Raw genomic sequence first — 115,343 nt, 5'->3', positions numbered from 1 at the left:
GCTAAGGCAGCCACATTATTGAAGTATTCAAGCTGTCCCTTAAGGTTGTAGGTATCTCCATAGTTTTTATGGACATACGCAGCCATAAAACCAGCCGCTTTGTTGCCTTCCTCTATGTAACTTTTCAAAAATGTTTTTCTCACCTTTTCAAAGTCTGGAAAGGCAACTTGCTTACTCACCCTTTTGCCATTTTCCCTGTATGTGAATTTTTCAGGCTTGTGTTTGTCTGTATTGTAATACAAGGACAAAGCTTCTTGATAAAGAGGTGTTTGCGGTATATTTTTGCTCGCGCCATCTGGCAGAGAAGCAATATAGAAGTGCTCAAATCCATAAAGCTTTTTTGGCTTTTGTTTTTGAGGCACACTCGCAAAAAGCCCGCAAACACTTACAATAATAGCTATGGGTATTAATATTTTTTTCATCAAAGCTCCTCGTTGCTTGCAACTCTAACATTCACCTTGAATCTCAAGGTTTTTTCAGCTTTGGGTGAAACCTTGTTTTCTGCGGCGACTTGCTGTTGTTGCTGTTTTGTGTTTTGCTTTTTGGCTACATATTGCTTTAGTCTATTCTGGTAAGCCTCATTATGCTTTTTTGTGCTTGAATGATAGCTAGCCAGACTTTCCCAGCTCCAACCCTTTGTGTTTTTGATTTCAGTAAGAATTTCACACGCTTTTTGTTTGCTTTCTTCTAGCGTGAAATATACGCTGGAATCATATTGAAAAAACATTGGGTTGATTTGGAAAGGACCCAAATCAATATTAGTAACCTTAAGCTGTTTTAATTCATCATAAACAGAAATGCAATTCTCTAAGCTCGTGCAGTCTATTGTTCGCTTATCAAGGGCAAACCATCGCTCGTCTTTTTTGAGCTTATTCATATCGCTGTTTTTATTAAAACTGATGATATATGGGTAGCCAACTTCACGCTTTGGGTGCCCTTCTATGGCTGCAATAGCTGTAAGCACATCAGAGTGAATTTTGCATTTATATTGCGATGAAAAACCCAATGTTACCAAAGAGGCAAGACAAATTCCAATGAGCACTACTTTATTCATTTATTGCCTTAATGCAGCTGTTCGCTTTAGAGAATCTGAGTTCTTGCAGAAATTTACAACACTAGGCTCTGGATTCTCGTGGAAGCAGACTCTATTAAGATAAAAGTTTGCCATTTTTGTATCTTTGAGTTTAAGATAGTTAAAGGCAAGATAAAGCTGTGAAAGAGAATGGTTAGCAATATCACTTCTAATGTTTAATGCCTTGATGCTTTCTAGGATATTATCCGCATCAAAAAGATATATACCTAGCAATATACCATTCAGGCGTGCGACTTCGCGGTATCGAATTTCTTTTGCTTGCTGTGAGCCCCTAGAAAAATAGGTTTGTGGGTTTAATCCTTCGACTTGCTCTAGCATTTCAACAAGCGTTTTGTCTATGTCTTGAGGCTTCTTTTTAATGTTCCAAGCAAACATGCCAAGCTTATAGGCTGCAATAGGATTATAGTCTTTTTTGTAGAGTCTTGCATAAACGCTGAGAGCTCTAGGCAAATCCTGTGGCACTGCCTCTGAACCTGCCTCATAAGTTATTGCCTCAACAATCTCCGCATCACCGCCAACATTTTGACGAATGTCGGAAAATATTTTATCCATTTCCTGCTGAGACACATTCTGAATCTCTTGGGCAAGTCCAAAGACAAAAATACAAGAAAAACAAACAAGCGCTCTTAACATTATTGCCCCTTAGCTTTTGCTTTAGCGCTAGAAGCTTTGTTTCTCATTTCCTTCATGGCTTTATCAGCTGCCTCAAAAGGCGTCTTAAATTCGTGCAACTTCTTTGTTTTACCCATAAGATCATCATATAGACCCTTTAAATATTTCTCAAGGATACTGATAGTTCTTGTCATTTCTTGTGTCGTCATACTGCCTTTTCCTGTAACAAGAGCTACGCCTTCAGTTTTCTGAGCTTGAAGATTTGCCAAGAAATATTGAGCGCAATAATAGGCATTACTTTTTGCTAAAATAAGCTCAAGATCTGCAGCTTGATTCGTAAATTCAGCTCTCTGTTGTGGGTCATAATCCGTATTTTTAGCCATTCCTTCTAGCGTAACAATAGTATTAAGCATATCCATTGCACCGGGAAGGCTATTCAAGGACAAAACCCTGAATATAAAGTTGAAGCTACAAATGCAGGCGACTCACAAAACACACAGCAGGAAGTAAATGCCACAGAGTCGCAGACTCAAGAGCAAGGGAAGGAACAATAATGAAAAAAATCCTTGTCTGTGTTTTTATCTCTTGCGCTTTAGCCCAAGCTGCTTATAAGGACTTGGGAACATTTGGCAATACCTATGATATTGTTGAAAAAGATTTGCTTGATGAGATGAATAAGGCAGCCGCTAAAATTGATACCAATAAGCTAAGGTATAAGGTTTTAGAATCTGTTAAGGCTTCGCTTCAAGGCGAATTGAATTTGCCTTATTGCAAAGAAAACAACATACGAGAGAAAGACATTAGTGCTATAGCACAATATGATATTGACATTCCAGAAGGGGATATTTTTATCCCCAAAGGAACCAAGGCTAGTGATATGGTATCAAAGAAGCTAAAAAATGCAAGTATTTCATACTATATCATTAATCTTGATGCAAAAGAAGAGATAGAGCATTCAAAAACAAAAGGGCTCCCATCAATGGTTTTAGTCGCCAATGGAGATATGAGAGATGAGAGGCTTTCCCATTTTAAAGAAAGATACATTATCAGCGACACATTAGCCAAACAACTTGAAATTAGATGCACACCCAGCATTATTAAAGTCAGTAAAGATACTCTTAGTATCACAGAAATTAAGCTTAAAAGAAAGGAGAAAAAATGAAATATATACTTGCTTTAGCCCTTAGCCTTTCTTTTTTGACAGCAGCACAAGATAGCACTGGAACAGATGGAAGCGATCACGGAAATAACTTTGGAGATCGCACAGGCTCAAATGCTCCTATGATTGATTTTATGAATAGTGCAGACTGGTCTTTTTTCTTAGATAAGCTCAGTATCAGTTTTAAAGTATGCACTTGTCCTAAAGGAGATGGTCCATTACCCGTAGGTTTCGCAGCGACACTTATTGAGCCATTACTTGGATTCTCATCATCAAATCAGCCTATGCACCTTGTAGGCTTGGGTATGGAATTAGATAGCGATGTGCTTTCAAAAAGAGGCACAAGCAGATCTGATTTGTCAGGAGCCGCTGGAGAAGGAGATACTTCTGGATTCCGCCAAGCCAATATTGTAACTTTCCCTATTCTTGCTTTGATAGCCGCTGCCTTGCCAGATATTGTATGTTTTGATAGGAATAGTGAAATCACAGCAAATTATATCAGCGATGTAGATCCACTCTACAATAACGAAATCCTATCAAATTCAACTAATTCAGCCAAACCTACTTCTAGGGCATTTTTCACAAATATGGTGGCTGATATGGCTTGTGTGGCAGACTGCACCTCAGCAACAGCAGGTTATCCGCTTAATTCTTTGTATTTTTGTGATGGTTGTAGGGGAAATATGGGTTCAAGTGATACAGGCTGGACTAGATTAGGCGATCCCATAGAAAACAGCGAAATGATAGCCCTAAGACAAATTGCTTCGCAACATGAAACATTGCGTTTGTTTAAAACAAGTAATGCGAGTATGACATTCACAGGAGGCAATGAGCTTCCAGACACAATGTGTGGAGATAAAATGTTCCCAATGCTTTTAAAATCTCAATACTATATTCAACTTGCCTATGGAAGTGCCAAGCGTTTTGGAGCGATGCGTTTTCACTACGATTTTAAAAGCACTCCAGCGGACAAAGATGCCTTTTTCTTTTGGATATGGAGACAAAGAGACTTCTGTGCAGGAGCAACAAAATGCTAAGATACCTATTACTCACAGCTTGCATTTGTAGTTTTGGATTTGCTCAAGGAAAAACTATACAGGAGATACGAGAGCAATTAATGACACCAAAACAGCTACAAGTCTATAAGGAGAAAAAAGAACTCCTAGCTAAGTCTCAGAAGAAGGTATTTACTATTTTCTATCTTACCTCCTCAAGTATGGGAGCTAAGGCGGCATCTGGCTTTAGCAATTCACTTCAAAAGCTTATTGACAAAAAGGTTCAAGTGCAAGGCTTTGTTGTGCTTAATGGTTTTCCAGATGATTTTAAAACCTATTTGCAAGATGCCATAAAAGAGGCTAAAAACACAGATGCAATCATTAAGATTCATCCACTCATATTCAGAGAATTTAAACTAAAAAGAGTTCCTGCCTACGCATTAGGCTATTGCCATGAAGGCGAAAACTTTGCCTTTAAAGAATGCGAAATTAAATATCTCATCAAGGGCGATATGGCACTCAGCGATGTATTTAGGCGTATAGGGGACATAGATAAGTCTTATACTGATTATTACTTCAAAATGATAGATCCAAACTAAGGAGGGGAATGTGAAAAAGATTCTATATGCAAGTCTTTGTATTATAGCTTTGGTGTTCTCAAGCTCTAATGCAAACAATAATGCACAACAACAAAATCAAAATCAACAACAAAACACAAATAAGCCTAGTGGAAACAATAATGGAAAACCAAACACAGGTAATAATGGAAGCAGTGGAAACAACAACAGCAATAATTCCTCACAAAGCAATATTTCAACAGGAAAAGATTTATCTAAAATCTATGGGCAACAAAAAAATCCCGGAGAATTTCAAACGCAAGAGATTATGCAAAATATGTTTGGCGGACAAGCCGCTGATAGAGCAAACTCCGGGGATATTAGCAATATGGTTGATGGTAAAATCACTAATATTAAACACCCGGGCATTCAATCATTTGTAGATGTCAAAAGAAGTGGCGTAATAGACAAGGCTGTAAAGGCAGCAACACAATCCATAGGAAACACCGCTGTTACAACAGGTAGAGCTTACTGCTATATTGCAAGAGGGCAATCTTTTTATAACTATCAATGCAGTCTTAATGGCGTAAGCTATGGGAGCCCAGATAATGGCAATTCTCCAACAAAAGCAAAGCAAGCTTGTGAGAAAAATTGTTATACAGCTGGAAGATGTTATGAGGTAAAAAGTGCTAAAGATACTAACTCAAAAGACACTATAGAAAAGCTTGGCAAGGTAACATTCAACAAAGACAATACTAAGCCTTTTGAGGTAACACGCACCATTACAGACTTGAGAAAGGCAAAAGGCATTACATTTAAGATAAAAAGCAATGCTCCTGTTTTGTTTTTCTTTGAATATACTGATGAAAGCGGATACAAAAGAGTTATGGCAAATGGCACACAAATTACAGCCACTGGAGAGGAAGAAGACAAAAATCAAAATGGCAACAGCAACAATGGCAATACAGGCAAACCTAATCAAAATAACCAAAAACCTAACACCGGCAGCAATAGTGGAGGCAATACAAATGGCAAGCCTAACCAAAACAATAAAAAGCCACTCCAGCAAATAACTAAAAGCTATACTCTCACTCAAAAGGTAAAAGATTTAAAACTAGGCTTCCAAGTTGAGGAAAAATATAAAAAACAAGAAGACTTGCTCATAGAAATCCAAGATATAGAGCTTGTCATTCCTCAAACTAAACGATTTGCATGTAGCTCACAAAATCTCTACTTCAAAGATGAAAAGAGAAAGAATTGTGCTAAATCTGATAGAGTATTACTCCAAAGCCCAGAAGGTCCAATAGAGATTTGTAAGGCATTTGGCTCTGGAGATAATGATGATGGCACATTCTCCACAGAAGAAGGCTGTAGAGCAACTTGTAGAACAAATGGGGAATGCCTCTTTAAAAATCCAAGCATTGATGCGGCTCAATTCTTTGGATTCCAAGAAGGCTGTCTTACAGATTCTAAGAGCTGCACGAATACAGGCTGCAGAACTTCAAGAGAGCAAGATGCCCCCATTTTAAACGAAAAGGTTTATGATGGCGAAGGGAATGTTACAGAAACCATTAAAAATGGTATTGCTGTTCCCGGAACGGTTCGCCCAAGAGTTATGGCGGATGCAAGTGGAGATTACAACAACAAAATTCAACAAGAAACTAAATCTTTAGCCTTTGCCAATATGATTAAAAACCAAAGCTATAACGCCTCTTTACCGCTCAATCAAAAAAGAGAAACTTCTTATGCAATAAGAACGGAGGCAAATAAAACGGCTGATGGCAAACCAGCGATAGATAAAAAACTCTTTGTAAGGGTAAAACCAAGTGATACACTCTATGATAAACCCGCATACTTGTATGTAATGGTAAGGGTTGAGAGCGTTTCAAAGGATTTAATTACGCTTCCACCTTGTAATTATGACAATCTTGTCCCAAATACACCTGAGTATGATAAAAGAACCGAAGAGTGTAAAAAAAGAGATAACGCTTTTAGAAGCTACCACTACTTCTTGCTTGATGAAAATAAGCAAGCAAAAGGTTTTTATAGACACCAAGGTTTCAATCTTGCGGAATATATAAATAATGGAAATAGATACCAAGTATTCAATGGTAAGAAATGGGTTGAAGGCGGAGAAGGCAATAGTGCTCCAGTGTTTAAGCGATACAATGATTTGCTTGGTTCTGTAAAGAAAAATAAATACTTCCTAGAAGAAGAAATCACAAACAACAGCTATGCCCTTTTAGAGCAAATCAAAGGTTTGCCAAAAGTAAGAGCATATTGGAATGCTGCTGGTAGCGGTGAGTTTATTATAGATCCTAATACTGGTAAGCCTATTTTGAGAGATCCATTTAGGGCGATGCTTGGAGAGATATATGTCCAAGTAAAAACAAAAGCGGATATTCCTGCTGAAATTATTGCTCAAAACAATGGAAAGGAGCCAAAACTCAAAGGCTATGAAACACCAAATAACTATGTTATCTACGCCCTTTTAAGCGACAAAGAGCTTACTCATAGAGAAATTGCAGAAGAGCTTATTGTAAAAGAAAAGACAACTGCTCCAACTCACGCTATTTATAACCTTTTAGAGATTGACAACAAGAATCTCCTTATTGACTTAAAAAGTGATGGCACAATGGGTGAGGAAATAGTTAAAGTCTATCTTGTGGGTAATTCAAAACAGCTTTCTGCCTATGCAAATGTATCTTCAAGAGAACCTGATGTAGGGGAAAATGGCTATCTCTTTTATTGGTGGCACGATGCAAAAGCAGATCCAGCAAAAGGCTCAATCACCAACCTTAAGCCTGATTCTCAAGAAATAAGAGAATTTAAGCAATTTATGCCTGCTACGCTGACAGATTATGAAATTTTTGCAGACAAAGATTTCAGTAAAAACAAAACTCAATCGCTCAAGTTTGGTTATGGGGCTGGGGATTACGATGCAAAAGCAGATTGTAAAGTAATGAACACCACAAGTGGGAAGTCAGAGCGTATTTGTTTGCCTTGGTGGAGAATTGAGCGTGAATATGATGAGAAAAAAGATAAAAGCATTGCAAACGCAGATTTTAGAGCGTTAATGGGTAAAATGAAGCTTCCAATGCAAGGAAAAGTCGTGAGTGTTTGCACTAAAGTAGATCCTATGGCAAATGCTATCTACAATAAAGAAAGGCAGACTATTACTTGCACTAGCTACTATAACATGCTCGCAGGCGAAGATTGCTTCCAAAACCCATTCCAAAAGAAGTGTTTTTATGATAACTGCCCTGTAAAAGTCAAAGAAAACTGCACCCTAACAAATACTATAGGGTTTGGGGATTTAAAAACAAAAGTCCAAGTTGATGATGTAACTGCAGCTGGGGGCGATATTAATCAGCTTAAAGAAACCAAGCTTGAAGTCAAAACCTATGGCTATAAATGCCCTAAGACAATGAATATAGACTTAAATCAAGTATGTCTTAAAGAGGAAACCGTGATGATGCAACCTGCTGTATGTCAAAGTGCAGGAAATACAGGAGGAACAGGCGGAGGAAGCGGTGGCACTGGTAGCAATGGCAATACAGGCGGAGGCAACAATAACGCAGGTGGAAATAGCGGAAGCGGACAAAAACCTTCTTTGCCCGGACTTGATGTAGGCGATGCCCCAACAGAACACGCCACAATGGATGAAATTCTTTCTGGAAAAAGCAATGTTGTGTATTGCAATACAGGCAATCCTGTTATTGATGCAAGCGGAGCCCTAAAAGGATTTAGAGGAACTTGTCCGGGAACAAGACAAGAAGTGACTTGTAAGTTTGATTCATTGCAAACTACAACTAAGACTTGCACCGATCCCATTATCCAAAAAGTAAAGGAAGAAAAAATTAACAATATAGAGCAAGAAAGAGTGTGTAAGGATGTATTTGTTAATGTGGCAAAGGGTGAGACTGATATTTACAAAGATGATCCTTCTTGCTATCGCTCAAATACAGCTGCAGATTCTAAAAAAGGCACAATTAGCGTTAATTTTAGACAGGATGTAAATGTTACAGGCTTACTTATCAGCAAAAACAAAGAAAGCCAACAGAGTGTAGAGTTCTGCACTTATAACGGGACTCAAGGCAAGATGCAAGGAAACTGCACGAGCAACTCAGGGCAGAAGACATTGAACTTCATCTCTACGCTTAAAGATTCGCAAGAGATTTTATTCGCGGAGCAAATTACAAGAACAGATGGCGGAGAAGATTTAGGAGGCTGGAGCAAAAATCTAGGGATTGATGCGACTTATGAGTATGGAACAGGTGGAAAGAATGATGCAATGCAGGGGCAGATATGCAATGGTGTCGGAGCCACTGGAGGAAATAATTGTTTCACTATACAGGGCATATACCAAAAAGGAACGGCTGATTTTGACAAGGCACAAAAGGACAATCCAAACGCCACTTGGAATGCTGTTGGAGACATAGTGCCGGGCAAACTTCTAGGCTCATCAAATGAGTATAGCTCCACAGCTGTATCTGCGAGTGTTGGAAGTAACAGAATAGAGATGTTACCAGACTTAAGAACACCAAACTTCCAGCTTAGATGGAGATCTTGTGGAGCTCCAAATATTGATGAGCCTAGTTTTAATGATGTTTTATCCCAAGGATACTTCCCAACTAAGGGGTATTGGGATACTGGCTGGTGGACATTGCACCTTCATTCATATAGGTGGGGAGTGTATGGTTACTATGACTGTGACGGACACAAATCAGTTTTCAATTCTCACTGGAGCCATCATAATATAAGCAAGGTAAATCTATTCCTTAACTCTGGAGCAGGACTTTCTATTTTATTCCCCACACCTTCAAACTATGAGGTGTATTTCTTTAATACGGAGGGCGGATTAATGCACAAGGAAGTTATTGCTGCTGCTAAAATGACAACAAATCTTCCCGGGCAAATGACACCCATTAGACTTGGAGATAAGGCAAAGCTTTATGAAAATGGGCAAGAAACAAATCAAAGGTTAAGTTGTTCAGAAGATGATCTCTCACCTGCTGGTGGAGGCACAATGTATGGTATTCATTCAACAACAGGGGCAGTTTGTCCTGTTGCAAGAGACAGAGACTTTATCTTGAAAAATTCAATAGGTAGCGTAACTATTATTGATTTGGACACCAAAATCACAACAACTAAAAAATTAACATATCCGCTTCCATACATAAATAGAATTTACTATGGATATGCGCAATCAGTAGAATCAAGGAGATACTCATGTTGTCAAGACTTCAACTAATCATTACATCAGTCTTATTGCCTATTTGGCTTATTGCTGCAAACACCAACTCGTCCCCACAAAATACAAATCAAAATCAACAGGGGCAAGGGCAAGGACAGCAACAACAGCCAACAAAATATTATTGCCCTGTAAGCAAGGAATATAAGGAGTATAAAAATGGAAATGGCAAATTAGAAGCCATTCCTTCATTCACAAACGAAAAAACTTGTGAATCTCAATGCCTTTCGCAGGGGCAATGTATGTTTGTTGGGGCTCAAAGCAATGGCATTGTTATTGCCAAAGTTGCAGATGGGAAAAAGCTTGATTTAGCAAAAATAAATAAAGATCTAGCTGGTATCAAGAAGGTAACAGGCATTAAAATTATTGTCTCTAATGTAGAAGCCCTGTCAGTAAGTGACTTGAATGGTATAAGCGTAAAAGAGTTATTTGTGCCTGTAAGACAAAGTGATATTAAAAAAGAGGGTATCAAGGCTAATGTATCAGGTAATAATCTAACCCTTACCGATCTTGGAGATGGTAGCAAGTTGATTGAGATAACAAGCTCAAAGCTTACCAAAAACACTGAAAATGGCACATATACAGCAGAACATCTTACTCGCAAGAAAAAAGTGCCTATGACACAAGATGAAATTAAAAAGCTTACACCAAAACAAATAGCTCAATATGAAGAATCTTATCAAAAAGCTCTAGAGGCTTACAATTCTGGACAAAGCACATATAAACCAATAGGCGCATTTGTAAAAGATGATGGAGATGAGCAATATACGCTTATTACCGCAGAGAATGGAAAACTAAGCGAACAAGCAGGTTGGATTCCATTAGCACCACTTGCAAATATAAATTACAATGCTTCTCAAGTAAGCTTAGAGACAGAGGTAATGAATGTTGATGGAACAACCAAAAAAGAGAGTATCACTATCCCACTTAATGGAAGCGGACAGGGTGAGCATTTATTCACCGTGGAAGGAACAACAAAAAATACTATTCAGGTAGGACAAGATTCTCTTGTTTTTAATAGTAGCGTTAAAGATCCTAAAGATTTAAACAATGTCACATATAGCGTTGAAAAAATTGCAGGTAACATAAGTGGCAATAGGGTAAGTGGAGAGTTTGAAGTTGAGATAATGAGCGAATCCACAGGTAACAGATATATGTGCCAAGGCAATGATAAAATTACGGGAGATCTTGGCAAAAATGCCTTCAGTGATGAAAAGGCTTGCTCTACTCAATGCAAACTTACAAATGCTTGTGTTACTATAAATCAAGGTGGAAGTAGCAACAATGGATGTCAAGTGCTAAGTTCTCAGTTACTTAATCCTATTACGGATGTAAATGGCAAGACCATTTATTTAAGCAAAAAAGTAACTGAGAAATGCACCCTTATTGTTGATAAGCAAATAGGTTGCCGACAATATTCAACGCAAACTTCAGAGACACCAGATTTAGAAAAGCTTTTAGGTGGAATCCCAAAAGTCCAAACAAATAAGCAAAACCACGACTTCTCAAAGGCTACAGAAGCTTTGGGGCAAATGGGACTTATGGAGGCATCAACACATATCTTTGGAGCAGAAGCTAGCTATTGCGATGTTGGACAATTTTTGCCAACTGGAATGGAAATGTTATCTATGGCTCTAAAATATGCTGCTATGGGGTTAGCAGCAGGAAGTGGTGGAGTATTGGATGATGCTACAAGTGCTGGAGGGAAGGCTTTTGCAAATGGAACTGGAAATGTTGTTTCAAAGTCTGCACAGGCGGCTGCATCTGCCTTCAAGGCTGGTTTTAACAAGTTTGTTAGTAATTTTGCAAAAAAAACTACCGAAGAGGCGCTTAAACATGCTGCCAAAGAAATTGCTTTCCAAGCGGCTGTAAAGATTGCAGCAAAAGCATTGCAAGAATATTGTGATGCCGAGGGGATAAAGGGATTGTGTGATAAAAAAGAAAAACAAAGACAATCAGCTTGGACAACAGGAACTACTGATGGAATCTTGACCAATGAACAGCTTGATGGCGCAACAGATGAGGAAGACAAAGTTGCTATGGATTATGCAAATTGTATGAGTGGTCGTTTTGGATTAACCTATGAGGCTGTTTTAGCTTGGCAAATGGGAACAAGAGAAGTAAATGAGCTTCACTACTCATTTAAAGTGCCTATGATAGTTGATGGCAATGAGCTAGGCATATTAAGGGTAGTTATGGAAAACAAAGATGGGGCTGCTTCTGATATAGACAAGTATTTTTATGCAAGATATAATGTTGAGGAATATGGCAACGCAAATCAAAAAACAACTTATGCTCTATACGCTCTAAAAGGCGAGGATGCGCTGATAGCTGCAGAAACAATTTGTGGTGGTCCAGAGACAGTTAATATTATTAGGGATAAATATGGCAAAAGGTTCTTAGACCCAAAGCTTGCAAACCCAACAATAGAGAACGAATCCCCAAAAGAAGAAGAGCTTAAAGAAGAATTGCCCGGTTTGACTGAAGATAGCAATGACCCATCTAAAAAGACTGATCCTGTAGATGTTGCTGTTCAGGCTGCTGAAATGATAGCTGGAGCACTTCCGCCACCATGGAATTTTGCTGCAAACCTACTCATTGATCTTTTTAAGCAAGTGCAAGAAAATGGGGATACTTGCACCGATATGAAATTTGCAGAGAGAAGGGCGCAAAAAACACCTACAGAAGGGCAAGAATATATCAGGACAAACAAACGAATTTCGCTTGGACTTTGCACACATGTTTCTAGTGAAGATATGGAAAAGGTGGGCAAGATAGTTTTGAGAAAGCGCAAACACCATTGTTGCTACGATCAAATAACAACTCGTATTTTTGCTGAAGGTATGATGGCTCAACTTGGCAAAAGAGCCATAAAGGATAATTGTGCCCCACTAGGTATTGAAGACCTTAACAAGGTTTCGTTCAAATCTTGCAAGGCAGGACAAAAACCGGAGAAGGATAACTGCTTCCCAGCTGACAAGTTCCAAGAACTCACTAACGCCTATATGTCTGGAGCTCACATAGGTATAGATGAGGCTGTAAGCGGTATTGTTAATAGCGTATTCCAGCTTGATGAATCGCAATAGAAAGGATTTTTATGACGGAAACGGAAATTAAAAAGGCTAAACCAAAAGAGAAAGACTACTTCTTAAATGATAGAGATGGATTGCGCTTAAGGGTATCTCCTGCGGGTTCAAAAACATTTCAAATGCGATATTCTTTTGGGGATAAAAGAAAACTTATTACTATTGGGCAATATCCATCTGTTTCCTTGGAGCAGGCAAGAGAGAAAGTTATTGGCTACAAAAAACTTATTCTAGCAGAAGCCGATCCACAAGAAAATAAAAAGCTAGACAAAGCAGCCAAAATAAAAATGAAAGAGGGGCAACTTCACCTAGTGGTAGAAGCATGGCTTAAATTCAAAGAAAAGCAGGTTACCTATTCCACACTCAAAAAAAATAGGCAAATGATGGATCTACACCTTTTACCGCATTTTTCAGAATATGATTCTGATAGAAAAATTGTAAGTTCCACGCACATTGAGGATATTGCACATTTAGACATTACGCATATTATCGCAAAGATTCAAGACTATAGGGTAGAGCTTGCTAGAAGGCTTTTTACTCATTGTATCAATATATGGCAATTCGCCCTTGGTCGCGGATATATAGAAACAAATTGCCTATTCAAAATTGACACAAAACAACTTCTTTTACCTAAAGTAACAAATCACTATGAGAAGATTACAGATGAAGCAACGCTGGGAGAGCTTTTGAGAGCTATTGATGGATATATTCATTCTCCTATTATACGATCGGCATTAAAGTTTGTTAGCATTATTCCCTTAAGAGCTGAAAACCTTGCTACGCTTAAATGGAGTTATATTGATTTTGAGAAAAAGATACTCACCATTCCAAGAAGCGAGATGAAAGTCAAAAAGAAATCATTCCCGGATTTTTCTCTTCCTTTACCTACGCAAGCTATTGAGATTCTAAAGGAAATTAAAAAAAATACAGGTTGGGGTGTTTGGATATTCCACGGACACAATAAAATACATAAACCGATGGTGTCAGAGAGTGCTAATAAAGCTTTGCGTTCTATGGGGTTTGCAGATGCCAAAAGAGGCAGGAAGCAAACACTTCACTCTTTTAGGGGAACTTTTAGAAGCCTTTGTGATACGCACCAAGACAAGCACAACATGCCATTTGAGATTAAAGAGGCTGTGTTGGATCATAGGGTAGGGAATAATGTTACACAAGCCTATCTACATAAAGCTGATTATGTAGAGCAGATGAGACCACTTTTGCAATGGTGGGCTGATTACTTAGATGAGCTCAAAGAGCGGTAGGCGAGAGAATATTTTCTCCTTTGACAGCAAACTCTACTTAAAAAATCATTCACTATTTTTGCTATAATCTTTTTTTTGGGTATATTTTGTTCTCATATTTGAGAGGCAATACAAGAAACCATCTCAAGCCCAAAAGATTCCAGCAAAACCAGTTTTCTTTCATCTCCTCCTAATTATATGCTCCATAATTTCATAGACAATAAAACCAACATCACAAAGTGATATAAAAAATCCAGCAAAAAAATGGGAATAAAAATAAATGGTAACAAATTTGGAACAAATTTAAATGTGCTATTCTCTTATTCTATTTTATATGCTATAATACCCAAGTTTATGCGGTAGTCCTACATTCCACCATTTCTTTTATAAATAAACAAAAATAGAGATAAACTAGGTTCATTTAATGCTAGTGGTGGTTTAGGACAATTAAAGGCAAATTATGAATTAGCTGAGAGAGGATTCAATAATATTGCATTAAGCGGTAGTCCTAGAGAAGTAATGAATGCAAGAATGGCTATGGACAAAGCACGCAAAGCTTATAATAAAGGATTAGCAACGCAGAATAGTTTGAGTAGGCAATACAATGCTCTAAGCCCACAAGCTAGAAAACATGTGGATAAAGAGCTTGGTGGCGATGCTGGAGGGGGAGTAACGGGAGGAGTAAATGGCTTTAGTTAATAATCCTATACCCGTGATTTTTAATATTTGCTGAACACTCCGCAAGTTTTTCTAAATATTTTGGATCTTTTGCTTCTTTCCTATTTTCATTAGCCCAAATTATAGAAAGATTTCCTGCTCCTTGTGTAGGAGCTACAATCTTCCATTCTCCCCTCTCAATAAGGTCTGCTTGTTCATCTTGTGTCATATTTGGATAAATGGATGTGTAAAAGATAGCTCCCTCCTCGTGATTCCTCAACCTCTCAATCACTTTTTCCTTAAAAGCCCTATCCCAAGCCTCCCAATATACTTCATCACACTTCTTGTCCCAATCCTTTTTAGCTTGGCTACTCCATTCACTATAAGGTGCGCTGCCATCTGGAATATGATTTGGACCACTAAAACTTTGTCCTACTAGGTATCCCATTGCAAAATCTCCAAAACCCATAATAAACTCCTTTCTATATTTTTAGATTTATTTAGGGAGATTATAATAGAATCTATGATTCAGATTCAAATGGACAAAGTTGTGTTGGAATACACGATAATATTTTCAGCGTAAGGAGTGGCATAATGACAATTACAATTAAAAATGCAAATAAAGATTTTTTAAAAGCTGCCAAAGAAGTAGCAAAGCTTACTAATCGTGAATCACCCAACTAACGAATATGGTTCGGTCTCTTGTTTCAACGATATTCACAAAAAGGTTGTAACACTTCAGCAATACGCATTAGGGGTTCCACAATTTCCAACAAGGAGAAGTGCGCGGAACAGATGTGAGCGAGATAATGTATCTTTTTGCTGTTAATATTTTTGGTATTCCAGAAACAATGAGTCCTGATTTTTATAGATTTTTAGATGGCAATGATGCACAAGGAAAAAATATACCAGAGTGGATAGCTAAAGGAGAATTGAAGGGTAAAGACAAAGAAACTGAGGCGTTAAAAAATCTTTTAGCCAAAGAAGGGAGGGCAGAGGCAAAAGGAGAAACTACCAAGGCTAATTCTAACGCAGATTTATTTAAATCTGCTTATTCGGGACAGCCAGCAAAGTCTCCAGAGCAGCTTATCAATGAGCTTTTGAAAGGAGGAAAGGGCGGGCAGATTGAGTTGTATTCCACCAAAATATTGTTTGGTATGGCAAAAGCACATACTGAAGTACTTACATTTATGGCTACAATGAATTTTGATGAGAAAGTCAAGCTCAAATGGAAGGGATTGGTTAATGAAAGTCAAGAGGTAATTAAATGTAGAAAGAACAATAAAAGTGGCAAGTGTGCTAGTGGTTCGATCAATCTTATTGTTGTATTTTATTGGATTGAGACATTATATACAAGTGAATGCAGATTCAAATAAACAATCATAAACACTGCAAACAAATGATGGACTTCGCAGGTTTTTAGAATCTAGGAATACAAATTGCTTTGAAGTATGCGAAGTTGTTAGAGAATCTTAAGTAGCAAGGACGCGAAATGAGAAAGATGAAATTAGCCGTTATAGCTTTTTGGCTTGTGTTTGGAATCTCGGCTCTACACGGGCAAAAAATTAGTCAAATCGCTCAAATTGTTGGCATTAGAGATAATAGCCTTGTGGGCTATGGGCTTGTGATAGGGCTTAATGGCACGGGCGATAAGAGTGGGTCAAAATTCACAATGCAGAGTGTTGCAAATATGCTAGAAAGCGTTAATGTTAAGCTTTCAGCAAATGATATTAAGTCTAAAAATGTCGCTGCGGTTATGGTAACTGCCTCTTTGCCTCCATTTGCAAGACAGGGCGATAAGCTTGATATTTTAGTCTCATCAATCGGCGATGCAAAGTCCATAAATGGTGGAACACTTGTAATGACACCACTTACAGGGGTTGATGGTAATATTTATGCCCTAGCTCAAGGTAATATCACAATGGGGGAGAGCGGGAGTGCGTTATCAGGTAGAATCGTAGGTGGGGCAAGTGTGGAGCGTGAGATAAACTACAATCTTTATAATCAAGAAAATGCAACTTTAAGTCTTAAAAGCTCGGATTTGCAAAATGCGATAAAGATTCAGCAAACACTTAATAGCGTATTTTCTGATGCGATAGCTGTGGCAGTAGATGCACGAACTATTAAGCTTAAAAAGCCTGAAAATCTTAGTATGGTGGAATTTTTAGCACTTGTGGAGGAAGTGGAGATTGACTACTCACGCAAGGAAAAAATCATTATAGATGAGAAAACCGGCACTATTGTGGCTGGAGTTGGCATTAGGATTGATCCTGTGGTGGTAACGCACGGAGATATTACGATTAAAATTTCTGATGAGATTTTAGAAGATCCAGAAGCGACAAAGCTTGATGGTGATATTTTAATGAGTAAGTCTCAAGGCACAATCGCTAGTGCAAATGGCACAAAACCCACGGTTTCAAGCGTGGTCAAGGCATTGCAAAAAATGGGTGCAACGCCTAAAAATATCATTTCCATTCTTGAAAATATTAAAAAATCTGGTGCGTTGCGTGCAGATATTGAAGTAATGTAAGGAATGTAAAATGAATGTAGATACTTCTATGGCATTAATGAATTTTAATAAAGCTCAAGATTCTCATAAACTTAGCCTTAAAGCAGAATCTAGAATGCGTTTAGATGAGCAAAAAGAGGATGCAAAGTTAAGAGAGCAGACAGATAACTTTGAATCTTTGCTTTTAAAGATTATGTTAGAACAAGCGATAAAAAATGATGATATACTCTATCCCAAACAGGCTGGGAGTGATATTTACCATTCAATGTATATTGATAGCCTAAGCCAAGAGCTAAGTGGGAGTTTTGGATATAGTGAGCTATTGTTTAACTTTCTTAAAGAGCAGCAAAATCAAGACAAGGCAAATTCAAAGCCTATGGCAAAATTTACCAATGGAGTAAAGAATCCTTATGGAGAATCAAAATAATATCATAAGCCCAGAGATTTTACAGCACTTAAGCAGCGATGATAAAAGTGTCCTGCTTGAATCTTTAGCCACACTTATCCAAAGCACCTATGGCACGGAGCAAGAGTTCAAAAAACTTCAAAGCGATTTTAATGCACTTAAAGCTTTGTATGAGTGGGTTTTAGAGCTTATCCCACAGGCGGTGTGGGTGCTGGAAGCTGATAAGAGTGTGTTTTATCAAAACGAGCACGCCAATAAGCTAGAATCTATGCTACCAAGCATTATTAATCTGCAAGAAGGCGAACACGAGGTGGAGTTTGAGGGGCAGTTTTATCTTTTGCAAAATAATAGAAAAAATGACAAACAAGTGATGAGTGCTACACATATAACTAACCAAAAGCGACAAGAGCGACTAGCTTCTATGGGGCAGGTTTCCGCACATTTAGCACACGAGATACGCAACCCAATTGGCTCAATTTCGCTTTTAACTTCAGGCCTACTTAAAAGGGGCGATGAGCAGGTAAAGTCGCTTGTGTTTGAGATGAAAAAGGCTTTGTGGAGAGTGGAGCGACTTATTAATGCGACTTTGCTTTTTACAAAAGGTGTGAATCCAAATAAGCAGATTCACGCACTTATTGATTTTGAATCTGATTTGTATGATAGCGTGGGGTATTATACTTATTCAAAGCCTATTGAGTTTAGTTTTAAGCTTTGTAGCGGAGAGACTAGCGAGATTCTAGCGGATTTTGATTTACTAAGCATTGTGCTGCAAAATTTTCTCTCAAATGCTATTGATGCTATTGAGGAGGGGGAGTGTCAAGCTGGAGAGGTGAATATTGGCTTTATTGATGAGAGTGAGTTTTGGTGCTTTAGCATAAGTGATAATGGTGTGGCAATTGATGATAAAAATATCCTTTTTGAGCCATTTAAGACAACAAAATTAAAAGGTAATGGGCTTGGCTTGGCATTGTGTCAGCAAATAGTGGCTGCACACAATGGAAGCATTGAGTTACAAGATTCACAGACAAAAAAAACCTTTTTTGTTAAGATTGCTAAAAACTAGAAGTTATATTGCTATAATGCGTGAGATGTAGCAATGAGACAAGGAGTGGTAATGAGCAATCTTAGTATTTTTAAAATCGGTGTAGGTCCTTCAAGCTCTCACACGCTTGGTCCAATGTTGGCTGGAAATCTATTTTGTGAGCTTGTGGATTCTAAAATAGAACCTGTGAGTAGAGTAGAGATTATTCTCTATGGCTCTTTGTCATTGACAGGTAAGGGGCATTTGAGTGATAAGGCTATCCTTTGGGGGTTAAGTAATCTCAAAGCACAAAATATCACAGCAGATTCTCAACACAAGGTGATAAATGATTGCTTAGAAAAGCAGATTCTAAGTCTATGTGGAAAAAAGCAGATAAGGTTTGTGTATGGAAAGGATTTGGTTTTTTCACAAGAGTTTTTGCCGCTGCACGAAAACGCCCTAAAAATCACTGCGTTTGATGAAAATGACAAGATTGTAGAAGCTCAAGTGTATTACTCCACGGGAGGTGGATTTGTTGCTACACAAGAGGAGCTAGAAAAGCAAATGCAAGGTGTCAAGGGGCAGGAGTGCAAGATTGCCTTGCAGATTGATAATGCTTCACATTTATTAGAGCTGTGTGAAAAGAAAAAGAAGAATCTTGCTCAAATATCGCTAGAGTATGAGTTGCAGTTTCACACACAGGAGCATATCTCACGCTATTGTCAAGAGATTTGGGGGGTGATGGAAGATTCTTATCATCGTGGGTGTAATCCACAAAGTTTAGAATTGCCGGGCAAAATGCACTTGCACCGCAGGGCAAAGGGGCTAAGTGAGCGATTAAAACCAACGACCGATCCTTTTGGGATTATTGATTATGTTTCATTGTATGCTATTGCTATTGCTGAAGAGAATGCTGCGGGGGGCAAGGTTGTTACCGCACCGACAAATGGGGCTTGTGCGGTGATACCTGCTGTCATTTTATATCTTAAAAATCATACCATAGGCTTTAATGACAAATTGATTGAAGATTTTTTGCTTTCCGCAATGCTGATTGGCTCATTGTATAAAAGGAATGCGTCAATTAGCGGTGCGGAAGCTGGGTGTCAAGCGGAGATTGGCTCGGCTAGCTCTATGGCAGCAGCCGCTATGGCAACAACCCTTGGAGCAGATGCAAATAAGGCGTGTAATGCCGCAGAAATTGCAATGGAGCATCATTTGGGATTAACTTGTGATCCTGTGGGTGGGCTTGTGCAAGTGCCTTGTATTGAACGCAATGCCTTTGGGGCGATTAAGGCTATTAGTGCGGTGCGGATTGCGATGAGCAGGACTTCTAAGCCTATTGTTGGACTTGATGAGATTATCTCTACAATGTATCAAACAGGCAAAGATATGAATCGCAAATACAAGGAAACCTCGCTTGGTGGATTAGCAAAAACGCTTTCAAGCGTGTGCTAGTGCGTGGCTTTATGCGAGAGATAGAATCTTAAGGGGAGAATATGCGTATTACAAAAATTGCAGCGGCAAAGAGATTTGAACTAGAGCTTGATAAGATTGCCACGGATAAGTCAATCTCTCATCGTGGGGCGATGTTTGCTCTTTTGGCAAATGCACCTTGCGAGATGAAGGGATTTTTAGAAGGTGAGGATACACTGCATACTTTGCAGATTGCTAAGAATCTTGGGCTTGTAGTGGAAAAAAGGGGTGAAAGTCTCTATCTTATTCCACCAAAAGATGGCATACAAGAGCCAAGAGAAGTGCTTGATTGTGGTAATGCAGGGACGGGAATGCGTCTGTATGCTGGACTTTTGAGCGGGATAAATGGACATTTTGTCTTAAGTGGTGATGAGTATTTGAATGTGCGTCCTATGGGGAGAATCATTGAGCCTTTGAGTGCCATTGGGGCGGATATTAGGGGGAGAGATGGGAATAGGTATGCTCCACTAAGCATACAAGGAGCGAGACTTAAGAGCTTTACCTATCAAAGCAAGATTGCTTCAGCACAAGTTAAAAGTGCGATGATTTTAGCAGGACTACATACAGAGGGTAAAAGTAGATTCTATGAGCCATTTTTGAGCCGAGATCATACGGAGAAAATGCTCAAAGGTATGGGTGTCAAAATACAAGGGCGTGAGATTCAAAGTGGGCAAAACGGGCAAAGCGGCTATGAAGTGGAGTTTGAAGGCTCTTGTAAAAAATTAGAATCTTTTAAGCTTGAAGTTCCAGCTGATCCTTCAAGTGCATTTTTCTTTGCTCTTGGGGCGTGTGTGCTAGAATCAAGAGTGGTTTTAAAAAATGTATTATTAAATAAAACGCGTATTGAGGCTTTTAAGATTCTAGAATCTATGGGGGCTAAGGTAACATATAATGTAAAAAGCTCACTTTATGAGGAGATTGGGGATATAGAGGTGCAAGGTGGGCAACTAAAAGCGGTAAAAGTGGATAAAAATATCGCGTGGCTTATTGATGAGCTTCCAGCACTTGGGGTGTGTTTTGCTTTAGCTAAAGGACGCAGTGAAGTGCGAAATGCAAAAGAGCTAAGGGTAAAAGAGAGTGATAGAATCCTAGCTACCATTACAAATTTGCGTGCTATGGGGATAGAGTGTGAGGAGTTTGAAGATGGCTTTAGTGTGTGTGGCGGAGAGCTAAAAAGAGCAAGGGTTAGCTCTTTTGGTGATCATCGTATTGCAATGAGTTTTGCTATTGCCCAGCTTGTGTGTGGCGGAGAGATTGAGAATAGTGAGTGTATTGATGTGTCGTTTCCAAACTTTTTAGAGCTTTTGGCACAAATTACTGATGTGGAGAATATATAATGGAAGTAAAACTTGCAAAAAAATATGGATTCTGCTTTGGCGTGAAAAGAGCGATTGATATTGCTGAAAAAAATAAACACGCCACAACTTTTGGTCCGCTTATCCACAATGCAAAGGAAATTGAGCGTTTGCAGAGGGATTTTGATGTGAACTTAAGCGAAAGCCTTAGTCAAGCTCAAAAGTTTCAAAGTGTGATTGTCCGCACACACGGAATTACAAAGAGTGATTTGCAGACATTACAAAATCAAAAGATTCATATCGTTGATGCAACTTGCCCTTTTGTAACAAAGCCACAAAATATTGTAGAAAAAATGTCAAATGAGGGCTATCAAATTGTGATTTTTGGCGATAGTAACCACCCGGAGGTAATGGGCGTGGCAAGCTATGGTGAAGATGTGTTGATTGTGGGAAATGTGGAGGAGCTAGAACATGTGAAGTTTAAGAAAAAAGTCGCCCTTGTGTCTCAAACAACAAAACAGCCTAAGCTTTTTGGAGAGATTGCGGCATTTTTGGCTTCACGCGTGAATGAATGTCGTGTGTTTAATACTATTTGCAATGCGACTTTTGATAATCAATCCGCGGTTGATGCGCTAAGTAGGGAAGTAGATGTGATGATTGTTGTTGGTGGGAAAAACTCCTCAAACACAAAGCAGCTTTTAAAAATCGCACAAAAATACTGCAAAGATAGCTATTTAGTAGAAGATGAAAAGGAGCTGCAAGAAGAATGGTTTGCAAATAAGAATTTATGTGGAGTTACAGCTGGGGCTTCCACTCCGGATTGGATTATTCAAAATGTTGTGGCAAAAATAGAACAAATTTAAGAATCTTTTGATACACAATGCTATTCTTAAGCTATGGCAAGGTTTGCTTTGGTAGAATAAGCGAATTTTAATTTTAAAGAGGTAAAGGGCGTCAATGTTAGTGAATTTGGATAATGTAGTCTTGAACGATGAGGAAGATTTCGCAGCTTTGCTTGAGGCGAGTGAGCGTAGGGCTGTTAGCGGAGCAATACAGACTGGAGAGATTGTAGCGATAAATGATGAGTATGCTATGGTGGCTGTGCCTAATGAAAAATCAGAGGCTGCGTTGAGATTAAGTGAGATTCAAGATGAAAATGGGAATCTACTCTTTAAACAGGGTGATAAGATTGAAGTTTTTGTAACTTCTGGACGCGGTGGCAGACCAAGTGCATCTTATAAGAAAGCATTGAAAATGCACAAAATTGTTGAGAAAATTGCAGAACTAGCAGATGATTATAAGGATAAAATTATTGAAGCCAAGGTGATTAAGAAGAATAAGGGTGGTTTTATCTTGGAATATGATGGCGTAGATGTGTTTATGCCTCGCCGAGATTCTGCGGTGCGTGAAGATGACAAGGCTATTGGTAGGACTTATAAGGTAGCTATTGTGAATCTAGATAAAGAGAATAACTCTATTGTGGTTTCACGCAAGAGATTTTTTGAGCTAGATGATGCAAATCGTCAAAATATGAGTAGTAAGCTCCTTGAAAATGATGGTGTGCAAAATGGTGTGGTGGCAAAAATTGCTCCTTTTGGAATCTTTGTTGATATTGGTGGCATTGAAGGCTTGGTGCATTACACAGAGCTTAGTCATAAGGGACCTGTGAATCCAGCAAAGAATTTTAAGAAAGGTGATGCGGTTGTTGTTAAGGTGCTAGGCTATGATGAGAAGAAACGCAGACTTTCTCTCTCTATGAAAGCACTTGGTGATGACCCTTGGAAAGAGATAGAAAAAGAGCTTGAGGTAGGCTATGCCATCAAGGTTATGGTGAGTAATATTGAGACGTATGGAGCATTTGTAGATTTGGGTAATGATATTGAGGGATTCTTGCATATCTCTGAAATTTCTTGGAATAAGAATATTAAGCACCCTTCGCAATATTTGAGCGTAGGACAAGAGATTGATGTTGAGATTATTGAGATTGATACGACAAATAAAAAACTTCGTGTCTCTCTTAAACGACTACTTGATAAGCCTTTCACACAATTTACCAAAACACATCAAGTGGGCGAAATTGTCAAAGGTAAGATAGTTACACTTACTGATTTTGGGGCATTTGTAAAATTTGATGGCGTTGATGGATTGCTTCATAATGAAGATGCGTTTTGGGATAAAGAGCTTAAGTGCAAAAATGAATTTAAGGTTGGCGATGAGATTGAGGTGAAAATCATTAAGATTGATCAAGAAAATGAGCGTATCTCACTATCCAAAAAGCTCTTAGACCACTCTCCTGCAAAAGAATTTGCAAAGTCTCATAAGGTTGATGATGTTGTCATTGGCAAGGTTATTGATGTAAAGGATTTTGGTGTTTTTGTTAAGATTGATGAGATGGAAGCACTTATCCGTAATGATGATATTTATCCGCTTAAGAAAGAGGATATTTCTGCAGGACAGGAGATGGAGTGCGTTATTGCTCACATTGATGAAGAAAACAATAAAGTGAGAGCTTCTATCAAGCGACTTGAGCGACAAAAAGAAAAAGAAACGCTCAAAGCCTTTAACTCGGAAGAAAAAATCACACTTGGCGATAAGCTTAAAAATCGCCTTTAGGAGATAGCTAGGCAATGAAAAAGCTAGCATTTGTTGCAGGGCTTTTGGCGGTTTTAAGTGGGGCGATTTATGGTGTTTTGTATTTAGATAAAATTTCTATATCCCCAAGCTTCCAAGCTCAGCCTATTGAGTTTCCACAAACTCACACAAATCAGATTCAGCAAGAGAGTTGGCTCAACTCTCTTGCTGATCGCGATGAGTTGCCTTATGCTTACCCTGCTACGGAGCTTAGTGTGCGATTTGATTTTGCTGATAAGGATTCTAAGCGTGGTATGCCTTCCTCAATTAGCATTAATGATTTAGATGAGTATAAATTTGCTTGTGTTAAGCAGGTGTTGCGACAAAATAATATAGAATCTGCCTATTATAAGTCAGGCGATAGCCTTAGGCTTATGGTTTTTTTGACAGATGAGGCTATGTATGAAAAGCTTTTGGCAGATTTAAAGTATTATCGCCTTAGTTTTAGTGTGCAGTAACCAAAACAAAAAAAGGAGTGCGTTTATGAAGTATAAAATCATTGTGTGCGATCATATTCATCAAAGTGGGCTTGATTTGCTCTTGGCTCAAAGTGATATTGAAATGGAGAATCTTGCTTCCATTCCAAAAGATGAGTTGTTGGGTAAAATAGCAAATGCCGATGTTGTCATTACACGAAGTTCAACAGATGTTGATGAAAGATTTTTGGAATCTTCTGGGCAGATAAGGGCGGTTGTGCGTGCTGGCGTAGGTGTGGATAATGTTGATATTGATGGCTGCTCACGCAAAGGTATTGTTGTGATGAATGTGCCTACGGCAAATACTATTGCAGCGGTGGAGCTTACAATGGCACATTTGATTAATGCTGTGCGTAATTTTCCCGGAGCAAATGCCCAGCTCAAAAATGAAAGAAAATGGAAACGCGAAGATTGGTATGGTATTGAGCTAAAGGGCAAAAAGCTTGGTATTATAGGGTTTGGCAATATTGGAAGTCGTGTAGGCATTAGGGCAAAAGCCTTTGAAATGGAAGTGTTGGCTTATGACCCTTATATTTTGCCATCAAAGGCTACGGATTTGGGTATCAATTACACGACAAATTTTGATGAGATTCTCTCCTGCGACATTATCACTATCCATACACCAAAAAATACTGAAACAAAAAATATGATTACATCTCAACAAATTGAAAAAATGAAAGATGGTGTGATTTTAATAAATTGTGCCAGAGGTGGGTTGTATAATGAAAAGGATTTATATGCAGGGCTAGAATCTGGTAAAATCAAGTGGGCTGGGATTGATGTGTTTGATAAAGAACCGGCGATTGATAATGCCTTGCTTGATTTACCAAATGTGTATGTAACACCACATATTGGGGCTAACACCTTAGAATCTCAAGAGCAAATTGCCATTCAGGCAGCCCAAGCGGCCATTGAAGCTGCACGAGGCTCAAGCTATCCTAATGCACTGAATCTCCCGGTTAAAGAAAATGAGCTACCAAAAATGGTAAAGCCATATCTTGAGCTTATGCAAAAGCTTGGATTCTTAGCTGTGCAAGCAAATAAGGGAGTGATTACTTCCATTTGTATAGAGGCACAGGGTGAGATAAGTGAGTATGCGGATTCGTTACAAACTTTTGGGCTTGTTGGGGCGTTAAATGCGAGTTTGGGAGATAAGATAAATTATGTCAATGCTCCATTTGTAGCTAAAGAGCGTGGCATTGAGATAAAGACAATCTGCAAAAAGCAGAATGAGACTTATAAAAATCATATTGCTATTACGCTTAGCACACAAAGTGAAACTATTAGCTTAAGTGGAGCAGTATTTGAGGATAGGCATTTGCGTATCACTTCTATTAATCAGTTTCAGTTTGATATTGAGCCAAAGGGCAAGATGATATTTTTCAAAAATACCGATGTTCCGGGTGTTGTGGGGCTTGTGGGAAGCATTTTGGGGAATTATAAGGTTAATATCGCAGATTTTCGCCTTGCTAGGCAAAATAAAGAGGCAATGGCGGTTATTCTTGTGGATTTAGATGTGCCAAGTGAGGCGATTAATGAGCTTGAGGCAATTCCTGCGTGTCTTGGTGTGAAGATTGTAAATGTGTAGGATACAAGGATAATCTTTGAAAAATGATCATATCCACATTGTAGGTGCGAGGGAAAATAATCTTAAAAATATCAATTTGAGTATTCCCAAAAATCAGCTTGTCGTTTTTACCGGGCTTTCAGGCTCTGGTAAATCAACACTCGCATTTGATACGCTCTATGCCGAGGGGCAAAGGCGATATATAGAATCGCTTTCAAGCTATGCACGACAATTCCTAGATAAGGTTGGCAAACCAAATGTTGATAAGATAGAGGGGCTAACACCTGCTATTGCCATTGATCAAAAAACTACAAGTAAAAATCCACGCTCCACGGTTGGCACAATTACAGAGATTTATGATTATTTGCGACTTTTGTATGCAAGGGTTGGGATTCAGCATTGCCATTTGTGTGGTGAGCAGATTTCGCAAATGAGTCAAACAGATATTATTGAGCAAATTTTATCTTTACCTAAAGATTCAAAACTCATACTTTTAGCACCTATTGTGAAAGAGAAAAAGGGGAGTTTTGCGGATAAAATAGAATCTTTGCGTCAAAAAGGCTATGTACGCGCAATGATAGATGGCGTGATGGTGCGGCTTGATGAGGAGTTTGAGCTTGCCAAGCATAAAAAGCACACGATTAAGGTTGTGATAGATAGGGTAGTCAATACAGAAGAAAATAGAACGCGTATCGCACAAGGTGTGGAAAAAGCGTTGAAAGAATCTTATGGTGAAGTGGAAGTAGAGCTTGTTGATGAGAAGAAGTTCTTGCACTATTCCGAGCATTTTGCGTGTTTTAAATGTAAGGTGAGCTTTGAAGAGCTAGAGCCACTTGGCTTTTCTTTCAACTCTCCAAAAGGTGCGTGTGAGGACTGCTCAGGGCTTGGTGCAAAGTATGCCATTGATATTAAAAAGATTCTTGATAAGTCTCAGCCACTGAACAAAGGTGGAATAAAAATTATTTTTGGCTTTAATCGCAATTATTATGCCGAGCTGTTTTATGCCCTATGTAAGAGTGCTAAGATTAATCCAGATTCAAGCTTTGAAGAGCTAAGTAGCACACAACAAAGCATACTCCTTTATGGGCGAGAAGAGGAAGTGGAAATCACTTGGCGTTCAAGTAAATTAAAGCGTCCGTGGAAAGGGATTCTGCAAATTGCGTATGATATGTTTAAAGATGATAAGGAGTTAGGAGACTATACAACAGAGAAGGTGTGCCAAAAGTGCCACGGACATCGCTTGAGGGCAGAATCTTTGAGTGTAAAAGTTGCAGGGTTTGGTATAGGGGATATTATCAGTCTGCCTATTGAAAAGGTGTATGAGTTTTTTAATGATAGCTCACATTTTGCCTATTTAGATTCTCAAAAAAGCTTCATCGCAGAGCCTATTTTAAAAGAGATAAGAGAAAGGTTATTTTTTCTCTATGATGTGGGGCTAGGCTATTTGAGTTTGGGGCGTGATGCAAGAAGCATTAGCGGGGGAGAATCTCAACGCATTCGCATTGCTAGTCAAATCGGCAGTGGGCTTACAGGCGTGATGTATGTGCTTGATGAGCCTAGTATTGGACTGCACGAGCGAGATACCTTGCGGCTTATTAAAACCTTGCGGAGTTTGCAGGAAAAAGGTAATAGTGTTATTGTGGTAGAACACGATAAAGAGACGATTTTAAATGCGGATTATATTGTAGATATTGGACCAGAAGCAGGGCTTCGTGGAGGGGAGGTTGTCTTTAGTGGTGATGTTAAAGCTTTATTAGAATCTCACACACTCACAGCTGAATATGTCAAGGGTGAGCGGATTATTGAGTATCCGCATAAGCGTAAGATTGAACATTGGCTTGGTATCAAAAATGTAAATATTAATAATATCCACGCACTTAGCACAAAGATTCCATTATCGCAGTTTGTGTGTGTAACAGGTGTAAGCGGGAGTGGCAAAAGCTCTCTTATTTTGCAAACACTTTTGCCTGTGGCACAAGAGCTTTTAAACAATGCTAAAAAAGTGCAAAAATGCGATGGCGTTGAGATTGTGGGGTTGGAGCATTTAGACAAGGTAATTTATTTAGACCAAAGCCCTATTGGACGCACACCGCGTAGTAACCCAGCTACTTACACGCACCTAATGGACGATATACGCACATTGTTTGCTGAAGTTAAAGAATCTAAGATTCGCGGCTATGGTGCGGGGCGTTTTAGCTTTAATGTCAAAGGTGGGCGATGTGAGAAGTGTCAAGGGGAGGGGGAGATTAAGATTGAAATGCACTTTTTGCCTGATATTATGGTGAAATGCGATATGTGTCAGGGTGCAAAATATAATCCCCAAACGCTGGAGATTACTTATAAGGGTAAAAACATTGCTGATGTGCTAGGTATGAGTGTTGATTGTGCGTTGGAATTTTTTGCTAAAGTGCCAAAGATTGCTTCGCGTTTGCAAACTCTGCAAGATGTGGGGCTAGGCTATATCACATTGGGACAAAATGCCATTACATTAAGTGGTGGCGAGGCTCAAAGGATAAAACTCGCCAAAGAGCTTAGCCGTAAGGACACGGGCAAGACACTTTATGTGCTTGATGAGCCAACCACAGGGCTACATTTTGCTGATGTGGATAGGCTCACAAGAGTGCTACACCATTTGGTGGATTTGGGCAATTCTGTTATTGTTATTGAACATAATTTAGATATGATTAAAAACGCTGATTATATCCTTGATATTGGTCCAGAGGGTGGAGCAGGTGGCGGAAAGGTCGTAGATTGTGGCTCTGTGGAACAGATTGTTAAAAATCATTCAAAAAGTGGAAGTTACACGGGCAAATATTTAGCCTTGGAATTAGAGCGTGATAAAAAATCTAAAAAACACAAGGAGAAAAAGTGAAGTTTGATGTAATTTTTGGTGGTGTGAGTTTTGAACACGAGATTAGTATAGTGAGTGCTGTTGCAGTAAAGAAGGTGCTAGGGGAAAAGATTTCAAACTTTATTTTTTTAGATTCTTCGCATAGATTCTATCTTATTCCCTCTGCGCTAATGAAGTCTAAAACTTTTAGTTCAGGTGAGTATAAAAAATGCACAGAGATTTTTTTGCAAAGAGGTGCATTTGTAAAAAAAACGCTCTTTGGCTTCAAGGCAATTATCCCAAATACACTTATTAGCCTTATACACGGCGCAGATGGAGAAGATGGAAGTATAAGTGCATTGCTTGATTTTTATCACATTCCTTTCATTGGTCCGCGTCTAGAATCTAGTGTAATGAGCTTCAATAAGGCTTTGACAAAGATTTATGCAAAATCAAGAGGTGTAAAAGTGCTAGATTATGAGATTCTCACTCGCAATAGTCCTAACCCCACTTTGCCCTATCCGCTGATTCTAAAACCCTCTCGTCTTGGAAGCTCTATAGGTGTAAGTGTAGTAAATAAAGAAGATGAGCTAGAATATGCTAAGGATTTGGCTTTTGAGTATGATGATAGCATTGTGGTGGAATGCTTTAAAAGCGGTGTGAAAGAATACAATTTGGCGGGCTGTAAAATAGGAGATGAGTTTAAATACTCTATTGTAGAAGAGCCAAGTAAGAAAGAACTGCTAGATTTTGAGAACAAATATTTGGACTTTTCTCGCACAGCACAGGTTTTGAGAGCTGATATTAGTCAAAATCTTGAGCAGAAGATTCAGAAAAATTTTGCCAAACTTTATGAAAATGCTTTTGAGGGGAGCTTAATCCGTTGCGATTTTTTTGTCATTGATGATGAGGTGTATTTGAATGAGATTAACCCTATTCCTGGGTCTATGGCGAATTATTTGTTTGAAGATTTTGCTTGTGTGCTTGAATCTTTGGCTGACAATTTGCCAAAAAAACATTCTATCAAGGTAAGCTATAAATATATTGAACGCATTCATCACGCAAAAGGAAAATAGTCTATGGCACAAAGGCGGATAGAGTATCAAAACATATCATTTGATATAAGCTATGAGATAGTAAAGCCCAATTTGGAGTTAGCCCCAAATTCTCAACCTTTGCAATCTCAAGATTCACCGCCTATTTTGTTGTTTTTACACGGCTGGGGGAGTAATAAGGATTTAATGAAAATTGCCTTTGGCAAGTGTTTTAGGGAGTTTTGTCATATTTATGTGGATATGCCGGGATTTGGCAATAGCCCTAATGAAGTGGCTTTGCAGACACAAGATTATGCTGCTATTATACAAAAGTTTGTGTATGAAGTGAGCGGGAGAAAAGCGAGTGAATGTGTGATTGTTGGGCATAGTTTTGGCGGCAAGGTGGCGACTTTGTGTCAGCCAAAAGAGATGATTTTGCTTTCATCTGCTGGAATTGTAGTGTCAAAGCCTTTTAAAGTGCGTTTTAAAATCGCTTTAACTAAGATAATGGGAAAACTAGGGCTTAGGAGTGTTGGCAAGATGTTTCGTTCAAGTGATGTGAATACAATGAACGAAAGTATGTATCAAACTTTTAAAAATGTTGTTGATGAGGATTTTTCAAAGGAGTTTAGCTCATATAATGGGGTGGTAAGTATTTTTTGGGGTGAATCTGATAGTGCCACACCGCTTTTTTGCGGAGAGAAGATCGCAAGTTTAATAAAACACAATAGATTTTTTGTAATGCAGGGTGATCACTATTTCTTCTTAAAGCAAGGTGCAGAAGTGGAGCGATTATATAGGAGTGAGAGTGAAAATAAGTAGGCAGTTTTTAGTTTTTGGCAAGGTGCAGGGTGTGGGATTTCGCCGTTTTGTAAAGGCAAAGGTTGATGCCATCAATGAAGAGGGAATAAAAATAAGTGGCTATGTATGCAATCTTGCTGATGGCAGTGTGCGTGTTGTCGCACAAGGAAGCAAGGAAGATTTACAAAAACTCTATGAGATTTTGAGTGTTGGCACGATTAAAAGTGAAGTGTCGCATATAGAAGTAAGTGATGTTGCGAAGGCAGAATTTGATGGCTTTGAGATTCTAAGATAAGGAGTAAATATGGATATGCACATCATTGATACAATAGCACAATGGGTGTTTGTGCTGTGTCTAGCATATTATGGAATGACAAATTTGCAATGGTATAATTATAGTTTTAAAAGAGTGTTATTTATGCATCATAAACGCTCTTGGCATTTGTATTATTTTATTATTCCTTTATTGATTTATGTTGGCGGATTCTTTGTGCCTAGCCCTTTTGGTGATTATATCCTTGTGAGTTTAAGTCTAGTGTATTTTATCTCTCTTGTGGTTTGGGCGATTAAGCTTGATAAGAGGTTGAACTTCACGCCTCGTGTTGTAAAATTTTTTGTGATCTTTTTTATCTTTATGGCTTTAAATGAATCTTTGTGCTATATGCTTGATATTGAGAGTGGATTGCTTGATTTAATGCCTCTCATCTTTGCGAGTGTGATTTCAAAAATATATGAAAATGTTTTGCTTAATCGCTATATCGTCCTTGCGAAAGAGAAGCTTGATATTATGTCGCGTCTTATTATCATCGGCGTAACAGGGAGCTATGGCAAAACAAGTATGAAAAACTTTCTTGTCCAGATTCTAAAAGAAAAGTATCGTGTGTATGCCACGCCGCGTAGTGTCAATACGCACACAGGCATTGTGGCTGATATTAATAATAACCTTGATTACACCACAGAGATTTACATCACTGAAGCTGGGGCGCGTTTGAAAGGTGATATTGCTTTGATTAGTGAGTTTATTAATCCGCATTATGCTGTGATAGGCGAAGTAGGGGAGCAGCATTTAGAGTATTTTAAAAGTTTAGAAAATATTGTTGAGACAAAATTTGAGTTATTGCAAAGCAAAAGGCTCAAAAAAGCTTTTGTGTTTAAAGATAATCTAAAACCGCAGAATCTTGATAATGCCCTTGCTAAAAAAATCATATATTTTCCTGAAAATGTGCGAAATGTAGAGGCAAACCTTGAAGGCACAAGCTTTGAACTCTTTATCAATAATGAGTGGCATCGTTTTGAAACGATGGTGCTAGGGCAATTTAATGTTATCAATCTTAGTGCGGCGATTTATATGGGGATTGAGCTTGGGCTAAGGGTAGAGGAGATTCAAAAGGCGGTGAGGAGAATTGAGCCAATCCCGCATAGGCTCAATAAGATTCAAACAAATCAAAAGCTCATTATTGATGATGGCTTTAATGGGAATCTTAAGGGTATGAAGGAAGCTATAAGGCTTTCTTCACTCTATGAAGGACGCAAGATCATCGTAACACCCGGCATTGTGGAAAGCACAAAGGAGGCAAATATTGAACTTGCAAAAGCCATTGATGAAGTCTTTGATATTGCGATTATCACGGGAGAGTTGAATGCTAGGACACTTGCTGACAACATACACAACACGCAAAAAATTATTATTAAAGATAAATCTATGCTTGAAGATATGCTTAAATCCTGCTCTCAACCATACGATTTGGTGTTATTTAGTAATGATGCACCAAGTTATATTTGAGGATTAGAATGCAGAGAATCTACGCACCTTGGAGGAGTGAATATTTTGGCTCTTGCATTGATGGGTGTGTATTTTGTCAAATTGCTAAGAATCCACAAGATGATGAGAAGAATCGCGTGATTTATCGTGATGATTTTGTCTTTGGTGTTATGAATCTTTACCCCTACACACCCGGGCATTTTATGCTTTTGCCTTTGGCACATTGCGATTCCCCAGAGAAATTGCCTCTTGAAGTGTGGCTTCATCTACACACACTTTCACATAAGGCGATGTCTGTGCTGTATGAGTATGGTGCACAAGGGGTAAATATGGGGATAAATATCAAAAAAGCCGCTGGAGCTGGAATCCCCGAGCATTTACATATACATTTTGTGCCACGATATGTAGGCGATACAAATTTTATTACAAGCATAGCTGATACTCGCACTTATGGAATGGATTTTGATTCTATCTATCAAAAGATTAAAGCTTTAAGCAAAAAGCATTTGAATATAGAGAGAAAATAAAAGGAGCAAAAATGAGAATCTACTTAGCAATATTAGCCATTATTGTAAGTCTAAGCTATGGAGCAAATGATAGATATAATTATTTGCTTTTTAGCAATGACTACACAGAGGTGCGTAAGGGCATAAATCTTGGGGCTGACATTGAAGCTAGACTGCGTGGAAGCACACCGCTTTATGATGCGGCAAGGAAAGGGAATCTAGAGATTTTATATCTTTTGATTGAACGCGGAGCTGATGTCAATGCGGTCTCTCACGGCGAGACACCATTGCTTAAGGTTGTGGCTTTGAATAATCTCAAATTTGCTAAAGCATTGATTAGCAAGGGGGCTAAAGTCAAAGTTGCCGATGAGCATTTGGGAAATACGCCCCTGCATTATGCAGTGATGAAAAAGAATCCTGAAATGATAAGCCTTTTACTTTCTAATGGTGCGGATATGTATGCGGAAAATCATAAGGGCGATACACCTGCGCGTTATATTTTAGCTACTCGCTCTCTGCCTACTGTGAGTATTAAAAATGCTGATATTACGCTCAATGCCTCTTCATTTAATCTTGGGCAAGGAAGCGTGAATATCAGCATTAACAATACAAGCGATAAGTTTGCTACTATTAATTACATTGCATTGTATATCAATGGAGATTTAATCAGCGAAGCGGAAGTGAGCAAAAAGATTCCACCGCGTTCAAATGCATCTGTGGGGAGCTTAAAAATCCCAACTGATACTTATGAGAATATCCGCATTAAAAAATCAGGTGTTACGGATATAAAATATGGCTTTGCAGTGGAATATGACCTTGATGGAAAGGGCGATAGCCTGTATAAAAAGACAAATACAGAATTGCGGCTGTGGTAGATCTAGCCCTAGAATCTTGTTATAGAATCTCGTGAAATTAAAGCAATAATGTAGCAACAATCTCTCCACATTCAAAGCACAAAAGCCACGCAAAAATAGCAAATAAAACGCCACAGATTCTATCAATCACATAAAAAGTCTTTGCATTAATGTAACTTCTTGCTATGTTTGCACTCAAAATCACAAAAACAAAAGCGGCAAAAAGCGAACACCACAACGCCACAAGTCCAAGTTTGATATTTTCATCAACAAAAGGTGTAACCAAAAAGATAAAAAACAAAATAGCCTTAGGATTAGAGACATTAAGGATTAAGCCCTGCAAAAAGCCATCTTTTTTGACATTGTGCGTAGAATCTAGTGTGTAGGGCGTGGCATTTAGCATAGCAAAAGCAAGATAGAGCAAATAGCCTCCACCAACAAAGCTAAGGATAAGCTGTGTAATGGGGGTATTAAGCCAATGGCTTAGCCCCACATAAATAATCCCTAGATACAAAAACCACCCACTTGCTATGCCAAAAAGCACTTTAAATCCTTGCAAAATTCCATACCGAAGAGTTGTTTTGAGTGTGAGTAAAATATCAGGTCCGGGTGTGATTGCACCAAAAAAGCCCATAAGGCAAAGAATAACGATTTTTTCTATACTATCCATAACAAACCTTTGGGAAAAGATAAATGGGTTATTATAGTTCTTTTTGCTTAGAAGTAAGCCTATTTTTAGTCAATTTGGGCTAGAATCCTGCCTTAAAAAATCATTTTGGAGAGAGAATGGATAGCTTGCTAGAAAATAAAAGCATAGAAGTAAAGATTGATGATTCTATTAAAGAGAGTTATCTTGATTATTCAATGAGTGTTATTGTGGGGCGGGCATTACCAGATGCTAAAGATGGACTTAAACCGGTGCATAGAAGAATCTTGTATGCAATGAATGAGCTAAGCCTATCTCCCCGCCGCCCTTATAAGAAAAGTGCTAGGATTGTTGGCGATGTGATTGGTAAATATCACCCGCACGGCGATATAGCTGTGTATGATGCGCTTGTGCGTATGGCACAGGACTTTTCTATGCGACTTGAGCTTGTAGATGGGCAGGGGAACTTTGGCTCTATTGATGGTGATGGTGCGGCGGCTATGCGTTATACAGAAGCGCGTATGACAAGTGCGAGTGAAGAAATGCTACGCGATATTGATAAGGACACGGTGGAGTTTGTGCCAAACTATGATAACACGCTAAGTGAGCCAGATGTCCTGCCTAGTAGAATCCCCAATTTGCTTGTAAATGGTTCAAGCGGTATTGCTGTGGGTATGGCGACTTCTATTCCGCCACATCGTATTGATGAGATTATTGACGCGCTTATTTTTGTGATTGATAATAATACACAAAATGTTGATGATGTGCTTGATATTGTTCAAGGACCAGACTTCCCAACAGGTGGTATTATCTATGGTAAGGCGGGTATCTTAGAGGCTTACCGCACTGGGCGAGGCAGAATCCGTGTGCGCGCTAAAGTGCATATTGAAAAAACAAAGACAAAAGATGTGATTGTCATTGATGAAGTGCCTTATCAAGTCAATAAAGCCAAGCTTGTAGAGCAAATCTCCGAACTTGCTAAAGAGAAAATTATTGAGGGTATTGCTGAAGTGCGAGATGAAAGCGATAGGGAAGGGATACGCGTAGTTATTGAGCTAAAACGCGATGCGATGAGTGAGATAGTGCTGAATCATCTTTTTAAATCCACAACGATGGAAAGCACCTTTGGAATCATACTTCTTGCGATTAATAATAAAGAGCCAAAGATTTTTAATCTTCTTGAGCTATTGCAGATTTTCATCTCTCATCGTAAGACTATTATTATCCGTAGAAGCATTTTTGAGCTTGAAAAGGCTAAGGCTAGAGCACATATTTTAGAGGGTTTAATCATCGCACTTGATAATATTGATGAGATTATCCGTATTATTCGCTCATCAAAAGATTCAGAAGAAGCAAAAAATGCTTTGGTAGAGAGATTTAAGCTCAGTGAATTGCAAGCTAAAGCTATTCTTGAAATGCGTTTGCAACGCTTGACAGGGTTAGAGCGAGATAAGATTAATGCGGAATATGCCGAGCTACAAGAACAAATCGCATATTTAGAATCTATCCTTAAAAGTGAAGAAAAGTTAAAAAGTATCGTAAAAGATGAGCTTTTAGAGATAAAAGAAAAGTTTAGCTCCAAACGCAAAACACAGATTGAAGAGGACTATGACAGCATTGATATAGAGGATTTAATCCCAAATGAAAAAGTTGTGGTAACAATGAGTCATCGCGGCTATGTCAAGCGAGTGCTACTTAAAACTTATGAAAAGCAAAATCGTGGTGGTAAAGGTAAGATTAGCGGGAATACGCACGAAGATGACTTTATTGAATCTTTCTTTGTGGCAAATACGCACGATACGATTATGTTTGTTACTAATAAAGGACAGCTCTATTGGCTCAAAGTCTATAAGATTCCAGAAGCAGGACGCACAGCTATTGGTAAGGCAGTTGTAAATCTTATTAATCTTTCCCCTGATGAAAAGATTATGGCAACCATCACAACGACTGATTTTAACGATGATAAATCGCTTGTATTCTTTACCAAAAATGGTATTGTCAAACGCACAAATCTTAAAGAATATAGTAATATTCGCAGCGTGGGTGTAAGGGCGATTAACCTTGATGAGAACGATGAACTTGTAACTGCACATATTGTGGATTCTGCTGTCAAAGAGTTGTTTATCGCTACTTTCCAAGGTATGTGTATCCGTTTTGGCATTGATGAACTACGCGAAATTGGGCGTGCGAGCCGAGGGGTAACGGGTATTAAGTTTAAAGCAAGTGAAGATTGTGTCATTGCGGCGACAACAATCACAAGTGATACAGATAAGCTTTTAACCGTGAGTGAGCAAGGTATCGGCAAGCAAACACTAGCAGGAGAGTATCGTCTCCAAAGTCGTGCGGGCAAAGGCGTGATTGTAATGAAGCTTACACCAAAAACAGGTAAGCTTGTAAGTGTAGTGAATATTAATGATGAAAATATGGATTTGATGGTGCTGACAAGCTCAGGGAAAATGATACGCGTAGATACTGAAGCTATACGCGAAGCAGGGCGTAATACAAGTGGCGTGAAAATTGTCAATGTTGGCAATGATAAGGTGGCTTATGCTAATGTTTGCCCTAAAGAGCCAAAAGAAGATGAAGAAGAGCAAGAGGGATTAACACAAGAAGATTAGTGCAAGAATAGGAGATTCTATGCGTTATAAACTTGTAGCGTGGTTTATGCTTGGCACTTGGCTTTATGCATTTGGGGCAAACAAGCTTGATTTGCTCCCTTATGATGAGCGGTTTGATGGAGTTGAAGTTGAGCTACTTATCTCATACAAGATTGTTAGTCAAGACAATCTAGCTCAGCGTGAGCGTTACCGCGTGTCGCAAGTAATGCAGGAAAAGAGCGGGTATCATATCACAAAAGAATGCGAGATTGATGCGAGTAGCTATCTTATTATGGACGATATGCCCTATTTTATCTCATCTATTTTGAAGCAAGAAAAGGAGCAGGTGCTTGAGTGTTTATATACGCACGAAGTCAATGTGCGTGAAAGCACAAAAGGTAGAAATAACGCCATAAGCTCAAAAGTAAGCCTTGAGATAGCTCCCACAAGAGTTAGAGCAAAGCTTGTTGATAAAAGTATAGTGATGTATATTTTAGCTAAGGGGGAGAGATGAAAATTGCCATTATAGAAGATGATATTAATTATAGAAAGTCGCTTGAAACGGCGTTTGAAGACTATCCGCAATATGAGATTGTAAGTTTTAAGAATCCAAAAGATGCTCTAAAAAAGCTTGATGATAGTTTTCATCTTGTGATTACTGATATTAATATGCCTCAAATGGATGGATTAAGCTTTTTACAAGAGCTAAATGGGCGATATGAAGCCATTGTCATCACAGGTAACGCCTCCGTGCAAAATGCAATTAAGTCTATCCGCTTGGGCGTGAAAGACTTTCTTGTGAAAGGTTTTGAGATAGAAGCGCTTATTGAAGCCATAGAGCGAAGCCACCGCGTACATACAATCACGCAAAGCCCCACAAAAGCTCAAGATTCTACGCATTCTCATAAATCACAGAATCTTACTAAAGACTTTATATCCACTTCTCCAAAATTAGAGGAAGCAAAAAATATTGCACTTAAAGTAGCTAAAACAGATGCAAGTGTGCTGATTTTGGGGCAAAGCGGGGTTGGTAAAGATGTATTTGCTAACTTTATTCATAAAAACTCTTCCCGTGCTAATGCACCATTTATCGCCATTAATATGGCAGCAATCCCCGAGCATTTATTAGAATCTGAACTTTTTGGCTATGAAAAGGGAGCTTTTACAGACGCTACAAGCACAAAACCGGGTATTTTAGAAGACGCTAATGGTGGAAGTGTGTTTTTAGATGAGATTGGTGAAATGCCTTTAGCTCTTCAAGCAAAGCTTTTGCGTGTTTTGCAAGAAAAGAGTGTTACACGCTTAGGGAGCTCAAAGCCCATTAAAATTGATGTGCGTTTTATTTCCGCGACAAATGCTAATATTCAGGCTAAAATTGCCAAAAATGAGTTTAGGGAAGATTTGTTTTTCCGTTTGCAGACCATTCCTTTGCCTGTCTCTCCACTCAAAGAAAGAAAAGAGGAGATTTTGCCTTTAAGTGAGTGGAAGCTAGAATCTGTATGTATGCAGTATGGCTTAGGGCAAAAGAGATTTTCCAAAGAGGCAAAAGAGGCGTTGCTCTCATATGAATGGTATGGTAATGTGCGAGAATTGCTTTCAGTCGTGGAGCGGGCTGGGATTTTAAGTGAAAGTGAAGAGATAAGTCCTAAAGATTTGTTTTTAGAATCTCGCAATCAAGCCTTTGGTGGAGGCACTTCACCAAAGCAGGGCATAAGCGAGCTAGAAAAACAGCTTATTGCCCAAACGCTTTTGCAATCTCAAAATGATTTACAAAAAGCAAGTGATATGCTTGGTATGAATATAGAGGTTTTGCGTCATAAAATCGCTAGATATGGGTTGTAGATTTTAAATTTTATTATCAAGATAGTTATCATTTTTAGCATTTTTTTCCATTTTGTATTGCTTTAAGACAAATAGCGGTAATAGGTGCTAGGATTTAGAATCTAAAAGACTTTTGCAATTTATATAATATAAATACAAGACTACAAAATTCTATAAAGTAAGATTTTGTAAAAATATTTTAAGCTTTCCTATCGTGCTTTGTTTTATATCATTGTAGTTTTCTTGTAAATTTAAGCTTTATAGTGGGGCTAGTTCCTGCTTTCTTGTTGCATCAAGGAAAATATGCCCAAATGAGAGTGAGAATCCAAGTAGAAGGTTATCGCCTTTTGTTGGGATATTGCGTCCTTGCAGGGCATAATACTTCACAAATGGAGCAATGGCTAATCTTTTATAAAATTTTGTATCTAAACGGACTTCCACCTCTAGCTGATAGAGTGGATTATATTCTTTTGGAGCGGAGCTATAAAGGTAATAGCGGAAGCTTGTGAAGCAATAAAACTTTGAGCCTTGTTGAAATTTATATTCAAGCTTGATGCCACCCTCCCAGCCGTAGTTTTCAGATTCTGTTTTTAGGGCAAAGTCCTTTTCGCTAAAGGCATTAAGATGTAAATCTTTGACATACACCCCATCAAAGAGCTTGATTCCAGCATTCAACCGCGTAATTTGCCGTTTGTTTTCAAAGCCGGTTTGATAGTTTGCCTTGATAGATGGACCAATTTCAAAGCCTCCGGCAAATGTGGGGATATACCAGATTCTGTGTGTATAGTCTGTGGATATTAAGATTCTATCTAGTGTGGTGTTGCTGATTTTTTCATTTTCTCTTACAAGGATTGTGCGTCCATACTCTGCAAGAGCGGAGTTAAACACAACATAACGCGGTGCGTAAAAGTCAAGTCCCAAATCAAAATGTCCTTGTGTAATAAGCTGTGAATCACCCTTAATACGGCTATCTGAAAACTTCACATACTCATCTTGCCCGCTAATGGTAGTGGAGCTAAGATTTGTTGAGATACGCTTTAGCTCGATATGCCAACCGCGTTTATCGGGATTGACATCAATACCCGCTCCAAAAGCATAAGGCATAGCACACAGCATATACAAGACAATAAGTGTGAAACTAAGCGTGAATCTAGGCATTCTCCGCCCCTTTATTCTTGCTTATGCCTTTGATTTTTTCTAGCCATTCATTGAGCGTTTTTTCAAAGCCTTTGTTTGTGGATTCTATAAAATCCAAATCTTGTGTAAGGTAGCTCTGCTCTACCCAGCCACCAAAATCGTGTGGATAGAGATAGGAGCTAGAATCAGGCAAAATCTGCTTAGGCACTTCTAGCACACAGCCTTGTTTGATAGAGGCAAGTGCGGCATTTATGGCATTATAGGCGGTGTTGCTTTTGGGTGAAGAGGCGAGATAAATCACACATTGAGACAAGATAATGCGGGATTCAGGATAACCGATTTTACTCACAGCCATCATTGTGCTAGTGGCGAGATTTAACGCATTTGGGTTGGCATTGCCAATATCTTCACTTGCTAGAATCACAAGTCGCCTCGCGATAAATTCCGGATTCTCATTTGCAGCAATAAGACGCGCAAGGTAATATACACTCGCATTGACATCGCTTCCGCGTATGGATTTGATTAATGCACTTATAAGTGTGTAGTGGCTTTGGCTTTCACTGGCTCCATCGTGGAGTGCGTAAGGACGCAGGGCTTTTAGAGTATGAAGAGAGATTGTTGATTCTCCGCTGCTTATCGCGGCATCAAGGAGGTTGAGCATAGCTCTAGCATCACCCACACTTGAGGAAATGAGATAATCTCTTGCTTGGGATTCAAGCTCTATGTGCATATTTCTATTATCTTTTAAATAGGTGAGTGCCTTATCTAAAATAGAATCTAAATGCGTTGCGGAATGGGGCTTTAGCTCAAAAATGAAGCTACGAGAGCGGATAGCATTCGTCAGGGAATGAAAGGGGTTGTAAGTGCTAGCACCTATGATGATAGCACTATAAGATTCCATAATAGGGAGCAAAACCTCTTGCTGTGTGCGGGTGAGGCGATGAACTTCATCAATAAAGATAATAGGCTGGAACAATGTGTTTTCATAGCTTTTGACAAATTGCCGTAGCTCTTCTATTTTAAAACTTGTGGCATTATAAGTAGCAAAAGGCTTATTCAGCTCTTTGGCAATAAGCGTAGCAAGGGTGGTCTTGCCACTACCTGGCGGTCCATAGAAAAAGCAATGCGACACAGCATTGTGTTTTAACATTTTAAAAAGTGGGGTATTGGAGGCAAGAATATGCTCTTGGGCGATGAAGTCCTGCAAAGATTCTGGGCGGAGTATGGAAGCGAGATTTAACAAATGCAGACTTTACTTTTTTTGAAACAAAATAATTTCATAAGAGCTTTGATGTGATTGTAAAACATTTGTTTTGCCTTGATGTTTGGCAAGATCCTCACGCAAATCTCCTGCCATTTTATCAAGCTCATCAAGTCGTTCCTTTAAGCGTAGGATAATATCCACTCCTGCGAGATTTACTCCCATATCGCGTGTAAGCTTGAGTATGGTTTTAATCTTATCAATATCGCGTTGTGAGTAAAGACGCATTTTGCCATCGGTGCGTCCGGGCTGGATTAAACCCTCTTTTTCATATTGACGCAAAGTTTGTGGGTGAATCTCTAGAATCTTTGCCACAACACTGATAAGATATACAGGTTCATCATAGCCATACATTTTGTTTGCTCCTTACTTGGTTTATGGAAGTTGTGTTTTAAGCACAACTTGTGCCTCTTTGCTTAGCTCATCTGTGTGAGGTAAGATGACATTACTTTTCACATACAAATCCCCAAAAATCCCACTTTTGCGGTTTTTAATCCCTTTGCCTTTAATGCGGAATTTTTGATTATTTTTTGTATTTTGCGGGATTGTGAGAGTAACTTGCCCATAGAGTGTTTCAAGTGAGACTTTGCCGCCAAAGAGAGCGGTTTTTAGTGAAATGTCAATATTCTTATAGAGATCATCATCTATTCGCTCATATTCTGCTGAATCTAGCACCTTGACTTTAAGGAGCAAATCCCCAGAGCGTCCATTGTGTGAGTTTCCTTTGCCTTTTAGGCGGATTGTTTCATTATCCTTTAGTCCTACGGGAATCTTAATATCAAAGCCCCCACTTCTCCCGCTATAATGATAGCTCCCACCAAGTGCGGCATTTTCAAATGGAATTTGAATATTTTCTTGCACATCAAGATTTGGGGCATTGAAGTTTGAAAAGCCAAAATCCCCGCCACCACCAAATCCGCTGAATCCTCCACCGAAGAATCCACTTCCATTGCCTGCACTAAATCCACCTTGCCCAAAAATTGAGGAAAGAATATCATCAAGATTTGCTCCATTGCCTTGTGAGCGTGAAAAATCGTGAAAGTTTTGTCCGCCAAACATCGCATCGCCAAAGCGGTCATATTGTGCTTTTTTATTCTCATCGCTTAAAACTTCATACGCGGCATTAATCTCTTTAAATTTTTCTTCCGCTCCAGAATCTTTGTTGATATCTGGGTGATATTTTCTTGCAAGCTTGCGGTAGGCTTTTTTAATCTCTTCTTGTGAGGCATTTTCACTGATTTCAAGTGTATCATAAAGACTTTTTGACATATATAACTCCTTAAGTTTATAGTGATTTATAGTTAAATTTAAGCGTAATTGTATCATAAAAGTTTAGCAAAGTGTAATCAAGGTTAAAATTTGCAAAAAGTTTTACACTTGGGGTATAATTTCTATCTGCTATATTTTAGATAAGACTTAGGGATAATAAGATTCTGCGAGTATTTAATTAAGGATAGGGCTATGCAAGAGCAGTTTTTGGCATTAAAGGCATCTGCGGGAAGTGGAAAGACATTTAATCTTTCATTGCGTTTTATTTATTTGCTTTTTCAAGGGGCAAATCCGCATCAGATTCTTACACTTACTTTTACAAAAAAAGCTTCAATTGAAATGCACCATAGAATCTATGAGCATTTGAAAAGTCTTTTGCAAAGCTTTGAGCAAGGCACTTTTGAGAGCAATGACATTTACAAAGCTTTGCTACAAAATGGGCTAAGTGCTAAACATATCAGTGAAAATATTGCCGATGTGTATGCAAACTTTATACAGAGCAATCCACGCATTGCGACTATTGATTCATTTTTTTATTCAGTGTTGAAAAAGTTTTGTTGGTATGTGGGTGTTTCGCTAAAATTTGATGTAGGCGAGAGAAATAAAAATGAAATTTATGAGATGTTTTTAGGAGCATTATCGCATAAAGAGATACAAGAGATTGCAAGATTCTGTTTTGCTCAAGGGCTAAGTTTGGAAGGCTTTTTGAGTATGTTAGATAGATTTTCTTTTTTGCCAAATGATGTGCTTAAACATTCTTGTTCTACCAAACAAAATGCTAAACATTTGAATCTAGAGCAGATAGCTCAAAAAATTAGTGAGAATATGGCTAAGATTCGTGATGAGCTAATAAGGCAAAATGCCGCCCCAAGGGCTATAAAGCTATTTGATAAGACTTTTGATGATCTTATGCAAACAAAAGAAGTTAAAGTCAATATGTTGGCACAATGGAGTGAGCATAGCTATCTTACAAAGAGTGATTTATCCTCTATGGATTGTGTGCGTGATGAGATTTATGAGCTTTTTGCGATGTATTATAGTCAAAAGCAAGGGCAGATTCTTACGCAGATTTTGCATTATCTTGCTCGGTATCAACAAGCTCAGCACAAAGTAATGCAAAGAGATAATGTGCTTGATTTTGATACCATAGGTATGAAAAATTATGAACTACTTGCGCAAAATATAGACAGGGATTTTTTTTATTTTCGTTTAGATGAGAGAATTACACATATTTTGCTTGATGAGTTTCAAGACACAAGCTGTATGCAGTATCAAATCTTGCAACCCATTATTGAGGAGATTCTAGCTGGGAATGGACGCATAGGCGATAGAAGTGTGTTTATGGTGGGTGATGAGAAGCAGAGTATTTATATGTTTCGTGGAAGCTATGCGGGGATTTTTGAAGAGGCGACAAAAAATCTTACCCAAGAGAATCTCGGCTATAACTACCGCTCAAGCAAACGCGTGATTGATTTTAATAATGAAGTGTTTTCGCAATGTTTTGAGCAATATATTAACCAGCAGTATCCATTTGCTTCTACTCATAATGATGGTTTTGTGCGGATTATAGAATCTATGCCATCTAAAGATAGCGAATATACAAAAAAATCTATCACAGAAGAATCAGCAGAGTATAGACAATCTCTCATCACACAGGTTTATAATGAGCTAGAGACACTCTTACAACGCGGAGCAAGTGAAGATGAGATAGCTATTTTGGTTTTTGATAATAAAGATATTTTGAGTCTCAAAGAGTATATTCAAGCACAAATGCCTAAGCTCAATATTGTAACGGAGACAAATTCTCAATTGCTTGAAAAAAAGGAGGTGAAAATCCTGCTTAATGCTCTTAAATATATTGCTCTAGATTCTAAAATGCAAACGCAAGAATATGCACAAAGTGTGGAATATGAAGAGAGTTATTTCAAAATGAAAGGTGCATTAAAGCTGTATGAAAAAAATATCTCAAAGCTTCTTGGAGAATCTTACTCGCATTCTGTGGTGAATACTATCAAATCACTTCGTATTCGCATAGATACGCCACCTTCAAAGGCGATTTTATCGCTTATTGAGGCATTGGAGCTTGCTCAAAGTGTGAGTTGGCGATTTTTGGAGATAAGCTGCGAGTATAGGAGCATTGAGGAGTTTTTGCAGGAATTGCCTACGATGTTGTGTCAAGCCCCAACTCAAAGCAATTATGGTGTGAAAATTATGACTATCCATAAATCAAAGGGCTTGGAGTTTGAGTATGTGATTTTGTGCGATAAACTAGGTGGGGAAAATCATAGCAAGGATAAGTTTATTACCGAGTATGATAAGATTCACATCAAAGGGCTTTATTATAAAATGAAGCATAGAGAGGTTTTTGATGAGGCATATAAGCAAGCATTACAAACCCACACATTGCATACAAATCAAGAAAAACGCAATGTTTTGTATGTGGCTTTTACACGGGCAAAATATGGGCTAAGTGTTTTGATGAAGCCTAAGGGAAAATTTGACATTTTAAATCTTCCTCATCGTCTTGATGAGATTTCACTCTTACCAAAGGCACATAAAGAGCAGAGTTTGCAGAACTGCCAATATCTCTTTCATACAATGCCAAAGCTTGGGGAGCAGGAGGACTTTATACGAGTGGAGCAAAGCCGTGAAGTCTTAGACATACAAAGTTGGCGTAATATCATTTTTGGAAGTGCTTTGCATAGCGTGTTTGAGCTGTATTTAGGCTATAAAATGGCAATAGAGGATATACAAAGTATTTTGTTTAACCGCTATGGATTTGTATTGTCATTAGAAAATATAGAGCAGTCCATTCAAAAGGCTGTGGATTGCACACAAAATGTGGTGTTTAAAAAGTTGCTTGGAGCAAAGCATATTGCGTGTGAAGTGAGCTATATGATGGATAATTATCTTTATCGTATGGATACGCTTTTGTATGATAAACAAGAATGGATTGTGCTAGATTATAAAAGTGCAGCGGGTGATGTAGATTCACAAAAGCAGCAAGTGCGTGGGTATATGGAGTTTTTAAAGCAAAAATACCTTGCCAAGAAGGAGTGTAAAACTATACGAGGTTTTGTTGTCTATCCTTTGAAAAAGCAAGATGAGCAGTTTGAGGAAGTGTTGTTTGATGAGGTGGAAGCATAAGTTGGATTCTATTTGTAAGAGCAGAATCTTTGGGTAGATTTTATCTTAAAACAAGTATGAAATTAATGAGAGTAAGTCTAAAAAGTCGCTTAGTTCCCCTTGACTAGAGTCTTTCAATTAAGTATAATGCGGACTTTCAACGCCCCACTTTTTTAAGGTTTCTATACTCAAAACCTAGAACCCAAACTGATTTGGCATTATTTTTAGAGGAGATTCTATGCAAGAGGCAAAGCTAAAGCTCACCAAACACTCATATATCAAAGATAAATTGCAAGAAAATCTTAATGCCTTTATCAAACACGAATCTTTTGGTGGAATCTTGCTTGCATTTTGTGTGGCAGCGGCTATGCTTGTGGCAAACTCTCCTTATGCGGATATGTATTTTGAGTTTTTTCATACCGATTTTGGGGTCTTTTTTGCAGATTCAAGCCTAAAGACCAATTTGCAAGAGTTTATCAATGATGTGCTGATGTCGTTTTTCTTTTTGCTTGTGGGTTTAGAGATGAAGCGTGAAATGCTGTATGGAGAGTTAGCAGGATTTAAGAAAGTGAGCTTTTCATTTTTGGCGGCATTTGGCGGGATTGTATGTCCTGTGATGATTTATTTGTATTTTAATGTTGGCACGGCATACGAAAATGGCTTTGGCGTAGCGATGAGTACTGATACTGCTTTTGCTTTAGGGCTTGTTATGCTTCTTGGTCATAGGGTGCCAAAGATTTTGAAAGTTTTTCTTGTAACTTTGGCTGTGGCAGATGATTTGGGTGCTATTTCTGTTATCGCTATTTTTTATTCAGATACAATTCATCTAGAGTGGATTTATGCTTCTTTGGCACTCATAGCAGTGCTGGTGTATCTTAATTATCGTGATACAAAGCATTTGTCATTGTATTTTTTGGTTGGAATCTTGCTGTGGATTTGTGTGCATCATAGTGGGATTCACGTAACGATTGCGGCAGTGATTCTAGCTATGGCAATTCCGGGGCGGACGCGTGTAAATAGGCGGTATTTTATCAATATGCTTAAAGAGTTTGATAAAATGAAAACTGCTACAAATGAGTGGAGTGATGTTATCCATACAAATGAGGCAGAAAAGCTTGGATTCTGGAGGGGGAGCTTTAAGAATGTTAAAAATTTTGTGTTTGGCACACAAGATGTGGAAAAAAAGATTGATATGGCAAAGACTTCACAACTCGTGCATATGCTTGACACCATAGGGACATACTCACGCTACGCACAAAACCCTCTTTTGCGATTAGAACACGCCTTGCAGCCATTATGTGCGTATTTTTTCGTGCCGCTTTTTGCTTTTGCAAATGCTGGAGTGTCGCTTGAAGATGGCGTTGAGATTAGTCTTAATAGCGTGATGATCGGGACAATTTTGGGTTTGGTGGTAGGGAAGCCAATAGGTGTTGTGCTATTTTGTTTTGTGGGAGAAAGGCTCAATCTTGCTACGCGTCCAAAGGACTTAAACTATGGACATATCCTATCTGTTGGTATGCTCTCGGGTATTGGCTTTACAATGTCAATGTTTGTAGCAAATCTCGCTTACAAAGATGATATGATGAGTATTGATCTATCTAAAATTTCCATTCTTGTGGCATCATCTATTGCAGCATTGCTTGGGCTAGTTGCGGTGTATTTGAGCACAATAAAAAAGCAAGAGCAAATGGAGATGTTAAGCGAAGAAGATGAGATTCAAAGGCTTAAGAATACGCAAAGTGTGATTTGATATTAAATTTTAAGGAATAGGAATGACAAAACAAGCAAGGCAGAATAAGATTTCAGAAGCGTTGAGTAATTTTATCCGTGCAGAATCTTTTAGTGGTATTTTTTTGTTTTTTTGTGCTGTGAGTGCGATGATTGTGGCAAATTCACCCTTGGCTGATTTGTATAAAAACTTTTGGGAGCAGTCCTTTGGCTTTAGTTTTGCAGGGAATTTTTATGGCTTTAGCATACACGATTGGATTAATGATGTATTGATGTCTGTATTTTTTCTTATGGTAGGCTTGGAGATTAAGCGTGAGTTATTATTTGGGGATTTATCGGGGTTTGCTAAGGCTGCCTTTCCTGTGATTGGGGCTATTGGTGGTATGGTTGTGCCGGGTGTGATTTATTATGTGATGAATGCTGGCACACCATCATATCACGGCTTTGGGATTCCAATGGCAACGGATATCGCCTTTGCTTTGGGTGTGATTTTACTCCTTGGGAAGCGTGTGCCTTTGGCTTTGAAAGTTTTTCTTGTAACTTTGGCTGTGGCAGATGATTTGGGTGCGATTGCCGTGATTGCGATTTTTTATCCTTCACCTGAAGGTTTGCATTTTACTTATCTTTTTGCGGCATTTGGCATTGTGGCATTTTTGGTGATTTTAAATCGCTTTGGGGTAAGGCGACTTGATGTGTATTTGGGTGTTGGGATTGTTTTATGGTTTTGTGTGCATCACAGCGGGATTCACGCGACAATAGCTGCTGTGGCATTGGCATTTTGTATTCCTGTGAAGCCTAAGATTCAAAGCAAAGATTTTATTGAAGTTGTGCGACAACTTATGCAGGTGTTTGTGGATAAGGAAAAGGAGCGAAAAAATATTTTGCTTGATACGGAGCAGATGGGTGCCATTAATGAGCTTTCACACGATTTTACAAAGGTGCAAAACCCTCTTTTGCGGCTAGAACACGCCTTGCAACCGCTATGTGCGTATATCATTATGCCGCTTTTCGCATTTGCAAATGCTGGGGTAAATATACAAGCTGAAGTGAATTTTCACATTGACCATATTATGCTTGGCATTATTCTTGGGCTCGTTGTTGGTAAGCCTTTGGGGATTTTGGGCTTGAGCTTTGTGTGTGAAAAACTCAAAATTGCCTCGCGTCCAGAGGGTGTAACTTGGAGTCATATTTTTGGAGCTGGAATGCTTGCAGGTATTGGTTTTACAATGTCAATGTTTGTAAGTAATCTCGCCTTTGATGATCCGGGCTCTGCAGATGTAGCTAAGGTGGCAATTTTACTTGCTTCAAGTATTGCTGGGATTGTTGGCTCATTATTTTTGCTCATTTATCATCAAATCAGCAAAGCCAAATCTTAACTATTTTTGGATAGAATCCGCACTTTAATTTACTCTTAAAGGATTGTTATGGAACAAGGTGGAATGCAAGAAACGCTTATCTCATTACTCCCTATTGTTTTTTTTATCGCTATTTTTTACCTTTTGCTGATTCGCCCAGCAAATGTCAAACGCAAAAAACATCAAGATATGATTAATGCGTTGCAAAAGGGCGATAAGATTATCACTACTGGCGGGCTGATTTGTGAGGTTGTCAAAGCAGAAAAGACATTTTTTAGTGTGCGTTTAAATGATGATACGATTGTGAGGCTTTCAAGAGAGTTTATTGCCTATAAACTTGATGAGAGTGAAGCTCAAGAATAGATGGCAAAGTCGTCATTTCAGCCTCAAAATACTCAAGGCTTTAATTATCGTTTATGGTCGCTTATTGTAGCAGCAGTGCTTGGCATTGCCTTATGCCTACCTTCTTTTACAGATATTCAAGGGCGTAAAATATCCTTAGGGCTTGACTTGCAAGGGGGGCTAAATCTCTTGCTTGGCGTGAAAACCGAGGAGGCGATTAAGGCAAGATTCTCTTCTCTTGCTTCACAAATTGTCTTTGACACCAAAAAAGAGAATGTTTTAATTGATAATCTTAAAGTGCTTGAAGAATATGTAAGTTTTGAGCTTGTGGATAGCGATGAGAAGTCAAAGATTGAGCGGATTCTCTCTGCGATTAATGGTTTGCAGGTGAGTGAGAGTAAAGGCTTTTATACCATTGTTTTTGCTCCGGAGTATAAAGAGGAAATCAAAGATAGTGCGTTAAAACAAGCCATTGGCACGATTCGTAATCGTTTAGATGAGTTTGGGCTAGCCGAGCCAGGTGTTACTCAACAGGGTAAAGATAATATTTTGGTGCAGCTACCGGGCATAAAGAGTGTGGAAGAAGAGCAGAGAGCAAGGGATTTGATAGCTAAACCCGCACATTTGCAAATGATGGCTGTTGATGAAGAGAGAAATGTGCGCGTAAGCACGATGAGTGAGCTTGAGGCACAAAAATATAATGATGTGATTTTACCCTTTGCAAATTCCACTATACAGGCATTGGAAAATAATCTCGCCTCCCTTCAATCTCAGCTTAATGCATTAGAAAATGCACTTTCTCAAACTGATATGCAAAAAAAGGAGAATCTCGTAAATGAAATAAAGCGTCTAAGTGCGGAGCTAGAATCTCAAAAAGCAAGGGGCAATCAAGTCATTTTGCTCAAAGCTGTACCAATCCTTGATGGTTCAATGCTCACAGATGCAAGAGCAGCATTTGATCAAAATAATCAACCCATCGTGAGCTTTAGCCTAGATTCAAAGGGTGCTAGAATCTTTGGGGATTTTTCTGGTGCTAATGTTGGCAAAAGAATGGCGATTGTGCTTGATGGTAAGGTGTATTCCGCACCTGTGATACGAGAGCGTATCGGCGGTGGGAGCGGGCAAATCAGCGGTGGCTTTAGTGTAGAAGAAGCGAGTGATTTGGCTATTGCGTTAAAAAGTGGAGCATTACCTGCCCCTATGGAAGTGCTTGAAAAACGCAGTGTGGGTCCAAGTCTTGGGGAAGATTCTATTAAAGCATCGCTTATTGCTCTTGTAAGTGGCTTTGTGCTTGTGGTGTTATTTATGATGGTCTATTATTCTTTGGCTGGTGTTGTTGCTGTTGTGGCATTGTTTGTCAATATTGTCTTAATCATTGCAGTTATGGCTTGTTTTGGGGCATCTTTGACACTGCCGGGAATGGCTGGAATTGTGCTTACGGTGGGAATGGCAGTTGATGCAAATATTATCATTAATGAGAGAATCCGCGAAGCCTTGCGTGAGGGATTTGGCATTGCTAAATCCATAGAAATGGGCTATGCAAATGCTTCAAGGGCGATTTTTGATTCAAATCTCACAACACTTATTGCGGCTATTTTGCTCTATGCCTTTGGAAGTGGTGCGATTAAGGGCTTTGCCATTACAATGGGGATTGGTATCACAGCCTCTATTTTGACCGCTATTGTTGGCACTCACGGCATTTACCAAGCAATGTTGGCGAGGATTGTGAAAAGTGGTAATGTGAGTTTGTGGTTTGGGATTAAGCTACCAAGCACTCAAGCACAAAGCATAAAAGGATAGCAAGAATGGAAGTCTTTAAGAAAGTAAAAGTGTATGATTTTGTCAAGTATAGTTCTTATGGGCTTGTTGTTTCAATTGTTTTGATTATAGCTTCTTTTGTGCTTTTGGGTGTGAAAGGCTTTAATTTAGGGATTGACTTTGCTGGTGGCTCTGTGGTGCAGTTGCAATATAGTAAAGACGCTCCCTTAGCGGAGATTAGGGAATTGCTTGCCAAAGATGAGCGGTTTAAGAATTCGCAAGTGAGCGAGTTTGGCTCTAAGCAAGAAGTGCTACTTAAGATTCCATATATCCCAACAGGTGTAAATGAGGATATGGCACAGGATATTATTACACTTTTAAAGCCAAGTGGGGATTTTGAGCTAAGACGGCTAGATTCTGTTGGTCCAAAGGTGGGTGATGAGCTTAAACAAAATGGTATTATTGCACTTACTTTAGCACTTGTGGCAATGATGATTTACATTTCCTTTAGGTATGAGTGGAGATTCTCTTTAGCTGGTGTTTTGGCATTGATACACGATGTGGTGATTGTATCTGGTGTGGTGATTCTTGTAGGAGTGGATTTTAATCTTGATGTTTTAGCAGCCTTGCTTACACTTATTGGATATTCCATTAATGATACGATTATTATCTTTGATAGAATCCGTGAGCAAATGCTCATAAAGTGTCAAAAAGATATGCGATATGTGATTAATGAAGCGGTTTCTCGCACACTCTCACGCACCTTGCTTACTTCACTCACGGTGTTTTTTGTGGTGCTGACACTCTATCTTTTTGGCGGAGAGATTATTGTAGGATTTTCACTCCCTATGCTTGTGGGTGTGATTGTGGCGACTTGTAGTTCAATTTTTGTTGCTCCGCGTTTGGCGATAATGTTTGGCTTTAGCCTTGAGGAGTATTATCAAAAGGAAGCTAAAAAGCTCAAACGCAAGGAAGAGAAGAAGCGTTTGCGTGAAATGTATGAGAAAGGTCGCTTGTAAGGAGAAAATATGGATTGGGGTAGGGTATTTTTTGTATTTTTTAGTTTGATGAGCTTGACTTTTACATTAGGCTTTTTGTATGAGAGCAATATTGTCATTTTGTTTATTGCAACAGCGATTAATTTTATCGCTACAACCTTGCGTATTGGTGTGAAAAATAGCCTTTCTGCCGAGCTTTTTGCAAGCTCTTTAGTGGCTGATTTTCATTTGATTCCTGCATTTGTGTTTTTGCAGGTTTTTGGTGATATTGAGATTGCTACGGCACTTGTTGTGGGTGCGGTTGTGGCGAATCTTTTTTCAATTATTTTGCTCTGTATTGCTGGTGCAAAGGCAAAGGAGAGCGATTACTAGGAGTTTGGCTTGAGAGCTGCATTATGGCTACTATATGGCTTTGTGCTTATTGGTATCGTGGTTTTGTGGAGTGGATGTGCAAGTTACACGCTTGAGGTTAAGAATGTAAGCCTATACAATGAGGGCGTGAAGATTTTAGATTCTACACAGCCAAAGAGTAAGGTGCGTATTGAAGTGGGGCAAGGCAAAGTCGGTGGGTCAAGCGGTATCCCCCTAGCTATTTTTATCCTAGCACAGAATCTTGCCAATCAGCCCACAATCTTTGATAAAACTAATGTGCGTATATATCAAAATAATCAAGAAATTCCTGCATTAAGCGAGGGTGAGCTAAAGACTGATAGCTATGATTTTGGGAGTGTGATAGAATCTTATCATTTGTATTTGCCTCCAGCTCCTATGCCTGATGTGCCTGTGGGAATACCTTTTGTGTATAGGGGGTATATGGGCGGATTTTATGTGTATGATTATGTGATTATTTCCGCACGAGAGAGAATGCAACAGCAAATGCGACTTGATGAAAATCGGGCAAAGAGAGCGATTATTCTTGCGAGTGTTTTGCAAAAAAATACCCTAGAGCCAAAGGGGATACCAAAGGGCGGTTTTATGCTTTATGCACCTAGTGGATTCAAGGAGGGCTTGATTCAAGTAAGTGTGAATGTGAATGGGGAGATACATAGCTTTGAGCTAGAGCTGAAGAAATAAGGCAGAAAGGAGATAAAAATGAGAAAACTTAGAATCTTGGGGCTTGTGCTTGTGGTGTTTGGGCTTTTTGCTTGTAGTGATGATTCTCAAAAGGCACAGGATTTAGAGCTTCAAGCACACAAGCCCGAGCTAAAGCTTGAAGCTAATGATAATCTTAGGAGTATTATGGATAGGATTCTAGCTTATGTTGTATATGAGCCTAGCAATAAAGAGCAAGATACCTCATTGTCTAGCTCTGCAAATGTGAAAGGCTACTTGCAAAAAGCCTATGAGATAAATAAGGGTGTAGGTTCTTATCAGCAAATCCCTGAAATAATCCATTTGATACAAAAAGATTTGCAGGATAAGATAGCACAAAATGCCATTGCGACACATCTTGCCTATGAATTAGAGATTGATACTAATCTTGCTCTTTTGCTCGTGGGGCAGGGCAGTGTGGATAGTCTTAAGGATTTGCTGTGGAAGCAAGAAGAGAATGCTAAAGAATCTGGGTTGCTTGGAGAAGTGATAGAATTTCAGATTCAAATACGGCTTTTAGCTCTTTATGGATTGTATCGTAGCCAAACATTGGAACGGGATTTGGAGAATACTTTACGCTTTAAGGCTGAAACTCAAAATTATCTCAAGCAATATAAAGATTTTTTTGCACCTAAGCATTATGAGCTATATGACAAGGCATTGGAGCTATTTGGCGATACTCCGTTGCAAGGGCAAATGCCAATGGATAGAATCTTGCAAAAACTTTTTGACTATTCATATTTGATGCAAACAGAACGGGATATAGGCGAGATTAGAGAGATTGAGCATTTACAAAAAGCATACGAGCTGTTTCAAATAAGAGACTTTTCAAGCCCACAGGCAAAAGAGATTATAGAAATTGCACAAAATCCACTCAAAAACGCCTATGAAGACGCTGAAGTGGGGAATTACATCTATGGGCTTAATTATCTCGCCCTTGCATTGTTAAATGACAATGTCTCATTCAATATAAAATCTGCCCTAGAATATTTGCAAAAAGATTTTCAGTCTCTGCACATTCAGCAGCATACATTTTCGCTGTCGTATTTTGAAAACTATATAGCTTCAATGTTTGTTGGAGCATATATCTTATCGGGCTTGCATCAAGATAGAGAGTATTTTGAGAATCTATTACGCAGGATTCAAACTGAGATAGCTTACTATGATGATGTTATCAATCAAGATGATATGAATCTATATAAAGAAATGCTAGGATTGTTAGAAAAAACTGACAGGGAAGCCTTTAGTTTCATTAGTTTTGTAGAGAGTAAGCCAAAAGATGAAGATGGGTTTGTGAAGATTGCTCTTGATTTGTCTCCGCAAGAAATGCAGAAAATAAAAGAGCTTATAGCACAGGAGCAGAACGCCCTACAAGGAGAAGTATTTTGCCTTAGTGTTGCTGATGTGGAGTTTATACTCTCTTTGGTCTATCAAGCTTACAAGATTCAAGGCTATGAGGGGATAGCACCGGATTTATTTAAGATTCGTATGGAGGAGGTCTTTGGCATTGTGGATTTTGCTCAAATGAGCAAATATTTTGTTGATTTTGATAGGTTTATGGTTGTGGGCGTGGCGGATAGGAAATGCTACAAACAGAATCTACCCATAGATGAGCGTTTGGGGAGACTGCAAGAAAAGCAGAGTGTGTGCGGATATAGCCTATTTTTTGATAAGGAAAATGGCATAATGATAGATGAGATATTGCCCTCAAGCCTCTTAGAGCAAGTGGCTGATGGGAATGTGTATTTTCGCTTAAAAATAGTGGATTTGAATCTTAATAGATTTATTTTTCAAAATAATGAGGAGGCATTAAAGGAGATTCAAAAAATGCCCTATACAAGCACGATTTTAGCTATTTTACTTGAATCTTTTCCAGATTTTCAAGCTTATCTCAAAGGGCGTGTCTCCGCACTGCAAAACTTTCTTGCAAAAGCTAAAGCCAAAGCGTGTGAAAAGGAGTAGATGTAAGTGGAGTTTGGTGGCAATACAAAATCTAGATAAAGATTCTGTATTGCCTTTGTAGCTAAGACTTTTTCTTTAGAATCTTATAGAGTGGGCAATACCCATATACAGCACTTAATAGTGGCAAAAGTGAGATAAGCCACCACCAGCTTGGGCATACAAAACCAAAGATAAAAAAGAGTAGCATTGCTACAAGTAGGCGGATTGTTTTGTCTAAATTACTCATTGTTGCTCCTTTATGCTCTTGCGTAAATCATACCTTGCATAACCATAGGCTTCATCAAATACACTTTGATAAACCAATTCATCCAGCTCTCCCTTGTCGCCCAAAGCAAGGCAGCATAGGATCTGCTCCCTCGTAGTTAAACTCAACCATAACCGCCTTGCCATAGCCAGTGAGCAAAGGACACGCCGTATAGCCATTGAATTTTGCTTCAAGATTCTGCCCTTGCAAGTGAGCGATTAGGTTTTTTGCCACGACAGGATATTGCTTCCTAATGCTAGCACCAGTTTTGCCTTTGGGGATTCCAGCACAATCGCCAATAGCAAAAATATATGGATACTTTTTGTGTTGCAAAGTGTATTTATCCACATCTACCCAATTTCCAGCAGTATGCCCTTTGCTAATGCTAAGTCCAGCTTGTGCGATAAAATCTGAAGTCTTCATCTTTGGAATCACAAAAAGATAGTCATAAGGCACTTCTACACGCTCTTTTGCTACTTTGTCTTGTCCATTTTCTCTATAAGGCATAAGCTTTTCAAAGATAGTGACATTTCTCTCTTTATCAACTTCTACTAGCAAATGTCTTGTGGAGTAGGGCATATCTCGCTCAATGTAGAGCTGCTCTATCATCTTAGCGTGGATAGGGCTTGATAGCATAGAATTCCCGCCTGTGTAGAGATGCATTTCTAACTTGTCTCTACCACCCTCACTTTGTGCTAAATCTTCAAGTAAGAAATTAAGCTTTTTATTTGCCCCACCGCATTTAATGGGCGTATTTGGTTCGGCAAAAATCGCCCTGCCACCATTTTTGGCAAGTTTTTTAAGCATATCGCGTGCTTTTACCGCACTATCAGCAGTGTAAATACTAGCGATATTTGTGCTTGGGTCATTGACAATCTCTTCGCTTAGCCCTTTGTATAGCTCAAACTCATAAGTTGTGCCTGTGGCGATGATAAGATAGTCATAAGTGTGTGTAGCTCCACTTGTTGTTTGTAGGCTTTTAGATTCCACATCAAGTTTAGCGACATTTTCTTGCACCCATTGCACTTTTTTGTTGATGAGATCCTTTTTATCATAAGAGACATCATCTTTATCATAGATTCCAGCGGCAATGAGCGTGAATCCGGGCTGATAGTAAAGCACAGGATCAGCATCAAAAAGTGTGATTTTGGCATTTGGTAAATCGCTAATAAGCTGGGCAGAGAGCGAGATTCCGCCAAGTCCTGCACCGATTATGGCGATATTTGGAGCTAGGCTAGATTTTGCCTCTGCAGGTGTGGGAGACATTAGACTTGATGAAGCTAGGACTACTCCACTTGCACCCATAAGCTTGAGTAGCTTCCTGCGACTTAAGGTTTGATGTTCCATAGTGTTATCCTCCTTATCTATAGAATCACCTGTGATTATAGCAAAGTGGATAAGAAGGAAATGTGATAAAGTTACAAAATGAGCAAGTTAATGAGGTTTGATTTGAACTCTAAACTCTTTGCGTTTTTTAGCTGCTTCAAAGCGTCTTTTTTCTGCTTCTGTCGTAGGGGTGAGTGGTGGGATTTTGACTTTTTTACCCTCTTTGTCAATGGCTACCATTGTAAAGTAGCAGCTATTGCAATGTGTAACAAAGCGATTTTTAATATCTTCACTGATGACTTTAATCCCCACTTCGCAGCTGCTACTCCCCACATAATTCACAGAGGCAAGAAAAATCACAAGTGAGCCAATGGGAATGGGATTTTTAAACACCATTCCATCAACGCCGATAGTTACCACACCGCAGCCACAATATCGTGTAGCACAAGCATACGCCACTTGATCTAAAAGCTTCATAAGCTCTCCGCCGTGCATAACACCGCTAAAGTTCGCCATACTTGGTGAGGCAAGCACACTCATTGTTAAAGATTTTGGGTCAAATATATCTTCCATTGTGAAACTCCTAAAAGGCAAGTTTATTTTAAACTTTAATTATGCACTGACAAAGTTATTATTATATATTGTAGGTGTAAGTTTGCTTGTTTTGTGCCTATAATGTCTCTAAAAGTAACTTGCTAATGCCTTGAGATTCAATATTTCACGCAAAAAAATACAGAATCTAGCAAAATACATTTAAAAAATTTTTACATAGCCGATATGTCTTTCAACCAAGGGCAAGGACGCCTAAGGAAAAACAAAAAAAAGGAGTTACTATGGCTTTTCAGGTCAATACTAACATAAATGCACTCAACGCACACGCTCAATCTACCTTTACTCAATACAACCTTAAAAACTCAATGGAGAAGTTGAGTTCAGGTCTTCGCATTAACAAGGCAGCAGATGATGCTTCAGGTATGACGATTGCTGATAGCTTACGCTCACAAGCAAGTGCTTTAGGACAAGCAATTAGAAATACAAATGATGGTATGGGGATTATCCAAATTGCGGATAAGGCGATGGATGAGCAAATCAAAATCCTTGATACAATCAAAACTAAGGCAGTTCAAGCAGCTCAAGATGGGCAATCTACTCAATCTCGCTCAATGATTCAAATGGATATTAAGCGACTTATTGAGGGGCTTGATAATATCGGTAATACCACGACTTATAATGGTATGGCGTTGCTTTCAGGGCAATTCTCAAATAAAGAATTCCAAGTGGGAGCTTACTCAAATCAATCTATCAAGGCTTCTATTGCTTCAACAACATCTGATAAAATTGGACAAGTCCGTATTGAGACAGGTGCTTTGATTACAAGCTCTGGTGAAGTGCAAATGACATTTAAAAATGTTGATGGTGTAAATGATGTTACTTTAGAATCTGTAAAGATTTCATCATCTGCAGGGACAGGACTTGGCGTTTTGGCGGAAGTTATTAACAAAAACTCTGATAAAACAGGTATCCGTGCTCAAGCAAATACATTTACGACTTCAGACATTTCTATCAAGTCTGGTAGTTTGGCACATGTAATGCTTAATGGTATCTCTATTGGAGACATCATCGACATTAAGAAAAATGATAGCGATGGTCGTTTGGTTCAAGCTTTTAACGCGGCTACAATGCACACAGGTGTTGAAGCTTATACCGATAATCTTGGACGCTTAATGCTAAGAAGCACAGATGGACGCGGTATAGATTTCAAAGCTGATGGTGCTGTGGGTGGTCAAGGTGATGCGGCGATTGAAACGGTAAATGGTGGGCAAGATTTGAAAGCTGGTTCAACAAACTATGGTCGTCTTTCACTTGTAAGGACAGATGCGAGAGATATTGTTGTCTCTGGGACAAACATTAGCTCAACAGGTTATCAAGATGACACAAAGATCGCTCAAACAACAGCAAACCTTCGCGATGTAACAGGTGTGTTTAATGCTGATGTGAAGTCTGCTTCAGGTGCGAACTACAATGCTGTTATCGCAAGTGGTGGTGCAGATCTTGGTGCTGGTGTAACAAGTTTGCGAGGTGCTATGGTAACAATGGATATTGCAGAATCTGCACAGAAAATGCTTGATAAGATTAGAGCTGACCTTGGTTCCGTTCAAGGACAAATGATAAGCACGGTTAATAACATCACAGTAACTCAAGTGAATGTTAAAGCAGCCGAATCTACTATCCGCGAAGTGGATTTTGCAGCTGAAAGTTCAGAATTTAGTAAGCTTAATATTCTTGCTCAATCTGGTAGTTATGCACTTTCTCAAGCAAATGCTATTCAGCAAAATATCCTAAGATTGCTTAACTAAGTTGAGCTAGTCTCTTGGCTCTTGCCACTCCTTTCTCTCTTCCTTTGAGTAAGGGGGAGGGTTGATTTCTTTTTTCTTTTTAGAATCCCTTTAGAATCTTTCCCTCTATCTTTTTTAAAGTTATTTTGGAATCTTGGCTTTTTTACCGCTTTTTGTAGTCAAAAGTGCTTATGGACGATAGAGGTAGATATAAATGGCTTTTATCTCTTCTTCTGTCAAATAGTATGCAGGCATAACGCCTTTTTGCTTTTTGAATGCTTTGCTAAAGGTGCTAAACTCAAGGTTGTTAATACGCGGGGCAAGAAGTGTTTTTTCAACACCCTTATGCTTGTAGTGGGCTATTATGGTAGGCTCTCCACTCTCTCCGTGGCATTTACTACACGCGATACCACGCGGATTTTGATAAAGATTCTTACCATATTCATCTTGTGAGAGAAACTTGCTTTGGGCGTTTATACTCCCTAGAATCAAAGCACACAGCATTAGTTTTTTACTCATATTTCCTCGCTTAATAGTATTTCTTTAATATCTTGTATTATAATAGCGAAATGATAATCACAAAGGCTTAATACAATGACTTTACTTGATGGCACGACTCTAAGTGCAAATATTGAAAAAAATCTCATTACTCAAGTCCAAGATCTTGCAAAACAGGGAATAACGCCCGGTTTGGCAGTGATTTTAGTGGGGAATGACCAGGCAAGCTGTGCGTATGTGCAGATGAAAGCTAAGGCGTGTAAGCGTGTGGGAATCTACTCCGTAACACACGAAATGCCCCCAAGTATCACTGAAGATGAGTTGCTTTCCGTCATTGAGATTCTTAATAAAAATCCAAATATTGATGGAATCTTAGTCCAACTTCCATTGCCCCCACATATCAAAACTTCTAAAGTGCTAGAAGCCATAAATCCGCAAAAAGATGTAGATGGATTCCACCCTTTTAATGTGGGGCGACTAAGTGTGAATCTTGATAGCTTTGTCCCTGCTACTCCCCTTGGTGTTATGAATCTTTTAAAACATTATAATATTGATGTAAGTGGCAAAGATGTTGTGATTGTAGGAATGAGTAATATTGTAGGTAAGCCCTTGGCTGCATTAATGCTAAATGCAGGAGCGAGTGTAAGCTGCACACATATTCTAACACGCGATGTGAGTGCTTATACCAAAAATGCGGATATTGTATGCGTTGGTGTAGGGAAGGCTGGGCTGATTAAGGCAGATATGATAAAAGAAAATGCCGTTGTTGTGGATATTGGCATTAATCGTTTAGAATCTGGAGTACTTGTGGGCGATGTGGATTTTGAAAATGTCTCTAAAAAGGTAAGTTTTATTACCCCTGTGCCCGGAGGTGTAGGACCTATGACAATTGCTACACTATTGCAAAATACCTATAAAGCAGCATTGTATCGCTTGACACAAAGAGTATAAACAAAAGGATATGATTATGAAAAAACTTTTTAATGGACTAAAAGCATTTGTTTCAAGCTGGACGGGGACGATTATCATCGTTTTGTTTTTGATATTCTTTGTTATGCAGGCTTTTGTGATTCCTACGCGTTCAATGGTGGGGACACTTTATGAGGGTGATTTTTTGTTTGTGAAAAAATTTAGCTATGGAATCCCAACGCCTAGAATCCCTTGGGTTGAAGTGAATGTATTGCCTGATTTTCGTGGAAATGGGCATTTGCTTGAGGGAGAGCGACCAAAAAGGGGCGATGTTGTTGTCTTTATCCCCCCACACGAACAAAAGGTATATTATGTCAAACGCACTTTTGCTGTGGGCGGTGATGAAGTGATTTTTGATAAGGACGGAATGTATCTGCGTCCATTTGAGGGCGATGAATATATAAGAGAGCATTTTTCTGGTTATGTGCTTGTGGAGCGATTTGGCAAACTCTTTGTCAAAGAGCCATATATGGGACAGCATCCGGGCATTGCTTATCAAAGTGTGTATTATGAGAATCCGTATAGTGAAAGTCGTTATAAAATAGACGAGCAAGGAAAGCTCTATAAAAGAGTGTGCGTAGAGGGAACAGGACACGCAAATATGGGCGATGGGGAGCTTGGCTGTGAGCTATGGAAAAAAGAATATATCACAGATACAAGTGGGCTTATAGAAGATAGAAATGTCGCTTTCACGGATATGTTTAATGATAGGACAATCCGCAGTATGGAAAAATATGATGATATGTTTTATATCAAAATCAAACAAGATGAATTTTTTATGGTCGGTGATAATCGCAATAACAGCTTTGATTCACGATTTTGGGGAAGTGTGCCGTATAAAAATATTGTAGGGAAGCCGTGGTTTATCTATCTTAGTCTCAATAAGGTAAATAGTGAAGAATCTGGGGCAGATGTGGATAAGAGTAAGCGTTATACAATCCGCTGGGAGAGAATGTTTAAAACAACGGAGGGCTTGGAGCAGAAAATGAGAGAGGCAATGCCAAAATAAAGCTGTAAAATAGAGATAAAAGGGATAAAGATGAGAGAAAACAAAAAACAAACCTATGTGATAGGCACAGACCACGCGGGAGTGAATATTAAAAACTTTGTGATTGCTTTGTTACAGGAAAAGGGCTTTAGTGTGATTGATTTAGCCCCGCAAGATACACAAAGGGTGGATTACCCTGATTATGCTAAAAAAGTATGCGATGTTTTAAAAGAAAATCCGCAGTATAAGGGGATCTTAATCTGTGGAAGTGGAATTGGAATGAGCATTGCTGCTAATCGCTACAGGCATATCCGTGCAGCATTATGCCACGATGCGTATATGGCAAAAATGGCAAGGTTACATAATGATGCTAATGTCTTGTGTATGGGTGAGCGTATCAGTGGCGTGGGCGAAGTGGAGTCAATTCTTGAAGCATTTGTGGATTTTGAATTTGAGGGTGGGCGACATACGCAGAGGGTTGATAAATTGCAGGATTTAGGCTAAATTAAGGAGAGGCTTATGGGACAAGATGTTGGGACTTTTATCGCAAAATGGTTTTTTCTTACAGGATTTATTCTGTTTGTGTTATATATGCTTGTGCGGACATTTTTTTATCGCTCTGTGGCACAAAAGGAGGAGAGAAACTCCGCAGCGATGAAGCTCACGCTTAATGAAGCGGAGATTCTTATCCGTAAGCATCAATTGCAGCTACAAAGGGCGTTAGGGAATATTGACATTCTTACTCAAGAGATGAATGCGTTAAAAAATGAAGTTAAGGTGCTAAAATCGCGAAATTCTCAATACAGAATTGAAACCGATAAGTATAAGGCTAGAATCAAAGACTTAGAGCAAAAAATAGAGGCATTGCTCTAAGATTCTCTTTAAAATCACACAAAGGAGTTTTTGAATGAATACCATAGATAAACAAAAGATAGCAGATTCTATACGCGCTATACCCGATTATCCAAAGCCCGATATTATTTTTCGTGATATTACTACATTGATTGGGAATGCTGAAGTTTTTGATGGAGTGATTGAGATTCTAAAAAATCGCTATATGGATAAAAAGATAGACTTTATCGCTGGGATTGAAGCAAGGGGCTTTATTTTTGGCTCGGCTTTGGCATTTGCTATGGGCGTTGGCTTTGTCCCTATACGCAAAAAGGGTAAGCTTCCTTTTACAACCGTGAGTGAAAAGTATAGCTTCGAGTATGGCTTTGATGAAGTTGAAATGCATATTGACGCATTTAGGGAGGTTAAAAATCCAAAAGTTGTGTTGGTAGATGACTTAATTGCCACAGGTGGCACAGCAGAAGCAAGTGTGAAGCTAATAGAATCTATGGGGGCAGAATGCGTGGAGGCAGCTTTTATTATTAATCTCAAAGGATTGCAAGGTGAGAAAAAGCTCCTTTCACACACAAAAGTATTTAGCATTTTGGAATATGAGGGAAAATAGATGAGCTTTGTCCAAAAGATTGTCATTTATGCTAGGCAGAATCCCAAACGCATTTTTGTATGGGGATTGGTGTTTGTCATTGTTGTGGGGCTTATTGTGCTTTATAAGCAGTCTGGATTCTCACTTGAAGCATTTATCACACAGCTTTGGGATAAGTATGTGGAAACTTGGGGGTATTTTATTTTATTTTGTTGGGGGATTTTAGAAGGGGAGCTAGGGCTTATCTTTGCCGGACTTGCTGCACACGATGGAAAAATGAATTTGTTTTTGGCGATTTTTATTGCTGGGCTTGGCGGTTTTGTGGGTGATCAGATTTATTTTTATATCGGACGCTTTAATCGCAAGACGATTCAGGAGGAATTTACCTCGCAAAGACGCAAGTTCGCCCTAGCGCATTTGCTTTTGAAAAAATATGGTTGGCCCATTATTTTTATACAACGCTATATGTATGGTATGCGGACAATTATTCCTATGAGTATTGGCACAACGCGTTATAGTGCATTAAAATTTGCTATTATCAATCTCTTTTCAGCGTGGGTTTGGGCGGCAATTACCATTGTGCTGACTTGGATTTTTGGTGAGGAGATTTTTATTGTGCTTGATTGGTTTAAGGAGCATCCATATTTGCTCATACCACTTGCGGCTGTGATTGGTGGAGGTGTTTGGTGGTATTTTCAGTCTCAAACAAAAAAAGTGGATAAAAAGATTGCCAAGATTCAATATGAACTAGAGCAAAGTGAGCTAGATTCAAAGGCTAAATAAAATACAAGGAGTGAAGCGTGAAGATAAGTATTTTAAAAAGTATAAAGAATGAAAAAAAATACGCACAATGTGTTGTAATGGCAAAAAGTGCGTTTGGTAAATCAGCTTATGCAAAGCAATGTAAGGTTTTTGGTTTTGAGGGTGAGGGAAAGTTTTTTTTACAAGAGAGCGGGACGCTTATAGTGTGTGTAGATGAGCTAGATTCTGATAATGTGCGAGAATCTGGAGCGAGTATTGTGCGGTATTTTAAGGCTTTACCTTATGAGGGCGTGAATGTGAGACTTGAAGGGAAAGTGGATAATCAAAAGGTATATGCGTTACTTTTAGGGGCATTATGCGGTGGCTATGAGTGTGTGAGCTATAAGAGCAAATCAAAGCCAAATGCTTTAAAAGAGTTTGTTTTGGTAGAGGCAAAGGTAGCTTTAGATTCTAGCATTGTGGCAAAAGCCGAGATTGTTGCTCAATCTATTAATGCTACGCGTGAGCTTATCAATACTATTCCACAAGTTGCCACACCAAAATATTTAGCCAAATATGCCAAGAATCTAAGCAAGGAGCTAGTTAGCATTGAGTGTAAGATTCTAGATGAATCTGATTTGGAAAAAGAAAAAATGGGTGCGTTTCTAGCGGTCAATCGTGCTTCGTGTAACCCACCGCGTCTAATCCACCTAAGCTATAAGCCAAAGGGTGCGACAAAACGCGTTGTGCTTGTAGGCAAGGGGCTGACTTATGATTGTGGTGGATTGTCGCTAAAACCAGCAGACTTTATGGTAACAATGAAAGCTGATAAGAGCGGTGGCTGTGCGGTTATGGAGATTATTAGGGCTATAGCAAGACTTGGGGCAAATGTAGAGGTGCATAGTATTGTGGGTGCAGCGGAAAATATGATAGGTGGCAATGCCTACAAGCCTGATGATGTGCTGTATTCTAGGGAGGGCAAGAGTATAGAAGTGAGAAATACCGATGCAGAAGGGCGTTTAGTGTTGGCTGATTGTTTAAGCTATGCTCAAGATTTGAAGCCTGATATTTTAATTGACTTTGCTACGCTTACAGGGGCTTGTGTGGTGGCTTTGGGGGAATATACAAGTGGGATTATGGGGCATAATGATAAGCTAAAGCTAGAATTTGAAAAGATTGCGTTAGATTCTGGAGAGCTTATGGCGTGTTTGCCCTTTAATAGGCATTTAAAAAAGCTTATAGAATCTAAAATCGCTGATGTGTGTAATGTCGGCTCAAGTCGCTATGGTGGGGCGATTAGTGCGGGGTTATTTTTGAGTGAGTTTATCCGCGATGAGTATAAGGAGAAATGGCTGCATATTGATATTGCTGGTCCTGCGTATGTGGAAAAAGAGTGGGATATTAACCCAAGTGGGGGTAGTGGAGCTGGTGTGCGAACTGGAGTTGAGTTTATTCTTACACAAGCTGTAAAAGGGTAGTTATGGGACTATCAATTGGTATTGTTGGGCTTCCAAATGTTGGTAAATCAACGACTTTTAATGCACTCACAAAGGCACAAAACGCAGAGGCGGCAAACTATCCATTTTGCACGATTGAGCCAAATAAGGCGGTTGTGCCTGTGCCAGATTCTAGGCTAGATGAGCTTGCAAAGATAGTAAATCCCCAAAAGATTCAGCATTCAGTCGTTGAGTTTGTAGATATTGCAGGGCTTGTAAGAGGGGCGAGTAAGGGTGAAGGGCTAGGCAATCAGTTCTTAGCAAACATTAAAGAAGCGGATATGATTTTGCATATTGTACGATGCTTTGAAGATTCTAACATTACACATATAGAGGGGCGGATTGACCCCATTAATGATATTGAGATTATTGAGCTAGAACTACTTTTTGCCGATATGGCAAGCCTGAATAAACGCATTGAAAAGCTACAAAAAGAGAGCAAAGCACAAAAGGGTGCAAACGCACAACTCTCTATTGCACAAGAGCTTTTAGCACATTTAGAATCTAATAAGCCGGTGAAAACCTTTGAAAAACGCGATAGTGAAGAGTTTATGACACTTAATCGTGAGCTAAGATTCCTAACAAATAAGGAAGTGATGTATGGGGCAAATGTGGATGAAGATGGGCTAGAATCTGATAACGAATATGTGCGAAAAGTGCGTGAATACGCCACGCAAAATGGGGGCATTGCTATCAAGCTTTGTGCGAAGATTGAAGAAGAGATGGTGGGAATGGAAGATAGTGAAAGGGCGGAGTTTTTAGCTAGTCTTGGGGCAAGTGAGAGTGGGCTAGAACAGATTATTAGAGAGGGCTTTGCAAGGCTTGGACTTATTAGCTACTTTACTGCGGGGGTGAAAGAAGTTCGGGCTTGGACGATTCGGCGTGGGGATTTAGCACCAAAGGCAGCTAGTGTGATACATAAGGATTTTGAAAAGGGCTTTATCCGTGCGGAATGTATAAGCTATGATGATTTTATCAAGTATGGCGGGGAAGCAAAGGCAAAAGAAGCTGGGGCTATGCGGATTGAAGGTAAGGACTATGTCGTGCAAGATGGCGATATAATGCACTTTAGGTTTAATGTGTGAGAGGGGTATAAATCTAAAGGGAATGCGTTTCGCTTTCATCTTTAAGGTTCGTTTGCACGGGGGGGGGGCTATCCAAGCGAAAGAAAACAAGCTATGACCTAGCATAAAATTAAAAATAAGCAAAGAATAAGAAATATTCTATTATAATCCCCATTCTCTTTTTGTTGGTATTTTTTTTGATTTAGCTTAATCAAAAAAAATAGGACTCGCTTTGAACAATCTATCTTTTGGCAGTGTTTCAAATTTACAAAACTCAAAATTGCAGAATGTGAGACAAACGGATATATTCTCATATGTTCTAGCGCTTATTCCGTGGGTTATTTTGCCATTTTCACCTATGATTGCAAGTGTTACTGGTCTATTTTTTTTGATTATTTTTTCTTCTGCTTTTACCAAAAAGTCTCGTGTCATTATTTCACTTTGTGTTATCTTATCCTCATCAATTTATAATGGTGATTGTATTCCACACGGTGATTATGTTAATTATTATCGTGCATATGAAAAATTGCTTAATAATAATTTTCAGGCTTTGTTTGATTATGGTGCTGGGTTGGAAATGGCTTTACCATTGTATTATTTTATTTTAAGTAGATTTTTAGGAGAGCTAAGTAGTTCAACTTTTATTGCGATTAATATTTTTACTGCGGCTGTTTTGTTTTATATATGGCTTGAAGTATATGCTATGTCTCATATCGCTCCAAAACAACAAGCTTTGTGTGTAGCTGTAAGTCTTTTATTTTTTCACTATTGGTTTGCTGGTTTGGTTATGAGACAAGTTTTTTCATCTATTTTTTTGTTATATGCTTTTACGGAGAAGCGTTTGAAAGTCCATCTTGTGTATGTCGCCATTGCCTTTATGTTTCATGTAACAGCATTAGGTTTTTATCTTTGCTATTGGCTTTTGATGAAAAAGCCAAAAATTGGTATGACAATAAGTGTCTTGCTTATGTTTGTGTTTTATTTTTTTGATGAGATTATTACATTTTTATGGGAGTTTCTTCCAAGTTATAACATGGTTATAAATGCGTTTAGGGGTAAGCTTTATTCATATATTTCTGGGGCTTCTCTTCAAGGTGGGAGTTATATAACACTGAAAAATTTGCTTTTCACACTGATGCTTATGATATTTGCTTATTTCTATGTTAATAAGATACATAAGCAGTGGCGGTATGTTATTTTTGGTTCTATTTTAGTGTATTGGGGATCGATTGGAGTGAGTAATCACTTTTCACTTCGTATGAGTGTTTTGTTTATGGAGATTGCCTTTGGTTATTTTATGTTTCTAGCACTGCGCAAACAACCATTTTTGCTACAGATTTTTGTATTATTGGTCTTGTTGAATTTGGTATCTGTGAAAACCTATTTTGGGGACATTACAAATACAAGAGTCTATTGGAACTATGACATAGCTGGACCATTTTTTTATTTTTTGTTTTAATTTATTTTAAAGGAGTGTGATGAAAAATTTAGATTCTTGGGAGATATTGTCAATTTTTGTGAGGCGTTGGAAATTATTTTTGCTAAGTTTTTTGCTTGTTTTTGGTTTGGGGTGTATTTGGATATTTAAATCCTCTGCAGCCTCTCAAGTTCTAGCCAAAAATAGCAAGATACAGATGGAGGCGAATGAAACTAAAGATGAAAAAAATGCAATTTTATCTTAGCTCCAAACCATTGGCTGCAAAATCGCAAAATATAGATTGTCGCCTAGTAGAGTTGGATTTTGCAAGTCAAGGAATCTTGACATATAACCTCGAAGACCGACCTATTGTGCAGACTTCTACAAAAGCAAAATTTATTCTTATATGTTTCTCAAGTTTGATTTTTGCTTCTATTTTAGTGCTTACAAGAGAGTTTTTTGTGCAAAATTGGCACAGGATAGCCCCAAAAGAAAATTAATTTGTTAGTTGGGAAATTGTAGCAAAATCCCAATATTTTGGGATTTTGCTACAAAAATTTTTAATGTGTAGATAGTGTATTTGAAATTTAAGTTTTTAAGGTGAGTAGAATCTATTGTTTAGATTCTAACTCACCTAGATTCTATCTATTCTTACTTCACTCCACAGAATTCTTTAATCGCTTCAACCTTATCAGTTTTCTCCCAAGAAAATTCCAGCAATTCTCGTCCAAAGTGTCCATAGACTGCTGTTTTGCGATAAATTGGGCGAAGCAAGTCTAAAGACTCTATGATGCCTTTGGGTGTAAGTCTAAAGACCTTTTTCACACATTCTGTTAATACAGAATCTTCTACTTTGCCTGTGCCTTGCGTATCTACAAGGATTGAGACAGGCTCTACCACACCAATAGCATAGGCTACTTGCACGACTGCTTTATCACACACGCCACTTGCTACAAGATTTTTCGCCACATAGCGAGCTGCATACGCCGCACTTCTATCCACCTTACTAGGATCTTTTCCGCTAAATGCCCCGCCTCCGTGCGGACAGCTCCCGCCATAAGTATCCACGATGATTTTACGCCCGGTTAGCCCCGCATCGCCTTGTGGTCCGCCGATGACAAATTTGCCAGTAGGATTGACAAAATAGTGGATATTATCGTTGAGATATTCTTGTGGGATTACCTTTTGCACGATTTCTTCAATGACTGAATCTTTTAGATGATTCTGCTGTGTTTCTGGGCTGTGCTGCGTTGATATAACGATTGTATCAATACTTACAGGCTTACCATCTTCATAACGCACGGTAACTTGAGATTTGCCATCTGGGCGTAAAAAAGGCAGTGTGCCATCTTTGCGTTTTGCTGCCAATCCTTCTGTAATGCGGTGTGAAAGCCAAATAGGCAAAGGCATAAGAGAGGGTGTCTCACGACACGCATAGCCAAACATAAGCCCCTGATCGCCCGCACCTATCTCGCCATCAGCTCTATCTACACCTTGATTTATATCCGGGCTTTGCTCACCAATCCCATTTAGCACCGCTGCACTGCGATAGTCAAAACCATAAAGCGCGTCTGTGTAGCCGATTTCTTGCACGACTTTTCTAGCGATCTCTTGCATAGGGGCATATACACTTGTCTTTAGCTCTCCAGCGATGACACAAAAGCCATTGCTTACAAGTGTTTCACACGCTACACGCGCATTTTTATCTCGCTCAATGATGTAGTCAAGCACCGCATCACTAATTTGGTCTGCCATTTTATCCGGATGTCCTTCAGTTACAGATTCTGAAGTGAAGAGAAACGATTTTTTCATAAACTCACCTTGTAATTTGAATTTTTTGTAAAGCAGAATACTAACACAAAAAAGTTAAACTACATATTGTAATTTTGATTTTTTAGTAATTTTTGCTTATTATGGATTGTCTTATCAAGCAAATGGAGATAAGCAAAGATAAATTAAGTTTAGAATCTTTGCTAGTGAGTTGAGATATTGATTAATAAAATTTGAGCTGCAAGATTGCTAAATAGAAATGTTAAGATTCTTAAATTTGCAATAGAAAGTAATGTATAATTTGGAATATATTTTGCTTTGTTTTTTGAAGTTATAAACTAGAATCTACGAGGTAAAAAAGGGGTTAAGATGGCTATAGCGGATATTTCTAAAGCTTATTCTGTCGTGTATAAGGCACTTGATTATCGTTCAATCAGGCAAGATATGATTGCTTCAAATATTGCCAATGTTGATACGCCTTTTTATCGTCCAAAAGATGTGAATTTTGAGCAGTATCTCGCTCGTGAAAATAAGCGTATTTTCGGCACAGGGGAGCGAAGCTACAAGCTTGATATTGCTAAAACGGACAAGGGTCATCTTGATAGCAGGCGCAATGTCAAAGATAGTGCGACTATGTTTTGGCGTGATGGACATTTAGCAAAAAATGACGGCAATAGTGTGGATTTAGATGTGGAGACAAGTGAAATGGGCAAGAATAGCACAATGTATCAGGCTCTTACAAGTGCATTGAAACGACACAAGGGAATTTTTGCCTATGCTTTAGATTCTGGAAGAAATATTTAAGTAGATTAAGGAGTAGAGATGTTTTTATCAAGTTTTGATATAAGTGGATATGGGCTTTCAGCTCAAAGGGTGCGTGTTAATACAATCTCATCAAATATTGCAAATGCTAATACCACACGCACTGATGAGGGCGGACCATACCGCAGGAGAGAAGTGGTGTTTCGTGCGTTTGATTTTAATAAAGTATTAAATGAAAAATTAGGAAAAAATAACCAACAGCTTAAGTATGAAGACCCACTCAATGAGGGAGATTTGGGAAAAGAACCAAAACCTGCTATAATGAGCGTTTATATTCAAAAGATTGCACGCGATGATAGGGAACCACTTATGAAATACGACCCAAGCCACCCAGATGCGAATTCTGAAGGTTATGTCGCATATCCTAATGTTAATCCTGTTGTGGAAATGGCCGATTTAATAGAGGCAACTCGTGCGTATCAAGCGAATGTTGCAGCATTTCAAAGTGCAAAAAATATGGCAAGTAACGCCATTATGATGTTTCAAGCATAGGCGAGAAAAGGATAGATAAAGGAGAAGTAAATGGCTAATCAATTTGGTGTGATTACAAACAATATTCAGCCTATCGGCACTAAAAAAGTAGAAAATACACAAAATAGACAAGATGGGCTTGATTTTATCAATACGCTTAAAAATTCTATCCAAGAGGTGAATACCGAGCAGCAAACTTCAGAAAAGGCTCTTGCTGATATGGCAAGTGGGCAGGTGAAGGATTTGCATCAAGCTGCTATTGCGATTAATCGTGCAGAAAATAGTATGAAAGTAATGCTTGAGGTAAGAAACAAGGCAATTAATGCGTATAAAGAAATCCTAAGAACTCAAATCTAAGGGTATTTGTGGCGTATTATCCCAAAAAAACAGGTGTTGTCATATCTGTTTTTTTCTTGATTATTTTATGCTTTTTTGTTTTTTTAAGTATCGCGTATGTCAAAATAGTAACTCCCAGAAAACTCCCCACGCTTAGTGCCACAAAGAGCGATACTTCAGTCCGTGGCAGTCTTTATACAAGTGATGGATTTGAGGTTGCATATAGTGATAAGCTGTATAAAGCAAGTGTAAATACTCAAAGTATAGATCCAGATAAAAAAGAGCTTTTTATCACGCTTTTTTCCATATATAGTGGGATTCCAAAAGATGAGATAGCTAAAAAAGTTAATCAAAAAGGTTATGTTGTTTTATCCTACACGCTTAATTCAACAATCGCTACCCACCTTAAGAATCTTAATCTCATTCTTATTCGCTATGATGTATTCCGCGAGTATGAGGATAAAAAAGGTCGGGTGATTCAAAAAATGGGTCTTAGCATTGAAGTGAGCGGTAACAATAGAATCTACACCTATAAGAATATCCTAGAGCCGCTTATTGGCTATACACGCAAGGTTGAAAGTCAAAATATCACGCGTGTTGATGGTGTGAAAGGCGTGGAAAAGTATTACAATGATATTCTTTCAGCCAAGCAAGATGGTAAAATTACAGGCAAACGCGATGTGGGCTTTAATATTATCGCCAATAAGGAAGCAAATATTCAAAGTCGTCAAGATGGCTTTGATATTACTTTAAGCATACCACTAAGCTTACAAAGAAAAATTGAACTCACGCTTGATGAGGCGAAAAAGCGTTATAAAGTGCGTGAAATTATCGCTGGAGTTATGGATTCTAAAACAGGTAAGATTCTAGCTCTTGCGACTTCTAACCGCTTTGATCCTAAGAGTATTCAGCAAAAAGATTATCCAAATTTGAATCTTAATGCTATTGAGTATTCTTATGAACCAGGCAGCACGATTAAGCCAATTATCTATGCGATTTTGTTGCAAAAGGGTATGGTCAAGCCAAGTGATGTGATTGAACTTAATGATGGCTATTATAAGCTTAAAAGCTACACGATCCGTGATACTCACCCGCTAAAAAGTGCGAGTGTGGAGGATATTATTGTGCGTTCAAGCAATATAGGAATGGTAAAAATCTCTCAAAATCTCAATCCAAAAGAATATCACACAGCTTTACACGCTTTTGGTTTTGGTGAGCTAAGTGGCATTGACTTGCCTTATGAAAAAACAGGCTTAGTGCCAAGTCCAAAGACTTTTAATAATGAAGTGTATCGTGCGAGTGTGAGTTATGGCTATGGTATGAGAGCCACTTTTATACAGCTTTTGCGTTCTTATGCAATTTTTAGCAATGGAGGGTATCTCATAACACCTCGTGTGAGCGAGTATGTAACTTCTCCAAGTGGGGAAAAATATATCCCAAAACAGCTTGAACCAATCGCAATTTTATCTCTAGATGTCGTGCAGCAGGTGTATGATACACTTATCCAAGTTGTGCAGAGAGTGATTAAAGTCGCACAGGTTGATGGCGTTATCACTGGGGGCAAGACAGGCACAGCTAGAATTGCAAGTGGTGGTAAGTATGACACAAAGTATAATGGCTCATTTTTTGGATTTGCACAAGATGAGACACGCTCCTACACAATAGGCGTTGTAGCCTTTGAATCTGATATAAAAGATGATTATTATGGTGGCAAAACAGCCGCTCCAATTTTTAAGCACATTGTGGAGCTTTTGCTTGAGGAGAGCTATCTTAAACCTATTGAATCCCCACAAGAGATACCAGAGACTTAAAAGATTCTAAATTATTACACTATCATCGTTATAATGTCTCTTAAAAAACAAAAGGAGCAGTATGAAAACAAAATTTGCTTTAAGCGTATTGTGTGTTTTAAGTGTGGTATATGGAGCAGCGGATAAGGCTGAACTCCAAAAGACTTTACAGGCTAATAATGTGCAGGGGAATATTATCTCAAGCAGTGATTTGGGAAGTGGGCTAAGTATGGTGGTGATTGATGTTAATAATCAGCAAGTGCCATTTTTAGCAACAAATGATGGTAGATTTATCTTCCAACCTGATGCGTTGCTGATACAAGATAGGTCGGTGCAGTCTAAGATTCAGGGATTTTATAAAGATGTTTATGAAAAAGAAAAAGCAAAAATTAATATTAAACTGCAAGAAGTGTTCAAAAAACAAAGTGCTAATGTTTTTCACTTTAAGTCCAAAAAGAATGGGGCTAAGACGATTTATGTTGTCTCTGATGCAAATTGTCCTTATTGCCAAAAGGAGTTTGCAAACCTTAATAAACGCCTAGAAGATGCCAATGTGGAACTTTTAGTCGTTGGATTTTTGGGTGAAGATTCTATGCTGAAGGCTGCTAATGCACTCAAAAATAAGAGTGGAAATCAAGCTAAGGATATCGCGATGTTGGCTAAAGTTTATGAGCCAAAAAGCAAGACTCAAAGTATGGATACAAAAGCAGCCCAAGAGCTAACACAAGCTGTGGCTGATACAGGCGTACGATCCGTGCCTTATATCATTGAAAATTAAGATGTAATATTTACCCATTAATGCAGGAAAATCACATTAATGGGACTTGTCAAGCAAATATGAATACCCTAAAACAACGATTCTAGGGTAAGGTGTCTTGATCTATCATATCCACACCTGCGCCTTTGAGGAGTTTTTGGATATTCTCGCTTTTATTAGCGATACCTTGCGTTCCATTGTATTTTACCATCACATCATCAGTGAAAGTTTTTTGTAAAGTGTTGATGTTTTTGCCTAGTTTATCAAGTGTATTTTCAAACCGCTTAATATAAACAAAAAGCCTCTGAATCTCATCAAAGATTTTATCAACATTTTTATTACGATGTTCAAACTGCCACAAATTATGGATAATGCGTAGCACCGCCATAATGGTTGTGGGTGAAACAAGCACCACACTTTTTTGATACGCCTTATCATACAGGCTCATATCATATTGCATAGCTTCTAAAAATGCTCCTTCAATTGGCACAAACATCAGCACAAAATCAAGCTTCTGCCCCTGCAAATATTGTTGGTAATTCTTTCCGCTTAAGGCATTGATATGGCTTTGGATAGAAAGGGCAAGTTCCTTTCTGGCTTGAATCCTGCCCTCTTCATTTTCTGCATTACATAATCGTTCATAGGCTATAAGCGAAGTTTTTGAATCTACCACAACGCACCGCTCCACTTCATTATGCTTAGGGAGCTTGATAATCGCATCTGGGCGGAGCAAATTGGAGCTATCATCATACAAAGTTTGCTGAATCTCATATTCCCTTCCCTGCTGTAATCCGCTATTTTCTAGCACTCTTTGGAGTATCACTTCTCCCCAATTGCCTTGTATTTTATTCTCACCTTTGAGAGCATTTGTAAGATTATGTGCGTCAGTTGAGAGCTGAAGATTCAGCTTATGGAGCTGGTGAATCTGCGTCTCTAGGCTTGTGTGTTGCTTGAGATTTGTTTCGTGATTAAGTGAAAGCTGTTTTGTAAAGCGTTGAATCTCATCACGCAATGGCTGGAGAGAAAGTATTTGATTTTGATTAAAACTTTGTGTATTTTGAGCTAGAATATCCGCACTCAAAGCCTTAAAGGCATTTTGTAATTCTTGTTTATTCTGCTCTTTTAGTTTTTCTTGTTCGTTTTGTGCATAGATAAACTGCTCTTTTAGGTTTTGAAGCATTGCTTGAGAATGTGCTTTCTCTTCAAGCAGGGCATTTTGATGCATTTGGTGCATATCTTGTAGTCGCTGTGTCATTTGGGATTGCAAAATTTCTTGCTCATTTTGCGCTTTTTGGAGGGCAATATTTTGTTGTGATAATCGCTCCTTATACTGCTCAAGCACAATATTGTGTGAAGATTCTAGCTTTCTTATACGGCGTGTATGCCATATATAAAAGCCAAAGCACATACACAGACTAATAATCCCAACACTTAGGGCAAGATTCATACTTTCTCCTAGCTCTATCTATGAAAATCACCACTTTTGCCGCCACTTTTAGATTCAAGTTTAATCTTACTTATACTCATAGATTTATCAATAGCTTTAAGCATATCATAGATGGTTAAAAGTCCTATGCTTACGCCCGTAAGAGCTTCCATTTCCACGCCTGTTTTACCCTCACATTTCACACGCACACCAAGTTTAATGGAGCAGGAGCTAGAATCTGGTGTAATATCAACATCAACTTTGTTAAGCATAAGCGGATGACACATAGGGATAAGCTCACTTGTTTTTTTGCTACCCATAATAGCGGCAATAATGGCAGTTTGCGTGATAGCCCCTTTTTTACCTGTATGATTGATAGCTGCTTCAAAGGCTTCTTCACTCATAGTGATAATGCCACTTGCATAAGCTTCTCTATGGCTTATTTCCTTTGGGCTGACATCTACCATTGTGGGGTTGTTGTGTTCATTTAAATGTGTGAGCTGCATAGGATTCCTTTGTATTTAGGCTTTTGGGCGGAATATAGTGATATATTCAGTATTTGCGTGAATATATTCTGCCTCAATTAAATCAAGACAATAAGGCACAGCGGGGAATACAGCCTCAAGGCATTCTTTAATACTTTTTGGTTTGCCCGGGAGATTGATAATCAAAGATCTTCCGCGAATCCCCGCACTTTGGCGTGATAAAATCGCCGTGGGGACATATTTTAAACTCACACTCCGCATAAGCTCTCCAAATCCGGGAAGCATTTTTTGACACACAGATTGCGTGGCTTCGGGTGTTACATCTCGCTTTGCCGGTCCTGTGCCACCTGTGGTGATGATGAGATCACAGCCTTGTTTATCGCTCAAATCTTTGAGATAAGATTCTATAAGTCTTTGCTCATCGGCGATAATATGATAATGATACTCGCAAGGATTGAGAATAAAACTCTCTAATATTTCTTGTATTGCCTTGCCAGATTCATCTTCATAGATTCCTTGAGAGGCTCTATCACTTGAGACAAGCACACCGATTTTTATTGTTTGCATTGGTTATCCTTTGTTGTAGATTGTAAAATGAAGTCCGCAATTTGTGCGGTATTATTGAGATTGAGCTTAGGCATATGGCTTGGCAGAATCTCAGCATTACCCACACTCTCATCTATGGCAAAAGCATCTGCATAAGGGATATAATCAGATTCTATATTCTCTCGCGCAACAACGATGCGTTTAAAAGGCAGGGTCTTTAGCCCTTCAATAAAGATAAAATCATAGTTTTTAAAAAGCTCTATATATGTATAAAATGCCCTCATTTCAGCAGAGTTTTTAGAATCTTCACTCCCATTGCCATTTTTTATTTGCAAAATAGTGCGTGTAGGCGAGATAAGAGCCACTACATCAGCACTTTGAAAAAACTTATATGAATCTTTGCCCTGCGTGTCAAAGACTGCTTTGTCTTTTGGGTCGTGCTTGAAAACGGCTACCTTTGCCCCCTTTGCTTTAAAATATTCACTTAATTTGCAAATCAGTGTCGTTTTGCCACTATTGCTTCTTCCGCTAAAGGCAAAAATAATAGGCTTAGAATCTAACTGCATAAGATACCACTTCCTTTAAGGGCTTTGCTTCGCGTTTTGGCATAGATTCTTTGCCCATTGATAATGTCATATTTCCAAATAGGTGCGTTGGCTTTAAAATCCTCTACAAACTCTGCATACAAGCTAAGTGCAACCTTGCGATGAGATGAGATAATAGCACACATAAAAGAGCTTTTCCCACAAGGCACATCACCTATGCTATGTGCCATACATACATAAGCCCCCATATTATGGGCTCTCTCCTGCCACGAGTGAAACCACTTTTCTAACAATGGCTTATAAATATCAAAACTAAGCGCTTCTATATCACTAGAATCTAGAATCTGCGTCATCTTTTCAGCACTTTCAAGGGAGCTTGCTTCTTGTGCTTTGTCATTTATATCTAATAAACTCCTCGCACAAGAATCTGCACAACCCTTGAAATTATCTAAAGATATTTCCGCAGTCGGCGTTTTTGGGTTTTGAGATTTTAGATTCTGCTCTCTTCGCACGATACCGCTAAAAATACTCACCGCTCCATAATTTTTACTTTGAGCCATTGCTTCCCATTGTGTGTAAAGCTTGTCTGTTGGCAATGCTCCGTTATATAAACTTAGCATTATCCACCACACACAGGAGGGAGTAAGGCTATCTTATCGCCATTATGTAGTGGGTGTGAGAGATTTTCAACAATCTCATCATTAACAGCCACCGCACTAATCTCAAGCCATTGCTGCAAAGCAGAATCTTTGCCTAAAACTTCCTTTAATTCCTGCAATGTGTTTACTTCTAGCTCCATAGAGGGGATATAGCTCATCGGTCCTAAAAATTCAACTTTTACCATAAATAAACACTCCTTTGCTTGAGATTTTACACAAGATGATGAAGGAACATCACTTGCACCATCGCACCTTTGGGTAAATCGCTGCCATTTTCTTCTAGAATCGCAAGGGCAGTGTTGTGCGTGAGATTATTCACCATTGAGCTTTGTATGGATTTTTTACTTGCAAAACTTATGCTTAATTTGCCATTGTGTGAAAACACTTCACAAACACGAAACTCTAGGCGAGAATCACTGCGCTTGCATTCTTCAAGTAGGGTGGCTTCAAGGCATAGGGGCTTGTGGATTCTATTGTGCAAACGAGCAAGGAGAGTTGTGCCAAAGAGCAAAAAGGTTACCGCACAGGAATTTGGAAAGCCCGGTAAGCCCAAAATAAGCGTATTGTTAGCACTCCCAAATGCAACAGGTTTGCCCGGTTTTAATCGCACACCTTTGAAGTGAATCTGGCTTAATTCTTGCATTACCTCTTGTGTATAGTCATAATCTCCCATACTCATACCACCGGTGGTAAGTAGCATATCACACTCTTTTAACGCTTGAGTGTAGGCTGCTTTGATAAGAGTTTTATCATCTTTTGTGATAGGATAAATGATAGGCTCTTGTCCCATTTGCAAAAGCAAAGATTCTAAAAGGTGTGTATTGACACTCCGCACGACATTTTGATGTGGGCTATCCTGCCCCACTTCAATGATCTCATCACCCACGCACAAGATTCCAACTTTTGTCTTTTGATACACTTGCACAAAGCTTTGATTAAGCTCTGCTAACAAGCCTACTTCAAAAGCACCAATTTTATCGCCTTTATGGAGTAAAATCTCATTTTCCTTATAGTTATCGCCAATTTGGCGTATCCACTGGGATTTACGGATAGAATCTATGGGGGCGTTAAGAAAGATTCTGTCATCTTTCAGTGTGATATGCTCTACAATGACAAGCGTATCGGCATTAAGCGGCATTATGGAACCGGTGAAAGTTTTTATTGCGTGGGCTTTTGTGAGATTGGGGCGAGTGGGGTTTCCGGCTTTATTTGGCAGGAGGATAGCTAGTCCTTGTGTGGCAAGTAGCTCTAAGTCCTCAAACATAATCGCATAGCCGTCCATCGCCGCAGTAGGGTAGGCTGGGACATCACAAGGGGCTTTTATATCTTGAGCTAAGATTCTATTCAAAGCGTTTTTAAAATGCACCTGCTGTGTGCCTAGTGGTTCTAGTGGAATGGTGTTTAAAATATTGATGGCTTCTTGGTAGCTGATGAGTTTAGGAAAATCTGCCATTTTTGTGTCCTTGCATTAGAATCTTTAGGCTCTCTTAGAGTAAATGCCCAAGCTTTTGTTTTTTGACTTCAAGATAGGCTTTATTGTGCGGATTACAAGGGGTAATAATGCTATGTCGCACAACTTTTGCATACGGCTCTAAGGCGTGAATCTTGCGTGGATTATTTGTAAGGAGATTGATTTGTGTAATATTAAAATGCTTAAAGATCTCACCCACAATCTCATAGCTTCGCATATCGCCATCAAAGCCTAGCTTTTGATTTGCCTCCACCGTGTCATAGCCCTCATCTTGCAGAGCGTAAGCATTAATCTTATTAAATAGTCCTATCCCGCGTCCTTCTTGTCGTAAATAAATAAGCATACCGCCATCATCGCTTTGAGCGATTTTCTCCATCGCAAGGGCAAGTTCATTGCCGCAATCGCATTTTTGTGAGCCAAAAACATCGCCAGTTAGGCATTCGGAGTGGATTCTCACTAATGGAGTTTCACTAAGATGTTGCGTAAAAACCACAAGATGTTCTCGTGTTGTAGAATCTGCTAGATACTCACGAAAACTCATTGTAAAAAAATCCCCAAAACGCGTTGGAAGTTTTGCTTGATTGGAAATGTCATATTGCATTATCTTTTATCCTTTGTTTATATAATTTGTTAAAAAGAGCGATTCTAAAATGTTTTGATTAATCATAAGTAATTTTTCTTTTTCAAACGCCAATAGAGTAAATATCCACCAAAGCAGACTACCACAAAGCCTAGCGTGTAAAGCCCCGCTTGTTTGACAAGCCCTTTAAGCTCTAGCTCTTGTGGGCTTGGTGTGTGTGAAGTAAAAGCGTGGATAATAGAATCTACACTAATGCCTGTGTCAAAAAGCACTCCAGCATAATAGCCAATAATTGTTAGGATAATCACCCAAATGCCCGCACCAAGCGAGGTGTAAAGGCAAAATTTAGCCAGATTCATTTTGGCTAATCCAGCAGGGAGGGAGATGTATTGCCTAACAACGGTGATTAATCGCCCTATAAATGTGCTGATGGGTCCGTGCTTTGTAAAAAAATCTTCCATTTTTTGCATAGTAGATTCAGTGAAAAAAAAGTATTTTCCATAACGGATAAGAAAATCTCTCCCAAATTTTAATGCCAAGTAGTAGTTAAACAATGCTCCAGCCAAAGAGCCAGCAATCCCACATAGCACAGCAATAATAGCATTCATCTCTCCGGTATAAACCAAATATCCAGCAGGTATCATCACCACTTCAGAAGGAAAAGGAAAAAAGCTAGATTCTAAAAACATCATAAGAAAAATTCCAACATAGCCAAGTGTGCCTACAATCTCAACAATACCATTTATAATACTTCCAAGTATTTCACCCATTCTTTAGCTCCTTAAAATAAATAAATTAAAGTTGCGTTGTGATTATTTTAGTTTGATATAATGCCATAATTTTTTTACAGAATCTAGCCTATAAGGTAAGAGGTTTGGGCGGATTTATAAAAATTAGGCATAAAAAGTGTAATGCCAAAGGAGCAGAATGAAAGAGTTATTTCAAGGGGCGGTGAAGTTTCGTGAGGAGGATTTTAACGAACATAAAGAGCTATATGAGAGTCTTAAAAAACATCAAGAACCTCATACACTTCTTATCACTTGCACAGATTCACGCGTTGTGCCAAATTTGATTACAAACTCTTTACCCGGAGATTTGTTTGTCATACGCAATATGGGGAATCTTGTGCCGCCATATTTGGGAAAAAATAAAGGCATACGCGATGGGTATTTAGCAACGACTTCAGCCATAGAGTATGCTTTGAGTATTTTAAATATTAAGAATATTATCATTTGTGGGCATAGCGATTGTGGGGCGTGTTCGGCGGTTTATGAGCCACCAGAGAAGCTTGAGAATGCCCCTTATGTCCAAAAATGGATAGAGCTTTTAGAGCCAGTCAAACAAAAGGTAGATGCCCTCAAACCAAACTCCAAAGCCAAACGCACTTGGCTTATGGAGCAGATGAATATAGAGCATCAGCTTGAGAATCTAATGACTTATCCTTTCGTGGAGGAGCGGTTTGATAAGGGTGAGCTAAATGTCTATGGGTGGTATTACATCATAGAAACGGGTGAAATTCTAAACTACAATATGATAAAGCGAGAGTTTAAGACGATAAATCAAATTAAAAAGGAGAATGTATGATACTGATGAGTGGACCTTGCGTCATTGAGAGTGCAGAGGGTTTGAATGCTGTGGCAGAAGCTTTAAAGCCTTTAGCAGAGAATCCACAGATTGATTTTTATTTTAAAGCGAGTTTTGATAAGGCAAATCGCACAAGTTTAGAATCTTATCGCGGACCGGGCTTAGAGAAGGGTTTAGCGATGCTAGAAGAGATTAAAACTAAATTTGGCTACAAAATCATCACAGATATTCACGAAAGCTATCAGGCAGAGGCGATTGCTGAAGTGGCGGATATTATTCAGATTCCGGCATTTTTGTGTCGGCAGACAGATTTGATTGTAGCGGTTGCAAAGACTAATTGTATTGTCAATATTAAAAAAGGGCAGTTTATGAATCCTGCGGATATGCAACATAGCGTTTTAAAAGCGATTAAAACGCGTGGTGGCACACAGGCGACTTATGAGCAATCAAAGGAATATAAGATTTGGCTTACAGAACGCGGCAGTAGCTTTGGCTATGGGAATCTCGTGGTAGATATGCGATCTTTGGTAATTATGCGATCTTTTGCACCAGTAATTTTTGATGCAACCCATAGTGTGCAAATGCCCGGAGCAGCAGGTGGCAAAAGCGGAGGAGATAGTTCGTTTGTGCCATATCTTGCTAGAGCGGCTGCGGCGGTTGGTGTTGATGGCTTTTTTATGGAAACTCATCTTAATCCAAAAGAGGCGTTGAGCGATGGGGCAAATATGGTGCAAACTCACGCTTTGCTTCCACTCATAGATGAGCTGCAAAAGATTACTGATTTAACACAAAAGGAGTGCAAATGAATGTGATAGAGGGCAAACTACAACTTATGGGCGATGAAAAAATCGCCATTATTAGCGCGAGATTCAATCATTTTATTACAGATAGGCTAATTGAAGGGGCAAAGGACTGCTTTTTGCGACACGGCGGAAGAGATGATTTACTTGATTTAATCCTTGTGCCAGGCGCCTATGAGATTCCATTTGCATTACAAAAAGTGCTTTCTCAAGGTGAGTATGATGGAATCTGCTGTCTTGGTGCAGTGATACGCGGCTCAACACCACATTTTGATTATGTCTCAGCAGAGGCGACAAAGGGCATTGCTAATGTTACGCTCAAATACGGAGCGCCTGTAACTTTTGGTGTTTTGACTACAGATAATATTGAGCAAGCTATTGAACGAGCGGGGACAAAGGCGGGGAACAAGGGCTTTGAATCTATGGCAGGGCTTATTGAGCTTGTGAATCTGTATAGAAAAATTGGGGCTTAAGACTTATGGCTACTCGCACACAAGCACGAGAGGCTGTCATTGGTATGCTGTATGCCTATGATTTGGGAAATGAAGACATTTTGAGTATCGCACGCATTATGCTTGAAGAAAAAAAAATCAAAAACAAGCAACAAGATTTTGCCTTTTTTCTTTTGCAGGGGGCGATAGAGCATTTGCAAAGTATTGATGAGGCGATTATTCCTTATCTTAAGGAGTGGGATTTTTCACGGCTTGGTGGAATGGAGAGAGCAATGCTGCGGCTTGGGGCGTATGAGATTCTCTATACCGACACAGATTCACCTGTAGTAATTAATGAAGCTATTGAGCTAGGAAAAATGTATGGTGGTGAGGATAATGCACCGCGTTTTTTAAATGGTGTGCTTGATGCGTTGAGTAAAGCTCATAAAGAAACTAAAAAACAGACAAGCAAGGTGGTAGATTCTAACAAAGGGCAAGATTCTAAAAAGGCAGAAGCACAAGGCTTAGATTCTACAATCCAAAGCGTGGAGAAAAACAAATGAAGCTTTGTATTGCCCTTGATAATGAAAGTTTGCAAGAAAATCTTTGCCTATTAGAATCTTTACACACCCTTTTACCATCTCAAAAGCAAGATATTTGGCTCAAAGTTGGGTTAAGGAGCTTTATCCGTGATGGTGTGAGTGGATTAGAATCTATCAAAAAATATGGTGCGTATAAAATATTTTTGGATTTAAAACTCTATGATATTCCAAATACAATGCTTGATGCGATTATTGAAGTCCAAAAGCTTGGGGTTGATATGCTGACAATCCACACAAGTTGTGGAGCTAAGAGTATGAAAGAAATCGCTAGATTAAAAGAAAAATATCAAATGCCCCTTATTATTGGCGTGAGTGCATTGACAAGTTTTGATAATGATGAGTTTATGGAGGTGTATAATGCACCTGTGTTTTCCCATACGCTTAAACTTGCTAGTTTGGCTTACGGGGCTGGGATTGATGGTGTGGTATGCTCTACTTGTGAGAGTCTAGCTATCAAGCAACGCACAGATTCTAGCTTCCTTACTATCACGCCCGGAATCCGTCCATTTGGTGAGAGTGCAGGAGACCAAAAGCGTGTGGCAACATTGCGTGATGCAAGAGAGTGTAAAAGCGATTTTGTGGTGATTGGACGCCCTATTTATAAGGCAGATAAGCCCGTAGAAGTGGTGCAAGATATTTTAAAGGTAATGAATGGAAGTTTGTAAAGATAGGCTCTCTTTGGCAAGATTCCGCAGTGGGCTAGGGGAGAGTGTAGGCTTTGTGGCGACTATGGGGGCATTGCATAAAGGGCATTTAAGCTTGATTGAAAAATCCCTACAAGAAAATACACATACAATCGTGTCCATATTTGTGAATCCCACGCAGTTTGGGGAGAATGAAGACTTTGGGAGTTATCCTCGCACTTTGGAAGCTGACTTGGCATTATGTGAAAGGGCGGGGGTAAGTGCGGTATTTACTCCAAGTGTGGAAGATATGTATAGCACTGATGAAATTACTTTTAATCCCCCCAAAAATATGGGCTATATTTTAGAGGGTTTTGATAGACCAACACATTTTGCAGGAGTTATTGCTGTGGTGCTAAAGCTTTTTATGCTTGTTAAGCCACGCAAAGCATATTTTGGGCAAAAGGATGCACAACAGGTATTAATTTTGCAAAAAATGGTGCGTGATTTATTTTTGGATATTGAGATTGTGCCTTGTGAAATTGTGCGTGATGATGATGGGTTGGCTCTAAGCTCACGCAATATATATTTGAGTGCCAAAGAACGGGAGATTGCCTTATGTATCCCACGCACAATTGCTTTGGTAGAACAGCATATTAAAAATGGCGAGATGAGTGTAGATAAGCTTAAAGCCCTTGCATTAGAATCTTTAAGGTTGGGTGAGACTACGCTTTTTTATGCGGATTTTTTCAATAGAGAGCTTAAGCCTATTGCGGTGGTAAAAAAGCAAGAGAGTATTTTTTTGCTTGCCTTGAGGGTTGGTAAAACGCGTTTATTAGATAATTTGTGGATATAGGAGAACAATGAAAAAAGTAGTTTTAGGTGCTATGCTTTGTGGGGGTTTATGGGGGCATGATAGTATTGATGAGGCATTAGAAAATGGAATCTCTAGTGGCGATATTACCCTATATGGGAGCTATACAAATGGCACAAAAAATCAAGGCAATTATAAGGGTAAAAATGATTTTAGTGAATCTGGCTATATGGTAGGCAGTGTGGGCTTAGCCTATCACTCGGCATTCTACAAATATTTGCGTGTGGCGGTGAGCTTTAGAGCGGTAGGTGTTTTGTATGAATATGATGATGATTCTATCTGGGGAGCAGGGAATCTTACTAACAATCCAAATCGTTATGGCAAGGGCGATGCTTCTAGGGATTTTTATATGAATGATCGCACAATGCTTGGGCAAAGCTATTTGGAGTATTTTGATGGTGATACGAGTATTAAAGCTGGGCGTATTTTTGCAGATTCTGAATGGGCTGATAGGCTTGTAGATGGTGTGTGGCTGCGTAATCGCTCGTTACCAAATGCGCTTATTGAAGCATTGTGGGTAAAAAATAGTGGTTATGTGCAGTATAACAAAATGACAGGCTTTTATGATGTGAATCCGCATAATGCTCTTGGACTAACACAAGCGAGCTTCAAGTATCATATTGGCGAAGTGATGAGTGTCAAGTTTTATGGTATTGCTAATCCAAGTATGTTTTATGCCACAGGTGTGAAAGCCTCTGCACGATACGAAGCTTCAAAGTCTTATATCGGCTTGAGCGGACATTTTGCCACGAGCTTTGAGCAAGGCTATGGTGTGCAAAAGGGCAATCAAGGTAATGGCTACAACACAGATGTAAAAGTCTATGTAGGTGTAAAAGATATGGCAGAAGTGAGCGGAGGCTATATTGGCAGTGGGAGTAATATCGGCTGGGGGTCTTTAAACACGCTTGGCAATAGTGCTAGTCCATTTTTTATGTGGGGTGGAAGAGCCTTGCTTGAGGGTGTAGATGCGAATGTATGGTATGGCAAGGTGATGTTTGCTATTGATAGGGTGAGTTTTGCAGTGGTGTATGGTAGCACAAAGTTTAGGGCAATGTCTATGCTTAATGAGCCGCTAAAGCCTTATGATAGGGTAAATGAAGTGAATTTCTTGCTTGATTTTGGATTTACAGAGCATTTTAGCGGGATTATTAATGTCCTTAACACACACGGTGGCTCACAGCGATATTATCCGCATATGACAAATGTGAATCTAGGTATGAAATTGGCATTTTGAAAAATTGATTGAAGGGAGTAGTATGGATAAAATATATAAAATTTGGCATATAATGAAGGCTAAATTCAGCAATCTGCGGGGGGGGGGGCAAACTTAGGGTAGTATGGCATAGGGTTTTTGCTCCGTATGCTGACGCTGTTCAACGCTATTTTAAGCAATATCGCATTATGTCAATTATGGCGATATGTAATATTTGCTTTGTTGTTTTTGTTTTCAATCCTTATGGCGTTTATAGTAGTGATATTTCACAATTTGATTCTATGCAGATAAAAGCAACTCTAGCGAAGCTTTTTGGCTGGTTTTTGTTGTCTTCATTTATGTTGATTTATCTTGTGAGTTTTCTATATCAAACAAGAATTTTTAAACTTTGTGTGTATGGTTTATGTGTGCTTATGTTTATGGCTGCGTGTTATAGCGTGATCTTTGTGCGTGATTGTGAGTTTAACACTTATGGCTTACTTGATAATTTTGTTTTTCAAGGTGGTGCATCCATTTATAATCCTAAAAATAAATATTTTGATGTCATTTTTGGCTTATGCTCTATGGCTGTGGTATTTGTACTCGTTTATAAGCGTTTTTTCATTTATTTTGCGTTTGTGTGCAGTGTAGTTTTTGTTAGTTTTGCCTTGCGTGATGCTGTAAAAATTTTATCTGTTGATGTTTCACAAAAAGTATATGATAATGTCTTGCCACCTTATAATGATAAGCTTTTATCTTTTTCACAAGATTCTAATATTTTGGTTTTAGTGCTTGATGCTTTTACCGGTTCGCATTTAGATATAATCCTGCAGCAGGAGGATTTGCGTGAAAAATTAAGTGGTTTTACATACTATAACAATACACTTGCAACTTCCAACAATACACAATTTAATACTCCAGCATTAATGGGAGGTGAAAACTATACGAGCCTATCGCTTTATAATCAAGGTGTGAGAAACGCACAAGATTCATATGATGAAGCATTTTTTATTTTGCCAGAAAAACTATTGCAAAAGGGATATAAGGTTGCGGTGTATGATACAGTGCCGGTTTTGCCTACAACATTTGAATCTTATTTTGGTGATACGGTATTGGTAGCAAATCAAGATAAACAGAGTTACATAGGAAGTTTTATCCATCATTATAATTTGGGTGATTTTATTCAAACACAATTTGATGAGATTAGAAAAAAACAAGATTCTGTTGCCATACTTTTTGCCATTGGTCTTTTTAAGGCTGCACCTTACACAATGAGAGTTAGGATTTATGGTGATGGTCAGTGGCTTTTCGCGAAGAAAAATTTATCTGATGAGTTAGCTACACAGCTTAGATATGTCTCTGATGTAGCAATGTTTCCATTTGTTTCTAACACAAATTCACAAAGAAAAACTTTTAAATATATCAAGTCAATGATTACGCATTATCCTTGGCAATTAGATCTAGAAAATCAATGTGCTCCTAATGTTTTTGCACAAAGCTCCTTGCCAGAATCATATCAGGCATTTATACCCAAAGAATATCGTAATGGATATAATGATAAGCATTACAATAATGAATATTGTGCGATAAAGTTTGTTCTTGATTGGCTAGAGTGGTTTAGAGAGAATAATATTTATGATAAAAGTGCTATTGTGATTGTGAGCGATCACGGTCATTATGATAGTTTTTCACAGATTCAAAACAATAATTTTGAACAGCTTGGCACCCAATCAGATGCACTTTTGCTTGTAAAGCCCTTTGGTGCAAAGGGCAAATTAAGAATTGATAATGGCTTAAAAAGCAATGCTGATGTTTATACTATAGTGTGTAAATTCGCAGGTCTTAATTGTGATAATATGGCAGATATACACGCAACAAACCGCATTTTATATCATACAAATTCTCCATTCACCGAACACTTAGAAATAGATCGTGCCTATCGTGTGAGAGAAAATATTTTTGATCCACATAATTGGGAGGATATAAGTCGGGAGATTAAAGATTTAAAGCAAAACCTTTGACATTTGATTATATTTTTAGAGATTTCAAAAGAAAAAAATTGCAATACGCCAAGGTTTAGGGAATCTAAGTTTAATCCAGCTTTAAACCTAACTCAATGCCTAGATAAAGCTAGGATAAGCCCAGCTAACTAACTCTCAATCCGCTTTATTTCATCTTTCAAAAAGTCTTTCCATTGCGTTGGTGTCAGGGCTTTTGCTGTGATGAAAATATCCTTATCGCCCCTGCCTGAAACATTTGCAATGATTTTTTTGCCTTTATTCTCTTTACATACTTTAAGCAGTGCAGCAAGAGCGTGGCTAGATTCTAATGCGGGGATAATACCCTCATTTTTAGCAAAAAATGCCAAAGCCTCCAATACCTCATCATCTGTGGCAGAAGTAAAATGTATGCGACCCGCTTCGTGTAGATGTGCGAGTTGCGGTCCAATCCCAGCATAATCAAGCCCTGCAGAAATAGAATGCGTATGACTAAGCTGCCCATCTTCATCTTGCAAAAATAAGCTTTTGTAGCCTTGTGCTATACCCTCATTTGCATTTATAGCATTAATCCTAATGGCATTTTCGCCAATGTCACTTCCCTTGCCTCCGGCTTCAACACCTATGAGTTTGACATTTTCTTTCAAATAGTGTGTGAAAAAGCCCATAGCATTACTTCCCCCACCGATACAAGCTATCATAATATCAGGCAGTCCGCTAAAATAAGCTTTTGTTTGTTTTTTAAGCTCTTTGCTGATCACGCTTTGTAAATCTCGCACAAGATCAGGATAAGGATAAGGACCAACCGCACTGCCTAGCACATAAAAGCTATCTTCACTTTTTTTGCTCCACTCTCGTAATGCTTCATTAACCGCATCTTTGAGCGTTTTGCTCCCGCTGCTGACACTTTGCACCTTCGCCCCAAAAAGCTCCATATTAAAGACATTTGGACGCTGTCTTGCAATGTCAATCTCCCCCATAAAAATTTCACATTTCAATCCAAGCTTTGCACACGCCGCCGCTGTTGCCAAGCCGTGCTGTCCTGCACCGGTTTCAGCAATCACTCGCTTTTTTCCCATATATTTTGCCAAAAGCACTTGTCCTAAGGCATTATTAATCTTATGTGCTCCCGTGTTTGCCAAACCTTCAAATTTAAGATAAATTTCATTATTGAGAATCTTTGATGCGTTTTTGGCATAAATAAGCGGTGTGGGGCGTCCTACAAAATGTTTTAAGAGATTTTTTAGCTCTTTTTTATATCCTTTGCTAAGGAATACGCCACGATAAGCTTTCTCTAGCTCTTTGAGTGCAGGAAGTAGAATCTCTGGGACATACTGCCCACCAAAAGCGTGTTTTCCGCCCTTTGCTTCGCCAAAGTAACCATTTTTAGATTCTGTAAAAATTTTTGCCATTGCTAGCCTTTGCTATAAAATAGCTCTCATTGTAAGTAAAAAGGCATTAGCTTCACTTTAAACTTAAGACATTTTCAAAAAAAATGAGATACAATCGCCTTTTTCTTTACTTTTTATCCATTTTTGGAGGACATTATGAGTAAAAATAAGCAACTTCAGCTTATGGGACATATTATCGCTGGGTATCCTACCTTGGAGCTAAGTATGTATGCAGCACTTGGGATTGCTCACGCTGGGGCAAGTTACTTAGAAGTGCAGTTTCCCTTTTCTGACCCAAATGCCGATGGTGTGGTGATTGAAGAGGCGTGTGATACAAGCATAGCACAAGGTTTTAAAGTCGCGCAAGGTTTTTCTCTGCTTCGCTCACTCTCTTCGCGTTTGGCACATACACAAGCTAAAAACACACAAACGCGGCTTATTGTGATGACTTATGCGAATTTGATTTTTCGCTATGGTATTGAAGAGTTTATCAAAGAGGCAAAAGAGTGTGGTGCTTGGGGTATGATAGTCCCTGATTTGCCTTTAGAATCTGATGAAAAACTCCGCATTCTAGCCAAAAAATATAACCTCAAAATCATCTCGCTTATTGCTCCCAAAACGAGAGCTTCACGCATTAAGAAAATTGCAAAAGCGAGTGCTGAGATAGTATATGTCGTCTCTCGCTCTGGGACAACAGGGGCAAAAACGCATATAGATTCTACGCTTTTAGAGTGGCTGGAGTTTATACGCAGATTCTGCAAAAAGCCCTTGGCATTAGGCTTTGGGATAAATAGCAATGAGCAGGTTGAAGTGCTAAAAGATAAGGTGGAGATTATTGTGGCTGGAAGCTATTTTGTGCGGTTTATTAGTGAATTGGCTAAGGATTCTAAGCTTACCCCGCAAGATTATCTTGACAAGCTACAAGGACATACAAAAGCCCTTATGGGTTGGTAGATTCTGCTTGGTAGGTTTTGCTTGTCAGTCTTATTTCATAGAGTTCTGCTCACATAGAATCGCTACGATGGAATAAAGCTGAATCTACAAGTCAAGGTTTAAGCGGTAAAAAATTGTATTAACTTTTTTTCTTTAAGGGGGAGGGGCTTAAATTTGCAAGTATGGATTATTGCTCCGCAAGAATGCGAAGTCGCTCCCTCCCCCTTAAAAATCCCCCACCCCTACAACGCTTTCAAAGTAGGCGTTTCACTTTGTGAATCGCCACCATTGATGTTTATGGTGGTAAAGTCGTGCTTTGCCACTTTGAGCGTTGCTAGTGGGGTAAATTAGAAAAGTCTTAGAGTGCTAGAAAATAAGATTCTAAGACTTTACAAAATGTAAAGACAGGGAATTCACACAATGTCGCGTATTTTTGGGCGTGAATCCTTCACCATAAAAAATATGTCCCAAATGCCCCTTGCACGATGAGCAGACAATCTCTGTGCGGATTCCATCGCTATCTGGCACTTCACTCACTGAATCTTGTATATGTGAGTCAAAACTCGCCCAACCGCAATGTGTGGGGAATTTGGAGCTTGATTCATAAAGTGGAGTGCCACATTGACGGCAGAGATATATGCCATTTTCAAAATGATATGTATAGATTCCGCTTCCGGGAGCTTCTGTGCCTTTGTGTAAAATAACCGCTTCTTCTTGTGGAGTGAGTGGCGGCATAGAGTTTGTATCTTTCATATTCTTTCCTTAAAAGTAATATCTGTATCCAAGCAAGACCTTTACCATTCCGCCAATCGGGGCATTTTAGCTAAGAGTCGCAGGATTTGAAGTGAGTTTGTCAACTCCCCCACCAAGCTCAAAAAATAAAGTATGCCCAAAATGCGAGATAAACTCGTGTCCTATTCCTGCACTCACTTCCCAATATTGTAGCGTTTGAGTGAAATTTTCTTTTGTGTGAAGTAAGCCATAGCCACCGCTAAGATAAACATAAGGGCGGAAGTATTCAAAGCCAATACTTGAAGCAATGGTGCTGCCTGTGAGAATACCAAGGCTAAGTTTATCAAAGATTCCAAAAATTTGTGAATCAAAGTTTTTATCGTTAAAGAGCTTTGAAGCTTTAGATTCAAATGAAATGCTATTGCGTAGGCTTATGAGTGAGCCTTGAAAGAGTGAGAAGCCTAGCTCCACTCCTCCGCCCATACTCGCCCCTGTGTTGGCATACACACCAAGGCTTATATTGCTTCTTTCCCCAAACTCTCCTGCATAAAGGGAGAAACAACATAATAGTAATAAAAGATATTTTTTCATTGACTTCCTCCAAACTTTTATGTGGCTTCGTGCGAGGGCTACATTATACATTGTTAAAGTTTATGATTAAAGCTTGTGTAGTAAAACTTAGCTAGGATTAGCGTTGCTAAAGCTATCCCACGCAAAAAAAGTAGAATCTATGGCGTTTATCATTTTTACACTCACTTTGCTTTGTATTTATATCCGTCCTTTTAATTTGCCTTTGTGGGCGTATAGCTCTCTTGGGGCAGCTCTTTGCTTGGGATTTGGAATTGTGAGTTTAAGCGATGTGGCGTTTGTGTGGGGTATGGTGTGGGATAGCACCTTTAGCCTTGTTGGACTTATCATTTTTGCATTATCTTTAGAAAAGCTTGGATTTTTTGAAGTTTTAGCCCATTACACGCTAAGGCTTTCTACACATAGGCAAACCTTGCATTTACAAACTTGGAAATTTTTTGTCTTTATAGGTGTGCTTGCAAGTGTGTTAGCGACATTTTTTTCTAATGATGGAGCGATTTTAATCCTAACGCCTCTAATCATCGCACTTTTAACCCATATCAAAAATGTCAAATTCTCACGCTCCCCGCTTATTATCTTTTTACTATTTGTGGGATTTATGAGTGATTTTGCTTCAAATACATTTATCTTTTCAAATCTCACAAACATCATCACCGCAGATTTTTTTACAATCACATTTATAGATTTTGCCTTAGCTATGGCATTGCCGCAGCTTTTTGTGATCCTTGCTACCCTTGTGCTATTTTGGATTCTATTTATACGCAAACTCCCAAAAACACTAGATTTTAAAGTGCATACACAAGCTTTGCCAAAGCCTAGCATTACGCTATTTTGTTTTGCCTTAATCGCACTTTTGCTCTTTGGTATTATTGGTGGGGAGAAATTCGGCATTGCTCTTTGTGTTTTCACGCTAGGCGTGGCATTTTTAAGTATGCTGTGTGGAATCCTAACGCACAAAATTGCCCTCACACAAATGCTCAAACTTGCTCCTTTAGGCATTGTAACTTTTAGCTTAGGGCTGTTTATCGTGGTATTTGGGCTAAACAATATGGGGCTTGTTAGCTTACTAGCTAAAGGGCTTAAGCATTTTGATACCCTGCCATTGTTTGCACAAATCTTTAGCGTAGGTATATCTTCAAGTCTTGGCTCTAGTGTGATAAATAATTTGCCTATGGTTATGCTAGGGGATTTAGCACTAAAGGATTCTAGCAACGCACTTATTTTTGCTCATCTGCTCGGCTGCAATGTAGGCTCAAAGCTCACGCCCATTGGTTCATTAGCGACTTTGCTTTGGCTTTTTAGTCTTAAACGCTATGGGATTAGTATTAGCTTTTTACAATATATGCTCGTAGCTTTGCTTATCGTGCCTTTTATGCTTTTTTTTGGGCTTTTGGGACTTTGGGTTTATGTGATAATATAAGGGAGATGATGAGTGCTTATATGTATCGTGGGGATTGTCTTAGCAACAGGGGCGAATTATTTTTATCCGCATTTTACTTTTACGCTTGCAACTCAAATTGCCATTGCTTTATGTGCGGTGTGTCTTGCTCCTGCTTTTAGTGCTATCACGCTTGGGATTGTTGGACAAAGCAGATATAGCAGGCAAGTAAGCCTAAATGAATCCTACAAGCACGCAGGCACAGCTTTTAGTGTAGGACTTAGTTTTATATTTGCGCTTTATTATGGAATTGGAGCGATTTTTATCATCACAGCTCTTATGGGAGTATGTGCTTTAGTGTTTCTGGCTTTGCTTAAAAGCTCACAAATCAATCACGCGGTAGCTTGTGGAAAGGAAGAAGGAGTGGAGATTCCACTGCGTAAGGCACTAGGCGATGTGAGAGTGCTATTTTTAGGCGTGGTGATGTTTTGCTTTTATCTAAGCAATGCTTATATGCTTCCATTACTTAGTCAAAGGACGCATACACTTGGGGTAGATTCTAGCGGTGCGTATGCGGCAGCTACGATTTGTTGGTGGTATTGTGGCATTTGTGTATAATCTTTTATTTTTTAGAGAATTAGCTTTTGTTACCGAGCAGAAATTCTTGCTTTGGGGATTTTATGCAAACTTGATTGGAGGCTTCACGACACTTATTTTTATAGGCTGGTTCCTTGTCCTTGCAGCTGTTGTGTTGTGGATTATAGGATTCTATCAAATGAAAACTATCCGCAAACGCACGGAAATTGATGTAATGCCTTGGTTTTAATTTTTAGATTCTACTTCATTTTAGAATCTAGCTTTAGCCCTATTTGCTTGAATGCGTTGGGGCTTGGGAGCTAAAATTCTTAACTAACTTCTTTCTAAACTTCTTTTGCTACAATGTCAAATCTTTTTATCTTACATTGACAAGGCGTTTTTATGCGATTAGATTCTCATTTTGTTGAAATTTTAGTGCTTGATTTTGGCTCACAATATACACAGCTTATTGCTCGGCGGCTGCGTGAGTATGGAATCTATACCGAGATTGTCCCTTACTTTGAAAAGCTAGATTCTATTAAAGCGAAAAATCCTAAGGGAATCATTCTTAGCGGCGGACCTGCTAGTGTGTATGAAGAGGGGGCGTATAAGCCTGATGATGCTGTGTTTGAGCTTAATATCCCTGTGCTTGGAATCTGCTATGGTATGCAGCATATCGCACATTTTTTTGGTGGAAGTGTGGTAAGAGCTAAGGCACAGGAATTTGGCAAAGCAGTGCTAGAAATTAGCGATTTACACACGCCATTGTTTGAAAATGTCAAGCAAGATTCTATTGTGTGGATGAGCCACGCGGATAAGGTGGAAGCCCTACCTAATGGATTTGTGGAGTTAGCCAAAAGTGGGAATACGCATTATTGTGCTATTGCTAATTTTAAAAGGCAAATTTATGCCTTGCAGTTTCACCCAGAAGTGGTGCATAGTGAGTGCGGTGGGGAGATTCTAAAAAACTTTGCTGTGAAAATTTGCGGAGCAGATACAAGCTGGAATATGAAAAATTTCGCTGAATCTGAAATTGCAAAACTAAGAGAAAAGGTGCTTGGAGATTCTAAAAAGCCAACGCAAGAAAAATCACAAGAAAAAGGGTTGAAATCCAATGCGGAAGAATTGCAAGAATATAGCGACACATCAAGGCGAAGTATTTTAGATGAGAAATTGCCGCAAAGAGATTCTGTGAATGAGGCGTATAATGACATACGCCGCAGTGAAGCAGAAACGAGTTGTGGTGATTTATCGCTAAAAGACAAGCCTTTTTCTAAGGTGCTTTGTGCTGTGAGTGGGGGCGTAGATTCTAGTGTCGTTGCCACTCTTCTTTACCGTGCCATAGGGGAGAATCTAATCCCTGTTTTTGTGGATACCGGGCTTTTAAGAAAGGGGGAGAGAGAAGCAGTAGAAGCGATGTTTAAAGAGAATCTAAAAGTGCCTTTGATTGTAGCCGATGCGAGAGAGCTATTTTTAAGACGATTAAAGGGCGTAATTGAGCCTGAGCAAAAGCGAAAAATCATCGGCGAAACCTTCATAGAAGTCTTTGAAAAAGAAGCTAAAAAGCACAACACAAAAGGTGAAATAAAATTCCTAGCACAAGGCACACTCTACCCTGATGTCATAGAATCTGTGAGCGTAAAAGGACCAAGTAAAACGATAAAAAGCCACCATAATGTCGGCGGACTGCCTGAATGGATGAAGTTTGAGTTAATTGAGCCTTTAAGAGAGCTTTTTAAGGACGAGGTAAGGGCGTTAGGCAGGGAGCTTGGTATGCCAGAATCTATGCTTATGCGACACCCTTTCCCCGGACCCGGACTTGCTATACGCATTATGGGCGAGGTGAATGCAGCGGATTTGGAGCTATTAAAAGAAGCGGATTCTATCTTTATAGAAGAGCTGCATAAATGGGGTTTGTATGATAGCGTGTGGCAGGCATTTTGCGTGCTTTTAAATGTGCGAAGTGTGGGCGTAATGGGCGATAACCGCACTTATGATAATACCATTTGTGTTCGGGCAGTGGAAGCGATAGATGGAATGACAGCGAGTTTCTCACACCTGCCCCACGCATTTTTAGAATCTGTCTCAAATCGCATAATTAACGAAGTAGCAGGGATTAACCGAGTCGTGTATGACATCACCTCAAAACCCCCGGGAACTATTGAGTGGGAGTAGGGAATGACTGCAAATTTATTTTCTAATGCTATTTTAGAGCAAAGAAAAAAAAGTGATTTTATACAAAAGGATTTTAGCTTTATTGATTTATTTGCTGGGATTGGTGGCATTAGAATGGGGGTGCAAAATGCTGGTGGTAAATGTGTATTTTCAAGTGAAATCAATGAAAAAGCCGCGAAAGTGTATGAAGCAAATTTTAAAGAAAGTCCATTAAGTGATGTTACACAAATTGAAGCTAAATCTTTGCCTGATTTTGATTTACTTTGTGCGGGGTTTCCTTGCCAACCATTTAGTATTTCAGGTAAGAAAAAAGGATTTGAAGACACAAGGGGAACGCTATTTTTTGATATTTGTAGGATTATTGATGAGAAAAGACCAAAGGTAGTTTTGCTTGAAAATGTAAAGCATTTAATCTATCATAATAAAGGGCAAACACTAAAGATTATTCTACAAAATTTACAAAATCTAGGCTATGAAGTGGGTTTTAAATTACTAAATGCTAAAGATTTTGGTGTGCCGCAAAATAGGGAACGCATTATTATTATTGCTTCACAAACAAAAGTTTTTGATTTTGATTTATTAGCTTTACAAAAGCCACAAATTTTAAAAGATTTTTTAGATACAAATGGAGATTTTGAAATTTTGGATAAAAGTAGCTATACCTTGCTCAGTGATACAAGAGAGCAAGAATCTGGGCTTATATTTTGTGGTTATCGTAATAAAAATATTTGGAAAAAAGGTATTAGAGAAAATACCCTGCATTTATCAAGGGTGCATAGACAACCAAATAGAATTTACTCAACTAATGGTGTGCATCCAACTATTCCTTCACAAGAAAGCTCTGGGCGATTTTTTATCTACTTGCCTGAACTTGACATTGTGCGTAAGCTTACAATCAATGAATGCTATCGCATTATGGGCTTCCCTGATAGTTTTATAAAGGATGAAAGTTTAGCAGAATCTTATAAGCAAATTGGTAATTCTGTTTGTGTGGGTATGATAGAAAATGTTGTGAGAGAAATTTTAATGCAAGGATTATTAGATGAGTGAGCAATCAGAAGTTTTAATTGACTTATTTCATAATGCAAAAATACCAATTTTAAGTAAGCAAGAAAAAGAATTTTTAGAAATAATTATTCAAAATGTTTATACACAAAAGGCAGTTTGGACGGTGCTTATCACGCTTTTATTTTATAAAATTTTAAATCCAAAACAAGATATTCGTTATCATAAAATAGAGCTTAAAAATGGGTTTTCAGGCAGAAGTTTTGATACAAAAATTGTTACACCAACTTTGAGAAAGTTAGGACTTCCTGCGATGGCTGAAAGTGGTTGGCTTACTCGCAGTTTAGAACAAGCCTATCCCTACACGCTTGACTATAAGGGTAAGATTGCTAATCAAAAGCTTAAAAATGCTTTTTTGCAACTTTTAGATATTGTAGAAACTTGCGAAAACAAAGAAAAAGGGGCAGGAAGGGCAAAAGATTTTTTAAATGCACTTTTTATGATGATAAAAGATGAAATGCAAAAACATAAAATTGCTATTGTGTCACTAGATTCTAAAGATACTTTAAGTATTACGCATATTATTAAATTTTTGGATTCCCATTTTCAGCATAATTATCAAATTTCTGGGGCTTCAAAGCTTCCTGTTTTGGCATTTTATGCGATTTATCAAATCCTTATAAAAGAATTAAAGCGTTATGAAAACTGCACTTTAGCACCACTAGGAAGCCATACTGCAAGTGATAGAACTTCAAAAAGTGCGGGTGATATTGAAATTTTTAAGGATAAAAAGATATATGAAGCCATAGAGATAAAGTTAAATAGAGAAATTGATAACAATATGATAGCTATTGCTTATTCTAAAATTTGCAAATTTGCACCAAAGCGATATGGCATCTTCTCAACTGCAAATATTAAAGAGCAAGAAAAAGATGAAATTTTTTCTCAAATTGAGAGAATTAAAGAAGAACACGGCTGCCAAGTTATTGTTAATGGCGTTTTGCCAAGCATAAAATATTATCTGCGTTTAATTGAAAGTCTTGATGAATTTATAGAAAATTATTCCCATTTAATTGAAATAGATGCTGAACTTAAAAGAGAACATAAAATAAAATGGAATGAGATTTTAGAAGGGTGCAATAATGCAAATTGACATTTTAAAATATGGTTAAACCTTTAGAGTTTAAATACAATAAAAACAAGCATTTCAAAATTCTCTAAAATAATTCAATAAAGCAAAAAAGAAATAATCCACACAAGAAAGTTTATAGAGATGAATGCAGGGGTAAAAAGATACAAGATATTTGGGAGTTTAAAGATTCTCAAAATCCAGCTTATCCTACCGAGAAAAATAGAGCAATGCTAAGGCGTATTGTTGCTATGTCATCAAATATGGATTCTAGGGTTATGGATTGTTTCTGTGGTGGTGGGGGATTTTTGCAAGAAGCACTAAAATTGGGGAGAAAGTTTATCGGCATTGATGAGAGTATTGAAAGTATAAAACTTAATCAAAAATGGATACAGCAAAGCGAAATGATTTATTTGGTCCCAATGTTGCTTTGATTGAAAGGATCGATCTGGTGTAATAGGGTATGTCATCTACAAATATACTTCTGTTACAAGTCAAAGCAAATAAGTTACTTTTCACACAATATCCCAGCACATATTTCATAAAAAATTCGGTTACTAATAACTATTAATGCAAGCTCTTTTTTCACCCTTGTTAGAGCTTGAAATAGTGTTTCTAAAGGATTGTAAAAATATTCAGCCTTATAGCTTAATTTGCCTTCTTTTGTGTAATAAAAATCATCAGTGATTGTTACAACAACTCTATTCCATTCTTGTCCAATGGCACAGTGGGAGCTCATCTCTGAATTAAATCTTACTTGTTCTAGCTTATCTTTTTTGTAAAGATTTGTGGTTAAGTAGATATGTTTCCATTCTTTATTAACAAAAGACTTAATATATTTTTCTGCATCTTCCAAATTATTGGCATAACGCAAGGATATGTGACTAAATTTTTTTTGGTTTTGAATCTTCAAACGCTTTATTGCTTGGATTAAATATTTTTTTGATGAAATAAGCAATTTCTTGATTGTGCCTAATTTTATTTGATAACTTATAATTGTTTTTTTGAGCTACTTCTTCAATTTCTTGCGTAACCTTTTCTGCTTCATTGGTTCTATTAAGTTTTTGATGGACATCGTGAGAAAAAATGAGTATCCTATCTCCTCTTTCTCGCAGTATTTTTTGTAGTTGCTCAACACTTATTCTTTGGGATTCGTCTATAACAATCACATCAGCTTTCACTTCTTCAAGATCAAACTCTTTGATTGTATAGATATGCCATCCCAATTGTTTAAGCTTGTTGATGCCATCATTAGAGTTGGCGCAATGCACGACAGCAACCTGATATTGTTGTTCTACTAGATTTTTTACGATATGGTAAGTTAGTAGAGTTTTTCCTGTCCCTGCTTGACCGGATATTGAAAATATGTGTTGAGTTTTTGTATTGATACCATCTAATATGCTTTTATATATTTCTTCTTGACAACTTGTCAAAAAATATTCGTTTTGAATAAACGATTCTGTATTGTTGAAAGGAGAAATCAAATAATTAACTGGAGCAAACAACGCATCGGGGTAGATTTGGTCAATTTGTGGATTTTTGAGCATTTGATACAAATCTTGCGTCTGTATTTCTTGTAATGTGTCTTGCGAATAGCAGTAAAACTTTCTTTCACTGGATACAAAGACATAGTGGTGTCTTTCTCTTTTAAGCACGGATAGATAGTAGTAATTGCGTTCAAGCTGTTTTAAAATCTTAGATTCATTAGTCAATCTAGATTTTAACTCAATATTTATAATTCTATCTTTTTCAAATCGAATTAGATCAAATTCTTTCCCAATGGGTTGATTGAATGATTATAGCTTAATTTATACAGTGTTTTTGAATGTATGCTTCTATAAGGATTGAAAAATGTTGCGATATGAACCAAATGTATTTTGTTTGCTGTATCATTAATTGGTGTCGTATATAAAAAAATTGTAACGTAAAGTTACAGCAATATGTGGATGATACAACCTAATTTGTTCATATTTATTCATTATCGTTCGGTATGCGATCAAGATATCATGTGATTAAAGTAACAAAAAGTAACAAATTGTTATAACTCTTATAAGGAGTATGTAGAAATTTGTAACAATATTTTGTTTGTAATGCACGATTTTTGCTCTATTATTTCAAATTCTATGTAATTTTGTGCTAGAGTTTCGCAATTTCCCCCAAAAATCAAAAAATCAAAACAAGGATAGTTGTGATTGAGTTAAAGAATGTCAATAAATACTATGGTAAGCACCACGTGCTAAAAGATATAAATCTCACAATCAAAGATGGTGAAAAGCTTGTCATCATTGGACCAAGTGGCAGTGGCAAAAGCACTACAATTCGCTGTATGAATGGGCTTGAAGAGGTAAGCTCCGGTGAAGTTATTGTCGGTGGTATTCCGCTTAATCACAAGACAAAGACAAAGATATGCCGCGAGTATTGTGCTATGGTGTTTCAGCATTTTAATCTTTACCCACATTTAAGCGTACTTGAGAATCTAACCCTTGCACCCATTAAGCTACGAGGCAAGACAAAGCAAGAAGCACAGGAAATTGCCTACAAATACCTTGAAGTCGTTGGCTTAAAAGATAAGGCGAAAGTCTATCCCGCCACACTTAGCGGAGGGCAGCAGCAACGCGTAGCAATTGCTAGAAGTCTATGCACACAAAAGCCCTATATCCTCTTTGATGAGCCAACCTCCGCGCTTGACCCTGAGACGATACAAGAAGTTTTAGATGTTATGCGTGAGATCTCACATCAAAGCAATACGACAATGGTTGTCGTAACGCACGAGATGGGATTTGCCAAGGAGGTGGCAGATAGAATCATCTTTATGGAAGATGGCACTATCGTGGAAGAAAGCGTACCTAAGGATTTCTTTGTATCGCCAAAAACCGAGCGTGCGAAGACATTTTTGGGTAAAATTTTGAGTCACTAGGCTAAACTTACTTTAAAGGAGTCGTAATGAAACTAGGTTTTAAAGGAATGCTAAGGGTAGCGGGTTTGTTTCTCGTATCGGGACTTTTTGCTTTGCAAGCAAATGCGGGAATGCTAGATGATATTAAAAAACGCGGTGAGATTGTTGTTGGTGTGAAAAATGATGTGCCGCGTTTTGCTTTGCTTGATCAAAAGACAAAGCAGATTCAAGGCTTTGAAGTTGATGTGGCAAAGCTTTTAGCAAAAAGCATTTTGGGTGATGAGAAAAAGATTAAACTCGTAGCTGTGAATGCAAAAACAAGAGGACCATTGCTTGATAATGGTAGCATTGATGCGGTTATTGCAACCTTTACAATCACGCCTGAACGCAAACGCACTTATAACTTTTCGCAGCCATACTATAAGGACGCTGTTGGCTTACTTGTACTGAAAGAAAAGGGATATAAATCTATCGCTGATATGAAAAATACGACCATCGGTGTAGCCCAAGCAGCCACTTCTAAAAAGGCTATTGATGCGGCGGCAAAAAAGCTTGGTGTGAATGTGAAGTTTAATGAGTTTCCAGACTATCCAAGTATCAAAGCAGCCATTGATGCTAAACGCGTAGATGCTTTTGGTGTGGATAAATCTATCCTTTTGGGTTATGTTGATGATAAGAGCGAGATTCTCCCAGATAGCTTTGAGCCGCAAGAATACGGCATTGTAAGCCCTAAAAAAGACAAAGAATTTGCTGCATTTATTGACAACTTTGTGAAAGATAACAAAGCACAAATTGATGATCTAGCCAAAAAGTGGGGACTATAAAAAAGTGGAAGATGTAGGCTTGGATACTACAATGGTAGAGAATGAGACTTTGGGGGATAGCCTCTTTAGTTTTCTAGAATCTGTGGGTTTATACGATGAGGAGAATCCTAGCTCAAATCCATTTGCGTTGTGGAAGTTTGCAGATATGCTTTCACACGCTGATGAGTTTCTATCGGGCTTTGGCTATACCTTATCGGTGAGTTGCTTGGCTCTTTTGATCGCACTTATTTTTGGCACGATCGGTGGGGTTATGGCGACAAGCAGATTTAAGATTCTTAAAGCCTACACACGCATTTATGTTGAGATTTTTCAAAATACACCGCTTGTGATACAGATATTTTTCTTGTATTTTGCCTTGCCTCCGCTTGGGATTCACCTTGATGTGTTTAGTGTCGGTGTTTTGGGGGTTGGAGCATATCACGGAGCGTATGCGAGCGAGGTGGTAAGAAGCGGGATACTCTCTGTCCCAAAAGGGCAGTTTGAAGCCTCTGTTTCACAAGGATTCACCTACACGCAGCAAATGCGTTATATTATCCTGCCACAAACGATTAAAATTATCTTGCCTCCATTGACAAATCAAATGGTCAATCTCATCAAAAACACTTCTGTGCTTTTGATTGTAGCAGGCGGGGAGATTATGTATGTGGCTGATAGCTATGCTGGGGATACGAGCAATTATGCTCCGGCTTATCTTTTTACTGCATTGCTGTATTTTATCGTGTGCTATCCGTTGGCGTATTTTGCAAAATTTTACGAAGACAGGCTGAAAAATGCCCATCTTAAGCGTTAAGGAGATCTAAAATGGAAAATATATTTAGCGAGACGAACTTCCACTTTCTCCTTGATGGCTTGTATTTGACGCTTATGGTGGCGGTGGCTACTTGCGTGATTTCTATCATTCTTGGGACATTTCTTGCTATCACGCGTAACTATGGCGGGAGGATCTCACGCACTCTAGCGGCTATTTATATAGAAACTTTTAGGAATACCCCATTGCTTCTATGGATGCTAACAGCCGTGTTTGTTTTGCCAAGCTTTTTTGGGAGGGCTGATCCTGCGGTGTGGGGGACAATAGGCTTTTCGCTTTATACAAGCTCGGTTATGGCAGAGATCATCCGCGGTGGGCTAAACTCTATCCCAAAAGGGCAGTTTGAAGCGGCGTATTCGCAGGGATTTAGCCAGTTTTTTACATTGTTTTACATCATCTTGCCCCAAACTTTTAGAAAAGTTATCCCTTCACTGCTCTCACAGATTATTACGACATTTAAGGATACTTCATTTCTTGCTGGGCTGCAAATCGCCGAGCTTACCTATCAGTCTAAGATTATCCTAGCCCAGCTTACGAGCTTTGAAGAGATTCTTGTGATGATTGGCGTGGTGGCAAGCATTTATTTTGTGGTGTGCTTTAGCCTATCTGTGCTTGTGCGTTACCTTGATAAAAAAACCGCGTATGTGGGGTAGAATCTAGAAACTTATTTTAAAACTTTGAAAATGGAGGTGAAGTGGATAAAATTGAGTGGAGTAAAGAAGAGCGAGAATTGTTTCAAAATGCTTTAAGAGAGCTAAAAAAGCAGGTTGATGAATGTCTTGCGAGAAATCAATTAACACAGCGTGGTCAGATAAGTGCGAAAGACACATCTAGTCTCGAAATTAAGCCTTTGTTAGCTTTTTTGAATGCAGATATTTTTTATAAGATAAGCATAGGTAATCAGGGTGGCTGTTTAAATCCGCATAGCTGGATAGCATTTGTGCGTAAGGATATTGTAAGGGCTGGTTTTATCAATACTGAAAAATTTTCAGTGCAAAATGGTGTTTGTCTTTTTATTGCCTATCAGGGATACTTTGATAATAATCCACATTTTGTTTTGAAGTTTGGCTTTCCAGATAAAGGCGGGATTGAACTAGCAAGATGTAGGGCGGTGAATACTATGGAGCAAAGCAAGGCGTTAGAAAGATACTTTTATACTTATCCTGCTGATACGCTAGATTATGAAAAAATTACAGATGACTTTTTAGAAGCAATGAATTATTTTAACACATTTAGCTCAAATGATTTTATCGCTATCAATCCACAAATAAGTGATAATGATATATCGCAACCACAAGCCCAACAAATAGAATCTATTCCACTCAATCAAATCCTTTATGGACTGCCGGGGACGGGGAAAACTTATCACACCATTGATAAAGCATTAGAGATTCTCTTTGCTCGGAAAGAGATAGATTCTATCCCACAAGAGCGAGATGAGAAAAAGAAAATTTTTAATGATTTTATAAGTGATGAGCAAATTGCTTTTGTAACATTTCACCAAAGCTATGGATATGAGGATTTTGTAGAGGGGATTAGACCGCGACTTAATAGACAAAAAAGCGATACAATGGAATATGAAATTAAAGATGGAATCTTTAAGGATATGTGTCAAAAGGCAAGCGAAAATTATGAAAACTACGAAAAATCCTTAAAAAATCCTAGAGAAGTTATGCAGGAAATAGAGCTTGATGATTTATTAGAACAATATGCAGCTTACATAGAAGATGAGCTGGAAGAAGGTAAAGAGCCGAAATTTGAGTCTAAAGAATGGACTACAAAAATGAAAATACAAGGTATTCATCGCTTACAAAACGGAGATTTTAGCTCAATTATAATAGGGGTGTTGGAAGATTCTAGCTCTATGCAAAGACTTACGCAAAAAGTTATCAAAAGAGATTATGAGAAGTTTAAAAATGGCGAGATAAAAGATTGGAATGACATTAAGCCAAGCTATGAGTCAAAGTCCCATAGACACGGCAATGCTGGATATTATTTCACACTTTATGAGTCTATCGCTGAATTTGAGAAAACACATTATCAAGTTAGCACAATCCCTACCCTAGAATCCACCTTAGACAATCGCCTAAAGCCCTATATCCTAATCATTGATGAAATCAATCGTGGGAATATTTCTAAGATTCTAGGGGAGCTTATTACCTTGCTTGAGCCTAGCAAACGAAAAGGTGAAAAAGAAGCCCTTGAAGTTACGCTGCCCTATAGCCAAGAGCTTTTTAGCGTGCCGAAAAATCTCTATATCATCGGCACGATGAATACTGCTGATAGAAGTATCGCATTGCTTGATACCGCATTGCGTAGGCGGTTTGAGTTTATAGAAATGTTACCAGATTCTAATGAGTTGCAAAAAATATGGCTTGTAGAAGAATATGAGAATAAGCAAACAAGCATTGATGATTATGATACAGATAAAGCCGAGATATTGAAAAAAATATTAGATAGCATCAATAGTCGCATAAAATTTTTGCTTGATAGGGAGCGAACCATAGGGCATAGCTTCTTTTTTGAAAAAGCCAAGTTGTTTTCTAACGATGAAAATGAGTGGTATGAGCTAACGCTCACAAACTTAAAAGCAGTGTTTAAAAATAAGATTCTACCGCTTTTGCAGGAGTATTTCTATGATGATTATGCCAAGATAAATGCGGTGCTAAACAACAATGGAATGCTAAAGCCTATAACAATGTCTCAAGCTGGAATCTCCTTAAGCGATGAATTTGTAGATAATGAAAAGCAAATATGGGAAATCACAGATTCTAGCGAGTGGGATATTAACACTTTTAAAGCGATGTATAAAAACACAGAATCTAATTAAGGCTCATCTATGCCTACACTTTATATCGCTGAATATCAAAGCTTTGGACTTGAAGATATACAACGCATTTTAGAATCTTGTAAGACAAAAGATTCTAAGCAAAAAGCACAAAAGATTTTTATGAGCTAAAGGACTTTGCTAGTGATGAAAGGCACAACCATTTTCTAGCCCATAAAACAAAAAACGCACTCAAAGCTAAAAACTATGTCGGCACAATACAAACTAAAAGTGGCTTTTGCGTAGATATTTTGCCAAAGACTTTTAGCGGTAATGGGATGCAAGATTCTAAAAAATGCGAATGTAAAATCCGCTTTGAAAAAGAAAAGATTAAAAAGGCTTTTGAATATTTCAGCGATAGTGTTACTGATAAAAAATTTATACAAAATGTCTCACAATCAAGCAATACAGAATCTAACGAGAGTAAAAAGCTTTGTGATGTTTGTGAAGCTAAAATGATTTTGCTAAACTGCCTTGCCACGCTCAAAAACACTCCTTTTAAGCACAATCACCTAGCCCATCTCCACACGCTTCATCTCCCACTTTTGGAAATTTTTGTGCGTATGTTTTTAGATGAGTGTGAAAAGCTAGTGAAAGCTGGGCTAAAGAGTGATTATCTTTGTATCGTGCAAAATAGGGTGTTTCTCAAGGGTAAATTAGAGTTTAAAGACCATATTACACAAAATCTTATCCATAAAGAGAGATTTTTCACAAGTAGCGATGAATACACACAAGATATAGCCCCAAACCGCTTAATACAATCCACACTTTGCGTCTTATCGTGCCTAAGCTTTAGCCCTAACACACAAACAAGGCTAGATTCTATGCGATTTATCTTTGCTGATATTAGCCCAAGTGAGAATATAGAATCTGACTTTATAAAATGTAATAATATGAGTAGGGCTAAAGAATATGAAATGATTTTATTGTGGTGTAAGGTATTTCTGGGACAAAAAGCTTTTAGCCCTTATGTTGGAAGTGATAAGGCGATCGCATTTGTATTCCCTATGGAGAAGCTTTTTGAATCTTTTGTGAGTTTTTGGCTCAAAAAATGTGCGAAAGACTTTAAAGTAAAAACACAAGAGAGTAGCAAATATCTACTACAAGATAAGGAAGATAAAGACAAAGATGAGGAAGATAAAGACATATTTTGCTTAAAGCCCGATATTATAATGCGTGGTAAGGATAGAATTATCATTGTGGATACAAAGTGGAAAATCCCAGATTCTAGCATTGATGAGAAAAAATGTGGAATCTCACAAAATGATTTATATCAAATGTGGGCGTATGCGAGTAAGTATCGCTTAGAATCTAGCAATGTTAGTGTAGTGCTTATCTATCCACAATGTGAGCGGACAAAAGAGTTAGAAAAATCGTGCCGAAATAAAAAATGGACTTTTAAAGCAAGTGTGTTAGATTCTACTGAGAATACCGATCAAGCTGACAATAACAATGGAATCTCTATATCTCTTGCTTTTGTTCCGCTTTTGTCTTAAGCTTTGCTATAATGGCAGAAATTTTTGCCAAAGGCAGTGTTAAAGGCAGCGTGTGAAGATTCAAAAAAATACCAAACTCAACATTGATGGCTTAGAGCTTATGGGGAGTTTAGAATCTCGCAGTGTTGATTTGTGTTTTTTTGATCCGCAGTATCGCGGGGTGCTTGATAAAATGCGTTATGGCAACGAGGGGGAGCGACAAAAGGGCAGAAGCACACTTATGCAGATGAGTGAAGGGCAGATTCAAAGCTTTATATGTGAGATTGATAGAGTGCTAAAGCCTAGCTGTTATTTGATGCTATGGATTGATAAGTTTCATTTGTGTGAAGGCGTGAAGGCGTGGGTGGAGCATACGAGTTTGCAGGTGGTAGATCTTATCACTTGGGATAAGCTCAAAATGGGTATGGGCTATCGCACGAGGCGACAGAGCGAGTATTTACTTGTTTTGCAAAAAGCACCTATTAGGGCTAAAAATACTTGGCGATTACATAATATCCGCGATGTGTGGAGCGAGAAGATTCCAAATGATGAGCTAAAAATCCATCCGCATTCAAAGCCCAAAGGATTGCAAAAGGCTTTGATAGAATCTTGCACGAATAAGGGCGATTTAGTGCTTGATCCAGCAAGTGGGAGCTTTAGTGTGTTTGAGTGTGCAAGGGAATTAGGGCGAGATTTTATTGGCACAAATCTTATGCCTTAAACATATACTTAGACTTTGATAATGTAAGTCCCACAAATCACATCGTGCAAAGCTCGCCCATCACGGCGAAATAGCCCAAAGAGTAGCCCAACAAGAAAGCTTGTGCCAACAAGCCATACTACATAACGCAAAATAGACTTAAAAAGACTGATTTTGACAAAGGGCGAGTGTGTCTCATCAGTAGCATTTGAACCTTGCGTATGTTGCTGTTGCAAGGCTGTTGTCTTAGAGCGAGAATCTTGCCTTTGCATAAGCTTTAAGCCCATATAGCGATAACCCGGCGTTTGTGAAGCAAAAGCCAAAAAAAGCGAAATGATAAACCCATAGCCCACACCACAGGCAAGAATCGCACTTTGATTATGTGTGAAGTCATTTTTACCATCTAAAAACACATAGGTTGTGAGATACAAAAGAGGCATATTTATCATAAACATATCTGTGATAAACGCCTTAATCCGCTCACTCGCACACATTAACTGAAGTTGTTTTTTGAGATTAAAATCTTTGAGATTCACCCACTGACTAGAATCTGCATTGTTGTTAGTCAAATGAGGGTGTTTTTGAGATTTGATCTTACGCCAACGCTTTGCCATTAGTTCCCACGACTACCGGGCTTTACAGCTTTTTGCATTCCATTTTGGCAAAGCGGACAAGAGCTTGGCTTATACATATTAAATACAAAATCTTCCAACGCAAAAAGTGGTATATGCTCAGGCAATCGTGCCTCTTTTTTTCGCTCTAAATTTGAGCCTACGCGTTTGCAGAATCCACGATTGGCTAATCCGGCAAAGGCGACTATTTTTGCTCCTTGAAATTCCACGCATTGTGCAGATTCTAGGGCTGAACCACCTGTTGTGATAATATCTTCACACACAAGCACCCTTTCCCCTTGCTTTACTTCAAAGCCTCTTCTTAACTGCATTTGCCCTTCTACCCGCTCTGTAAAAATAAATCTCACGCCCAAAGCCCTAGCAAGTTCATATCCTGCTAAAATCCCACCAAGAGCCGGAGAACAAACGCAATCCACTTCTATGTGAGATTCTAGAATCTGCTTGGCTAAAGCGTTGGCTAATTTTTCGGCGATTTTTGGATTTTCAAGTACACGAGCGGATTGTAGATAGTGATCTGAGTGATTCCCACTGCTTAAGAGAAAATGTCCTTTCAGCAAGGCGTTGGCATTAATATAGCATTGTTTGACATCAAGCATAAAAACTCCTTTAAAATTTATATGAATATTTGAGATAATTCACGCTCATACCGCGTTCTTTTTCATAATCTAGCAAATCATAGCCCACAAAAACTTCGTGATGTCTGCCATAGGTAAAAATGGGTCCAATGGCAATTGTTGAAAAAAACCACTTTTTATGTTCTGCAGTGAGAGTTGGGATAAGGGCTGAATCTGTCCTTGAGAAGTTAAATGCACCAAGTGAGCCAAGTCTAATGCGAAAGCCGATGTAAGAATTTGCATAGATTCTATATTCTGCCGAAAAGCCTCCGCGATAGATTTGCATTGCATTTGGTTTGGTGTGGTCAAATTCTAAGTCTGCAAACCCGCCATAGTTTGTGCGATCAAAGAAGCCAAAAAACCGCAAAGAATGTCTTTTGTCAAAGATGAAATCATATCCTGCTTCTACGCCTAAAACGCTACTTATCCCTAGACTTGGCGTGTAGGCAGCTCCAACACTTACAAGCCTATAAAAGCCTTCTCTTGGGTCCTTTGGCTTTTTGATTTTTATCCCTGCGACTTTGTAGAGCAGCTCTTGACGCGTTTGCTTGACATCTTCTAGCACTTCTTCAGGGTTTTTATCTTGTGAGAAATCTTGAATGATTTCTTTTTTTGCACCTTGTGCCAAACTCCCACAAAATGCGATACAAACTAGGATTGTGTAGAATCTCATATACTCCCTTTTAGTTGTGCTTTGCCTGTTTTAGCTTATTTTTCTAAGTTGGCAAAAAGTTGCATTATTCTAATATAATTTTGTTATACTTGCAAAATGAAATTGCAAAAATGCGAGTGTATCTAAGCACAAGCGAATTTCGTGCCACTTTTAAAATCTTAAGAATCTTCAAGGAGTAGTGAATGCGTATGTTAAAGATGATTATTGCGTGTGGAATGTGTGTTGGGCTATTTGGGGCGGATTTAGAGGGTTATTATATGACGCATAAGGGCGAGAGCGGAAGGCAATCTATTGTGGAGTTTTTCAAAAAAGGTGATAAATATTATTGCTATGGTTTTGCTAATGTTGATGGCTCTGCACCTAAAAAAGATGTAAATAATGAGAATCCAGCTCTAAGAAATCGCTTTGATAAGGGCAGTGTGTTTGTATATAACCTTGTGAGAGATGGTAATAGTGATGTGTTTAAAAACGGTAAGGTATATAACTTTGATGCAGGAAAAGAGTATTATGCAAAGGTTACGCTTAAAGGCGATACGCTTGAGTTGCGAGGGAGTATTGATAAATCTGGCTTGATGGGTGAGACAAAAATATGGAAAAAGTTAAGTGATAAGGAGGTTGCACCTTACCTTTCACAAAAGCCTGATTTTTCCGTTGTAGAAGCAAGTCTAAAAGATATAAAACCATAAACATAGAATCTTAGAATCTTATGGCAGATACACTACTCCATCAAGCACTTCATTCTTTAAACCCCAAGCAGTTAGAGGCTGTCAAGCATATTGATGGGGCTTTGCTGATTCTAGCTGGGGCGGGAAGTGGGAAGACAAAAACACTTACTACGCGTTTGGCTTATCTCATTGATGAAGTGGGGATTCCATCAAATGCTACGCTTACTTTGACTTTTACAAATAAAGCCGCACAAGAGATGAGAAATAGAGCATTAAGCCTTTTAAGTAATGCCTACCAAGCCCCACCGCTTTTATGCACCTTTCATAAATTTGGCTTACTTTTTTTGCGTTTTTATATTAAGGTTTTAGAGCGGGAGGCAAATTTTGTCGTGCTAGATTCTGATGATAAAAAGGCGATTTTAAAATCCTTATCAAAAGCCCTGCCCGTATCGCATTTTGACTCATATATTTCAAATATGAAAAATAGCTTTCTCTCCCCACAAGAGGCAGCAGCCTACGCTCACAGCCCGGAATATAAGCTGATGAATAGAATCTATGCCGAGTATGAAAGCTATATACAAAAAAAGAATCTACTTGATTTTGATGATTTACTTTATCTTACCTATAAGATTCTATCCCAAAGGAGTGATATTGCTAAAGAGATGAGTCAAAGGTATCAATACATTATGGTAGATGAGTATCAAGACACAAATGAGCTGCAATACAAGATTCTAAAATCTCTATGCACAACGCATAATAATCTTTGTGTCGTGGGTGATGATGATCAAAGCATTTATGGGTGGCGTGGAGCGGATATTGGCAATATTTTGCGTTTTGCTAAGGAATTTAGCGGGGCAACGACCATAAAGCTAGAAGAAAACTACCGCTCAAGTGAGGAGATTTTGCAAGCAGCCAATGCTTTAATCGCTCACAATACCGAGCGTTTGGGTAAGAATCTAAAAAGTGTTAAAGGCTCTATACAAGCAGTTAGAGTGATAGAAAATGAAGATGAAGCACAAGAGGCTACATTTTTGGCTAAGGAGATAGCAAGGCTGTGTGAGAGTGGGGAAAATCCAAGCGATATTGCTATTTTATTCCGTGTGAATGCGTTATCAAGGAGTATTGAAGAGAGCTTTAATCGCTTTAAGATTCCATATAAGCTCATTGGGGCGGTGCGGTTTTATGAACGAGCCGAGATAAAGGACTTGTTAAGCTACTTGCGTTTGATTGTGAATGCAGATGATGATTTTTCATTCCTTAGGATTATTAATCGCCCAAAACGCGGGATTGGTAAGGTTACACAAAGCAAACTAGAGCAGCTCTCTCAAAGTAAAGGGCTTTCCTGCCTTGCGTGTTTGGAGCAATATCCATTAGAATCTAAAGCCCACATTGGAGAAAAGGCATATACCGCACTTGTCAAACTACAAAAAGATTTATCTAAATGGCGGAATATGACGGATTTGAGTGAGATGATTGAGGATATGCAGGAGAATCTTATTTTTGAGTTTAGCCCACTTGATGAAGTAGATAGGGAAGGGAATATCTATGAATTTTATGGTATGTTTAAAGACTATGTCATTCATAATCCCACAAATACTTTAGATGAGTTTTTAAATGACTTAGCCCTTGCTAGTCCTAGTGATGAGGCGGTTGGGGATTGTGTAAGCTGTATGAGTGTGCATTCAGCAAAGGGACTAGAATTTAAGCATATTTATGTGATTGGCTTTGAGGAAGGGTTTTTCCCACTGCATCGTGGGGAGAATGATGAGCTAGAGGAGGAACGGAGGCTTGGCTATGTCGCCTTTACTCGTGCTAAGGAGCATTTGAGTTTGTGTTATAGTAAGAGTCGGCTCTATCGTGGCAAAAGGGAGTGGCAACTTAGGCAATCAAGATTTTTAAAAGAGAGTGGGCTAGTAGAAGGGGCAGAATCTCTGCAAGATTCTCTTTCAAATACTTTAGAATCTAAAAATGATGAAATAGAAGTAGGCTCACAGGTGGTGCATAAGATTTTTGGTGTTGGAAGCGTGGAGGGTATGGAAGGCAAGGGAGAGCAGTGTAAGCTTAAGATTAATTTTGGTGGTTTAAGACGCGTGATTATAAGAAGTTTTGTGCAAAAGCTAGATGAAAGCAAAAGTTAGATGAAGTAATAAGTGGGGCTAGGAAAATGAAAAAGGTATTATTAAAAAAGACACTTAGTTTTTTGCTCTTTTGGCTTTTTGCTTCTTTTGCTACAATGGGGGCTTTGGCAGATGAGATTGAGATTCCAAAGTCTGTGCCTAGCTCAAAGCTGCATTTACAAAAAAGCTATTCTGTGAGCCAAAATGATATTTACTCCACAGATTTATTTCCGCAAATGGATAGAAAGTTTAAAATCGCCTCTTTTCCGCCCGATAGATTCACACTTAGGCTAAAAAGTGTGGATATTAAGCTTATTTTTCAACGCTTTGGCTATAAGATAATCTCCTTTGAAAGCGATGTGGTGGAGTTTGAATTTGTCTCAAGTATGAAAGAAAATGACGCCCTAGAATTTATCCAAAAGATGTATATTCAGCATTATGGCAAGGATTTGCAGATTGATAAGATTTTGGTGCGTCCTTTGGGGAATCTGCCTAAGGATTATACTTTGATTGATTTTAGCATTCCAAACTTTGCTGTAAAAAAAAACAGCGGAAGCTTTACTATGGGATACCGCACACTAGATGGAGAGCGTATTAAAAAGCTCACATTTATCTATGAGATACAAGCTCGTTTAAGGGTGGCAAAAAGCACACAAAATATCCCTTCTAGTGAGAATCTAAGTTTGCAGAATGTGGAAGAGGATTTTATCAAGTTTGAGCGTGTGGGGGCGGAGTTTGTGAGCATAGAGGAGATACAAAAATATAGTGCAAAAAGCTATATCCGCACACAAATGCCTATAACTAAAGATAAGCTTAAACCTAGAATCTTGGTCAAAAAAGGCGATATGGTGAGTGTTTTTAACAAGCAAGAGGGGGTGAGTATTGAAACTTTGCTTGTAGCAAAGCAAAGTGGAGCGTATAATGAGATTATAAACGCGCAAAATCCCGATAGCGGAAAGATTCTGCGGATTAGGATTGTGAGTGAGAATAAAGGCGAGATACTATGATCTTACATTTGAAAAGACATAAAAAGGGGTAAAAATGAGTATCAAAAAACTTGTAGTTGCCATAGGTGGAGCAAGTGGAGTGCATTTGGGCGTGAAGTTTATAGAATGTATCCCCAAAGATATAGAATTATTTGTTGTCGTCAGTGAGGGGGCAAAGGCTGTGGCATTGAGTGAAATGGGACAGGAGATTGAATCCGCACTTGATAGGGCAAGGCAAAGCCGAGATTTTAGAATCTATGATGAAGATGAGCTAGATAGCGGGATTTCATCAGGGAGTTTTGGTATAGATGCGATGGCGATAATCCCTACAAGTATGAATCTTTTAGCAAAAGTGGCTCACGGCTTATGTGATGATCTCATCTCGCGTTGTGCAGCAGTTATGCTGAAAGAAAGACGCACATTACTTTTAGCCCCGCGTGAAATGCCCTTTAGCCCCATTGCGTTGGAGCAAATGAGTAGGCTTTCAAACCTTGGCGTGATTATCTCTCCGCCAAATGTGGGGTATTATGCTAAGATAAGAAATTTAGAATCTATGGAGTATTTTTTCATCGGTAAATGGCTTGATAGCTTGAAAATTCAAAATAGCTTATATAAGCGTTGGAAAATTGACACAGATTAATGAGTATAAGGAGCATATATGAGAGAGCTTGCCATTTATCCGGGGACTTTTGATCCTATCACAAATGGGCATTTAGATATTATCAAGCGTTCCATTGAGATTTTTGATAGAGTGATTGTTGCTGTGGCAGCATCAAACGCTAAAAAACCGATGTTTTGCTTACAAGAGCGGCTTGAGATACTAAAACTTAGCACAAGTGATTTGCCAAAGGTGCAGGTGGAGAGCTTTGAAAATCTTTTAGCTGACTTTGCTAGAGAGAAGGGGGCTAGGGTGATTATAAGGGGACTTAGGGCGGTGAGTGATTTTGAGTATGAATTACAAATGGGCTATGCGAATGCGTCATTAAATGATACGCTTGAGACAATTTATTTTATGCCGACTTTGCAAAATGCTTTTATTAGCTCATCTGTGGTGAGATCTATCATTGAGCATAATGGTAGATTTTCTCATCTTGTGCCAAGTGCGGCTGTGCCTTTTATCCAATCACTCTATCAGCAAAAGATATTAGATTCTAAAGTGAAAAAGGATTAGAGAATGTATGTTGTGATTGAGGGTGTTGATACTTGCGGTAAAAGCACACAGCTAGAGCTGCTAAAAAAGCATTTTCCACAGGCTGTTTTTACAAAAGAACCCGGTGGTAGCGTGATAGGTGAATCTTTGCGGGATTTAATCCTTTTTGCACCGCAAAGGCAGGGCTTTGTGCTTGATGAATATGCGGAGTTTATGCTTTTTCTTGCGGATAGGGCGCAGCATTACAAAGAAGTATTAAAGCCGCATAAAAACAGGCTTGTAATCTCCGATAGAAGCTTAATCTCAAGCATTGCTTACGCAAAACATATAGATATGGATAAAGCCATTATGCTAAATAAACTTGTCCTGAGGGGAATCTTGCCACAACTTGTAGTGATATTAAAGCTAGAAAAGAGTGCATTACAAGCGAGATTAGAATCTAAGAAAAATGACAGCATTGAAAGCCGTGGTATAGAATATATGCTTGAGATACAGGGGCGAATGTGCGAGGCGACAAAGATGTTAAATCTGCCTTATATTGAAATAAATGCGAGTTTGGATAGGGAAGTGATTTGCCAAGAGATTGTAGGTGAGATTAAAAGAGTAGAATCTAGCCTAAATAATTGCTAAAGGAGCTTTGGCTTTGGAACTTGTGCTGTTTGTGCTTATGTTTATTATGCCACTTGGCTTTGTTTGCGTAGTGTATGGGGTTTTACACTTTGGATTTGTGGGAGTAATGTATCTTATACATCTGTTTTATAAAAAAACCCAAAATCAGCAAAGAGCTTTGTTAATGCTAAGAATCTTAGCCCTTTTTGCGTGGGTGATTTACCTTGCCTTGCCACTTTGGGCTGGTCTTATGCTTGGCTTAGAGACTTATGAATTTGGCGTGTATAAGCAGCTTACAGATAAGGATAGGGGTGTGTATATCCTAGACATATATACTTTGTGTTGTTTATATATCTGTGCAATTTGGTTTTTAAGGAAGATTCTTGCCAAATTACATTGTGCTAAGGCTGCGTTGATATGAGAGGGTAGGGCAGAATCTTTATGAGCAGAATCTTAACAAGAAGGTTGTAAGAAAATGAAATGTCTTGTGTGTGGGCGGTGGCATTGGCGTGTGGATTTTGTGATATGCAAGGCTTGTTTAGATTCTATACCGCTTAAGCTTTCTACAAGAAAGCTAACAGATTCTATATACGCATATAGTTTTTATGCGTATAGTGATGTGAGTTTGCTTATGCAGAGTAAATATCAGCTTATCGGGTCGCGTGTTTTAAATCTTTTGGCACACAAAGCAGCGGCATATTTTTTCACACATATTGATTTTGCTGATTTTACTCAAAGGGTAGGGCTTGTGGGGCTAGATGACTATCCCTATGGGGCGTATTCGCATACAGGCGTGATTGTAAGGGCATTTGAGAGAGAATCTAAAGGGGTATTTAAAGGCGTATATGGGGTGCTAAAAGCAAGAAATGCCATCAAATACGCAGGGGAAAGCCTTGCTTTTCGTCAAAATAACCCAAAAGGATTCTATCTTACAAGAAATATCTCTTATCCGCTTGTCGTGTTGGTAGATGATATTATCACCACAGGGACTAGCTTTAGAGAAGCTATAAGTGTATTTTCAGCTTTTGATGTGGAGAATGAATCTAGGGTAGAATCTAAAGTAACTTTAGATTCTAAATTTGCTACAAAATCTTTAGAATCTAAAGTCATATCTTGTCTTGCTTTATGCGATGCGAGAGAATAGTTTATTTATTTTCGTCTGGATCTTCGCTGTCGCATTGCGACTGCGGGGGGGGGGGGGGGGGGTGGGGGGGGGGGGGGGGGGGGGGGGGGGGGAGCGGGGCGGGGGGGGGGGGTGGGGGGGGGGGGGGGCG

At 38.7% G+C, this 115,343-nt stretch carries 115 protein-coding genes and 1 pseudogene (1 of these 116 only partly in view); 84 read left to right on the top strand and 32 right to left on the bottom strand.

Annotation, left to right across the window (positions count from 1 at the left end):
• The 4 genes in view from EBF12_RS02830 to EBF12_RS02815 are tightly spaced (each overlapping or abutting the next) and all read right to left on the bottom strand, a layout consistent with a single transcriptional unit that may run on beyond the window.
• Window positions 1-422, bottom strand: the 5' portion of a protein-coding gene (locus EBF12_RS02830) for a hypothetical protein (RefSeq protein ID WP_121726316.1). Its footprint begins 226 nt before the window's first position; only the first 422 of its 648 coding nucleotides appear in the window; it begins with the start codon at window positions 420-422; its stop codon lies off the left edge, out of view.
• A complete protein-coding gene (locus EBF12_RS02825) occupies window positions 422-1,054 on the bottom strand; it encodes a lysozyme family protein (RefSeq protein WP_034588200.1) in 633 nt (210 codons plus the stop codon). Before EBF12_RS02825 ends, EBF12_RS02830 begins: the two co-directional genes overlap by 1 nt.
• A complete protein-coding gene (locus tag EBF12_RS02820; RefSeq protein ID WP_121726315.1) occupies window positions 1,055-1,726 on the bottom strand; it encodes a hypothetical protein in 672 nt (223 codons plus the stop codon).
• Window positions 1,726-2,118 (bottom strand): hypothetical protein, encoded by a 393-nt coding sequence (locus EBF12_RS02815; RefSeq protein ID WP_157979038.1) that lies wholly within the window; start codon window positions 2,116-2,118, stop codon window positions 1,726-1,728. Before EBF12_RS02815 ends, EBF12_RS02820 begins: the two co-directional genes overlap by 1 nt.
• Window positions 2,119-2,258: 140 nt before the next feature.
• Between EBF12_RS02815 and EBF12_RS02810 the strand changes: the two genes are divergently transcribed.
• The 7 genes from EBF12_RS02810 (at window position 2,259) to EBF12_RS11645 (ending at window position 14,696) form a co-directional block, all read left to right on the top strand.
• The gene (locus EBF12_RS02810) at window positions 2,259-2,867 is read left to right on the top strand and encodes a hypothetical protein (protein WP_121726313.1); all 609 of its coding nucleotides are present in this window, start codon (window positions 2,259-2,261) and stop codon (window positions 2,865-2,867) included.
• On the top strand, window positions 2,864-3,901 hold the full coding sequence (locus EBF12_RS02805) for a TraU family protein (protein ID WP_121726312.1): 1,038 nt from the start codon (window positions 2,864-2,866) through the stop codon (window positions 3,899-3,901). Before EBF12_RS02810 ends, EBF12_RS02805 begins: the two co-directional genes overlap by 4 nt.
• Window positions 3,895-4,458: a TrbC family F-type conjugative pilus assembly protein gene (locus EBF12_RS02800; protein WP_157979037.1), complete on the top strand. Its 564-nt coding sequence runs from the start codon at window positions 3,895-3,897 to the stop codon at window positions 4,456-4,458. The genes EBF12_RS02805 and EBF12_RS02800 overlap by 7 nt, the downstream gene beginning before the upstream one ends.
• Before the next feature lie 10 nt (window positions 4,459-4,468).
• A complete protein-coding gene (locus EBF12_RS02795; RefSeq protein ID WP_121726310.1) occupies window positions 4,469-9,670 on the top strand; it encodes a hypothetical protein in 5,202 nt (1,733 codons plus the stop codon).
• Window positions 9,649-12,756 (top strand): hypothetical protein, encoded by a 3,108-nt coding sequence (locus EBF12_RS11650; RefSeq protein ID WP_244196325.1) that lies wholly within the window; start codon window positions 9,649-9,651, stop codon window positions 12,754-12,756. Before EBF12_RS02795 ends, EBF12_RS11650 begins: the two co-directional genes overlap by 22 nt.
• Window positions 12,757-12,767: 11 nt before the next feature.
• Window positions 12,768-14,018: a tyrosine-type recombinase/integrase gene (locus EBF12_RS02775; RefSeq protein WP_121726309.1), complete on the top strand. Its 1,251-nt coding sequence runs from the start codon at window positions 12,768-12,770 to the stop codon at window positions 14,016-14,018.
• Between the two features lie 516 nt (window positions 14,019-14,534).
• Window positions 14,535-14,696, top strand: coding sequence for a hypothetical protein (locus EBF12_RS11645; protein ID WP_244196324.1), 162 nt, complete (start codon window positions 14,535-14,537; stop codon window positions 14,694-14,696).
• On the opposite strand, the gene EBF12_RS02765 is transcribed toward EBF12_RS11645, so the two are convergent.
• Window positions 14,689-15,123, bottom strand: a complete 435-nt coding sequence (locus EBF12_RS02765; protein WP_121726308.1) for a hypothetical protein — start codon at window positions 15,121-15,123, stop codon at window positions 14,689-14,691. The genes EBF12_RS11645 and EBF12_RS02765 overlap by 8 nt on opposite strands.
• A gap of 340 nt (window positions 15,124-15,463) precedes the next feature.
• On the opposite strand from EBF12_RS02765, the gene EBF12_RS02760 reads away from it, so the two are divergent.
• From EBF12_RS02760 to EBF12_RS02680, 17 genes are all read left to right on the top strand, one after another.
• Window positions 15,464-16,030 (top strand): hypothetical protein, encoded by a 567-nt coding sequence (locus tag EBF12_RS02760; protein WP_157979036.1) that lies wholly within the window; start codon window positions 15,464-15,466, stop codon window positions 16,028-16,030.
• Between the two features lie 140 nt (window positions 16,031-16,170).
• Window positions 16,171-17,184: a flagellar basal body P-ring protein FlgI gene (locus EBF12_RS02755; protein WP_208630942.1), complete on the top strand. Its 1,014-nt coding sequence runs from the start codon at window positions 16,171-16,173 to the stop codon at window positions 17,182-17,184.
• Between the two features lie 94 nt (window positions 17,185-17,278).
• Window positions 17,279-17,590: a hypothetical protein gene (locus EBF12_RS02750; RefSeq protein ID WP_415579863.1), complete on the top strand. Its 312-nt coding sequence runs from the start codon at window positions 17,279-17,281 to the stop codon at window positions 17,588-17,590.
• Window positions 17,574-18,632 carry a sensor histidine kinase gene (locus EBF12_RS02745; RefSeq protein WP_121726304.1) on the top strand — a complete coding sequence of 353 codons (1,059 nt, stop codon included), beginning with the start codon at window positions 17,574-17,576 and terminating at the stop codon, window positions 18,630-18,632. Before EBF12_RS02750 ends, EBF12_RS02745 begins: the two co-directional genes overlap by 17 nt.
• Before the next feature lie 51 nt (window positions 18,633-18,683).
• Window positions 18,684-20,045 (top strand): L-serine ammonia-lyase, encoded by a 1,362-nt coding sequence (locus EBF12_RS02740; protein WP_121726303.1) that lies wholly within the window; start codon window positions 18,684-18,686, stop codon window positions 20,043-20,045.
• A 41-nt stretch (window positions 20,046-20,086) separates the two neighbouring features.
• Entirely contained in the window at window positions 20,087-21,400 is a 1,314-nt protein-coding gene (gene aroA, locus EBF12_RS02735; RefSeq protein WP_121726302.1) for a 3-phosphoshikimate 1-carboxyvinyltransferase, read from the top strand.
• Complete coding sequence (locus tag EBF12_RS02730; protein ID WP_121726301.1) at window positions 21,400-22,221, top strand: 4-hydroxy-3-methylbut-2-enyl diphosphate reductase; 822 nt, start codon at window positions 21,400-21,402, stop codon at window positions 22,219-22,221. The genes aroA and EBF12_RS02730 overlap by 1 nt, the downstream gene beginning before the upstream one ends.
• Before the next feature lie 94 nt (window positions 22,222-22,315).
• Entirely contained in the window at window positions 22,316-23,971 is a 1,656-nt protein-coding gene (locus tag EBF12_RS02725; protein WP_121726300.1) for a 30S ribosomal protein S1, read from the top strand.
• A gap of 14 nt (window positions 23,972-23,985) precedes the next feature.
• Window positions 23,986-24,447, top strand: coding sequence for a hypothetical protein (locus tag EBF12_RS02720; RefSeq protein WP_121726299.1), 462 nt, complete (start codon window positions 23,986-23,988; stop codon window positions 24,445-24,447).
• 25 nt (window positions 24,448-24,472) lie between these two features.
• Window positions 24,473-26,053 carry a phosphoglycerate dehydrogenase gene (gene serA / locus EBF12_RS02715; RefSeq protein WP_121726298.1) on the top strand — a complete coding sequence of 527 codons (1,581 nt, stop codon included), beginning with the start codon at window positions 24,473-24,475 and terminating at the stop codon, window positions 26,051-26,053.
• A gap of 16 nt (window positions 26,054-26,069) precedes the next feature.
• A complete protein-coding gene (gene uvrA, locus EBF12_RS02710) occupies window positions 26,070-28,904 on the top strand; it encodes an excinuclease ABC subunit UvrA (RefSeq protein ID WP_121726297.1) in 2,835 nt (944 codons plus the stop codon).
• Window positions 28,901-29,938, top strand: coding sequence for a D-alanine--D-alanine ligase (locus tag EBF12_RS02705; protein ID WP_121726296.1), 1,038 nt, complete (start codon window positions 28,901-28,903; stop codon window positions 29,936-29,938). Before uvrA ends, EBF12_RS02705 begins: the two co-directional genes overlap by 4 nt.
• A 3-nt stretch (window positions 29,939-29,941) precedes the next feature.
• Window positions 29,942-30,718 carry an alpha/beta fold hydrolase gene (locus EBF12_RS02700; protein WP_121726295.1) on the top strand — a complete coding sequence of 259 codons (777 nt, stop codon included), beginning with the start codon at window positions 29,942-29,944 and terminating at the stop codon, window positions 30,716-30,718.
• Entirely contained in the window at window positions 30,705-30,992 is a 288-nt protein-coding gene (locus tag EBF12_RS02695; RefSeq protein ID WP_121726294.1) for an acylphosphatase, read from the top strand. The genes EBF12_RS02700 and EBF12_RS02695 overlap by 14 nt, the downstream gene beginning before the upstream one ends.
• A gap of 9 nt (window positions 30,993-31,001) precedes the next feature.
• On the top strand, window positions 31,002-32,480 hold the full coding sequence (locus tag EBF12_RS02690; RefSeq protein ID WP_121726293.1) for a Mur ligase family protein: 1,479 nt from the start codon (window positions 31,002-31,004) through the stop codon (window positions 32,478-32,480).
• Between the two features lie 8 nt (window positions 32,481-32,488).
• The gene (locus tag EBF12_RS02685; protein WP_121726292.1) at window positions 32,489-32,986 is read left to right on the top strand and encodes an HIT family protein; all 498 of its coding nucleotides are present in this window, start codon (window positions 32,489-32,491) and stop codon (window positions 32,984-32,986) included.
• An 11-nt stretch (window positions 32,987-32,997) separates the two neighbouring features.
• On the top strand, window positions 32,998-33,840 hold the full coding sequence (locus EBF12_RS02680) for an ankyrin repeat domain-containing protein (protein WP_121726291.1): 843 nt from the start codon (window positions 32,998-33,000) through the stop codon (window positions 33,838-33,840).
• 37 nt (window positions 33,841-33,877) lie between these two features.
• Here the strand turns inward: EBF12_RS02680 and EBF12_RS02675 are convergent, their stop codons facing one another.
• Entirely contained in the window at window positions 33,878-34,489 is a 612-nt protein-coding gene (locus EBF12_RS02675; protein WP_121726290.1) for a LysE family translocator, read from the bottom strand.
• Window positions 34,490-34,605: 116 nt separating this feature from the next.
• Between EBF12_RS02675 and gyrA the strand changes: the two genes are divergently transcribed.
• From gyrA to EBF12_RS02660, 3 genes are read left to right on the top strand one after another with little or no spacing between them, the layout of a single operon-like run.
• A complete protein-coding gene (gene gyrA / locus EBF12_RS02670; protein WP_121726289.1) occupies window positions 34,606-37,083 on the top strand; it encodes a DNA gyrase subunit A in 2,478 nt (825 codons plus the stop codon).
• Between the two features lie 19 nt (window positions 37,084-37,102).
• Entirely contained in the window at window positions 37,103-37,576 is a 474-nt protein-coding gene (locus EBF12_RS02665) for a hypothetical protein (protein ID WP_121726288.1), read from the top strand.
• Window positions 37,573-38,904 (top strand): sigma-54-dependent transcriptional regulator, encoded by a 1,332-nt coding sequence (locus tag EBF12_RS02660; RefSeq protein ID WP_121726287.1) that lies wholly within the window; start codon window positions 37,573-37,575, stop codon window positions 38,902-38,904. Before EBF12_RS02665 ends, EBF12_RS02660 begins: the two co-directional genes overlap by 4 nt.
• Window positions 38,905-39,141: 237 nt before the next feature.
• On the opposite strand, the gene EBF12_RS02655 is transcribed toward EBF12_RS02660, so the two are convergent.
• From EBF12_RS02655 to EBF12_RS02640, 4 genes are read right to left on the bottom strand one after another with little or no spacing between them, the layout of a single operon-like run.
• On the bottom strand, window positions 39,142-40,041 hold the full coding sequence (locus tag EBF12_RS02655; RefSeq protein ID WP_244196323.1) for a hypothetical protein: 900 nt from the start codon (window positions 40,039-40,041) through the stop codon (window positions 39,142-39,144).
• Entirely contained in the window at window positions 40,034-41,263 is a 1,230-nt protein-coding gene (locus EBF12_RS02650; RefSeq protein ID WP_121726286.1) for a replication-associated recombination protein A, read from the bottom strand. The genes EBF12_RS02655 and EBF12_RS02650 overlap by 8 nt, the downstream gene beginning before the upstream one ends.
• A gap of 9 nt (window positions 41,264-41,272) precedes the next feature.
• Entirely contained in the window at window positions 41,273-41,635 is a 363-nt protein-coding gene (locus EBF12_RS02645; RefSeq protein WP_121726285.1) for a heat shock protein transcriptional repressor HspR, read from the bottom strand.
• A 21-nt stretch (window positions 41,636-41,656) separates the two neighbouring features.
• A complete protein-coding gene (locus EBF12_RS02640; protein ID WP_121726284.1) occupies window positions 41,657-42,550 on the bottom strand; it encodes a DnaJ C-terminal domain-containing protein in 894 nt (297 codons plus the stop codon).
• A 192-nt stretch (window positions 42,551-42,742) separates the two neighbouring features.
• Between EBF12_RS02640 and EBF12_RS02635 the strand changes: the two genes are divergently transcribed.
• From EBF12_RS02635 to EBF12_RS02595, 9 genes are all read left to right on the top strand, one after another.
• Window positions 42,743-45,697 (top strand): RecB-like helicase, encoded by a 2,955-nt coding sequence (locus tag EBF12_RS02635; RefSeq protein ID WP_121726283.1) that lies wholly within the window; start codon window positions 42,743-42,745, stop codon window positions 45,695-45,697.
• Between the two features lie 217 nt (window positions 45,698-45,914).
• Window positions 45,915-47,426, top strand: coding sequence for a Na+/H+ antiporter NhaA (nhaA, locus tag EBF12_RS02630; RefSeq protein WP_121726282.1), 1,512 nt, complete (start codon window positions 45,915-45,917; stop codon window positions 47,424-47,426).
• A gap of 22 nt (window positions 47,427-47,448) precedes the next feature.
• The gene (gene nhaA / locus EBF12_RS02625; protein ID WP_121726281.1) at window positions 47,449-48,780 is read left to right on the top strand and encodes a sodium/proton antiporter NhaA; all 1,332 of its coding nucleotides are present in this window, start codon (window positions 47,449-47,451) and stop codon (window positions 48,778-48,780) included.
• 48 nt (window positions 48,781-48,828) lie between these two features.
• Entirely contained in the window at window positions 48,829-49,122 is a 294-nt protein-coding gene (yajC, locus tag EBF12_RS02620) for a preprotein translocase subunit YajC (RefSeq protein ID WP_121726280.1), read from the top strand.
• Complete coding sequence (gene secD / locus EBF12_RS02615; protein ID WP_121726279.1) at window positions 49,123-50,901, top strand: protein translocase subunit SecD; 1,779 nt, start codon at window positions 49,123-49,125, stop codon at window positions 50,899-50,901.
• A gap of 5 nt (window positions 50,902-50,906) precedes the next feature.
• Complete coding sequence (secF, locus tag EBF12_RS02610) at window positions 50,907-51,878, top strand: protein translocase subunit SecF (protein ID WP_121726278.1); 972 nt, start codon at window positions 50,907-50,909, stop codon at window positions 51,876-51,878.
• 9 nt (window positions 51,879-51,887) lie between these two features.
• On the top strand, window positions 51,888-52,229 hold the full coding sequence (locus tag EBF12_RS02605) for a DUF6394 family protein (RefSeq protein ID WP_121726277.1): 342 nt from the start codon (window positions 51,888-51,890) through the stop codon (window positions 52,227-52,229).
• Window positions 52,230-52,238: 9 nt separating this feature from the next.
• On the top strand, window positions 52,239-52,931 hold the full coding sequence (locus tag EBF12_RS02600) for a hypothetical protein (RefSeq protein WP_121726276.1): 693 nt from the start codon (window positions 52,239-52,241) through the stop codon (window positions 52,929-52,931).
• 18 nt (window positions 52,932-52,949) lie between these two features.
• Window positions 52,950-54,911 carry a hypothetical protein gene (locus tag EBF12_RS02595; RefSeq protein WP_121726275.1) on the top strand — a complete coding sequence of 654 codons (1,962 nt, stop codon included), beginning with the start codon at window positions 52,950-52,952 and terminating at the stop codon, window positions 54,909-54,911.
• Between the two features lie 61 nt (window positions 54,912-54,972).
• Here the strand turns inward: EBF12_RS02595 and EBF12_RS02590 are convergent, their stop codons facing one another.
• From EBF12_RS02590 to EBF12_RS02580, 3 genes are all read right to left on the bottom strand, one after another.
• Window positions 54,973-55,137: a YgaP family membrane protein gene (locus tag EBF12_RS02590; RefSeq protein WP_121726274.1), complete on the bottom strand. Its 165-nt coding sequence runs from the start codon at window positions 55,135-55,137 to the stop codon at window positions 54,973-54,975.
• A 78-nt stretch (window positions 55,138-55,215) separates the two neighbouring features.
• Complete coding sequence (locus EBF12_RS02585; protein ID WP_244196322.1) at window positions 55,216-56,502, bottom strand: NAD(P)/FAD-dependent oxidoreductase; 1,287 nt, start codon at window positions 56,500-56,502, stop codon at window positions 55,216-55,218.
• Window positions 56,503-56,589: 87 nt separating this feature from the next.
• On the bottom strand, window positions 56,590-57,054 hold the full coding sequence (locus EBF12_RS02580; protein ID WP_121726273.1) for an acyl-CoA thioesterase: 465 nt from the start codon (window positions 57,052-57,054) through the stop codon (window positions 56,590-56,592).
• A 260-nt stretch (window positions 57,055-57,314) separates the two neighbouring features.
• On the opposite strand from EBF12_RS02580, the gene EBF12_RS02575 reads away from it, so the two are divergent.
• Complete coding sequence (locus EBF12_RS02575) at window positions 57,315-58,838, top strand: flagellin A (RefSeq protein WP_121726272.1); 1,524 nt, start codon at window positions 57,315-57,317, stop codon at window positions 58,836-58,838.
• Between the two features lie 168 nt (window positions 58,839-59,006).
• On the opposite strand, the gene EBF12_RS02570 is transcribed toward EBF12_RS02575, so the two are convergent.
• Window positions 59,007-59,336, bottom strand: a complete 330-nt coding sequence (locus tag EBF12_RS02570; protein ID WP_014666923.1) for a c-type cytochrome — start codon at window positions 59,334-59,336, stop codon at window positions 59,007-59,009.
• 75 nt (window positions 59,337-59,411) lie between these two features.
• Here EBF12_RS02570 and folD point away from each other — a divergent pair, with 75 nt between their 5' ends.
• The 10 genes from folD to EBF12_RS02520 all read left to right on the top strand — a co-directional run bounded on the left by folD (window position 59,412) and on the right by EBF12_RS02520 (window position 67,690).
• The gene (folD, locus tag EBF12_RS02565) at window positions 59,412-60,266 is read left to right on the top strand and encodes a bifunctional methylenetetrahydrofolate dehydrogenase/methenyltetrahydrofolate cyclohydrolase FolD (protein ID WP_121726271.1); all 855 of its coding nucleotides are present in this window, start codon (window positions 59,412-59,414) and stop codon (window positions 60,264-60,266) included.
• A 16-nt stretch (window positions 60,267-60,282) separates the two neighbouring features.
• The gene (gene lepB / locus EBF12_RS02560) at window positions 60,283-61,293 is read left to right on the top strand and encodes a signal peptidase I (protein WP_121726270.1); all 1,011 of its coding nucleotides are present in this window, start codon (window positions 60,283-60,285) and stop codon (window positions 61,291-61,293) included.
• A 30-nt stretch (window positions 61,294-61,323) separates the two neighbouring features.
• Complete coding sequence (rpiB, locus tag EBF12_RS02555) at window positions 61,324-61,776, top strand: ribose 5-phosphate isomerase B (RefSeq protein WP_121726269.1); 453 nt, start codon at window positions 61,324-61,326, stop codon at window positions 61,774-61,776.
• A 15-nt stretch (window positions 61,777-61,791) separates the two neighbouring features.
• Entirely contained in the window at window positions 61,792-62,145 is a 354-nt protein-coding gene (locus EBF12_RS02550; RefSeq protein ID WP_121726268.1) for a hypothetical protein, read from the top strand.
• Window positions 62,146-62,179: 34 nt separating this feature from the next.
• Window positions 62,180-62,728 carry an adenine phosphoribosyltransferase gene (locus tag EBF12_RS02545; protein WP_121726267.1) on the top strand — a complete coding sequence of 183 codons (549 nt, stop codon included), beginning with the start codon at window positions 62,180-62,182 and terminating at the stop codon, window positions 62,726-62,728.
• Window positions 62,729-63,490 carry a DedA family protein gene (locus tag EBF12_RS02540; protein ID WP_121726266.1) on the top strand — a complete coding sequence of 254 codons (762 nt, stop codon included), beginning with the start codon at window positions 62,729-62,731 and terminating at the stop codon, window positions 63,488-63,490. It begins immediately after the preceding gene.
• Between the two features lie 77 nt (window positions 63,491-63,567).
• The gene (locus tag EBF12_RS02535) at window positions 63,568-64,926 is read left to right on the top strand and encodes a leucyl aminopeptidase (protein ID WP_244196331.1); all 1,359 of its coding nucleotides are present in this window, start codon (window positions 63,568-63,570) and stop codon (window positions 64,924-64,926) included.
• 2 nt (window positions 64,927-64,928) lie between these two features.
• Window positions 64,929-66,029 carry a redox-regulated ATPase YchF gene (gene ychF / locus EBF12_RS02530; RefSeq protein ID WP_121726264.1) on the top strand — a complete coding sequence of 367 codons (1,101 nt, stop codon included), beginning with the start codon at window positions 64,929-64,931 and terminating at the stop codon, window positions 66,027-66,029.
• A 211-nt stretch (window positions 66,030-66,240) separates the two neighbouring features.
• Window positions 66,241-67,467, top strand: a complete 1,227-nt coding sequence (locus tag EBF12_RS02525; protein WP_121726263.1) for an EpsG family protein — start codon at window positions 66,241-66,243, stop codon at window positions 67,465-67,467.
• A gap of 19 nt (window positions 67,468-67,486) precedes the next feature.
• Window positions 67,487-67,690: a hypothetical protein gene (locus EBF12_RS02520; RefSeq protein ID WP_121726262.1), complete on the top strand. Its 204-nt coding sequence runs from the start codon at window positions 67,487-67,489 to the stop codon at window positions 67,688-67,690.
• Between the two features lie 386 nt (window positions 67,691-68,076).
• Here the strand turns inward: EBF12_RS02520 and metK are convergent, their stop codons facing one another.
• Window positions 68,077-69,237: a methionine adenosyltransferase gene (gene metK, locus EBF12_RS02510; protein WP_121726260.1), complete on the bottom strand. Its 1,161-nt coding sequence runs from the start codon at window positions 69,235-69,237 to the stop codon at window positions 68,077-68,079.
• 327 nt (window positions 69,238-69,564) lie between these two features.
• On the opposite strand from metK, the gene flgB reads away from it, so the two are divergent.
• The 5 genes from flgB to EBF12_RS02485 all read left to right on the top strand — a co-directional run bounded on the left by flgB (window position 69,565) and on the right by EBF12_RS02485 (window position 73,392).
• Window positions 69,565-69,999 carry a flagellar basal body rod protein FlgB gene (flgB, locus tag EBF12_RS02505; RefSeq protein ID WP_121726259.1) on the top strand — a complete coding sequence of 145 codons (435 nt, stop codon included), beginning with the start codon at window positions 69,565-69,567 and terminating at the stop codon, window positions 69,997-69,999.
• A gap of 18 nt (window positions 70,000-70,017) precedes the next feature.
• Complete coding sequence (gene flgC / locus EBF12_RS02500; protein ID WP_121726258.1) at window positions 70,018-70,509, top strand: flagellar basal body rod protein FlgC; 492 nt, start codon at window positions 70,018-70,020, stop codon at window positions 70,507-70,509.
• 30 nt (window positions 70,510-70,539) lie between these two features.
• Entirely contained in the window at window positions 70,540-70,845 is a 306-nt protein-coding gene (gene fliE, locus EBF12_RS02495) for a flagellar hook-basal body complex protein FliE (RefSeq protein WP_121726257.1), read from the top strand.
• Window positions 70,846-70,853: 8 nt separating this feature from the next.
• On the top strand, window positions 70,854-72,635 hold the full coding sequence (locus EBF12_RS02490) for a peptidoglycan D,D-transpeptidase FtsI family protein (RefSeq protein ID WP_121726256.1): 1,782 nt from the start codon (window positions 70,854-70,856) through the stop codon (window positions 72,633-72,635).
• A gap of 61 nt (window positions 72,636-72,696) precedes the next feature.
• Window positions 72,697-73,392 (top strand): thioredoxin fold domain-containing protein, encoded by a 696-nt coding sequence (locus EBF12_RS02485; RefSeq protein WP_121726255.1) that lies wholly within the window; start codon window positions 72,697-72,699, stop codon window positions 73,390-73,392.
• A gap of 82 nt (window positions 73,393-73,474) precedes the next feature.
• On the opposite strand, the gene EBF12_RS02480 is transcribed toward EBF12_RS02485, so the two are convergent.
• From EBF12_RS02480 to EBF12_RS02440, 9 genes are all read right to left on the bottom strand, one after another.
• The gene (locus EBF12_RS02480) at window positions 73,475-74,818 is read right to left on the bottom strand and encodes a DNA recombination protein RmuC (RefSeq protein WP_121726254.1); all 1,344 of its coding nucleotides are present in this window, start codon (window positions 74,816-74,818) and stop codon (window positions 73,475-73,477) included.
• Between the two features lie 14 nt (window positions 74,819-74,832).
• Window positions 74,833-75,303 (bottom strand): cyclic pyranopterin monophosphate synthase MoaC, encoded by a 471-nt coding sequence (moaC, locus tag EBF12_RS02475; protein WP_121726253.1) that lies wholly within the window; start codon window positions 75,301-75,303, stop codon window positions 74,833-74,835.
• 15 nt (window positions 75,304-75,318) lie between these two features.
• Window positions 75,319-75,849 (bottom strand): molybdopterin adenylyltransferase, encoded by a 531-nt coding sequence (gene mog / locus EBF12_RS02470; RefSeq protein WP_121726252.1) that lies wholly within the window; start codon window positions 75,847-75,849, stop codon window positions 75,319-75,321.
• Entirely contained in the window at window positions 75,837-76,394 is a 558-nt protein-coding gene (gene mobB, locus EBF12_RS02465; protein WP_121726251.1) for a molybdopterin-guanine dinucleotide biosynthesis protein B, read from the bottom strand. Before mobB ends, mog begins: the two co-directional genes overlap by 13 nt.
• Window positions 76,385-76,993, bottom strand: a complete 609-nt coding sequence (locus EBF12_RS02460; RefSeq protein ID WP_121726250.1) for a molybdopterin synthase catalytic subunit — start codon at window positions 76,991-76,993, stop codon at window positions 76,385-76,387. Before EBF12_RS02460 ends, mobB begins: the two co-directional genes overlap by 10 nt.
• Window positions 76,993-77,217: a MoaD/ThiS family protein gene (locus EBF12_RS02455; RefSeq protein ID WP_121726249.1), complete on the bottom strand. Its 225-nt coding sequence runs from the start codon at window positions 77,215-77,217 to the stop codon at window positions 76,993-76,995. Before EBF12_RS02455 ends, EBF12_RS02460 begins: the two co-directional genes overlap by 1 nt.
• A 26-nt stretch (window positions 77,218-77,243) precedes the next feature.
• Entirely contained in the window at window positions 77,244-78,485 is a 1,242-nt protein-coding gene (locus tag EBF12_RS02450; RefSeq protein WP_121726248.1) for a molybdopterin molybdotransferase MoeA, read from the bottom strand.
• A gap of 34 nt (window positions 78,486-78,519) precedes the next feature.
• The gene (ribA, locus tag EBF12_RS02445) at window positions 78,520-79,104 is read right to left on the bottom strand and encodes a GTP cyclohydrolase II (RefSeq protein ID WP_208630940.1); all 585 of its coding nucleotides are present in this window, start codon (window positions 79,102-79,104) and stop codon (window positions 78,520-78,522) included.
• Between the two features lie 62 nt (window positions 79,105-79,166).
• The gene (locus EBF12_RS02440) at window positions 79,167-79,853 is read right to left on the bottom strand and encodes a DedA family protein (RefSeq protein WP_121726246.1); all 687 of its coding nucleotides are present in this window, start codon (window positions 79,851-79,853) and stop codon (window positions 79,167-79,169) included.
• Between the two features lie 157 nt (window positions 79,854-80,010).
• Between EBF12_RS02440 and EBF12_RS02435 the strand changes: the two genes are divergently transcribed.
• The 8 genes from EBF12_RS02435 (at window position 80,011) to EBF12_RS02400 (ending at window position 87,210) form a co-directional block, all read left to right on the top strand.
• Window positions 80,011-80,667 carry a carbonic anhydrase gene (locus EBF12_RS02435; RefSeq protein ID WP_121726245.1) on the top strand — a complete coding sequence of 219 codons (657 nt, stop codon included), beginning with the start codon at window positions 80,011-80,013 and terminating at the stop codon, window positions 80,665-80,667.
• Window positions 80,664-81,473 (top strand): 3-deoxy-8-phosphooctulonate synthase, encoded by an 810-nt coding sequence (gene kdsA / locus EBF12_RS02430; RefSeq protein WP_121726244.1) that lies wholly within the window; start codon window positions 80,664-80,666, stop codon window positions 81,471-81,473. Before EBF12_RS02435 ends, kdsA begins: the two co-directional genes overlap by 4 nt.
• Window positions 81,470-81,940 (top strand): 6,7-dimethyl-8-ribityllumazine synthase, encoded by a 471-nt coding sequence (gene ribH / locus EBF12_RS02425; protein WP_121726243.1) that lies wholly within the window; start codon window positions 81,470-81,472, stop codon window positions 81,938-81,940. Before kdsA ends, ribH begins: the two co-directional genes overlap by 4 nt.
• A gap of 5 nt (window positions 81,941-81,945) precedes the next feature.
• Window positions 81,946-82,461, top strand: a complete 516-nt coding sequence (gene nusB / locus EBF12_RS02420; RefSeq protein ID WP_121726242.1) for a transcription antitermination factor NusB — start codon at window positions 81,946-81,948, stop codon at window positions 82,459-82,461.
• Window positions 82,458-83,165 (top strand): orotidine-5'-phosphate decarboxylase, encoded by a 708-nt coding sequence (pyrF, locus tag EBF12_RS02415; RefSeq protein ID WP_121726241.1) that lies wholly within the window; start codon window positions 82,458-82,460, stop codon window positions 83,163-83,165. The genes nusB and pyrF overlap by 4 nt, the downstream gene beginning before the upstream one ends.
• Window positions 83,152-83,979 (top strand): pantoate--beta-alanine ligase, encoded by an 828-nt coding sequence (panC, locus tag EBF12_RS02410; protein ID WP_121726240.1) that lies wholly within the window; start codon window positions 83,152-83,154, stop codon window positions 83,977-83,979. The genes pyrF and panC overlap by 14 nt, the downstream gene beginning before the upstream one ends.
• Window positions 83,980-83,986: 7 nt before the next feature.
• On the top strand, window positions 83,987-85,231 hold the full coding sequence (locus EBF12_RS02405; protein WP_121726239.1) for an Opr family porin: 1,245 nt from the start codon (window positions 83,987-83,989) through the stop codon (window positions 85,229-85,231).
• Between the two features lie 167 nt (window positions 85,232-85,398).
• A complete protein-coding gene (locus EBF12_RS02400; RefSeq protein ID WP_244196321.1) occupies window positions 85,399-87,210 on the top strand; it encodes an alkaline phosphatase family protein in 1,812 nt (603 codons plus the stop codon).
• Between the two features lie 128 nt (window positions 87,211-87,338).
• Here EBF12_RS02400 and trpB read toward each other — a convergent pair whose 3' ends face one another.
• The gene (trpB, locus tag EBF12_RS02395; protein ID WP_121726238.1) at window positions 87,339-88,598 is read right to left on the bottom strand and encodes a tryptophan synthase subunit beta; all 1,260 of its coding nucleotides are present in this window, start codon (window positions 88,596-88,598) and stop codon (window positions 87,339-87,341) included.
• Window positions 88,599-88,733: 135 nt separating this feature from the next.
• On the opposite strand from trpB, the gene trpA reads away from it, so the two are divergent.
• Together trpA and EBF12_RS11385 are read left to right on the top strand one after the other, a co-directional pair.
• Window positions 88,734-89,531 carry a tryptophan synthase subunit alpha gene (gene trpA / locus EBF12_RS02390; RefSeq protein ID WP_121726237.1) on the top strand — a complete coding sequence of 266 codons (798 nt, stop codon included), beginning with the start codon at window positions 88,734-88,736 and terminating at the stop codon, window positions 89,529-89,531.
• A 153-nt stretch (window positions 89,532-89,684) separates the two neighbouring features.
• Window positions 89,685-89,861: a hypothetical protein gene (locus tag EBF12_RS11385; protein ID WP_208630939.1), complete on the top strand. Its 177-nt coding sequence runs from the start codon at window positions 89,685-89,687 to the stop codon at window positions 89,859-89,861.
• Between the two features lie 30 nt (window positions 89,862-89,891).
• Here the strand turns inward: EBF12_RS11385 and EBF12_RS02380 are convergent, their stop codons facing one another.
• Window positions 89,892-90,245, bottom strand: a complete 354-nt coding sequence (locus tag EBF12_RS02380) for a methionine-R-sulfoxide reductase (RefSeq protein WP_208630941.1) — start codon at window positions 90,243-90,245, stop codon at window positions 89,892-89,894.
• A gap of 84 nt (window positions 90,246-90,329) precedes the next feature.
• Window positions 90,330-90,833, bottom strand: a complete 504-nt coding sequence (locus EBF12_RS02375; protein WP_121726235.1) for a hypothetical protein — start codon at window positions 90,831-90,833, stop codon at window positions 90,330-90,332.
• 139 nt (window positions 90,834-90,972) lie between these two features.
• Here EBF12_RS02375 and EBF12_RS02370 point away from each other — a divergent pair, with 139 nt between their 5' ends.
• The 7 genes from EBF12_RS02370 to EBF12_RS02345 all read left to right on the top strand — a co-directional run bounded on the left by EBF12_RS02370 (window position 90,973) and on the right by EBF12_RS02345 (window position 97,527).
• The gene (locus EBF12_RS02370) at window positions 90,973-92,250 is read left to right on the top strand and encodes an arsenic transporter (RefSeq protein WP_121726336.1); all 1,278 of its coding nucleotides are present in this window, start codon (window positions 90,973-90,975) and stop codon (window positions 92,248-92,250) included.
• Window positions 92,251-92,262: 12 nt separating this feature from the next.
• Window positions 92,263-92,826, top strand: coding sequence for an MFS transporter (locus EBF12_RS02365; protein ID WP_208630938.1), 564 nt, complete (start codon window positions 92,263-92,265; stop codon window positions 92,824-92,826).
• Entirely contained in the window at window positions 92,780-93,034 is a 255-nt protein-coding gene (locus EBF12_RS02360) for a hypothetical protein (protein ID WP_244196320.1), read from the top strand. Before EBF12_RS02365 ends, EBF12_RS02360 begins: the two co-directional genes overlap by 47 nt.
• 152 nt (window positions 93,035-93,186) lie before the next feature.
• Window positions 93,187-94,959: a glutamine-hydrolyzing GMP synthase gene (gene guaA / locus EBF12_RS02355; protein WP_121726234.1), complete on the top strand. Its 1,773-nt coding sequence runs from the start codon at window positions 93,187-93,189 to the stop codon at window positions 94,957-94,959.
• Window positions 94,960-94,962: 3 nt separating this feature from the next.
• A complete protein-coding gene (locus EBF12_RS11640) occupies window positions 94,963-96,009 on the top strand; it encodes a DNA cytosine methyltransferase (protein ID WP_244196319.1) in 1,047 nt (348 codons plus the stop codon).
• Window positions 96,002-97,117, top strand: coding sequence for a DNA methyltransferase (locus tag EBF12_RS11635; protein WP_244196318.1), 1,116 nt, complete (start codon window positions 96,002-96,004; stop codon window positions 97,115-97,117). Before EBF12_RS11640 ends, EBF12_RS11635 begins: the two co-directional genes overlap by 8 nt.
• 77 nt (window positions 97,118-97,194) lie before the next feature.
• Complete coding sequence (locus EBF12_RS02345) at window positions 97,195-97,527, top strand: DNA methyltransferase (RefSeq protein WP_341865581.1); 333 nt, start codon at window positions 97,195-97,197, stop codon at window positions 97,525-97,527.
• Window positions 97,528-97,601: 74 nt separating this feature from the next.
• Here the strand turns inward: EBF12_RS02345 and EBF12_RS02340 are convergent, their stop codons facing one another.
• Entirely contained in the window at window positions 97,602-98,006 is a 405-nt protein-coding gene (locus tag EBF12_RS02340; RefSeq protein ID WP_121726233.1) for a hypothetical protein, read from the bottom strand.
• Entirely contained in the window at window positions 97,978-98,805 is an 828-nt protein-coding gene (locus EBF12_RS02335) for an ATP-binding protein (protein WP_121726232.1), read from the bottom strand. The genes EBF12_RS02340 and EBF12_RS02335 overlap by 29 nt, the downstream gene beginning before the upstream one ends.
• A 476-nt stretch (window positions 98,806-99,281) precedes the next feature.
• Between EBF12_RS02335 and EBF12_RS02330 the strand changes: the two genes are divergently transcribed.
• From EBF12_RS02330 to EBF12_RS02300, 7 genes and pseudogenes are all read left to right on the top strand, one after another.
• A complete protein-coding gene (locus EBF12_RS02330; protein WP_121726231.1) occupies window positions 99,282-100,010 on the top strand; it encodes an amino acid ABC transporter ATP-binding protein in 729 nt (242 codons plus the stop codon).
• A 26-nt stretch (window positions 100,011-100,036) separates the two neighbouring features.
• On the top strand, window positions 100,037-100,813 hold the full coding sequence (locus EBF12_RS02325) for a transporter substrate-binding domain-containing protein (RefSeq protein ID WP_121726230.1): 777 nt from the start codon (window positions 100,037-100,039) through the stop codon (window positions 100,811-100,813).
• A gap of 31 nt (window positions 100,814-100,844) precedes the next feature.
• On the top strand, window positions 100,845-101,603 hold the full coding sequence (locus tag EBF12_RS02320) for an amino acid ABC transporter permease (RefSeq protein WP_121726229.1): 759 nt from the start codon (window positions 100,845-100,847) through the stop codon (window positions 101,601-101,603).
• An 11-nt stretch (window positions 101,604-101,614) separates the two neighbouring features.
• Window positions 101,615-102,274 carry an amino acid ABC transporter permease gene (locus EBF12_RS02315; protein WP_121726228.1) on the top strand — a complete coding sequence of 220 codons (660 nt, stop codon included), beginning with the start codon at window positions 101,615-101,617 and terminating at the stop codon, window positions 102,272-102,274.
• A gap of 41 nt (window positions 102,275-102,315) precedes the next feature.
• Window positions 102,316-104,451 carry an McrB family protein gene (locus EBF12_RS02310; protein ID WP_244196317.1) on the top strand — a complete coding sequence of 712 codons (2,136 nt, stop codon included), beginning with the start codon at window positions 102,316-102,318 and terminating at the stop codon, window positions 104,449-104,451.
• Between the two features lie 200 nt (window positions 104,452-104,651).
• A pseudogene (locus tag EBF12_RS02305) lies at window positions 104,652-105,944 on the top strand (McrC family protein); the annotation flags it as partial.
• A gap of 100 nt (window positions 105,945-106,044) precedes the next feature.
• Window positions 106,045-106,644: a DNA-methyltransferase gene (locus tag EBF12_RS02300; RefSeq protein ID WP_244196328.1), complete on the top strand. Its 600-nt coding sequence runs from the start codon at window positions 106,045-106,047 to the stop codon at window positions 106,642-106,644.
• Window positions 106,645-106,652: 8 nt separating this feature from the next.
• Here EBF12_RS02300 and EBF12_RS02295 read toward each other — a convergent pair whose 3' ends face one another.
• The 3 genes from EBF12_RS02295 to EBF12_RS02285 are packed head-to-tail and all read right to left on the bottom strand — an operon-like array spanning window position 106,653 to window position 108,542.
• A complete protein-coding gene (locus EBF12_RS02295; RefSeq protein WP_121726225.1) occupies window positions 106,653-107,237 on the bottom strand; it encodes an RDD family protein in 585 nt (194 codons plus the stop codon).
• On the bottom strand, window positions 107,237-107,851 hold the full coding sequence (gene pyrE / locus EBF12_RS02290; protein ID WP_121726224.1) for an orotate phosphoribosyltransferase: 615 nt from the start codon (window positions 107,849-107,851) through the stop codon (window positions 107,237-107,239). The genes EBF12_RS02295 and pyrE overlap by 1 nt, the downstream gene beginning before the upstream one ends.
• A 10-nt stretch (window positions 107,852-107,861) precedes the next feature.
• Window positions 107,862-108,542, bottom strand: a complete 681-nt coding sequence (locus tag EBF12_RS02285) for a hypothetical protein (RefSeq protein ID WP_121726223.1) — start codon at window positions 108,540-108,542, stop codon at window positions 107,862-107,864.
• A gap of 182 nt (window positions 108,543-108,724) precedes the next feature.
• On the opposite strand from EBF12_RS02285, the gene EBF12_RS02280 reads away from it, so the two are divergent.
• Genes EBF12_RS02280 through EBF12_RS02245 form a run of 8 tightly spaced genes read left to right on the top strand, consistent with a single transcriptional unit; the run spans window position 108,725 to window position 115,213 of the window.
• The gene (locus tag EBF12_RS02280) at window positions 108,725-109,228 is read left to right on the top strand and encodes a DUF2147 domain-containing protein (protein WP_121726222.1); all 504 of its coding nucleotides are present in this window, start codon (window positions 108,725-108,727) and stop codon (window positions 109,226-109,228) included.
• 20 nt (window positions 109,229-109,248) lie between these two features.
• Entirely contained in the window at window positions 109,249-111,345 is a 2,097-nt protein-coding gene (locus EBF12_RS02275; protein WP_121726221.1) for an ATP-dependent helicase, read from the top strand.
• A gap of 26 nt (window positions 111,346-111,371) precedes the next feature.
• Window positions 111,372-112,331: a flagellar basal body P-ring formation chaperone FlgA gene (flgA, locus tag EBF12_RS02270; RefSeq protein WP_015453455.1), complete on the top strand. Its 960-nt coding sequence runs from the start codon at window positions 111,372-111,374 to the stop codon at window positions 112,329-112,331.
• Window positions 112,332-112,365: 34 nt separating this feature from the next.
• The gene (locus tag EBF12_RS02265; RefSeq protein WP_002956594.1) at window positions 112,366-112,950 is read left to right on the top strand and encodes a UbiX family flavin prenyltransferase; all 585 of its coding nucleotides are present in this window, start codon (window positions 112,366-112,368) and stop codon (window positions 112,948-112,950) included.
• 18 nt (window positions 112,951-112,968) lie between these two features.
• Window positions 112,969-113,481: a pantetheine-phosphate adenylyltransferase gene (coaD, locus tag EBF12_RS02260; RefSeq protein ID WP_002956595.1), complete on the top strand. Its 513-nt coding sequence runs from the start codon at window positions 112,969-112,971 to the stop codon at window positions 113,479-113,481.
• A gap of 3 nt (window positions 113,482-113,484) precedes the next feature.
• On the top strand, window positions 113,485-114,090 hold the full coding sequence (gene tmk, locus EBF12_RS02255; RefSeq protein ID WP_002956596.1) for a dTMP kinase: 606 nt from the start codon (window positions 113,485-113,487) through the stop codon (window positions 114,088-114,090).
• 7 nt (window positions 114,091-114,097) lie between these two features.
• Window positions 114,098-114,490 (top strand): hypothetical protein, encoded by a 393-nt coding sequence (locus EBF12_RS02250; protein ID WP_002956597.1) that lies wholly within the window; start codon window positions 114,098-114,100, stop codon window positions 114,488-114,490.
• Between the two features lie 54 nt (window positions 114,491-114,544).
• Window positions 114,545-115,213: a hypothetical protein gene (locus tag EBF12_RS02245; RefSeq protein WP_002956598.1), complete on the top strand. Its 669-nt coding sequence runs from the start codon at window positions 114,545-114,547 to the stop codon at window positions 115,211-115,213.
• Window positions 115,214-115,343 lie beyond the last annotated feature (130 nt).

It is taken from the genome of Helicobacter labetoulli, assembly GCF_003670275.1.
Lineage (GTDB): Bacteria > Campylobacterota > Campylobacteria > Campylobacterales > Helicobacteraceae > Helicobacter_C > Helicobacter_C labetoulli.
Note: the sequence above shows the minus strand (reverse complement) of the source record. Positions and strands in the feature narration are given on the sequence as shown.

Bases quoted from the DNA above. Each gene is read 5' to 3' on its own strand.
- EBF12_RS02825 (WP_034588200.1), bottom strand. From the start codon at position 1,054: ATGAATAAAGTAGTGCTCATTGGAATTTGTCTTGCCTCTTTGGTAACA.
- EBF12_RS02820 (WP_121726315.1), bottom strand. From the start codon at position 1,726: ATGTTAAGAGCGCTTGTTTGTTTTTCTTGTATTTTTGTCTTTGGACTT.
- EBF12_RS02815 (WP_157979038.1), bottom strand. From the start codon at position 2,118: ATGCTTAATACTATTGTTACGCTAGAAGGAATGGCTAAAAATACGGAT.
- EBF12_RS02810 (WP_121726313.1), top strand. From the start codon at position 2,259: ATGAAAAAAATCCTTGTCTGTGTTTTTATCTCTTGCGCTTTAGCCCAA.
- EBF12_RS02805 (WP_121726312.1), top strand. From the start codon at position 2,864: ATGAAATATATACTTGCTTTAGCCCTTAGCCTTTCTTTTTTGACAGCA.
- EBF12_RS02800 (WP_157979037.1), top strand. From the start codon at position 3,895: ATGCTAAGATACCTATTACTCACAGCTTGCATTTGTAGTTTTGGATTT.
- EBF12_RS11650 (WP_244196325.1), top strand. From the start codon at position 9,649: ATGTTGTCAAGACTTCAACTAATCATTACATCAGTCTTATTGCCTATT.
- EBF12_RS02775 (WP_121726309.1), top strand. From the start codon at position 12,768: ATGACGGAAACGGAAATTAAAAAGGCTAAACCAAAAGAGAAAGACTAC.
- EBF12_RS11645 (WP_244196324.1), top strand. From the start codon at position 14,535: ATGGACAAAGCACGCAAAGCTTATAATAAAGGATTAGCAACGCAGAAT.
- EBF12_RS02765 (WP_121726308.1), bottom strand. From the start codon at position 15,123: ATGGGTTTTGGAGATTTTGCAATGGGATACCTAGTAGGACAAAGTTTT.
- EBF12_RS02760 (WP_157979036.1), top strand. From the start codon at position 15,464: ATGTATCTTTTTGCTGTTAATATTTTTGGTATTCCAGAAACAATGAGT.
- EBF12_RS02750 (WP_415579863.1), top strand. From the start codon at position 17,279: ATGCGTTTAGATGAGCAAAAAGAGGATGCAAAGTTAAGAGAGCAGACA.
- EBF12_RS02745 (WP_121726304.1), top strand. From the start codon at position 17,574: ATGGAGAATCAAAATAATATCATAAGCCCAGAGATTTTACAGCACTTA.
- EBF12_RS02740 (WP_121726303.1), top strand. From the start codon at position 18,684: ATGAGCAATCTTAGTATTTTTAAAATCGGTGTAGGTCCTTCAAGCTCT.
- aroA (WP_121726302.1), top strand. From the start codon at position 20,087: ATGCGTATTACAAAAATTGCAGCGGCAAAGAGATTTGAACTAGAGCTT.
- EBF12_RS02730 (WP_121726301.1), top strand. From the start codon at position 21,400: ATGGAAGTAAAACTTGCAAAAAAATATGGATTCTGCTTTGGCGTGAAA.
- EBF12_RS02725 (WP_121726300.1), top strand. From the start codon at position 22,316: ATGTTAGTGAATTTGGATAATGTAGTCTTGAACGATGAGGAAGATTTC.
- EBF12_RS02720 (WP_121726299.1), top strand. From the start codon at position 23,986: ATGAAAAAGCTAGCATTTGTTGCAGGGCTTTTGGCGGTTTTAAGTGGG.
- serA (WP_121726298.1), top strand. From the start codon at position 24,473: ATGAAGTATAAAATCATTGTGTGCGATCATATTCATCAAAGTGGGCTT.
- EBF12_RS02700 (WP_121726295.1), top strand. From the start codon at position 29,942: ATGGCACAAAGGCGGATAGAGTATCAAAACATATCATTTGATATAAGC.
- EBF12_RS02690 (WP_121726293.1), top strand. From the start codon at position 31,002: ATGGATATGCACATCATTGATACAATAGCACAATGGGTGTTTGTGCTG.
- EBF12_RS02685 (WP_121726292.1), top strand. From the start codon at position 32,489: ATGCAGAGAATCTACGCACCTTGGAGGAGTGAATATTTTGGCTCTTGC.
- EBF12_RS02680 (WP_121726291.1), top strand. From the start codon at position 32,998: ATGAGAATCTACTTAGCAATATTAGCCATTATTGTAAGTCTAAGCTAT.
- EBF12_RS02675 (WP_121726290.1), bottom strand. From the start codon at position 34,489: ATGGATAGTATAGAAAAAATCGTTATTCTTTGCCTTATGGGCTTTTTT.
- gyrA (WP_121726289.1), top strand. From the start codon at position 34,606: ATGGATAGCTTGCTAGAAAATAAAAGCATAGAAGTAAAGATTGATGAT.
- EBF12_RS02665 (WP_121726288.1), top strand. From the start codon at position 37,103: ATGCGTTATAAACTTGTAGCGTGGTTTATGCTTGGCACTTGGCTTTAT.
- EBF12_RS02660 (WP_121726287.1), top strand. From the start codon at position 37,573: ATGAAAATTGCCATTATAGAAGATGATATTAATTATAGAAAGTCGCTT.
- EBF12_RS02655 (WP_244196323.1), bottom strand. From the start codon at position 40,041: ATGCCTAGATTCACGCTTAGTTTCACACTTATTGTCTTGTATATGCTG.
- EBF12_RS02645 (WP_121726285.1), bottom strand. From the start codon at position 41,635: ATGTATGGCTATGATGAACCTGTATATCTTATCAGTGTTGTGGCAAAG.
- EBF12_RS02640 (WP_121726284.1), bottom strand. From the start codon at position 42,550: ATGTCAAAAAGTCTTTATGATACACTTGAAATCAGTGAAAATGCCTCA.
- EBF12_RS02635 (WP_121726283.1), top strand. From the start codon at position 42,743: ATGCAAGAGCAGTTTTTGGCATTAAAGGCATCTGCGGGAAGTGGAAAG.
- nhaA (WP_121726282.1), top strand. From the start codon at position 45,915: ATGCAAGAGGCAAAGCTAAAGCTCACCAAACACTCATATATCAAAGAT.
- nhaA (WP_121726281.1), top strand. From the start codon at position 47,449: ATGACAAAACAAGCAAGGCAGAATAAGATTTCAGAAGCGTTGAGTAAT.
- yajC (WP_121726280.1), top strand. From the start codon at position 48,829: ATGGAACAAGGTGGAATGCAAGAAACGCTTATCTCATTACTCCCTATT.
- secD (WP_121726279.1), top strand. From the start codon at position 49,123: ATGGCAAAGTCGTCATTTCAGCCTCAAAATACTCAAGGCTTTAATTAT.
- secF (WP_121726278.1), top strand. From the start codon at position 50,907: ATGGAAGTCTTTAAGAAAGTAAAAGTGTATGATTTTGTCAAGTATAGT.
- EBF12_RS02605 (WP_121726277.1), top strand. From the start codon at position 51,888: ATGGATTGGGGTAGGGTATTTTTTGTATTTTTTAGTTTGATGAGCTTG.
- EBF12_RS02595 (WP_121726275.1), top strand. From the start codon at position 52,950: ATGAGAAAACTTAGAATCTTGGGGCTTGTGCTTGTGGTGTTTGGGCTT.
- EBF12_RS02590 (WP_121726274.1), bottom strand. From the start codon at position 55,137: ATGAGTAATTTAGACAAAACAATCCGCCTACTTGTAGCAATGCTACTC.
- EBF12_RS02585 (WP_244196322.1), bottom strand. From the start codon at position 56,502: ATGGAACATCAAACCTTAAGTCGCAGGAAGCTACTCAAGCTTATGGGT.
- EBF12_RS02580 (WP_121726273.1), bottom strand. From the start codon at position 57,054: ATGGAAGATATATTTGACCCAAAATCTTTAACAATGAGTGTGCTTGCC.
- EBF12_RS02575 (WP_121726272.1), top strand. From the start codon at position 57,315: ATGGCTTTTCAGGTCAATACTAACATAAATGCACTCAACGCACACGCT.
- EBF12_RS02570 (WP_014666923.1), bottom strand. From the start codon at position 59,336: ATGAGTAAAAAACTAATGCTGTGTGCTTTGATTCTAGGGAGTATAAAC.
- folD (WP_121726271.1), top strand. From the start codon at position 59,412: ATGACTTTACTTGATGGCACGACTCTAAGTGCAAATATTGAAAAAAAT.
- lepB (WP_121726270.1), top strand. From the start codon at position 60,283: ATGAAAAAACTTTTTAATGGACTAAAAGCATTTGTTTCAAGCTGGACG.
- rpiB (WP_121726269.1), top strand. From the start codon at position 61,324: ATGAGAGAAAACAAAAAACAAACCTATGTGATAGGCACAGACCACGCG.
- EBF12_RS02550 (WP_121726268.1), top strand. From the start codon at position 61,792: ATGGGACAAGATGTTGGGACTTTTATCGCAAAATGGTTTTTTCTTACA.
- EBF12_RS02545 (WP_121726267.1), top strand. From the start codon at position 62,180: ATGAATACCATAGATAAACAAAAGATAGCAGATTCTATACGCGCTATA.
- EBF12_RS02540 (WP_121726266.1), top strand. From the start codon at position 62,729: ATGAGCTTTGTCCAAAAGATTGTCATTTATGCTAGGCAGAATCCCAAA.
- EBF12_RS02535 (WP_244196331.1), top strand. From the start codon at position 63,568: ATGGCAAAAAGTGCGTTTGGTAAATCAGCTTATGCAAAGCAATGTAAG.
- ychF (WP_121726264.1), top strand. From the start codon at position 64,929: ATGGGACTATCAATTGGTATTGTTGGGCTTCCAAATGTTGGTAAATCA.
- EBF12_RS02520 (WP_121726262.1), top strand. From the start codon at position 67,487: ATGAAAAATTTAGATTCTTGGGAGATATTGTCAATTTTTGTGAGGCGT.
- metK (WP_121726260.1), bottom strand. From the start codon at position 69,237: ATGAAAAAATCGTTTCTCTTCACTTCAGAATCTGTAACTGAAGGACAT.
- flgB (WP_121726259.1), top strand. From the start codon at position 69,565: ATGGCTATAGCGGATATTTCTAAAGCTTATTCTGTCGTGTATAAGGCA.
- flgC (WP_121726258.1), top strand. From the start codon at position 70,018: ATGTTTTTATCAAGTTTTGATATAAGTGGATATGGGCTTTCAGCTCAA.
- fliE (WP_121726257.1), top strand. From the start codon at position 70,540: ATGGCTAATCAATTTGGTGTGATTACAAACAATATTCAGCCTATCGGC.
- EBF12_RS02485 (WP_121726255.1), top strand. From the start codon at position 72,697: ATGAAAACAAAATTTGCTTTAAGCGTATTGTGTGTTTTAAGTGTGGTA.
- EBF12_RS02480 (WP_121726254.1), bottom strand. From the start codon at position 74,818: ATGAATCTTGCCCTAAGTGTTGGGATTATTAGTCTGTGTATGTGCTTT.
- moaC (WP_121726253.1), bottom strand. From the start codon at position 75,303: ATGCAGCTCACACATTTAAATGAACACAACAACCCCACAATGGTAGAT.
- mog (WP_121726252.1), bottom strand. From the start codon at position 75,849: ATGCAAACAATAAAAATCGGTGTGCTTGTCTCAAGTGATAGAGCCTCT.
- mobB (WP_121726251.1), bottom strand. From the start codon at position 76,394: ATGCAGTTAGATTCTAAGCCTATTATTTTTGCCTTTAGCGGAAGAAGC.
- EBF12_RS02460 (WP_121726250.1), bottom strand. From the start codon at position 76,993: ATGCTAAGTTTATATAACGGAGCATTGCCAACAGACAAGCTTTACACA.
- EBF12_RS02455 (WP_121726249.1), bottom strand. From the start codon at position 77,217: ATGGTAAAAGTTGAATTTTTAGGACCGATGAGCTATATCCCCTCTATG.
- EBF12_RS02450 (WP_121726248.1), bottom strand. From the start codon at position 78,485: ATGGCAGATTTTCCTAAACTCATCAGCTACCAAGAAGCCATCAATATT.
- ribA (WP_208630940.1), bottom strand. From the start codon at position 79,104: ATGCAATATGACATTTCCAATCAAGCAAAACTTCCAACGCGTTTTGGG.
- EBF12_RS02440 (WP_121726246.1), bottom strand. From the start codon at position 79,853: ATGGGTGAAATACTTGGAAGTATTATAAATGGTATTGTTGAGATTGTA.
- EBF12_RS02435 (WP_121726245.1), top strand. From the start codon at position 80,011: ATGAAAGAGTTATTTCAAGGGGCGGTGAAGTTTCGTGAGGAGGATTTT.
- kdsA (WP_121726244.1), top strand. From the start codon at position 80,664: ATGATACTGATGAGTGGACCTTGCGTCATTGAGAGTGCAGAGGGTTTG.
- ribH (WP_121726243.1), top strand. From the start codon at position 81,470: ATGAATGTGATAGAGGGCAAACTACAACTTATGGGCGATGAAAAAATC.
- nusB (WP_121726242.1), top strand. From the start codon at position 81,946: ATGGCTACTCGCACACAAGCACGAGAGGCTGTCATTGGTATGCTGTAT.
- pyrF (WP_121726241.1), top strand. From the start codon at position 82,458: ATGAAGCTTTGTATTGCCCTTGATAATGAAAGTTTGCAAGAAAATCTT.
- panC (WP_121726240.1), top strand. From the start codon at position 83,152: ATGGAAGTTTGTAAAGATAGGCTCTCTTTGGCAAGATTCCGCAGTGGG.
- EBF12_RS02405 (WP_121726239.1), top strand. From the start codon at position 83,987: ATGAAAAAAGTAGTTTTAGGTGCTATGCTTTGTGGGGGTTTATGGGGG.
- EBF12_RS02400 (WP_244196321.1), top strand. From the start codon at position 85,399: ATGTCAATTATGGCGATATGTAATATTTGCTTTGTTGTTTTTGTTTTC.
- trpB (WP_121726238.1), bottom strand. From the start codon at position 88,598: ATGGCAAAAATTTTTACAGAATCTAAAAATGGTTACTTTGGCGAAGCA.
- trpA (WP_121726237.1), top strand. From the start codon at position 88,734: ATGAGTAAAAATAAGCAACTTCAGCTTATGGGACATATTATCGCTGGG.
- EBF12_RS02380 (WP_208630941.1), bottom strand. From the start codon at position 90,245: ATGCCGCCACTCACTCCACAAGAAGAAGCGGTTATTTTACACAAAGGC.
- EBF12_RS02375 (WP_121726235.1), bottom strand. From the start codon at position 90,833: ATGAAAAAATATCTTTTATTACTATTATGTTGTTTCTCCCTTTATGCA.
- EBF12_RS02370 (WP_121726336.1), top strand. From the start codon at position 90,973: ATGGCGTTTATCATTTTTACACTCACTTTGCTTTGTATTTATATCCGT.
- EBF12_RS02360 (WP_244196320.1), top strand. From the start codon at position 92,780: ATGCGGCAGCTACGATTTGTTGGTGGTATTGTGGCATTTGTGTATAAT.
- guaA (WP_121726234.1), top strand. From the start codon at position 93,187: ATGCGATTAGATTCTCATTTTGTTGAAATTTTAGTGCTTGATTTTGGC.
- EBF12_RS11640 (WP_244196319.1), top strand. From the start codon at position 94,963: ATGACTGCAAATTTATTTTCTAATGCTATTTTAGAGCAAAGAAAAAAA.
- EBF12_RS11635 (WP_244196318.1), top strand. From the start codon at position 96,002: ATGAGTGAGCAATCAGAAGTTTTAATTGACTTATTTCATAATGCAAAA.
- EBF12_RS02325 (WP_121726230.1), top strand. From the start codon at position 100,037: ATGAAACTAGGTTTTAAAGGAATGCTAAGGGTAGCGGGTTTGTTTCTC.
- EBF12_RS02320 (WP_121726229.1), top strand. From the start codon at position 100,845: ATGGTAGAGAATGAGACTTTGGGGGATAGCCTCTTTAGTTTTCTAGAA.
- EBF12_RS02315 (WP_121726228.1), top strand. From the start codon at position 101,615: ATGGAAAATATATTTAGCGAGACGAACTTCCACTTTCTCCTTGATGGC.
- EBF12_RS02300 (WP_244196328.1), top strand. From the start codon at position 106,045: ATGGGGAGTTTAGAATCTCGCAGTGTTGATTTGTGTTTTTTTGATCCG.
- EBF12_RS02295 (WP_121726225.1), bottom strand. From the start codon at position 107,237: ATGGCAAAGCGTTGGCGTAAGATCAAATCTCAAAAACACCCTCATTTG.
- pyrE (WP_121726224.1), bottom strand. From the start codon at position 107,851: ATGCTTGATGTCAAACAATGCTATATTAATGCCAACGCCTTGCTGAAA.
- EBF12_RS02285 (WP_121726223.1), bottom strand. From the start codon at position 108,542: ATGAGATTCTACACAATCCTAGTTTGTATCGCATTTTGTGGGAGTTTG.
- EBF12_RS02280 (WP_121726222.1), top strand. From the start codon at position 108,725: ATGCGTATGTTAAAGATGATTATTGCGTGTGGAATGTGTGTTGGGCTA.
- EBF12_RS02275 (WP_121726221.1), top strand. From the start codon at position 109,249: ATGGCAGATACACTACTCCATCAAGCACTTCATTCTTTAAACCCCAAG.
- flgA (WP_015453455.1), top strand. From the start codon at position 111,372: ATGAAAAAGGTATTATTAAAAAAGACACTTAGTTTTTTGCTCTTTTGG.
- EBF12_RS02265 (WP_002956594.1), top strand. From the start codon at position 112,366: ATGAGTATCAAAAAACTTGTAGTTGCCATAGGTGGAGCAAGTGGAGTG.
- coaD (WP_002956595.1), top strand. From the start codon at position 112,969: ATGAGAGAGCTTGCCATTTATCCGGGGACTTTTGATCCTATCACAAAT.
- tmk (WP_002956596.1), top strand. From the start codon at position 113,485: ATGTATGTTGTGATTGAGGGTGTTGATACTTGCGGTAAAAGCACACAG.
- EBF12_RS02245 (WP_002956598.1), top strand. From the start codon at position 114,545: ATGAAATGTCTTGTGTGTGGGCGGTGGCATTGGCGTGTGGATTTTGTG.